Genomic DNA, 115,343 nt, shown 5'->3' with positions numbered 1-115,343 from the left:
CAGTTATGCTTGCGGCAAAAAAAGGGATTCATATTATGGTTGAAAAACCGTTTTCTACTAGTATTGAAGAAACAGAAGAGATGTACCAGGCTGTTAAAGATGCCGGTATTAAATGTCTAATTGCTTTTGAAAACCGTTGGAACTCTCCTTTTGTATCGGTTAAAGAAGCGATAAAAAATGGAGAAATCGGAAATATTGTAACGATGAATGCACGACTAAATGATACGATATTTGTACCCACTCAAATGTTAAAATGGTCTAAAAATTCCAGCCCAGGCTGGTTCCTATTTCCACATGCAACTGATATTGCCTGCTGGTTAAATGAAAAGAAACCAGTTCAGGTATTTGCTGTTGGAACGAAAAAGAAGCTGGTTTCGTTAGGAATCGATACCTATGACTCAATCCAAACCATCGTAACGTTTGAAGACCAGACGCATGCGACGTTTACAACGAGCTGGATTCTGCCGGACTCAATGCCATTAATTTACGACTTTAAGTATGAAATTATTGGGGAAGATGGAGCGCTTTATGTTGACTTATCCGACCAAATGGTGAGAAAAGCAGTAACAGACTATAAGCACGTGCATACTCTGGGAACACCAATTAATGGCTTATTAACATCTGCACCAAGCTATATGTTAAATTCATTTGTTGATAATATCCGTTTAGACACTACGCCAGTTGCAACCGAAGAAGACGGGCTTTTAAACACTCGACTTGTTCACGCCATCCATAAGTCAATTGAAACGGGTAGTGTTCAACCGGTATAAATTATAAATAGGATGTCCCTTGCGATAATCAGGGGACATTTTTCATATTGGAGGAGACAAAATATGAGCAGATATGTTGAGGAATACATTTTTCTTGGTCAGCAGGCAATTCGTGCAGGAAATGAATATTTAGAGATGGTTGTGATTCCTGGATTAGGGAGTAATGTCATTTCGTTAGTAGCGAAAGAATGTAATATTCAATTATTAAGAGTTCCTGATACGATTGAACAATTTAATGAATCCCCCATGCTTTACGGAACTCCTATTCTATTTCCACCTAATCGAATCGCTGACGGTAGATTTAGATTCGGAGGGATAACCTATCAATTTGATATAAATGATCCAAGTACTCATTCGTTTATTCATGGCTTTGTCCATTCGGAGATGTGGAAGGTAAAGAGATTTGAAGCAAATGAAAGTGGTGCTGTCATTGAGACCGAAATTGAATCAATAGACCATGAAACTATCCAAAGGCAGTTTCCACATCGTTTTAGGCTGAAGATGACTTTTACAATAGAAGGAAATACCTTTCGTAAACAAGCAACAGTAGAGAATCTTAGTCAAGAATCCTTTCCGTGGGGGCTGGGATATCATACTACCTTTGCCTTGCCATTTCATGATCAATGCTCCTTTTCACTTACTGTTGATAAAAGGTGGAAATTGGATGAACGATTTTTACCAACTGGTGAGTTAGAAGATCTTGAGAATCGATTGGTAGATATCCCGTTAAAAGGACAAATTTATGATGATGTATATTTATCTTCTGTTGTTCAAAACGGGAAAAATGAAGCCATTCTTAGAAATGACAGCACTGGGATCGAAATTGCTTACCAATGTGATGAGTATTTTAAACAGTGGGTAGTTCATAACAAAAACGGGAAACAAGGATTCTTCTGTGTAGAGCCGTATACATGGGTAACGAATACACCGAACTTAGATCTTCCAGATAAAATAACAGGCAATCAGGTGGTTGAACCTAAGGGAAAGAAAACGATTGAGAGTAAAATTACTGTTAAGAGCATGGGTTAGGGTGACCATGAGCATAGGGGACGGTTCTGCTGGCTTTTTAATGACAACTTTTGCACTTACTATTTAAGAAAACCCATGAAGTTATTGGATTTTCCTCAAACTAATTAAACGATTAGTTGGTAATCCAACTGATTAATATTTGCATAAAATTGTACTTTGCTAGTTTTTACTGTCAATTTTTAAAGATAATTCTTGAGAGTCAAAACCTTTATACGACAATTCTTTTCCTTGAAAACAGGTAAAAGTTCGTTTGATAAGAGGGCTTATGCACGATTTAATCAAACGTTTAATTAATGGATTCTATGTTAACCAATCGTTTGATTAAATTAGCTTTAAATGCTGTAAAACCTGAGTTTATCCCCCTTGGTGGTAAAGAGTTTTGTCGAGATGAGGACCATGTGAAAATGGCGGAGACTATATATGATCTCACAACTTGCGTTGAACACGCCTTTAAGATATCTTCCTTCTTTACTGGTAACCAAATTCAATATGTGTATTGAACTCCTTAAGACTAGTAAACTAACCAATTTGTGGACCAAAGAGAACCTTATTAAACTGAAAATAGTTTTACAATTTGGAATATTTAATATATAATTAAACCTATGAAAATACTATGAATTTGGGGTGCTAATATGTCTAAAGCTCAATTGTTAAAGGTAGAAACAAGTGGTAAGTGGGAAAGCGGCTTAAAAACTTCCATTTCAATTAGGGATTTCTCAACATTAATCGTTGATGAACCGAAAAGTCTAGGTGGAACAGACGAAGGGCCCAATCCTGTTGAGTATGTATTAGCTGCATTGACTAGCTGTACTTCCGTTATGATTGCTTTAATTTCTAAAGAAAAGAAGTTTTCTTTTCAAGGGGTAGATTTTAAAAATAATGGAACACTTGATTTACAGGGACTAATGGGAGTTGAAGGGGTTTCACCACATTTTCAAAGTGTGAGTTTTGACGTTATCCTTGAAACTCAAGAAAATGATTCTCGGGTTGAGGAATTAAAAGAAGAAGTAGAAAAAAGATGCCCAGTTTATAACTTATTAAAAGACGCGGGTGTTGAAATAGAATCCAATTGGTATAAAAAATAGTAAACTAGCTTTCCGTAATCTTATGGGTACCTTTAAAGTAAAGGTATCCTTTTTTGGTGTTTCGAGACCATTGGGACGGTTCTGATGGCTTTAGGAGATACCTAGAGACATAATAGTTGAACCATTAGAACCGTCCCCGTGGTTCGATGGTGGTAAGTTTTAAAGAGAGATTTCTAGTAAGTTAGAAACCTCCCTTTTTCAATGTAGGTTTATCTGTTAATTCATTGCATTATCCTAAATGCCGATTCAATAAAAGTGTAGCGATTGTATCCCAGTTGGGATAATGCTAGTTATGTATTTAGTAGTGTATTGGTAGAAAGAAATAGGAAAACGAAACGTATCTACATAGGTATAGACTTTTCTATATTGAGTTGGCGAGTAATGTCACTACTGTACTAAGAACGATTGTGCCAATCATAATTGCGACATACATTAGGTTCTTCTTAATTTTCTTCTTTCTCATTGCCTCTTCAGGTGTAGTCCAAATACTTTTTGACATCAAAAATTCCCCTTTTTCATTTGATGGTAGCTGGCTGGCTGGTCCCAAGACGGAAGCCCCTATAGCTTTGCGTCCTCACCTTTCAGTGAGTTTGCCCTTAAATATAAATACTTTATATTATAAACATAACAGTAGTGGGAAATCACTATATTTCGACAAAATTCGTGCTTTTGGTTCATACAGGTTTAGCTCATGCGGTATATTCGATGGATGAATTCTTAGATAAAGATGATTGTTTAGGACGAGAGTATCCTGGAGCTTCCGATGAGGCGGATCACCCAATCGTGCACCTTTAACAGAACCAAAAATTCCGTTTGTTGATGTGAACACATCAGAAGCAATTATTTCTTCCATCGCTGCCTTCGGATTTTCTACCGATATTAGGGCCAGCTTTTCCATTGCTTCACTACAGACACAGACACTTTCTCCTTTTCAACTAATTCCTTCTTCAATAATGATTAATAAATGTAGCCATGATCCATTTCGTTTCTTTTTCCGTTAATTTGTCACAACATGAAAAATTCCTCTTCTATTTTTGATGTTTAATAAGAGTGGGCTCCGAAATCAAACTGGTGGCAAAATTGAATCCAGGTATCACTCAAGGGCACAGTTCTGATTAAAAGAGAGATGGACACCTACTTAGTAAAGACACAATGTGTATAAATGAAATTAAAATACAAATATGTATGCTGTGAATTATTTTAAGATTTAGGAGATATCTTCCCATGTTTGAACCATAAGAACCGTCCCTATGGCTTCCCCAAGCTCCAATTGCTTGGCTACAATTTTTACACTTTCTCCGGCTTGAACTCTATTAATAGCATCTAGTTTTAGTTCGAAAGAATATGATTTGTTTTTTCTATTAGTAGACACGATAATCGCTCTTTTTTATGCCAATTATGGTCATAGATTTCCGGAATTATTCGTGTCTACTATCATGGGCGTAATCCACTAGTTACTTCCCGAATTTATAACACAAGCACCATTGGAGGAAACTAAATTGCAGATAGGAGAACCAAATTGTCAGATAGAAAAAATCGCGGTGAGGATTTTGGATGAAAAAGTTAGTTCCATAGCTTAAAAATGTATAATTTAAATAATATAATTAATTCAGAAAATTTTAAATAAACATATTGCTCAGCGAAAAACTCTATGATATATTTATGGTGCATTATAAAAAACTTGGTTCAACATATTGGACCGAATTTTTTTAACCACTATAAAAAACCCGGTTTACTAGAGTGAACCGATTATATTTTTACTTAATATACTAAACTTAGTTCACTATATTAAATCGAGGGGTTATGATGACATGGAAAAGAAGTACTGGGCTCCCGCAATTGAACGAGCTGACAAAATTATTGATATTATTGCTCATCATCCCGCGAAGTTTCGATTAATTGATCTTTCGCATGAATTAAGCATTAATAAAAGCTCCCTGTTTAATCTGCTGAATACGTTAGAGGTATTAAATTGGGTGAAGAAGGAGAAAGACGGCACTTATTCCCTCGGGATAAAATTAGGGACACTTACTCCCTATTACTTTAAGCAATTTGATATTATTAACACCTTTAACTTGGCAGCACTTTCCACTATTGAAAAGCTCAATGAAACGCTTCAACTATCCATCCTGGATGGTTCAGAAATTGTGTATTTAAGTAAAAAGGAAAGCACGTCACCAATAAGGGTAGCCACCGATCCAGGAATGAGGTTTCCAGCACATGCCACGGCAATGGGGAAGGTGCAGCTTTCGCAGTTTACTTACGATGAACTAACTGCTTTGTTTCCTAAGAATTCCTTGAAGCCAAAAACGAAATATACGGTTAGCGATATCGAAGAACTTTGGAAGCAGATTTTAAGCATTAAAGAAAATGGCTTTATAGCAGAGTACCAGGAAGCGGTAGAGGACTTTAACTGTATTGCAGCTCCGATTATCAATCATGAAAATATGATTATTGCCGCAGTCAGCGCCACGATTCTCACTTCAAAGTGGGAGGAAAAAAAGGACATGGCTCAGGCTGAAATCTTGGACTTGGCTAAAAGAATTTCCTCGATGGCTGGTTTTACAGCTCCAATAAATAGTTGAAAGAAGGGATCCAAATGAGACTAAAAAACAAGGTGGTTTTAATTACCGGTGCCGGCTCTGGAATTGGCAAATCAACCTCGCTGTTATTTGCTAGCGAGGGTGCCTATGTCATCGTTAATGATTTAAACTTTGAGGCTGGTAATCAGACCTTAAATGAGATTCTCGAAAAGGGAGGGGAAGGAACATTTATCCAGGCAGATGTCACGAATGCGCAAGAAGTAGAACAAATGATGAGCCAGGCAATAAAAGACAAAGGCAGGATTGATGTTCTCTTCAATAACGCAGGCATTTCCGGGGTTGGGTCTGTACACGAAACGAGTGAAGACTTGTGGGACAAGGTGGTAAACGTCAATATTAAAGGCGTCTTCTTGCCTTGTAAGTATGTACTTCCATACATGATGGCGCAAAAGGGAGGCAGCATTATTAATATGTCTTCCTGCATCGCAGAAATTGGTCTTGCTCGTCGCGCATCATACTCAGCAACAAAAGGAGCCATCCTTTCCTTAACAAAATCAATGCAAGTTGATTATGCCCCATACAACATCAGAGTTAACGCACTTTTACCGGGGACCATCCTCACTCCATTTGTAGATCAATACTTAAGAAACTCCTATGAAGATTATGAAGAAGGACTAAACAGCATTCGGAATCGACAGCTTAGTGGTGACCTAGGACGTCCTGAGGATGTGGCAAAAGCAGCTCTTTTCCTAGCCTCGGATGAATCCAATTTTATGATGGGTTCCCCGCTTTATATTGATGGCGGCGTGACATTTGGAAAAATGGCTTAAAAACGTAAAATGAAAGGGGCTTAAATGATGAAACTTGTAAACTTTAAAGGGAAGTCCGAGGACAAATTCAAATTTGGTGTAAAAACAGAGGCGGGAATCTTGGACATTGAAAGGGCAATAGAAGCAACGGATGAGCCTTCTACCTTGCCACTTTCATTCGAAGCGTGGCTCCAGGCAGACGAAGTCTCGAAGGAGTTTTTCGAATCTTTTGTAAATGGAATCCGAAACAACAGCAGCCTGCATATTCAAGAGAATGAAATTGAATATGGTCCATGTGTACCGAAAAGTGCAAAGATCATTTGTGTGGGCTTAAATTATCAAAAGCATGCGAAGGAATCCAATATGGAGGCGCCAAAAACACCAGTACTTTTTAATAAATATAGCAATTCTCTTGCAGCTCATAGGGAGGATGTGGAACTGCCAGCGGATTCCAAGCAAATCGATTTTGAAGCAGAGCTCGGGATTGTGATTGGGAAAGAGGCGAAAGCCATTTCAAAAGAAGAGGCCTTGGATTATGTAGCAGGATATTGCAATGTCAATGATTTATCTGCGAGGGACCTTCAATTCCGCACGAATCAATGGCTGCTAGGAAAAGCCCTTGATGGCTTTTGTCCAGTCGGACCCTATCTTGTGACGGCAGATGAAATAGGCAACCCGAACAATCTCAAGATTGAAACGATTGTAAACGGAAAAGTTAGACAGTCCTCCAATACTTCCGACATGATTTTTTCCTGCGATGAAATTATCAGCTATATCTCTCACTATATTACGTTGGAGCCGGGCGATCTGATTTTAACAGGAACACCTGAAGGAGTCATCTTTGGTCTACCAGAGAACGAGCAGGATTGGCTGACCGATGGGGACGAAGTAACGATTCAAATTGAAAAGCTTGGAGTCTTAACGAATCAGTTAACAGCTGCAAAAAACAGTAGAGCAAAAATTTCCGCAGTCAGTCAGAACACTTAATTTTTTTAAAGAAACTTATGAAAAGGGTTACAAAAATAATATATTGGGGGGAAAAACGTGAAAAACAAAGGGCCTGCACTATTTTTAGCATTATGTTTGTGTATTTCTATGATTCTAGTTGGATGTGGTAAATCGGAAGGTGCTTCAGGGAAGAAAGATGTTTACACCATTAAAATTGGTTATGAAAATCAGCCAGGTGAACCGGTAGATTTAGCGGTACAGGAGTGGAAAAAGCTAGCTGAAGAAAAAAGTAAAGGAAAAATTAAAATTGAGCTTTATCCAAGTTCACAGCTTGGTTCTAAGCAGGATGCCATTGAACAGATGAAAACAGGTGCCAATATTATTCATATTGCGGATGCCAGCTTTTTAATGGATTATGTTCCAGACATTGGAATCCTCTCTGCCCCCTATTTATCTGAGAACTATGAGGACTTGTTTAAAGTAACAGACAGCGACTGGTTTAAAGGGTTAGAAAAAGACTTGCAAAGTCAAGGTCTGCATATCGTTTCAACCAAGTGGATTTATGGCGACCGTCACTTAATTACGACAAAAGAAGTAAAGGAACCAAAGGATTTAAAAGGGCTTAAAGTTCGTGTCCCAAGTAACCCGTTATCAATAAAAATCATGGAGAAAATGGGAGCAACGGCTACACCGCTGCCGCTTGGTGAAGTATATCCATCGATTGCACAAGGTGTCATTGACGGGATGGAAAACCCGCTTCCTGTTATTCAAGGATCAAAGGTTTATGAGAAAGCTAAATTCTTATCTGTAACGGGTCACACCAATATGATTATTCAGTGGATTGCTGGTCAGTCTTATATGGAAAGCCTCCCGGAAGATATCGTGAAAGTGTTAAAGGAAACTGGTGATGAGGCCGGTGAGTTTATGGAAAAGAAAGTAAATGAGTCAGAAGAATCTGTACTGAAGGAATTAAAGAGTGCTGGGGTAACGGTAGTCGAACCTGACAAAAAAGCGTTTAAAGAAGCTACGAAGTCCGTTTATAAAGAAATGGACGATTGGAGCCCAGGCTTGTACGACAAGGTTCAAAAGATTTTGGAGCAGTAAGGATAGATTGGGGATGAGAAGGGGAGATTTCTCATCCCAACTAAAAAGGGGGGAATGATTCGATGTTAAAGCAGTTGGGACGCTTGATAGCCAATCTTGATAACATATTCGCTTCTATTTCGCTTGTATTAATCATTAGCGTATCGGTTATCGGGGTATTTATGAGATTCGTATTAGGAGAGCCTCTAACTTGGACAGAAGAAATGACCTTAGCGTTATTCGTATGGTTCACTTTTCTTGGAGCAAGCGTCGTTGAAAAGGAAAACGGACATGTTGGTATTGAATATTTTGTAGAAAAGCTAAATCCCTCTTTCAAAAAGTTTGCCTTATTAGGAAAAGAATTGATTGTTGGCTTTATCAATATTTTTGTTTTTGTTTATTTAGGAAGTCAATTAACCGCACAAGCGGCATCACGTCTGACACCGGTTCTAAGGGTTAGTTACATATATATTGATGTTGCAGTGGTCTTAAGCGGAATTTTTGCTGCCGCTCATATTATTTTACGAATCCGCAAAAGCCTGAAAAAAACGCAAGCTCTTAGTACAGTCCATAAAATAGAAGATTACCAAACTACAACACAGGAGGAGGCGAAAATATGACAGTAGCCGTTGCTTCGGTATCCTTAATAGTATTGTTTTTAATCGGTATTCCCGTAGCCTTTGCGATTATTGGAAGCAGCTTAATTTATTTCTTACTTTCCATGCAGGTAGAACCAATGCTGCTCGTGCAGCGAATGATTGCGGGTATTGAATCCGTTCCCCTGCTCGCAATCCCCTTTTTCGTGGTCGCTGGTGTGTTAATGAACTATACAGGGATTACCCGCAGAATTGCCGACTTCGCTGAAGCAATGACCGGACATCTGCCTGGTGGATTGGCTCAAGTAAGTATTGTCCTGAGTACCATCATGGGCGGTTTGTCAGGATCTGGTTTGGCAGATGCGGCGATGCAGGCAAAAATGATGCATCCGCAGATGGTGAAGAAGGGGTATGCCCCAGGTTTCTCGGCCTCTGTTATCGGAGCATCGTCTCTTATCACACCACTAATTCCGCCGGGTATCGGAATGATTTTATATGGGTATATCGGTAATGTTTCCATCGGGAAGCTTTTCATGGCGGGAGTTATACCAGGCTTGATGACATGCTTTTTAATGATGATTGCCGTTCATTTCGTAGCGAAAAAAAGAGGCTATCTTCCATCAAGAGAAAAAATGGCTCGTCCTAAAGAAGTGTTTACCGCATCAAAGAATGCCATTCTTGCCCTATTATTGCCGGTTATCATCATCGGGGGAATTCGAATCGGTGTTTTTACCCCTACTGAAGCGGGAGCCGTTGCGATTGTTTATGCCTTATTAATCGGATTTTTGTTCTATCGTGAAATGAAGCTGTCTCACTTAAAAGAGGCACTTAAAGAATCTGTTTCAACATCTGCATCCATCTTAGTCATCATCGCAGCTGGCTCGGCGTTCGGCTGGATCTTAACCTGGGAGCGAATCCCGCATGTAGCCACTCAATATGTAACTGACCTAGTAAGTACACCTATTGCTTTCCTATTAATCTTAAATCTTTTCTTATTAATTCTAGGAATGTTTATTGAAGGAAATGTGGCCATCGTCATTTTAACTCCTTTGCTTATCCCGATGGGTCAGGCCTACGGCATCGATCCCGTACACTTAGGAATGGTTTTCCTATTTAATATTGGAATCGGGACCATCACACCTCCATTAGGGACTGCTATTTTTACCGTTTGTTCTACAGCTAATGTGAAAATTGAGGAGTTTTTAAAAGAAGTTCTTCCGTTTTATGTTGTTCTAATAATTGCTTTATTGCTGATTACATTTATACCAGCTATTTCCTTATGGTTACCAGGTATGATGTTGTAGGAATTACCCCTCAGCAAAAATGAATAGAAAAGGAGAATCATGATGCGGGTTATTCGATATCAAGATGATAATGGTTCATCTGTTTTAGCTGCACTAACCGATCAATCAGAGGTATATAACCTCCTATATAAGGACTTTTTGGAATTAGTAGATTATGCTGAGAATACAAATCAAAGTCCTTCCTCGCTTATTAAAGAAGTGATTAAAAATCAGCTGCCCGAAAAGGTAAAGCTCGAGGAACTTTCCTTGCTTGCGCCAATTGAAGCACCCGAGGTATGGGCTGCTGGGGTAACGTATGAAAAGAGTAAAGAAGCACGAAATTATGAAGCAACCGGCGGAAAATTAGATGCCGCCACCTTCTATGACAAGGTGTACGATGCGGAGCGCCCAGAGCTTTTTCTAAAATCTACTGCTGCTAGATTAGTAGGTCCGAACTCGGATGTATTTATTCGAAGTGATTCGAATTGGCAGATTCCTGAACCGGAACTGGGACTTGTCATCAATCGTAAGGGAGAAATTTTGGCCTACACGATTGGAAATGATATGAGCTCTAGGGATATTGAGGGGGAGAATCCACTCTATCTTCCGCAGGCGAAGGTTTGGAAGAATTCCTGCTCGATCGGGCCGGCCATGCTTCTGACGGAAGCGGTTGAAAATCCTTATAATCTTGATATCATTTGTCGGATTTATCGGAATGGAGAACAGGTCGTAGAAGGGTTTGCCAACACGAAGCAATTAAAAAGGAAATACGAGGAATTAATTTCGTTCCTTTTAAGAGATAATGTTGTTTTTGATGGGACTGTCCTGTTAACGGGAACCTGTATTGTGCCACCGAATGAATTTACGCTCCTGGATGGCGATTTCATTGAAATTGAAATTCCGGAAATCGGTGTATTAAGCAATCCGGTGAAAGCATCGGTGAAAACTTTAGCGGAGGAGACTTTGCCAAATGGATCAACACTATAAAGCAGTCATGATTAATCCGAACGATAATGTCGCAACAGCCCTTGAATTTATTCCTGCGAATGCCGTTATCACGCTTGGGTCCCAGGATAAAAAAGTATCGGTCAAGCTGCTAAAGGATATCGAGTTTGGCCATAAATTTGCGTTAACTTTGATTACAAAGGAGACGTATATTTTAAAATACGGTGAAGTGATTGGAAGAGCTGTAAAGGATATTGAACCAGGAGAGCATGTTCATATTCATAATATCGAAGGTGTGAGAGGAAGAGGTGATCAGGTTGGAACTGAGCAGCAATCAATTTTGGGGATATAGAAGAGCGGATGGAAGAGTAGGCGTTCGTAATCATGTGTTAATTTTACCAACAATCACATGTGCGACCCAAGTAGCGAGACAAATTACGGAGTTGGTCCATGGAACGGTATCGTTTATTCATCAGCATGGATGTGCTCAAGTCGGAATTGACTATGAGCAAACCTTCCGTACCTATGTAGGAATGGGGGCCAATCCAAATGTATATGGAGTCGTGGTTTTAGGATTAGGCTGTGAAACCCACCAAGCCAGAAGTGTAGCGGGCGAACTGAAAAAATACAATAAACCGGTAGAAGTTGTATCGATTCAGGATGAGGGCGGCACCTTATCGGCGATTGCGGAAGGAGCAAGAATCGCTGCAAAAATGGTCCAAGAGGCCTCCGCTCAAACAAGAGAGATTTGTGACATAAGTGAATTAATTATTGGGACAGAATGCGGCGGCTCTGATGCCTGCTCAGGTTTATCTGCCAACCCTGCGGTCGGATATGTCAGTGATATGATTATTGATCGCGGCGGGACTGCTATTTTAGCAGAAACAACGGAGTTAATCGGCGCCGAGCACTTACTCGCTGAACGGGCTGTCGATGATAAGATTGCTGAAAAAGCTTATCAAATCATTAAGGCAATGGAAAACCGTTCACTAAAAATGGGCGTCGACATCCGTACCGGAAACCCTAGCCCAGGAAACAAAAAGGGCGGGCTCAGCACCCTTGAGGAAAAATCATTGGGGGCTGCCGCTAAAGCGGGAACGAGACCGCTGCAGGAGATTATTGATTATGCCGAGGAGCCGACGAAAAAAGGTCTTGTTTGGATGGATACACCTGGACATGACATTGAACAGTTAACGGGAATGGTCGCCGGCGGTGCGCAGGTTGTCCTATTCACGACTGGAAGGGGAACACCGACAGGATCGCCGATTGCCCCTGCCATTAAAATATCAACGAATAGCGGCATTTTTGAAAGAATGTCAGAAAATATTGATTTAAATGCCGGGACTATTATTGAAGGGAACGAATCGATTGATTCAGTAGGTCATCGAATTTTTGATGAAATCGTGAAGGTTTCTTCTGGAAAATTAACAAAGGCTGAAATATTAAAACAGCACGATTTTGGGATTTGGAGAATTGGTCCTACTTTTTAATAGGGAAGGAGATTGTTGGTCGTATGCAAACGATTCATAAGGAAAAAACTTATAAAAATTTCATTGATAACGAGTGGGTTGAATCTTCTGCGCAGGAAGTAATCGAGAGTATTAACCCGGCAAACAAAGAAGAGATTGTCGGATATGTGCAAAAGTCAACGTTGGAGGATTTGAACAAAGCCGTTGAAGCGGCTCATCGTGCGAAAAAGGCTTGGCACAAGCTTGGCCAGGCAGCAAGAGGACAGCTTCTGTTCAAGGCAGCCAATATCCTTGAAGAAAATCTCGATGATATTGCTGAAACCATGACAAGAGAAATGGGTAAAACCCTTCCGGAAGCGAAAGGTGAAACTGCCAGAGGGGTCGCGATTCTTCGCTATTATGCAGGAGAAGGCCTGCGTAAAGATGGGGATGTGATTCCGTCTACTGATAAGGATGCATTAATGTTTACTAAACGGGTCCCTCTAGGGGTTGTTGGAGTCATTACTCCGTGGAATTTCCCAGTCGCCATTCCCATTTGGAAAATTGCCCCTGCCCTTGTTTATGGAAACACTATAGTGCTGAAGCCAGCTACAGAAGCCGCAGTGACAGCAGCTAAGGTTGTCGATTGCTTTGTAAAGGCCGGCTTCCCTGAAGGTGTTTTGAATTTTATCACCGGATCAGGCTCTATCATCGGACAGGGATTAATTGATCATCCATTATTAAATGCTATTACCTTCACAGGCTCTGAAGGTGTTGGTAAAACTGTAGCACAATCAGCGGCAAACCGCGGCATCAAGTTCCAATTGGAAATGGGCGGCAAGAATCCTGTAATTGTTGCGGCGGATGCCAATCTTGACCAGGCCGTTGAAGCGGTTATCAGCGGGGCCTTCCGTTCCACAGGACAAAAATGTACAGCCTCAAGCCGGGTGATTGTAGAAGAAGCGGTCTATGAAGAATTTAAGGAGAAATTGGTCGCTCAAACGAAAAAAATCACCGTGGGCAATGGTATGGCGGATGGTGTCTGGATGGGCCCATGCGCTAGTGAAAGCCAGTTTCAGACAGTGATTGACTATATTGAAAAAGGAAAAGAGGAAGGAGCTTCCTTAGTCTTAGGCGGCGTTGTCTTGGATGAAGGGGAGTTGAAAAATGGGTTTTACATTACTCCGGCTATCTTTGAAAATGTGAATCCACAAATGGCGATCGCTCAAGAGGAAATTTTTGGTCCTGTTATTGCTTTAATTAAAGCGGGTTCAATAGAAGAAGCTATTGAGATTGCCAATGATACAAAATACGGATTAAGTGCTTCTATTTTCACAACCAACATTAATTCTTTATTAAGTTTTGTGGATGACATGGAAGCGGGTCTTGTAAGAATTAATGCAGAAAGTGCTGGCGTTGAGCTTCAGGCACCATTTGGCGGAATGAAAGCATCCAGCACAGGATCTAGGGAGCAGGGAGAAGCAGCGAAGGAGTTTTTTACGGCTATTAAGACGGTGTTTGTGAAGGGGAGTTTGGTATAGCGGTGCCTGGTAACTCCTCGAATATTGTCGAAAATTGATAGGTTGTTAGAAAACTAAAGAGTGATAGATAGAGTTGCAGCTGAATATTGTTGGGGTGGTGGTTCTCATAAATAAACTACTTTGACAACCATCACCCTGACGGTAAAGGCTGCAAGGAGAAGTGTTAGCGCACTTCTCCTTTTTATTATAAGTCTACTATTTAGTCTAGCATCAAGAATGGGTTTATTTCATAATAGACTACTGATTTTGATCATATACATTTACATATACATAGCTCTCCCGCTCATGGAGAGAGCTTATTTTTTAATTTATCATCTATCAACCAGAGTTAAAAAACAATCATGAAACCTGAAGAAGTATGAATCAAGTAAAAGATTATCGTTAAGGGAGCGAGAAAAATGAAAGTCACCCTTTTTGCTACTTGCTTAGTAGATATGTTTCAAGGTGATGTAGGCAAAGCAACAGTGGAAGTACTTGAAAGACTCGGATGTGAAATTGATTTTCCAGAATCACAAATTTGCTGCGGGCAGCCTTCCTATAACAGTGGGTACGTAAAAGAATCAAAGGAAGCAATGAAAAGTATGATTACTACCTTTGAATATGCGGAATATGTCGTTTCTCCAGCTGGCTCCTGTGCCTATATGTTTAAAGAATACCCGCACATCTTTAAGGGGGATCCTGTTTGGGAGCCAAAAGCGCAAGCCCTGGCGGATAAAACCTATGAATTTACGGAATTTATCGTCGATGTGTTAAAAGTACAAGATGTGGGTGCAAAATTAGAAGGTAAAGCAACCTTCCACACCTCATGTCATATGACAAGATTACTCGGAGTCAAACAAGCACCGATGCGCCTTTTAAGTCATGTAAAAGGGTTAAAATTCACCGAGCTACCAGGTAAAGAGAGATGCTGCGGATTCGGAGGCACCTTCTCCGTTAAAATGGGGAATATCTCAGAGCAAATGGTTGAAGAAAAGGTTTGTACAGTTGAAGAGACCGGGGCAGATATATTAATTGGGGCAGATGCTGGATGCTTAATGAATATAGGCGGCCGTATTGCCCGAAAAGGCATGCCAGTTAAAGTCATGCATATTGCAGAGGTCCTTAATAGCCGATAAATAGATTACACGATTAAAAGGGGGGATGACTAATGTCGATGAAAATAAGCGAAGACAAGTTTACTGACCGCGTTGATAAAGGACTGCACGATTCCTTCATGCGTGGAGCTGTTTCGAGTGCCCAAGGACGATTTCAATCACGTCGTTTGGGGGCTGCAGAAGAGTTAGGGAACTGGGAGGATTGGCGCTTGCACGGGGAAGAAATCCGCCAGCATGTACTAGAAAACCTAGACTATTATTTATATCAGCTAAGTGAGAATGTCTCCAAACGAGGAGGACATGTCTTCTTTGCGCAAACGGCTGAAGAGGCAACGGAGTATATTAAGAATGTCGCGGAACACAAAGGCGCTAAAAAGATCGTAAAGTCAAAGTCGATGGTGACGGAAGAGATCCATTTAAATGCAGGTCTTGAGCAATTAGGTTGTGAGGTGATTGAAACAGACCTAGGGGAATACATTTTGCAAGAGGATGACCATGAGCCTCCTTCTCACATTGTTGTTCCTGCGCTGCATAAAAATAAGGAGCAAATCCGTGATGTTTTTAAAGAGAAGCATGGATATCAACATTCAGAAAAACCAGAAGAGCTCGCTTTACATGCGCGTGAAAAATTGCGGCAAGAATATTTGACAGCAGATATCGGAATCACAGGATGTAACTTTGCCATTGCTGAAACCGGCTCAATTACCCTCGTGACAAATGAAGGAAATGCCGATTTAGTATGCGCTTTACCGAAAACACAAATAACAGTAATGGGAATGGAAAGACTTGTTCCAACCTTTGAGGAAATGGAAGTCCTTGTTAGTTTATTAACAAGAAGTGCCGTAGGGCAAAAACTGACAAGCTATATCACCACATTAACTGGTCCGAAAGAGGAAGGCGATATCGACGGTCCAGAAGAGTTTCATCTTGTTATTGTCGATAACGGCAGATCAGACATTCTTGGCGGAGAATTCCAATCCATTCTCCAATGTATCCGATGTGCAGCCTGTGTTAATGCTTGTCCTGTTTATCGGCATGTCGGTGGTCATTCATACGGCTCCATCTATTCTGGTCCTGTCGGTGCGGTGCTCTCACCATTACTAGGAGGATATGATGATTATAAAGAGTTACCATTTGCCTCCACTTTATGCGGGGCATGTACAGAGGCATGTCCGGTGAAGATTCCGCTGCATCAGCTTCTTCATAAGCATCGCCAAGTCATCGTGGAAAAAGAAGGACGAGCTCCGATATCTGAAAAGCTATTAATGAAAGCATTCGGTTTTGGTGCATCATCCCCTGCACTTTATAAAATCGGTTCAAAACTGGCAGCGCCGGTTATGTCACCATTAACAAAGGATGAAAAAATTACAAAAGGACCAGGACCTTTAAAGGCATGGACAGAATCTAGAGATTTCCCTGCACCAAATAAAGAAAGATTCCGTGATTGGTTTAAAAATCGTCCACAAGGAGGGAATCCATCATGACCGGTATTATACAGAATCGAAATGCCTTTCTGGGAAAAATATCCAGTCAGCTAGGCCGTGAACAAAAAACGAAAATAGAAAGACCGGTCTGGAAATTCCATCCCCAAGATGAAGTTCTAAAAGGCACCACACAAGATGAGCTTGTGGACGTATTACGGGAACAATGTAAAAATATTCATACAAATTTTGTCATGACCTCAACTGCGAAGCTATCTGACTCATTAAATGAAGTGGTAAACCACTATGGCGGAGGCCCAATTGTCACATGGAAAGATGAGCGCTTTTCTCAATTTGGCCTTGGAAAATTAATGAAGGAAGAATGGCCTCAAGAGGGGATTGATCTTCATATTTGGAATCATACAAAAGGCAAAGAAAATATCGTGAAGGCCGAGGCTGCAAATGTCGGAATTACGATCAGTGATGTAACACTGGCAGAATCAGGTACAGCGGTTCTCTTTAGCAGCAAGGATAAAGGGAGAACAGTCAGTTTTTTACCGGCAACTTCCATCATTATTATCCCAAAAAGCAGTATCGTTCCCCGCATGACACAAGCGGCCCGTATCATAAATGAAAAAGTAAAAAACGGCGAACAAATCGCCTCCTGCATTAACTTCATCACAGGACCAAGCAACTCAGCAGACATCGAAATGATCCTAGTCGTGGGCGTTCATGGACCCATTAAAACAACCTACATTGTAGTGGATGATATATAATATAATCCCTTAGCATTTCTTTAGGGAAATGAGGTTTAGTCATTTCTGTGACCAGGGGTGACCAGGGGGACGGTTCTGATGGTCTTTTAATGCATAAGGGAATGGTAATCTAGGGACCATGAGAACCGTCCCTGCGGCACAGAAATGGATGTTGTTGCTGAAGGTGCAGAAACAGTAGAACGACTAGAAATATTTTGATAAATTGTTTAAAGTCGTTTGGTTTGGAATTATTCTAATTTTGGTGTATTATATAAATATAGAAAATTCAGAAAACAGCAAAGGGAGTCATACAAAAGTGCGTAAAGAAATTAAATCCATGAAGAATCTTATTGAAGAAAATAAAAAGGAGCTTTTAAACGATAAAAAGGCTATGGAGAAGATAGAAAAACGGATAGAAGAGCGGCATGAAGTAAAAAGGCTGGCTTAACCTTAACGGGTTCCAATATGAAGTGAGGGTGAAATCACAATGATTTCACCCTCACTTTTATTCCGGGGGTCCGTGGGGAAGGTTCTGCGGATTTTTTATGATAATATAAGAAAATAGAGAAGAACATTTTCCTATTATAAACGAGGTTTGGGGAGACAAATTTCTTAGCCATGAGAACCGTCCCCGTGGCTCACCCGTGGCTCAAACCTCTTAGAAAGATAGCTATAAACGTTTTCGCTTCATCATTTGAAGGATCGTTGTCGCCAAATGAAAGCCAGTCATAAAGAGTACCGCGCATACATCTTGAAATGAAAAAACTGGTTTTACTAATATCTGTTGATTTTGGTAGTTCTCCATTTTTAATGGCTTCATGCACAAACCTATTTAAAATTTTATATAAGCTTCTCTCCGAGTTGGCGAAAAAGTTTGCTTCATTTCTGATTAAGCCGCTCGTATAAACACTCCTCATCAAATCTTCTCCCAGTTCATTTTTTAAGTAGGTCAATTGTGCGTCGAAAAGGGAAATCACTTTGTCTTCAAAATGCATATGACTTGGTAAGGAGTGAGCAAAATTTTCATAAAATGAATCTATTTCTCTAAACTTTTCTAAAAAAATATCGTATTTTGATGAGAAATGCCCATAGAATGCCCCTTTTGAGCTTTTGCTTTTTTGAACAATTTCATCTACGCTTACTTGATTAAACCCTTTTTTTTCAAAAAGTTTTAAAGCTGTCTGATAGATTCTCTGTCTTGTTTCTTCTGCTTGCTGCTCCCTCGTTTTCCTTTCCATGATCGAACACCTACTCGTCCTTTAATTGATTCCTATTTTAACATAATTACTGAAGTTATAATCTTATGATTTATAAAAATAATCAGAAAATTATATTGACAGTTAAAGTGTAAGTATATTATCTTATAGACTATAGTCTATGAAATGTAAACGCTAACAAAGGAGAGGTGTAAGTGGATATAATCGGAAAAAGAACATTACGTTCACTATTAGCGGATAAGGTCAAGCAGCATGAGGAGAAGGTATTTATTCATTTTGAAGATGCAAATGAACAACGTTATAAAAAAACGTATAAAGAATTCCAAGAAGAAGTGAACAAATTAAGTAATGCTTTCTTGAAGTTAGGTCTAAAAAAAGGGGATCATGTTGTTTTACATTTACCAAATAATATGGAATTTTTTACAACGTGGTTTGCACTGGCGAATATTGGAGCCATCATGGTCCCAACCAATATTTTATCAACAGCTGATGAGATGAAATACATTATTAATCATTCTGAGGCTATTGTATTGATGACTGAAGCTGAGTATTTAGATAAGTTTGATGGGATACGCAAGGAATTGCCAACGATTCAACATACCATCATTACTCGCTGTGACCAAGCGGTTGAAGGGGTTATTAACTTTAATGATTTAATAGAAAACTCATCTGATGGTACAGAAGCTTTCCCGGAGATACTTTCTGAGGATGTTGTAGCTATGCTTTATACATCAGGGACAACTTCCAAACCAAAAGGCGTACAGGTGACGAATGGAAATTATATTTATACCGGTGAATTAATGTCAAAATCGATCAATTTAACTGAGAACGATCGGCCGTTCATCGTTTTACCTTTATTTCATGGCAATGCACAGTATTACTCAACCATGTCTGCACTTGTAGTAGGGGCTAGTATTGCGTTAACAGAGAAATTTAGTGCATCGCGTTATTTTAAACAAGCAAAGGCCCTTGGTGGTACGATTGGTTCACTATTTGCAGCTCCGATTCGAATGATACTGGCAAAGGAATATGATGAGAATGACCGGGATAACCCGATCCGTTTAATCACTTTCGCACAGTCAGTAGCGGAACATCAATTAACTGAATTTGAAGGAAAATTCAATCTTAAACTGCTGCAAATGTATGGGATGACTGAGACCATTGGTGTTCCATTAATCAATCCAATCAATGACATTCGAAAAAATATGAGCATTGGAAAGCCAAGCATTGGCTGTGAAGTAAAATTACTTGATGAAAACGGATATGAAGTGGCTGATGGAGAAGTCGGCCAAATTGCTGTCAAAGGTGTTCGCGGCAGAACATTGATGAAGGGATATTTTAAAAATGACGAAGCAACAAGACAAACATTCAAAGGCGATTGGCTTTTAACAGGGGACAATGCTTATGTCGGAGAAGATGGCTATTTTTACTTTGTTGATCGGATGAAGGATATGATTAAGCGTTCAGGTGAAAATGTAGCGGCGAATGAAGTGGAAAGCGTGTTAGTCGAGCATGAAGCTGTCTACGAAGCTGCTGTTATTGGTATACCGGATGAGATGCGAGATGAGGCCATCAAAGCATATGTCATAGTAAATAAAGGTAGTGCAGTGTCTGAAGCAGAGCTCATTGAACATTGCCAACAAAGATTAGCAAAGTTTAAAGTTCCAGAGTTTATTGAATTTGTAGAAGATTTCCCTCGTACACCTGTTGGGAAAATCCAGAAACATATTCTGCGTAAATTACTGACCATATAAGAGGATAGAGAAAACCGAGAAGTTCGAGACGGTTTAGCTTTAAGAAATTCGATGTGTTAGTTTTACCATACTTTTTAAACATCTTCTATAAGAAGGAAGGCGAATCTATGAAAAATGTCAAAGTATTATTAGCTAGTTTAGCAGGATCCATCATTGAATGGTATGACTTCTATCTTTACGGAACAGCAACAGGAATTGTATTTGCTACTTTATTCTTCCCATCAGAAAATCCGACAATTTCTGTTTTGATTGCCTTTGCTACTTTTGGAGCAGGTTATGCTGCACGACCTCTTGGAAGTATCATTTTTGGGCATATGGGAGACCGCATTGGAAGGAAGGCATCCCTCATGCTGACACTGATCGGGATGGGGGGAAGTTCGTTTATGATTGGACTGCTTCCGACCTATGCGCAAGTTGGTTTAGTGGCGCCAATCGCGCTTGTCGTTTTACGTTTACTACAAGGAATTGCTCTTGGTGGTGAATGGGGTGGAGCTGTTTTACTTGCAACAGAATCTGCAACAAAAGGTGTGCGTGGTTTCTTTGGTTCGATTCCACAATTAGGCGTACCGATTGGATTAGTTCTCGGAACATTTAGTTTTACGTTAATCAGTTCATTAACGACAGAAGCACAATTTATGGCCTGGGGCTGGAGGATCCCATTCCTTTTTAGTGCAGTATTAGTACTTTTAGCGATTTGGATTCGCAGCAGTATTGAAGAGACTCCTGAATTTAAAAGGAAAAAGGAACAAGGAGAGATTGCAAAGGTACCGATTATTGATGCCTTTAAATACCACAAAAAGGATATTTTTCGCTTGATTGGTTTAAAACTGGGAGACGGTTTTTTCAATGTATTCCTTATGTCCTTTATCTTGTTTTATGCAACGACGTTTCTAGGTCATAGTCGTGATGTGGCATTATTGGCTTTAACACTAAGTTGTGCAACCATGATTATTACGATTCCATTGACTGGATATTTATCTGATTTTATCGGTCGTAAAACCATCTATATCGGCGGGGTCGTATCGTTGATCGTATTAGCCATTCCATATTTCACTATGATTGGTCAAAGCACAACCATGTTCTACATTATGCAAGTGTTATTATTAGGTGTAGTTTGGAGTGCCATTTTCGCTACACAAGGAACATTTTTCTCTGAATTGTTCCCGGCCAATGTGCGTTATACGGGGCTTGGTCTAGGTTATCAAGTCGCTGCTGCAATTGTAGGATTTGGGCCAATGCTTTGGACAGAAATGGGTGCGAAATTTGGTCCATCCCCCTATATATTCGGTGGATTTATGATTGTAGGACTAATCCTTTCACTTGTTTTGGCAATATTCTCACCAGACACCCGTAAAATTACACAATATGGCGATCAACATCATGATCAAACAGAGGAAAACGGTCAAAGAGACGCAAAAAAAGCTTAAATCTAAAATATTTGGAGTGTGTGAATTGTCAAAACAAACAGCGATTGTAACAGGGGCGGCAAGTGGGATTGGACAAGGTATCGCCTTATCTTTAAGTCAAAAAGATATTCAAGTCGTATTAGTGGATAAAAACTCTTGTGAAGAAACATTGAAGCAAATGCAAGGGGAGGGGCATGTTGAACAACGTGGTGATATTCTAGATGCCAATTTTATAAAACATGTTGTAAAAGAAACGGCCGATACATTTGGCACCATTGATATACTTGTCAATAATGCAGGAACCGCAAGCCGGTTAAATTTAGAAACGATGACGATTGAGGATTGGCAAAGGGATATCAATACAAACCTCCTTTCAACCTTCTTATTTACTCAAGCAGTTGTCTATCCATATATGAAGGAGCAAAAGGGCGGCAGAATTATCAATATTAGTTCTATTTCAGGCCTAAATGGCGGTGCGAAATCAGGTGATGATACTGTCGGCAGGTCTGGCCCGGCCTATGCAGCGTCTAAGGGCGGCATTATTGCGCTCACGAAATGGGTAGCTCGGGAAATAGGAGAATATAATATTACTTGTAATTCTGTCGCACCGGGGGCAACGGAAACAGCGATTACAAGAGGGATTCCTTACGATACTAGTCAGCAATCTATTAATCGTATGGGACAACCTGCTGAAATTGCTTCAGCTGTAAGTTATCTAGTTTCAAAGGATGCTAGTTTTATAACTGGTCAAGTGATTGTCGTTGATGGCGGCGCTTATATGTAATAAAGGAGAGGTTAGAGATGGATGTATTTGTAAGCGGTGTTGGCATTACACCATTCGGTAAACATATTGACTATTCATTAAAAGAGCTTTTACTTCAAGCTGCGAGGGATGCTTTAAAGGATGCAGGACATCCGAAAATTGATGCGGTATTTGTTGGAAACTTCATGGGCGGGGCAATTGCTAACCAGGAAATTCTAGGCGCCATGCTTGTCAATGATCTAGAGCTTGGCCATATTCCTTCATTGAAAGTAGAAGGTGCATGTGCCTCTGGAGGCATTGCCATTCGTCAAGCTGTGATTGGTATTTTAAGTGGTGCTTACGAAAACGTACTTGTTGTTGGCGGAGAAAAAATGAAACATGCTGCGACAGACGTTGTGACGCAGGCAATAAATGCAGCCATGGATAATGATTCAAGTGAAAAAAATGCTGGTTTAACATTCCCGGGTTTCTTTGGACTACTAGCGAATCGATATATGTATGAAAGTGGTGCAACAAAGGAACATCTGGCGAATGTTGTATTGCAGAATCGTTCATATGCAATTAACAATCCACTTGCACAATTCAGAAAGCCTACGACCATGGAAGAAGTTATACAAGCGAAACAGATAACGGATCCACTTGGCCTATTCGATTGTTCCCCGATAACAGATGGGGCAGCGAGTGTAGTTTTAAGTAGAAATCCAAGCGCAGTTAAAATCCGGGCATCTGTTCAAGTGTCTGGTCCGACAAATATCCAGGACTTGGATTCCATTCTACAAATTCCTGCCATTATCAATTCAGGGAAGCTCGCTTACGAACAAGCCGGAGTTGGCCCGTCTGATATTGACGTTGTAGAGGTTCACGATTGCTTCTCCATCACAGAACTTCTTGCTATAGAAGGGCTAGGCTTTTCCAATCGTCTGGAGGGTTGGAGATTCGTTGAGGAGGGTCAAGCTGGATTAAACGGTAAAACACCAATCAATACAAGTGGAGGTCTTTTATCAAGAGGCCACCCAATTGGGGCAACGGGTACAGCTCAGTTCGTTCAAATTGTCCTTCAATTAAGAGGAGAAGCTGTAAACCAAGTCAAAAATGCACGAATTGGAATGTCACAAAACTTAGGTGGCACTGGCGCATACTCTGTCGTACATGTATTGGAAAGGGTGTGAACACTATGATTATTTATGAGTATAAAAACAAGAGTTATCTGACAAAGCCATTTTCCTCCGATTTCGAAAATGAACCAATTAGTGAACGGAACATTTCTGGTGAAGGTACGGTTTATTCTGTAACAACCATTTACGTGCCACCAGCGGAATTTGTTCAAGAAAGTCCATATACCGTTGCCATCATTCAATTAAAGGCTGCCGCACTAAAAGTAACTGCCCGTATAGAGGAACCAGTACAAATAGGGGAAACGGTTTATTTTTCAAAATTTGAAAATGGGGGTTATCATTTTAAAAAGTTTGTGTGAGAGACCATGGAGACCATGGGGACGGTTCTGATGGCTTTTTAATTGGTGGTTTATGAAATAGAGATGGGCACCTATCTAGTAGGTGACACCGATATGTATAAATGAAACTTTGGGAGATACCTAACCATAATCGAACCACGAGAACCGTCCCCCGGCATTTTGAAGTCGTGTCAACTTCGGAAAAGGGAGGGCCAAAAAAGCAAGGACGTGTCCGAAGTTGTGTGAACTTCGGACAAGGAAGGGCCAAAAAAGCAAGGACGTGTCCGAAGTTGTGTGAACTTCGGACAAGGAAGGGTTAAAAAGGCAAGGTCGAGTCCGAAGTCGTTTCAACTTCGGACAAGGAAGGGCTAAAAAAGCCAGAGCATGTCCGAAGTCGAGACCATGGAGGACGGTTCTGCCAGCTTTTTTAAATTGGTGTTATTAGAAAATAGAGAGGGGCACTTACTTAGGAAGTGCCCCAATGTATAAATGAAACTAAATCACACTGTTAGTATATTGTAAATATTATTAAAATTTTAATTAAAAATAGATTAATAGATTTTATTCGGATTCATGTTAGTCAAATAGGTGGAATTACCCCAGCACGGAAAATAACAGCAGCATGTGAGATGTTTGGCATCCGTACAGCATGGCACGGACCGGCTGATGTTTCTCCTGTTGGTCATGCTGCTAATGTCCATCTTAATGTAAGTAGTCCAAACTTTGGAATTCAAGAATATTACGGGTTTAGTGAGCATATTAGAGAAGTTTTTCCTGGATGTCAGGAAATCAAAAAAGGGTTCGTGTACCCGAATCAACGACCAGGGCTTGGTATTGATATTGATGAAGAAGAAGCTAAAAAATACCCTTGTCACAATTAATTACCTCAATGGACTTTGACTAGGTGGCCAGATGGTACATCCGTAACCCCGTAAATCTTAACAGAAAAGCTTGCAGGCGAAACAGATGTCTGCAAGCTTTTCTATTGGGGGGGACCATTAGGCTATGGTGCCTGTCACCACCCGCTTTTTGTCGATTCCTTCGATATTATTCGGGGAGTGACAGGCACTGTTCTTATGCATTGGCAACAGATTATTATACTTCTAATTCTTTTACAGTCTCGCCTTCAACTAACACTGGTTGATAATATGTTTCATTCGGTAAGTTCTTTTTCCCTTGTAATTTCTTAATAATCCAATCAGCTGCATCACGTCCCATTTGTTCTTGTGGGTGTGTCAATGTCGTTAGGTTGATATTAGCATTTTTGGCAATGAAAGAATTGTCCTGGCCAATAATTGATAATTTTTCCGGAACAGAAATATCAAGTTGTCTGCATACATTTACCACTTCCAATCCTACCTGGTCGTTATAGCAAACAATTGCAGTCAACACGTCTCTATTTTCATTTAGGAACTTTTTCAAGTTAGTGTATAGGTCCAACTTCGTCTCAGTATTGAACGAAAGCACATGCTCTGGTTGAAATCGTAATTTGGCTTCTCCAAGCGCTTTTATATACCCCTTCATTCGATACTTTCCTTGTAAATCATCCGTTTTTGAAATGAGTCCAATTTTTGTGTGTCCTTTCGAAATCAATTCTTTTGTTGCGAGATAGCCAGACTGCACGTCATCGAGACAAAGGAAAGGAACATCTAATTCTTCATAATAAGCATTGATCATGATGAATGGAACATCCTGTTCCTTGAACGATAGGTAGTAAGCAATATTAGGATTGTATAGATTGCTTTTTGTAGGTTCAACAATCAAACCATCTACGCCAAATGACAACATCATTTCCAAAGCTTTTTTTTCTTGTTTGACATCATTATTTGTACTAGCTAATAGTAACGAATAATTATCCTCATTCAATCTCCCTTCGATTCCACGAATAATTGAGGGGAAAATATAATCAGATATGTAGGTCGTGATTACACCGATTGTTTTATTATTAGAATTCGCGAGAGACTTTGTTTGATATTGGTTACTAACATAAGTACCAGAGCCCTTTTCGCTTCTTAGGAATCCCTCATTTGATAGATCTAGTATGGCCTTTCGAACAGTGTGACGGCTAACTTCATACTGTTCTTGTAAGGCTGATTCAGTAGGAATTTGTTCTCCTTCGCGGTAATCTCCTGAGAGAATTTTACTTTTTATATCATCAATAATAACCTGATACTTTGGCTTCATTTCATTCACTTCTTTCATAGTTGTTCGCATCCTAATTCTTTATCCCGAAAATTTGTATGGACATATTTTATCATGATTTTGAATGAATTAAAACATTCTACTCTAATTCGCACGAACAATTGGAAAATTGTAAATATTAAAAAGGTAACTCACGAATACCTCCTATTACAAAAATTTTAAAAGGGAAAAGGAAAAACTATTCTAATATTTGTATGTACATATAATTTTGATGTTGACAAATGTACGGACAAAAAATATACTAAGCTTGTAAATGAAATTTAGTGAAAAGGAAAGCGCCACCTTTTCTTCATAAGATATTTTGAAATCGCTATCTGAGAGGGGGATTAACGTGAAAACGAATCGAGGAAATATTAAACAAGCGATTGCTAAGGGAGAAACTTCACTTGGAATCGAATTCGGATCAACTCGTATAAAAGCAGTGCTGATTGATAACAGTTTTGAAACTATTGCAGCTGGAAGTTATGAGTGGGAAAACCGTTTAGAAAACGGAATTTGGACGTACAACTTGGTGGATGTTATCACAGGTCTTCAAACAGCTTATAGTGAAATGAAGCAAGAAGTTGAGCAGAATTATGGAATCACAATTCGAACAATTGGTTCTATTGGATTTTCTGCAATGATGCACGGGTATATGGCTTTTGACAAAACTGGTGAGCTGCTTGTTCCGTTTCGGACTTGGCGTAATGCAACAACCAGTGTTGCAGCAAAGGAATTAACAGATAAATTCCAATTCAATATCCCTGAACGGTGGAGTATTGCTCATCTTTATCAAGCAATACTAAATGAAGAGAACCATTTACCTCGTATAGATTTTATTACTACATTGGCTGGATATATTCACTGGTTACTGACTGGGAGTAAAACAATTGGGATTGGGGATGCTTCGGGCATGTTTCCAATTGATGAAACGACACAAGATTACAATGAATCGATGATCCATCAGTTTGATGAACTGATTGCAGCCAATGGTTATCCTTGGGGGCTAAGGGATATTCTCCCTAAAGTCTATATTTCTGGCGATAAAGCAGGTGAATTAACCGAAATCGGAGCGAAAATTCTGGATAAATCACAAAATTTACAACCAGGCATTCCGCTTTGCCCGCCAGAAGGTGATGCTGGAACAGGGATGGTTGCTACGAATAGTGTGAGAAAACGTACTGGAAATGTCTCTGTAGGAACTTCAGTTTTTGCCATGATTGTACTAGAGAAGGAACTTTCAAAGGTGTATCCAGAAATTGACTTGGTCACTACACCGAACGGCAGTCCAGTTGCAATGGTTCATGCGAATAACTGCTCAAGTGATATCAATGCTTGGCTGGGATTGTTCCGTGAATTTCTTGAGGCAATGGGACAAAAGGTTGACATGAATAAATTGTTCGATGTGATGTTTAATAAAGCTTTGGAAGCAGACCCAGATGGTGGTGGTTTGCTAAGCTACGGTTATTATTCAGGTGAAAATATCACAGGATTCGAAAAAGGACGACCTTTATTTGTTCGCTCACCTGAGAGTAATTTCAATTTAGCAAACTTCATGCGGACTCATCTTTTTACTGCATTTGGTGCTTTGAAAATTGGAATGGATATTTTGACAAAGAAGGAAAATATCAAAATTGATAGCATATTAGCTCACGGTGGTTTATTTAAAACTCCTGTTGTTGGACAGAAAATTATTGCAGCAGCAATGAATGCTCCGGTTTCAGTTATGTCAACGGCTGGAGAAGGCGGTGCGTGGGGAATCGCTATTCTTGCTTCTTACATGATGAACAAAGATCAAAATGAAAGTTTAGAAGACTTTCTCGACATAAAGGTCTTTCAAGAGGTTGATGGACAAGAAATTTTTCCCGATGGATTTGACGTTGAAGGATTTGAAGAATTTATCGAACGATACAAAAAAGGTTTAGTCATTGAGAAGGCAGCTGTAGATCATTTGACTTTGAGTGGAAAGCTGGAGGGAATGACATGTTAGAACAACTGAAGGAAGAAGTATTTCAAGCAAATCTGGATTTACCAAAACATGGACTTGTGAAATACACATGGGGAAATGCAAGTGCCATTGATCGTGAAAGTGGATTATTCGTTATCAAACCGAGTGGTGTTGATTATGAAATAATGAAAGCTAGCGATATGGTAGTTGTTGATTTAGATGGCAATGTTGTTGAAGGAGAGTTAAACCCTTCATCAGATACACCGACTCACGCCGTACTTTATAAGCATTACCCAGAAATCGGCGGCATCGTGCACACGCATTCAACTTGGTCAACAATATGGGCGCAGGCAGGCCTCGATGTTCCGGCAATGGGGACTACTCATGCAGACACATTCTATGGTTCCGTTCCATGTGCCCGCTTCCTGACACAAGAGGAGATTGATCGTGGTTACGAAAAAGAAACGGGTAATGTGATCATCGAGACATTTGAAGAGCGTGGGTTAGATATTTTAGCGGTTCCTGGTGTCTTACTTCATGGTCATGCTCCATTTACTTGGGGCAAAGACGTAAAAGCAGCGGTAATGAATAGTGTAGTGTTGGAAGAAGTTTGCAAAATGAATTTATTTGCAAGGGAATTAAATCCAATTGCTGAAGAATTGCCACAAGGTATTTTAGATAAACATTATTTACGAAAACATGGGAAACATGCTTATTACGGTCAAAAGTAATATAAAATCTATCAATCTATCAAACCATTAAATTAAGAAAAGAGGATGATTATGTTAACAGCAGGAAAAAGAGAATTTTGGTTTGTTGTAGGCTCACAACATCTTTACGGGGAAGAAGCGCTAGCTGAAGTCAAAGCACACGCACAAACGATGACCGATGCCTTAAATGAAAGCGGTGTTTTACCTTATCCACTTGTATTGCAAGATTTAGCTGTTACTGCGGATAAAATCACAAGCATCATGAAAGAAGTCAATTATCGTGATGAAGTTGCTGGTGTTATCACGTGGATGCATACGTTCTCACCCGCAAAAATGTGGATTCGCGGAACAAAATTATTACAAAAACCATTGCTTCATTTAGCTACACAATTCAATGAAAGTATTCCATGGGACACAATTGATATGGACTTTATGAACCTAAACCAATCCGCTCACGGTGACCGTGAATATGGTTTTATCAATGCCCGTTTGAAGAAGCAAAATAAAGTTGTCGTAGGTTACTGGGAGCGTCCTGGAGTACAACAGCAAATTGCACAATGGATGGATGTAGCGGTTGCTTATAACGAAGGCTTCAATATAAAAGTCGCTCGCTTTGGGGACAATATGCGTAATGTTGGTGTGACCGAGGGGGATAAGGTTGAAGCGCAAATCCAATTTGGGTGGACAGTTGACTATTTTGGAATCGGAGACCTTGTTCAATATGTAAATGCGGTTACGGATGAAGAAATTGATGCTTTATTTGCAGAATATGAAGGACTTTATGAATTTGACTATGGCACCTATAGTAGAGAAGATTGGGAGAAAAGCGTAAAGGTGCAAGCAAGCTACGAAATCGCTATTAAACGATTCCTTGATGAGGGCGGATACAATGCCTTCACAACTAACTTTGAAGATTTACATGGTATGAAACAGCTACCTGGTCTAGCCGTCCAACGTTTGATGGCACATGGATATGGTTTTGCCGGTGAAGGGGATTGGAAGACGGCAGCACTCGACCGCTTACTGAAAGTGATGAGTCATAACCAATCAACTGGCTTTATGGAAGATTACACATATGAATTAGCTGCTGGCATGGAATCCATCCTTCAATCACATATGCTTGAAGTCGACCCATCATTAGCAAGTAACAAACCAAAGATTGTTTTATCTCCATTAGGCATTGGTGACCGTGAAGACCCAGCACGTTTAGTATTCGACGGTAAAGCAGGAGACGGTGTTGTTGTTTCTATGGCGGACTTTGGTACTCATTACAAACTATTAATTAATGAAGTTTCTGCATTTGAGCCAACTGTTCCAGCACCAAACCTTCCAGTCGCCCGCGTACTGTGGGAAGTCAAGCCTAACTTCCAAGATGGGGTGAAAGCTTGGATTGAGAATGGCGGAGGTCACCATACAGTTGTTTCATTGAATTTAACAACAGACCAAATTATCACCTATGCAAAACTTGTTGACTTGGATTACGTAGTGATTAAGTAATGACTATATCCTCCGAGGAAGTTCTACTTCCTTGGAGGGAAAAGATAGGTATTCCAGAAGTTGAAGAATGAAAATAGGAACCATTCGGATTCTCAAGCGTGATTGTAGCTTTTTGGAAAATATGAAAACGTTTAATCTACCGAAATAAAAAGATATAATTCTTATAACATCTAGGGGGGAACTTTAATGCTTAATGAAAAGAAAGTCTCAAGTAGCTTCATTTATTTTTTCGGGGCTTTTGGCGGAATTTTGTTTGGATATGATATTGGCGTGATGACGGGGGCTTTGCCTTTTCTGCAACAAGATTGGGGGCTTGAAAGCGCTGCAGCTATTGGCTGGATTACCTCTTCGATCATGTTTGGCGCAATTTTTGGAGGTGCCATGGCCGGACAACTATCAGACCGTCTAGGACGGCGCAAGATGATCTTAATCTCTGCTGTCATTTTTACGATTGGGTCCATTTTGTCAGGGGTAGCTCCTCATAATGGAAGTATCTTTTTGATTGTTGTTCGAGTTTTCTTAGGGATGGCCGTTGGTGCTGCTTCCGCGTTGGTCCCTGCCTATATGTCGGAAATGGCCCCTGCACGTTTGCGCGGACGGTTGTCAGGGATCAATCAAACTATGATTGTTTCCGGGATGTTACTTTCGTACATTGTTGATTTTTTATTGAGTGGTTTACCAGTAACAACGGCGTGGCGTTTAATGCTTACGATGGCGGCCGTACCTGCAATCATTTTATTTATTGGAGTGTTAAAGTTACCTGAATCACCACGTTTTTTAATTAAAAATAATAAACTTAATGAAGCACGAAAAGTGTTGAGCTACATTCGTCCTAAAGAAGAAATTGAGTCTGAAATTAAACAAATACAAGACACTGCTAAAGAGGAAAAACTGGCAAGTAAAAATGTTTCATGGGGTTCACTGCTTAGTGGTAAATACCGTTATTTAGTTATTGCCGGAGTGGGTGTTGCTGCTTTTCAACAATTCCAGGGTGCAAACGCAATCTTTTATTACATTCCTTTAATAGTTGAAAAAGCAACAGGAAATGAAGCGAGTTCAGCGTTGATGTGGCCAATTATTCAAGGTATTATTCTCGTTTTAGGTTCATTGCTATTCCTGCTGATTGCTGATAAATTTAATCGCCGGACTTTATTAACTCTAGGTGGAACGGTTATGGGGCTGTCCTTTATTTTGCCAGCCATTTTAAATCTAGTCATTCCAAATGCAAGTCCAATGATGATCGTTGTTTTTTTAAGTATCTATGTAGCCTTTTATTCATTCACATGGGCTCCTTTAACGTGGGTCATTGTCGGAGAAATATTCCCATTAATGATTCGTGGACGTGCGTCAGGATTGGCCTCATCCTTTAACTGGATTGGTTCTTTCTTAGTTGGATTAATGTTTCCAATTATGACTGCTTCAATGTCTCAGGAAGCTGTTTTTGCAATCTTCGGTGCTATTTGTTTACTAGGAGTTTTCTTTATCCGGACATTTGTTCCTGAAACCCGTGGATATACCCTGGAGGAAATTGAAAAAATCGGAGAAAATAGACAAGCGAACAAAAAAACAGCTTAAAGTGGAATTTCCTTCAGTGGGGGGTTCTCCATGCCCCACTGATGGTTAGTCTTCTAGCCCGATTAATTTTTCTAAGGGCTGATGCTCATGAAAGCATGTTGGTTTCTCTATGATTTCTTTCTTAAGGCCGAAGTTGCGACTTCGGCCATTTTTCAATTTATCATTTGTTTGCTGAACTTTAAAAAGCAAGGACGAGTCCGAAGTCGTTTCAACTTCGGACAAGGAAGGGCAAAAAAAAGCAAGTACCTGTCCGAAGCCGAGGGCGGCCATGGGGACGGTTCTGATGGCTTTTTTTGATTGTGAATGTGTAAATAGAGGTGTCACCTAACTAGTTAGTGACACCTCTATGTATAAATGGAACCATTAGAACCGTCCCTATGGCTCCTTAAAGGAGTCCTTAATATGAATTTTTAGGTTGTTGGCTGCCGGCAGTAAGATGGGCATCAAACATATCAATGATCTCAAGGAACCTATCAGCTTCCCGAAAAACATGGTCTGCTAATAGTGGATGAATGATACTCTTAATTTTACATTCCTCAATTAAATCACGTGCAGTCTTCTTAAAGTCTCGAAGGGATGAGACCGATACACGGTTTTGGTCCAAAAATTGATCCAAAAGAGGAATTGTTTGAGATTGTGGTCTCATCGAGTCCAAATCTCTGGCTTGGTACAATAATTGATCAAAATCATTACTAAAATTATGTGCCATATCAATTAATTTCCTTTCGGATGGATCCAGCAAATGACCAATAAATTTAGCATGATCAGCCATAATCCTTAAGAAGAAGACATTTTCTTTAATAATAGCGTCTGGAAGGGCATCCAATTTACCCTCATTTAATTGAATTAGTCGTTTTCTAAAGTAATTAGCTTCCCTGCTTGTATGATCAACTAGCAGTGGAAAATTATTGGCTCCCGGCAACTGACATGTAATAATTAAGCCTAATATTTTTCGTTTAAATACATATATATTCGTTGCAGCTTGTTGTACTTCTGAATTAAATCTTCTAATTTGTTCTGGATCCGTTTGATTAGTAAATGCATGTGCGGCTTGTTCGATACGTTCAAATGTACGGTAAAATTGATTGGCCTCTTGAATTAGTTGAGTATCCTCTGCTCTAAAACCCAATCGAAGAAATAAAGAATGTTCTTTCATGATCCTAGCCCAAAAACGTATTTCATTTAAAGAGCGCTCAACAAACAATACAGATGTAACACCAGTATCAGCATGTAACATGTGATCCTCACCGTTCATTCTTAAAACCCCCTCAATAAAATAATCCAATTGCTCTAAGCTTATTAACAAAGTTAATTAAATATACCTAGGATTGAATACGGGGCAAGTCGGGCAGGCCAGGGGGACGGTTCTCATGACTTTTTGTGATACTGACCCATAATCGAACCATGAGAACCGTCCCCCTGGCACCCCCCACCCCTGGCACCCCCCACCCCTGGCACCCCCCCAGATTCTGAAACAAAACTTTTTAAGTTAACTGGATATATATGTTAATATTTAGAGAGGGATGTAGCGTGTTCATTAAATTTTTTGGGTAGGGTAGTTTCAAATTTCTTGAATTGAGGTATGTATGGGGGTGTTTTAATGAAAATAGTAAACAAAGTGCCAAAGAGTAACCCGTATTTACATTTGGACCTAATTAAAAGTGGATGGATTCCTATGAAAGAACCTAAGAATGTAATGAGTGCTATTTTGTTATCAATTCCTTTCATGATTGTCGCTGCATTCATCTCTATTGGGATCATAAATATCTTTTCCTCTATTGCTTTAAGCGATATTGGATTTACATCGGATTCAATATCAATATCCATTAACTTAAGCATTATTTTTTTGCTTGTTCTACTGATCATCCTTCACGAATTACTTCATTTAATTTTCATTCCTCACTTTATTCAATCCCAAAAAACATATATAGGTCTTACTCTTTTCGGAGGTTTTGTCCTAACGGAGGAGGAGATTTCAAAATCAAGATATATCTTCATTACCATTGCTCCTTTCATGATTATTTCAATCATTATGCCATTACTATTAGGTGCATTTGGGCTATTAACACCGACACTAAAAATTTTGATCATTCTAAATGCCATGGCATCATCTGTTGATCTCCTTAATCTCCTTCTTATAGTTAAACAGGTTCCGCACCATGCAATTCTAAAAAATAATGGAACAAATACTTATTGGAAACAAAGAAGTAACGGTCAGGTTGCTGATGAAAATAATATCGTTATGAATAAAGAGGTCTGAAACAATGAATATATAAAAGGCATGCCCACAAGAATTGGATTGCACTTTCTATAATGAGTATCAGTGCTTGTGTTATTTCGTTATATTTCCAAATCGTATATGGCCATTATCTGGTAAAACGAGGATTGGTCTGCTCTTATGGACACAACGGGTGCAGTGGTATTTGTAAGAATGGTTCTACTAATCGTTACCATCTTATTAAATTCAATTACTCTCATTAAGAGAACCCGTTACACTGAGACTATTAATATTTTAATCTCATCCATAAGATTTTTCAGATATAGAACCAAAAAGGTGCCTGTCACCGATGTGTTGACGAAAGGACACATCCGGTGACAGGCACCTTTTTCTAAACCAGGAGAACCGTCCCCCTGGCATACCCCTGGCATAAGAGCACTTTACGGGAATATATATCAATTTGTGTGGATATTTTTTTCCTAGGAGGAACCAACATGAATGAAAGATTTGAAAGGAATGCAAGATTTGAACACCGATTTTGGCTGCAGATTTTAGGTGATCATTCTAGGTTTATTTATGAAGCTCTTGCTCCTGTTCAAAAAGCTGAGATTGAGCAGGCCGCTAATTTTATTCATACATTTGATACACTTTTAGATCAATCAAATTCCTCTGAATTGATGCAATTAACCGCTCAAGCAGAAGAAGAGGTACTAAAATTACGAGAATTTAAATTAGAATTACTAAGAAAGCACCTTGTCGGAAAAATTAAGATTCACCTTTCACCTACTTTTTTTAACCATATGGTAAATGAATTAGAGGAATATTTAAGAATTTTAAAACATTTAATGGCGGGGCAAGACCCTCCTGTTTACCATGAACTCCATCATCATCTTTTATGGTTATTGGATGCTGCGGGACATTCCGAAGCGATATCCTCCAATTTAGATGGTGTTGAAAAGAAATTAAGAGAGAAAAGTAACACATTTAAAAAGGACTTTGAAGGTTTTTACCTAAAAGCGGTAGAGCTAGCAGGATATTTAAGAACCAATTTGACTGCCTTTCCAGCTTTGAAAAAAATGACTAAGGACGCTGAGTTAGAAATTAAGCTATTTCAAAATTTCTTATCTGAACTGGAAGAACTAAAACTAAGTAAGCAAGCATTAGGAACTTTTGCGCCTTTAATGGCAGATCATATGTATCGAGAAGAATGTTATTATTTAATGAAATTAGCAGAAAGTGCAGATATTGAACCGCCAAACTGTAATCCTGCTAAACCTCGACTAATGGAATAACAGGACCATGGGGACGGTTCTAATGGCTTTTTAATTGGTGGTGTCAGCCCTCACACAATGTGTCGTTGTGATCGTTGAACGATTTTGAGATTTGTGAGATACCTAACCATAATCGAATTATGAGAACCGACCCCGGGTCATTCTTTTAACGACAGACTGTTTTCGTTAACTTTGTTGTTTTATATAAATTTAAATTAACGAGGAATTCGTGGAATAATATGGTAATATAAGTTGAAACATAGTTTTGGAGGATTAACATATGGAAATGATGGCTTTTTTAGGACTTATTCCTATCTTATTATATTTAGGAATTCTTGTGTTTGCTATTTATGTTGTAATTACTATCTTAAAGTTAATGAAACAAAGAAATGAATATCTAAAGGAAATACGCGACGAAATAAAAAAAAATAATAGTGTCGATTAGTTTAACAATAGCTCCACTAACAATTTTGAAATTAGAAAAGCTAATACCGCAATGGCGGTATTTTTTTCGTCTTGAGAAGGACCATGGGGACGGTTCTGTTGGCCTTTCAAGTAGGAAATGGTAACCCAAAATCTAACCATGAGAACCGTCCCTCCGGTTTTCCCTCCGGTTTTCTCAATGGTGAAATTATTCCCATAAATACGTTAAATTAGTTTAATGTAAGGTAAGAGGTAATAAAATAATTATTATGATGAGGTAATCATGAAAAAAGCCTGGCTTGCTTATCATTTAATCCTGCTGTTGTTTCTTAGTGTAATGATGGTCCTCCATTTTATGGTTAACGGAGGGCGGAGCGAACATGATATCAATATCTACTTTGTTGGGATCAGTATATGGGTCAGTGTGTTGAATATAGTCATCGCGTTTCCTATTTGGATTGCCGTTATTTTATTCAACAGACACCGCATGAATAAGAGGACATTTTTAATTGGCCTAAGTCTATTTTTGTTATTTTTCTTCCTTTCTATTTTGCCCTTTGCTGAAATGCTTGGGTATATGAGCTTGTGAGATGCCTGTCACTCCTCGGTTTTTCGAAATTTAGGCAGCTTCTTGGGCATGAATTCGGTATTGAACCGGACTCATGCCTTTTATTTTATGTTTGATGTTATAGATGATCTAGAGTGATGCATGAGGCCATGGGGACGGTTCTGGTGGCTTTTTATTGACAATTCTCGTACTTGTTATTTTAATAAAACCTTGAGGTTACTGGATTTATACTCAAACTAACCAATCGATTAGTTGGTGATCCATCGTGTTTATTATTGCAAAAATATGTATTTTGTTAGTTTCTATTGTCTGTTTTGAAGATAATTCCTAAAAGTCATAGCCATTATACGAAAATTAATTTTCATGAAAGCAGGCAAAAGTTTGATGATAAGAGGGCTTATGCACAATTTAATCAAACGTTTAATTAGTTGAATTCGTGTTAATCAATCGATTGATTAAAATAGCTTTACTTGCTGTTAAACCTGAGTTTTTCCACCTTGGGAGTAAAGGAATTTGTCGAAAAGAGAATCTAGTAAAAAGGGAAACCAAAAACTGTTTAAATAAAGGGTATTAGGAAAGCATCATTCCTACAATTAAGGTAAATAACATCTCTCGTCTCAAGTACTTAGTGGAAGGGCTTAGAGGAAATTTTCCTCTAAGCCCTTTTGATTGCAGTAAGGATCCGGCACTGTTTTAGAAAACGATAACAGTGCGAACCTTACTATTTAAGACCAAGGGGACGGTTCTGATGGCCTTTCAAGTAGGAAATGGTAACCCAAAATCTAACCATGAGAACCGTCCCTCCGGTTTTCTATTTAATTAATTTCTTCCTTAAAAACTTCTATCTGACTGTTATGTCTTTGCAATAACGGATGATTTTCCACTATCTATTCAGTTACTTGAAAGTTGATCGTGTAGGCTTGGTCCCAATCATCAAAGGGTAAAATGTTGAGTTCAGATATTCCTGGTTGAACACCAATAATGGTTGTTTGCTTAGCCGTGTTCCAATCGATTGGACCGGAGCTAATCATGAGTTCATCATAAAACTCATTTTCATCCAAAGAATCTGTTCGTTGGATGAGAATTTCTTCCCCTACCTTCAATGAAATCGTGGCTCCTTCCTTATAAGAGGCAGTGATGGTTCCATCTTCATGGAAGGCATATTCTAGCACAAGCGGGCCGGTTACCTCTTCATTTTCACTTGTTTCAGGCGTAGGTACCAAATCTGCTGGTATGTCGTAGATTACATTTCCGCTTGCAGCGGTAAGTCCATCTACGCCATCTGTAAATTCACCTTCTACTAAATAGACCTTTGTTTCGCTTATAATCTCATTCATGGATTGATCGTGACCGATTGTTGCGTTCAGGGTAATATCCCCTAGGTACGTTAAGCCATTCGCTTGAATCAATTTTTTGATTTCTTCCTCCGTAAAGTTAACAGCTTCTTCTGGAGCTGAGGTTAGGGTGACTTTATCAATTAACCATTGACCGTTCTCCTTAACAGCTGTGATATAAAAATTATCCGCAAATTCATTATAATCTGCGCCGTAGATGAACGGTTCCACGAGTGATTTAACACTTACTTTTGTTGGTGTGTTTTCCATTACCTCAAATCTTGTATCATAATTTGGATGTGGCATCCCTTCCCCACTTGTGGCGATAATGGTTTCGAGAAAATCCTTATGCTCGTTCATATAGTTTCTTGATACGAGAGTAGAAATTTTCTCCTCATATTCCCGGTTATATATATTGATAAGGGTTGCATCATATTGAAGTCGTTCTGATAGAAAGGTGTAGCTTGTTTCCACCCATTCAAAATATTGTTCCATTACAGAGCGGATTTCAGGATCAGTTAAGAGTGCCTCGGTTGAAGAAGGATCCCCTTGCTTGTCTTGGTTTTCTTCAGGAGTTTCTGTTATGGTTCCTTCTACTGTTTTGCTCGTGAAAAATTCATAAGCCCCGTATGTTGCACCACCCATGCAGGCCAATGCTAATAAGGGAAATAGCAGCTTTACGATTTTTTTCATCATTCCAATATCTCCTTAATTGGCTGGTGCCGAATTTTCTTCAAATTGTTGGAAATAGGCCTCGGATTCTTCGAGAAGAACTTTATCTTCTTTTATCAGTTCGGTCGTTCCTGCAGCGAGGTCAGTAATTTTATAGGTATACAGTTCATAATAGGTCTCGACTTCGGCATTATTGTACCAAGCGGTAAGAAATGTATCTTCGCTGAGTGGATATACACGGTCACCACTGTAAAAAAATCCGCTGCTGCGGCCAGCTGTGTCTTTTACTTCAACCATTTTTTCATCATGGATATAGAATAATTTACTATAGTTTGAATTCGAAGATTCTGTTTGTTGGACAACAATAATATTTGGTTTGGTTCCGATGATTCTTCCGCTATTTTGTTCCATGTTGAAAAGCCAATCGTCAATCTTTTCAGATTGCGTGATATCATCGACACGGAACTCATAGGACCCTTCACGAATTAAATCAAACTCATTCGCACCTGCCCAAGTCATGCCCGAAGGATAGCTTTTGTCTTCAATTGGAACGATGTCAACCCGGTGCTTCCCGCCAGCAGTGTCTACCACTTCTTCCCAATGGTAGACTGCCTCTTTCCCTGATGTATGATCACTATTAAACTCTTGAAGTCCTATTAGTTCGACAAGGGCATCTTTATTTTGATCCTCTATATAAATGAGTCCAACCTCTTTTGCAAAATAAGCAGTACGTCCATCGCTTGATTCAACCATGGCCACATCCGTAAATTTACCAGCCGAAGTAGTATAGTAATCTATTAAGGTTACAATCTCATAGCTAATACACTCATTCTCTTCATTGCATTGCTGCCACGTTTGACCGAGCTCAATTGGATACCGCAAGGCAGGAGATTTACTTTGTGCATCTCCTATCATCAAACCATCTTTTTCCTCCATCATAATGGTTTGTTTCGTTGATCCATCTCCCATGGACTGATTCCAAATTTGCTCATTCTCGTTGTCTCTTTCAATAGTTTCAACTATAAAAGTGTCATCACTAAATTCATATGTATAGATTTTTGTCGGGTCACGCAAAAAAGACGCATCCTTAAACTTACTTGCAGACTTCTTTTGAAGCTGTTTTTCTTCGGTTTGTTCCTTAATAATCACATCATTACTACCACAAGCGGACAGTAACAGGAGGAAAACGAATAAGATGAAGTTCATTCCTTTTCTCATTTTAGTTATACCCCTTTGTAAAAATATTCTAGAAAACATCTTAACAGGTATAGGTAAGAAAGACTAGATAAAAAGAGTGGTTGATGACTAAAAAAAGGAAGAGAATCATGATTCGAATCGTTTGAATTAGACAGTTCTCTTCAAGTTTCGTCACAATTTACCAAAATAATGTTATAATATGGTGCTTAAGGCGGAAATTCACTAGAATTTGTCGGAGGAAATGAGCGGATGAAATACAGAGCGATAACAATCAGTCTATTAGGCGTAATGATCTTCTTTCTAGCAATAAGTTCATATCTACTCGTACGTGCAACGAATATTGCTCCTACTGTCATCTATCTTCCCGCTTCAACCGAGCAATCTCCTAATCTTGAAGAATCAGCAAACCAAGGAACTTCCACCATGTCATGGGAAGGAGAATGGAGCCGGAATAGTCAATCCTCTCCGGGGACGTTAACGATAACAGACGAAACAGCCACAGACTTTTCTTTCAGTTTAACAAGCCTTAGCGGAGTTAATATTGGGGAATTGGCGGGAACGGCAACGATTTATGGTGAACGGGCTACTGGCATGCTTTCGGAAGATTACGGAACGGAGGAAGAAGAATGTACCGTTTGGTTTACGAACAAGCATAATGAGATTGAAATTGAAAAGGTGACTCAATCCTGTTATAACTGGGCAGGAATGGGTGTGGTTTTTACTGGTGAATATAAACAGGGCGAAACTAAACCTGTTCAAAAGTCTTTAGTAGGAAGTGTGTTTGCTTCAGCGGATGAAGATGCAAGATTTCGAGAGTTAGTAGGGGAAGATTATTCTCTCTTTACGGAAAACCTCATGTATATATACGACGAAAAAAATTTGGATCCTTTTGGTGCGACAGTGAAAACTGGTTCCATTCGCGGCTTAGCATCCATCAACTATGGAATTATTATGTACAATGATACCTATATGTGGGCAGCCGTATCCCATCTGCCAAATGAGAATGAAATCCACTTGAATTATTATAGCAGCCACCCGGATTATCGTGGTAAGCTGCCAGTGACGATTGAGAACTATGTCAAAGGTAAATATGATAAATTAATTTTAAAATCCAAATAAAGTGTTCATTTTTAGAAAGGATTTAGACTATGGAAAAGTTAAACATTCAGTTTGAGGAAATTGAGACTCATGATCATGAGCAAGAGGCTCAAACGAAGGTACTTAACGGGCAGGCAGAAAGTGAAGATGTACCACAACCCATTACCCTGCGTAGAACCGTTACGGTCGCTGCTTTCGCAGGAGTAGGGGCTTTTATTGTGATGGGGGCTCTTTCCTTCTTGTTAAAAAAGCCGCTATTACCTTTCATGCAAGCTTTATATAGCGAAATGCCTGCTGATGTCCTTCCAAACGATGGGAAGGAACTTCAGACGATGATTGAAGGACTTGACTGGAATCATATTTTCTTGGCTTTCTATCAGCAATTTGGTTCCATTATGCTGCAAAGTACTCCACAAGGAGAAATGTTTGAAAAGGGAAGCGAGATAAGCAACTTATTCATAAACTATCAATTAGGTGTTGGGTTCCTCCTTATTATTCCATTTGCTGTGCTTTATCTCACGTATCATCTTTGTAAAAAATGGCTGGATCAAGATAAAAAGACAAATCGGTTATTTATTTTTTTAACAAGTCTCGTCCATTCCCTTTTACTAGCAGGAATGGGACTGTTTAGCCGTCAAACAGCGCCATCCGCGTTTCAAGGGGCTGAATACCAATTTACCTATTCATTTGCTGCGATTGTTGCATTTTCATTTATTACGAGTGTACTGTTTTTATATCTTCCTATACTGAAACAGGAGCGAAAATGGAAAAAGGGAATCAGTTATGATGTAAATCCATTTTCCGAAGCCGTGAACGTAGCAGGCCAAATGGTGGTTTTGACGTATCTTGTTTTGTTTATGGGTGCACTAATTGGTGTAAATATGGATGAAATCGATGAAAGTTCGCTATACTTTGGATTATTATTTGCGCCTTTGTTCCTAGGAGTTCTTCTATTTAGCTCGTTGAATATCATTTCAGATGAGTCAGGGGTGCAGGAGTTCCTAACCTATTCTTTATCAAATGGTGTTTATTTAGAAAACGAGCGTACCTTTGATGGGATGGTTGAAATTTTTACATACGTTGACAATACGCTGTTCCTGAAATTAGTGTTTTACCTGCTGATACTCTATTTCTTTTCGATCTGTGTCCGCAAAGGATATTTGATTGCAAAATATACACACAGCAACCCGATGAATGAATTGATTGTTTTTGCAAGCAGCCTTGCTGCTCTGATCACAATGGTTATGTATTTATTTAATTATGATCTTTACGTTTCAAGCCAGGTCTTCACCTATGCACATGATTATATTGAAATGAAAATTAAGGTAGAGGAAATTCCTGTGCTTCTGCATACGTTTTTCATTGGCAGTTGTTGTTCCATTGTCGGGGGTGCTATTTATATGTGGAAAATCCGGCACAGACAGGAGGGATGATGATGTCGAGGTTAGCCATTGGTGTGCTAATGCTGCTAATGTTAACAGGCTGTTCAAGTTTTAGTGTCTATAAAAGTGATGAAAATACCTATGAACAAAATGATTTAATGAGGGCTGTCTATTATCAGGATCTGAATAAAGTGCAGGAACTCGCTCAAGATTCGTCATTGCTTCATGAAAGAGACGCGCGCGGAGCAAATATTCTCCATTATACAGCCAAGTACGGTACCGCTGAAATGGCTGAACTTTTACTGGAGCTTGATACGAAAAAGTTGTTAACGGAAAAGGGGGGAGCGAGGAATAAAACCCCTCTGCAGGAGGCGTTGTTTGAAGGAAATGATGGGGTAACGAAAGTATTCTATCAAGCCTCTCCTGACAGTAAAAATCAAGTTGATGATGAGGGGCGTACCTTGCTTCATTTAGCTTTTGTAGGAGAGCAGGGATGGCTGGTAACGGAATTGCTGCAACAAGGGATGGATCCGAACAGTCAAGATAATAACGGAAATACTCCGTTGCACTCATTGTTGTATTGTTTAGAGGACAATATCTGTGATTCTCATCATTCCAGTATTAAGACCCCTACCCTTGAAATGATTGAATTTGGTTTAGATCCGCATCTTGAAAATTACCAAGGGGAGTCTGTCATGTTCATCCTTGAGAAGTACCGTGGTGCCGACTTCCTATTTTCAAGTTCAAATAAGAAGAACAATAATTTAGCTCGCGCTGCTATATTTATCCAAGCACAGCTAAGGGAATTTAATTAAGAAGAGGTACAGAATATGGCATTCATGTTAACGATATCGGTTATCATTCTTTATCTAGTGTTTTTTTTCATCTGCCTTGTCTGCTTTGAACGCTATTTCTTTCGAAAAAATAAAGGCATTTTATCCTATTTTTACATCCTGGTTTATAGCATGTTTATTCCTTTGACCCATACGGTTTTTTTTGCAGGTGCGGCCATCGTCATGTTTAAAGCATTCTATGGATCAGTTCCATTTCCATGGTCACTTCCCGTGTTGTGTATGTTAGCTGCACTGATACTTGGGATTGTGCCAACAAGTCTTTCTGGTCAGACAAAAGGGCTTAATGTCTGCCTAGTCATTACACCAACTGTCCTACTCTTAGCTGGTGTTTTTGTTATGGTCCTTGATCCTTGGTGGAATCATCGGCTGTCAACGCATCTTCATCCTTCGTTCCCGCCGCTAGGATTATTACTGTTAATCAGTAATGGCTCCATGCTGTTGAGTCACCTCAGTTGGATCTTATTTGCCCAAAAATTAGGCTTTATGCGAGGAGGGGTAGGGTATGCCAAGGTCAAGTAAAATATTTCGCTTATTTGTCAGCTCTACTTTCACCGATTTAAAGCACGAGCGAACTGCATTGCAACGATATGTTTTTCCGCGCCTGAAGGAATTATGTGAACAGTATGGAACAAAGTTTCAGGCGATTGACCTGCGCTGGGGTGTTCCTACAGAGGCTCAGCTTGACCATCGCACAATGGATATTTGTATCAATGAGCTCCGCCGTTGTAAGGAGCTTTTTCCTAAGCCCAATTTTTTAATTCTCTTAGGTAACCGCTACGGCTGGCGGCCCATTCCCAATAAGATTGAGAAGCATGAGTTTGAAATGATTTTGGAGTGGCTGAAGAACCATGATGTGTCTGGTTATACCCTGTTACAAGAGTGGTATCAGGAGGATTGTAATCAATTGCCATCTGCTTACCGTTTGTTGCCTCGTACGGGGAAATTTGAAGAGGCGGAGGTTTGGGAGGAAATTGAGGGCAGGCTGCGGTCCATCTTTGATGAAACCGTTCAGCAGCTTCCGTTCTCAACGGAACAAAAAGATCACTATTTGTTGTCGGCAACTGAGCACGAGATTCGGGAAGGGGCCTTTAAGCAAGAAGATGCCGCCGACCACGTATTTGCGTTTTTTCGTGAATTTACCCATCCACCGCAAACCTCTCATGCACGGGATTTCATTGATTACACAGAAAAAGGCAGTGTTGATGAGGTGAACCAGGAGCGTCTGGCTAGGCTAAAGCAAGACATTGAAGGGTTCCTGCCAACAGAAAATATTCGTTCCCATCGTGTTAATTGGGCTGGTGATGATATAGATGTGAGTTACTTACCGGACTTTTATCAAGATGTGCTTGCCAAATTAGAAAGTGTCATTAGAAGAGAATGTCAAGAAATTTTGGAACTTCCCGTCGCGATGAAAGAGAAGGAAATTCATGAGCAGTTTTCGAAAACTCATTCCCAATTCTTTATAGGCAGGGAAGAACAGCTCATGCAGGTCGAACAAAAACTGGAGCAACCGTTGAATCCTGTAATCATTTCCGGAGAGTCTGGCGTTGGTAAGACTGCTTTTGCAGCCGCCCTTTCAAATCATTTAAAAGAGAACGGATCGATGGTACACCTTGTACAGCGTTATATTGGCGCATCCTCTTTTGGATTAAATTCCTTTGAATTGCTGCAATCCATCTTGGTTGAGCTGCAGCCAGAACGTGCAGTAGAAATTTTTGAAATGCGTACCATTGATGAGTTAGAAGATGAGCTGCTTTCCATATTCAAAAATGCTTCGTTTGAAGAGCCAATCGTGATTGTGATGGATGGGCTAGACCAATTACAGGACCGGCGAATTTTGTCCTCTTTGTTTGTAAAGGAGTTACCTAAGTACGTAACTATCATTGGAACCGTAGCAAAGGATAGCAGTTTCTATACCTCTATGACCAGAACCTTTTCGGACAACCATTTCATTGAGATTGTACCTATGAGCAGGCATGAAGGGAGGGAGCTGCTGGGTTATTGGCTAAATCAAGAGCAACGAACGTTACAGCCTGAACAGGAGGAACTTGTGCTGCAGTCGTTTGAAAAGAGCCCCTTGCCTCTATATTTAAAGCTTGCATTTGAAGAGGTGAAATTATGGACCTCCTTTCAAGAGACGCGACCTCTTCTCCCTAGCATTGATGGAATATTAGAGCAGTTTTTTGAGCGATTGTCCCATCCATCGAACCATGGATCTGTCTTAATCAACCATGTGTTCGGCCTTTTGGCAGCCTCAAGGAACGGCTTGGAAGAGGCTGAGTTACTTGCATTGTTATCGGAAAACAATGATGTAATGGAAGATTTTTATAGTAAGGCTAAGCATGAGTATCTCGGGAAAAACTTGCCCGTAGTCATTTGGGCGCGCTTGTTTAATGATCTTGAGCCCTATTTGATGGAGAGAAATGAGAATGGTTCCTATATCTATAGCTTTTACCACCGTCAAATTGGCCGGAAAATTAAAGAGACCTATTTAAAGCAAGATTTTCATAAAAAAATCGCCGACTATTTTCAGGATAAGCAGAATTTTTTGGATGGAGATGAAAGTCAGATTCCGAATCATCGCAAGGCATTCGAACTTCCACTCCAATTGTATCAGTCCGGATATGATCGACAGATGGAGAGCCTGTTAACAGATTTCAACTTCCTCCAGTCAAAGATACAAACAAAACTTTCTCATGATTTACTGCGAGACTATGAAAATCTGAAAGACTTGCAGGAAGGTTCCAGGCATTCCACACAGTATGCAGATGATTTTTCACGTTTTTGTCAAATTCGCCATAGTTTACTTTTGCAGTTCCCAGAGCAAATTTTACCATTTGCGATCAGAATGCCTGAAGGTTCAAAGGTATTTCGTGAGGCAAAACGCTGGTATGAAGAGAAAAGTATCCCATATCTTCTTTCCAATCAAGGTCAGGATCTTGATTTAGATTATTATCAACATACCTTTCAATTGCCAGATATTGATTTATCTTTTTGTAAATGGCATCCAAATGGCAGGCAATTATTAACCATTCATGACGACGTTATTAAAATTTGGGATATCTATACAGGCGAAGAAATCAATCAGCATTATCCGGGAATTGGTACGATTAAACACGTTGTTTTTTCGGAGGAGGAGGAACTCCTAACGCTTGCCAGTAACCATAAACTGAGTATCTTGGAATCATCTACTTTTACGTTTGTTTACGAGACACAGGTAGAAGAGACCATCTTAAATCTAGCTTGGAGGCCGAATGGTGAAGACCTAGCCGTTGGCACAGAGAGTGGGATAGTTGAAATCATCCATCTGCCATCCCAAGAGAAAGTTACTTGTAAGCCCATCGATCAGGCTGTTCTTCAATTGGCTTGGAGACGTAATGGAGAAGAACTCGCGATCTGGTATCAGGGAAAGTTTAGTTCAGATTATCGGAAAATTGTGATCTGGGATGTTCAAAACCAGGCCGAAAAGAAAGTGCTGCGCTCGAAATATCAACTCATGCCAGATACCTCTCTCTATCATTACATGTACTATGACGATGAGGGATTCTTATGGACAAGTGAAAGCACTGGAATCATGGTTTGGAATATTGAACGTGGCGTAAGGGAAGATAGTACCATTGGTTTGGAAATCGGCCGGCATTATTTTTATCAAACGAATATTCTATCAGTTTTAGATAAAGGCGAAATCTTTGTTTGGGAGGGAAAATCTGGACATGGCAGGCTGCGGCTTGCCTTGCCAGCTTCCGAAACCTTGCTGACAATCGATTTTAAGGACGGGCTCCTTGCTACGATTACCGTTGACGGAAAGGTAACGATATGGGATTTCCGCCAGCTGGATGCCAAAAGCAGCAATGGTGATCAGGTTGATTGGGCCTATACCCATCCATTATGGGTGTTTGCCCATTATGCAGACTGGCTGAACAGATTGGCTGGAGCCTTTGATGTACTCATACCACGGAGAAAAGCCCTATCCAAACAGGTAGAAGACATCTTTGCTGCCAAACAAGTGAATACCCAATTTATCGATTCGTTGATCATTTCTAGTTCGCTGTCTTCATCAAAATCTTATTTAGCGACAGGGCATCTAGGTCAATACATGCAGATTCATAATCTCAAAGAGGACTCTATCATTCAATATCAGCCGTTTAAATCAGGGAACATCCGGTTTTGTCACCTATCAGCGGATGAAAAATTGGCAGCGTTCGGGACAAATGATCAAGTGTGGATCATGAATATTCGGAGCGGTTATGTAAAAAAGACGTTTACATCAAGCAGTGAAATCATTACGGCACGGTGGTCAACGAACGGACAAGTGATTTGTATTGTACACGCCGACGGGCTGATAGATTTGATCGATCTGAATACAAATGATGGGAAGAGCTGGATGCTGGATGCAGGCCCTGAAAGTGAGGGGCAAATTCTTATGAAGTGGAGTCCGGATAGTCAATACTTGTCTATTTGCATTGGCAATCAATTTTTTGTTTATCAGATTGCGGGTACAAAAAAGGGAAAAATAAACGAAAAATTAATCGCCAAGGGAAGCTTAAACCAATTGGTGGAAAACCATGAATGGAGCCATGATAGCAAACAAATTGCTTTTTTAGGGATGCGGTTTGAATTCATTGTTGTTCAGGTCCAATCGAAGCAAGTTGTCCATCAGCTTGATTGCTTCCCAACAGGTGTATCACATGCGCTTGCTGACTATTTACATGATATTATGTTGTTGCCGCATGAGAAGATAGCTAGTTTAGAAGACATGGCCAAGCAAGAAGTTGAGCAAGCAAACCTACAAAGGATTCAGCGGTTTGGCCAAGTATTGGGTGCGAATTCCCTGCTAGCCTGGGATGAAACGGGGAACTATCTAGCTGTGGGGCTGGGCAACTGGTTAAAGGTTTTCATGCTTACAGAAGGAAAAGAAACAGCGCTTTTTTATACCAATGAACCGATGATTGGTTTGTACTGGAATGGGGAGAAATTACAGACAATTGAAGGAAATACGATGAAAAGGAAGGAATACCACTTTCCACAAAAAAAAGAAGGGGCCAGTTAAAAGCTCCCTTCTTCTCCTTTTGATAGGAATTCATTTTCATAGAATGGCCCAGATTCAGTTGGAACCTCAATGGTAACAATTCGTTTTGATTTTGGCAGCAGGTCAATGATAAGGGTATTGCCGACCTCGCCTCTTAATTTTTCAAGTGTAAAGGTATAGTCATCTAATGAATCAAAGTAGGCGGTTTGGTAGACCTGATGATTGGTATCAATGAGTTGAATCCCATATCGGTGCATGTTACCGCGTGCATTGTAAGGAATCTGACCAACTAAACTGTTGTCAATCGGTCCGAATAATTCCTCTTCGATGGGAATGACCTGTGCCAACGTACTTTTCGTTTGAACGGGAAGGTCATCTTGGAACGCTGTGAAATATTGCTTCATCATCATCAAGCCGAACAGACTTGAAAAAATAAGAAGCATGGTTAATAGACCAATCCAAAGAATATGTATGATGTTACTAGGTGCTTTTTCATGCCGTAAATTATTAAGAAGCCGGCTGATAAATAAGCAAATGATAAAAACCGTAAAGAAAGCCAGGAATTTTCCTTCAAAATATAACTGATATTCTGTCTGAGGCTCAAAAAATAGGAAGAGCGCAAACCCGAAAATGGGGAATGCTACAACAAAGGTTAACACCAGAATATTTATAAAACGGAAATAATAGTTGAAAAGGTACATAAGTCCACCCCAAAAATGATAATCTACCATTATCGTAAATCAAATGATGTAATAGGTAAAGAGAGTTAGGGGCGTTTAAACTTGAGATTTCTATCTTTATTGATTAATTCTATTTTTATCGTAATAGGAATGTTTTTTCTTGCCATGATATTTGGTGACTTCGGACTCCAGACCGTTCTTAATTTTCTCCTTGCCATGGCAATCTTATATGGCTTATTTCGTCTGAAGAATTTTTATTTAGGAAAAAAATTTGTACGAATGCAGTACATCAAACGAGCGAAAAAGAGTCAACAATCTCATTCCATATTGAAAGGTTTGAGTATTACAGGCTTCATTGCGGGAGCAGCGCTGTTTATTCTAGGTGGAACAAATTATGTAGTATCGGGAATTGGATTCTATCTATCGTTATTTTCCATAGTCTTAGGCATTTTTTTGGCTAAGCGGTGGAGATAAGAAACCAAGGGGAAACCAGGGGGAAACGGAAACCATGGGGACGGTTCTAGTGGTCCATAGAACCTTATTCGGAACCATCAGAACCGTCCCTTTGGCACAGAAAGGGTGGGGGTAATGACGTATAAACCAGAACCGATTGTGACTTCGGGAATTGGGTTACCGGTAGAAGTTCTGGAACTCAAGGAGGAATTAGCCAAAAATATTCATGAGGTCTGGGCATCACAAAGAATAGAACAAGGATGGACCTATGGACCAGAGCGGAGCGATCGCAAAAAGATGCATCCGAATCTCGTTCCATATGAAGAGTTAACGGAAGAAGACAAAGATTATGATCGTAACACAGCAATGGAAACGTTAAAAGTGATTTTATCATTAGGATTTAAAATTGAAAAAGACATTCGAAAGGAATAGGGAAAAGTGAAAAAAATCATTCATACGCATGCCTCTGTCCTTTTCTATAGCCTATTTACTCTAATAATTGTTGCTCTTTTATGGGGATTTCATCTGGAAACAAGGACGCCCAATCTCTTCTTAGCAACGATGGTTACGATAGTCCTATGCGGATATTGGTTTATTTTTTATTTCCAGATCCTTAAAAATAACCGCATACAGTTATTATTATTTATTGTTGCGGTCACTTCAGGAGTATACGGATTTAAATTTCACGCAATCGAAGATTATTCAATTACAAATGCATTGTATTCAACGTTTCGTCTGTTCCTGCTAGATGTAGACCCTGTTTTCTCAAAATCAGCCAGTAAATTCACAACCTACCCGCTTGCCATTGAGATTGCGCGCTGGACGGCTGCTGCCTACACAATTTCAACTTTATTTTCATTAATTTATTTGTTTTTCAATCAATCTTTCAAACTAGTTTTATATCGGATCTTTGGAAATCATATCGTTATTTCTGGTTATCATCATAAAAGCAAAGTGTTGATAGAGAACCTGCGCAAACAACAGAAAAAGGTTGTTTTGATCGTAGAAGAAATCTCTGAATCACAAATGACGTATTTACGTGAGTTAGGAGTTATTTTATTGATTGGAAAACAAGGAAGTACCTCTTTATATAAAAAATGCAAATTATCTAGTGCCGAGTATTTTATTATTTTTAATGAAGAAGATTCAAAGAATTTAAATGAAATACTCGCATTAAATGAATTTGTCAAGGAAACTGGTGTATCACTGAGTTTAAAGCAGGTGATCGTACATTTAGCTTATCACCAATCCTATGAGCTGTTTGAAGAAATCGAAACAGATCTCTCCCTAAAAACGAACCGGGCAGACTATCTTCCTGTTAAACCATTTAATTTACAAAAGGTAGTGGCAGAAAAACTCTTTAATGAATACCCGCTTCATGAGGGATATGAAGAACGACTTCGGAATCCAAACGGAGAAGCATTGCATTTATTATTTATTGGATTTGGCCAAACCGGTCAACATTTAGCACTTCAGGCAATAGAACGGGCACATTATATAAATTCTGCACAACTCAAAATAACTATTTTGGATAAGCATGCCGAGAAAGTAAAAAAAGAATGGTATGATAACTATCCAAAAAGTAAAAGGGTCGCAGACTTAACGTTTTATACGATTGATATTGATACCGATTCGATTGATGATTATGTCCATGCTGCAGAAGCAGCCTACACGCATATTTTTGTTTGTTTAAAAGATGATTTTGACGATCTTAAAGCAGGCATTCAGCTTGGCAAAACGATACCTCACCTCCCGATTTACTTAAAATTAAGTGAAAAAGCCCAAATCAGTCACTGGCTGCACACAAACACAGAGAAGTTTAACAAGCTTTATCTTTTTGGAAACTATGAGGAAATATTGACTTATGATTATGTTGTCAATGACCAATTGGAGGATCGCGCAAAAAATATTCATGAAGCTTATCGAAAGAGCAAGGAAGAGGGGGCGAAAAAGAAACAGGGAACGTGGGACCAACTTTCAACCTTCTTAAAAGAATCCAATCGGAATCAGCTCAATCATGCTGAAGTAAAGCTTATGCTTATGGGGTTAAAGGCAGTTCCTGCAGGTGAAATAGAGAAAAGCGGTCATAAAGCCTTAACACCAGAAGAGTACATCGCAGCAGCGCAGGAACACCTTACGTTACTAGGGGCCGCTGAACATCACCGTTGGAATGCTTTCCATTTTCTTAGAGGGTGGGACATTCTTGAAGAAATTGTTGATGGGAAAACGAAAGACCCTGACAAAAGGCTTCATGCTTGTTTAGTCTCCTATGATGACCTGAAGAAAATCGAAGAAATAACAGGCGAAGACTATCAAAAATATGACAGTGATGTCGTGTTGGAACTTTATCAAACCATGCAGATGGGTGGATATAGGATTGTAAAAAAACAGGGGAAAAACCAGGGGGACGGTTCTTGTGGTCCAAACTAACCTTATTAGGAACCATGAGAACCGTTCGAAGCCACTGAAAACATATCCTACCTTTAACTTCACATGCTTACCATATTATTGAAAAAACCAGCAGTTTTTTTAAAAAATTGGCTCAGCGGCTTCGAACTATCCCCTGGCTTCAGACTATTTGATTATATGATTGTATGTTTGGTAAGCTAAAAGCCACAAACCTTTTGTAGCAGGAGGTATTTTACTATGGATAATATGGATCCTCAATATTTTGTATCAAAGCTTGGGCTGGAACCACATCCAGAAGGTGGATATTATAAAAGTACATTTGCATCAGAGGAAAGGACCTCTGATCAAGAATTAACAGTGAATTTTGAAGGGAAGCGCAGGCTTTATACAAGTATTTACTTTCTCTTAACTTCAAATGACGTATCTCATTTTCATCGTTTGAAATCCGATGAGCTATGGTATTATCACGCAGGAAGTCCATTAACGGTTCATATTATTGATGAGAATGGGGAATATAAAGAGATTAAATTAGGATTAGACTTGGATCAAGGAGAAGTGCCACAAGCGTTAGTTCCGAAAAATTCTATCTTTGGATCGTCCGTTATGGGTGACGACACATTTTCTTTAGTAGGATGTATGGTTTCACCAGGCTTTGAGTTTCAGGACTTTGAATTGTTCACACAGGCTGATCTCTTGGCAAAATATCCCAAATACAAGGATGTTATTATTAAGCTTGCATATGAAGTAATTCCGGAATAGAGGTCCGTGGGGATGGTTCTAATGTTTTATTAATTAATGGTATCAGCCATCACACAATGTGGTCGGTGTTGATGGTTGAACCATTTTAAGGTTTGTGAAATCGGACCAATTGAATTCACACCGTGGCTGAGAGAAGCTCTTAGCCAAAGAGTTTTTTATTTTCACAGAAGAATTGAATGAAGTAATTTGTAAATTGGTGTATGATAAGTTTGATATAAATCGTTTCTTCCTTACTAATTCTACTAAAGATTACCACGCGTGTTTTTTAACCACGAATACATATTTTCTTTCCCATGTATAAGAGACCCGTCTGCTATTTTTTTGCCATCGACTGATTTTAGACCCGTCTTAGCCTTAGCGAGAGCATGTTCAATTTTACTCCCCCATCTAAATCATCTTTCGAACTATTACCACTTTACTCGATAGTAATATTCACAACCATCTACCTACAATTATTTTTTTTGAAAAATAGAAGATCGCTTGAAATACTAATTGGCGATTCTCTTTGAACTGGAAGACAGCAACAGTATGGCAATTAAGTAAGGTCTTAGTACCCATGTGCAAATAAAGATTATCCGTTTAGCTAGATTTAAATGAGGAAGGATCGATATCGGATGTGGCTCTTATAGAGACCGCACAAATTAAGGAAGATAGATAAGCATAAGCAACTTGCGACTCATCCAAATAAATGCAAGGGAGAAGCTTGAATGGAATTAATAGAAACAGTAAATAGGGAAATAGAGCAAAAGAGTAGAGCGATGTTTCCTTCAGGTGATTAAGATGCCTCGAAGAGCCAGAGTGAAATGCGGAAGCGGAATTTATCATATTATGCTAAGAGGTGCTAATAGACAGGAAATCTTCCACGATGATGAGGATTGTTCAAGATTTCTCGATTTATTGCATAAATATAAGTTGCAAACCAACGTGAAGATTTACGGCTGGTGTTTGATGAGTAATCATGTACACCTGTTGTTACGAGAAGGCAATGAAGAAATTTCGACCACAATGAAACGTATAGGTGTAAGTTTTGTCTTGTACTATAACGGGAAGTACGGAACGTCAGGGCATCTTTTTCAGGACAGGTTCAGGAGTGAGAATGTTGAAAATCTCCGGTATTTATTAACTGTAGTAAGATACATTCATCAAAATCCACTTAAAGCAGGTATCGTCAAAAGGGTGGATGAATGGAGGTGGAGCAGCTGCCGATATTATTACGGAATTTGTAATGAGGGAAAGGAACTCTTGGATTCTACATTCATTTTGGGAAAGTTTTCGGAGGAAAACATTGCAGCTAGGGAAAGATTCAAAGAATTTAATGAAAGCGTCAATCAGGATCAGTGTCTAGATGACCATATGGCTGAAAGAAAATTAACGGATATTGAAGCAAGGGAAAAGATTAAGAAACTGTTAGATGGAATTGAAATCGCCCAAGTTAAAAGTTTACCAAAACTCAAAAGAAATGAAATCCTTAAAAAGGCAAAACAAAACAAAGACATGTCACAACGCCAACTATCAAGGATCTTAGGCGTCTCACGAACACTTATCTCTAAGGCGTGAAGACCGTGGGGACGGTTCTGATGGCCTTTTATTATGGTATTAGGATATAATGATGTTCACCTTCAGTTAGTGACAGGAATGTGTATAAATGAAAACTAGGATATAGATGATACATGGTTATATATCAATGTGGGAAGCAATTTTGCTATACCTCTTCAAGGTTCTCGAAGAAAAGTTTTTTAACAATGTAGTAGCCATTAATGTTTTCAGTATTTATCATTGACAATTATTTTCCTTTAATCGAACCATGAGAACCGTCCCTGCGGCACCCCTGAAATATTGATGAAAAAATAATATAGGCTGAGGAGGTTTCAATTATGATAAGTGATTTAGATTTAAAGCACCTGCGACGATGTATTGAACTAGCAAAAACTGCGCTAGAGAAAGGTGATGAGCCATTTGGTTCAGTTCTTGTCTCTGCCAACGGAGACGTACTTGCAGAAGACCATAACCACGTTGCAGATGGTGACCATACCCAGCACCCAGAGTTTACTTTGGCGCGATGGGCAGCCGGGAACATGACAACTGAAGAAAGAGGAAAGGCGACAGTATATACCTCGGGCGAACATTGCCCTATGTGCGCTGCAGCCCACGGCTGGGCTGGTTTAGGTCGGATTGTATATGCAAGTTCGTCCGAACAGCTGGTACAATGGTTGAGTGAAATGGGGGTTGCTCCATCGCGCGTTCGAAATCTTCCCATTCAAGATGTTATTCGGGATACCACAATTGATGGCCCTGTTCCGGAACTAGCGGAGCAAGTTCGTCAACTCCATCAGCGGTTTTACGCAAGGAGACGTTGAAGATATCGCGCCCTGAAGTTAAAGCTGATATGCCATAGATGATAAAATATATCGGGGGACCTTGGGGACGGTTCTCCCGGCTTTTTTTACTAAACAATTCAGCAGGAAAAAAACCACCAGAACCGTCCCTTTGGTCTCCCTTTGGTCTCTAAAGGTTTGAAATCTGTGAGATGTTGCCATAATTGTTGATAGAATCATTATCCTTCGAAAGAGATCTTAGGTTGATGGTTGAATATTTACTTAGGGGTGATTTTATGGCGATGCAGCGCACATTCATTATGGTAAAGCCTGATGGAGTGAAACGACAGTTAATAGGAGAAATCATAAAGCGATTTGAACAAAAGGGATTTAGTCTATTAAACGCAGAGCTTATGACTGTGGACCGTACAAAAGCTGAATACCATTATATGGAACACCGAGACAAGCCGTTTTTTGGTGAGTTAGTGGACTTTATTACATCTGGACCTGTTTTTGCAATGGTTTGGGAAGGGGAAAATATAATTGAAGTTTCCCGGCTTATGATTGGAAAGACAAGTCCATTGGAAGCAGCGCCGGGTACGATCCGTGGGGATTTTGCGTTTACAAAAGAAGAAAATGTAATCCATGGATCAGATTCTCGCTTAAGTGCAGAACGGGAAATTGAAAATTTCTTTGGTATATTGAACAGATATACCTTAGAGGATGACTTTCCATTCGAAGACAGGCAATCTAGTTGATTCTTAAGTACCAGCCAATAGGCTGGTATTTTTAACGTTGCTCCCCACTCTATCCTTATGTTTAATCCAAAAAAGGCCTAATTTCCCTGTTTTAATACGGAGAAATTAGGCTTTTCCCTTTTATCCAAAATTTTGACCTGTCATAACGGTATATACAATGAGGAAAATATTCAATACAACGATTACACCGGTACATCCCCATGCCAAAATTTTCACAGGTAATTTGTTGGCGAATTCGCCCATTTTCTTTTTATCGCTTGTAAAGAGTACTAAAGGGATGACAGCAAATGGAAGTGCCAAACTTAGAATGACTTGACTCCATAACAGCAATTCACCCGTTCCTTTGGCGCCAGCCACCCAGGTCACGATAAACGCAGGAACGACGGCTAATAAACGTGTGATCAAGCGGCGAAGCCATGGTGTAATTCGCAGGTTAATAAATCCTTCCATCACAATTTGCCCGCTAATCGTTCCGGTAATGGTTGAGTTTTGACCGGATGCAAGTAAGGCCACTGCAAATAACGTACTTGCTATCCCTACTCCGAGCGTAGGACTAAGTAATTCATAGGCTGCTTCGATTTCGGATACATTTAAATTGGTACCATAAAAAGCGGCCGCTCCCAAAATCAAAATGGCGGAGTTAATCAGAAATGCAACGGTTAACGAAAAGGTGGAATCAATAAGAGAAAATTTTAAAGCTTCTCTTTTTCCCTCTGTTGTCCTTTTATATTGTCTGGTTTGCACGATGGAAGAATGCAAATATAAATTATGCGGCATCACCGTTGCACCTAAAATCCCTAATGAAATAAAGAGCATTTGTGGATTTGTGACAATTTCAGCTTTGGGAACAAACCCGCCGAATAAAGCTGCCATTTCCGGTTTTGAGAAAATGACCTCAAATGCAAAGACAACAAAGATGGTAACCATTAAAACGATGACAATGGATTCAATAATGCGAAAGCTTTTCTTTTGCAAATAGAGTAGAAGCAGTACATCGAATGTAGTGATGGCAATCCCCAGTAATAAAGGAATGCCGAATAATAAATTTAGGGCAATGGCTGAACCAATGACCTCTGCTAAGTCGGTTGCAATAATGGCTAATTCGGTTAATATCCAAAGGACAAAGGCTGTTTTCATTCCTGTTGCATCCCTCGTTGCCTGGGCAAGATCTCTTCCTGTAACAATCCCAAGTTTTGAAGATAATGCTTGCAAGAGCATGGCAATTAAATTTGAAAGTAAAATGACAATTAACAGCGTATAACCGAAACGTGCCCCGCCGGCGATGGAAGTTGCCCAGTTTCCCGGGTCTACATACCCTACGGCAACCAATGATCCCGGTCCAATAAATGCAAGAAGTTTCCGCCAAAATCCTCCTTTACTTGGAATACTCACGGTATTGTTTACCTCTTCTAAACTCACATTCGCGCTTTGTTTTAACCAGCCCTGAGAATCCATGTAATCACCCCTCCAAAAGATGTAGTAAGTAAAAAAAATTTCATTAGACCAACTTTTTCTTTATAAATAGCTACGAAATATTTTATGAGATGATTTTAACTCTGTTTCTTGTATTTGTAAATAATTTTTGCCCACGAGCAACTCTTTAGAGTAAGGTGAATATATATTACTATTTTCTGGATATAAGACGTGAGATAAATAATAATAATTATCATTATTAGTATAAGAGAATAATGAAAATTATTATTAATACTGAATTAATGATGAGTATTATTCTCAATTAGTAAATTATTTTCTCATTTGTGATTGACAACTTTTTAAAATTTGAATATAATCCTTATTAAAATAATTATTAAAAGAAAAATATTATTAATAAATAATTGAGGAAAATGGAGGTTGACACAAAATATGAGAACAGAAGCGCAAGTACAAGTACTGAACAGTAAAAAGCCACAGTTACAAGGAAAGCTCTGGGACAGAATAAAAGCGAATGGTGAATTAATTGCAGCCATTGTATGCGGAGTACTCATTTTTCTTGGATGGTTAGTTCAGCGGGAAGGGTTTGAAGTGCCGTCTGTTCTATTGTTTCTCCTTGCTTATGTCATTGGGGGCTATGCGAAAGCAAAAGAAGGTATTGAAGAAACGATTGCGAATAAAGAGCTTAATGTTGAGATGCTAATGGTTTTAGCAGCGATTGGATCGGCTATTATCGGATATTGGATTGAAGGGGCCATCCTCATTTTTATTTTTGCTTTAAGCGGAGCGCTAGAAACCTATACAATGAACAAAAGTCATAAAGAAATTTCGTCGTTAATGGAACTTCAGCCTGAAGAGGCGTTACGCGTCAGGGATGGAATGGAGGAACACGTTCATGTATCGGAACTAAAGATTGGTGATTTCATTCTGATCAAACCAGGGGAACGAGTGCCTTCCGATGGGAAAATTGTCAAAGGGATGACCACCGTGGATGAGGCGGCGATTACAGGGGAATCCATACCTGTTTCGAAAGGAAATCAAGATGAGGTGCTTGCTGGAACCGTGAATTTAAACGGTTCGATTACCGTTGAAATTATGAAACCTGCAAACGAAACCTTATTCCAAAAGATTATTGAGTTAGTTCAGTCTGCTCAGAGTGAAAAAGCGCCATCCCAGCTATTTATCGAAAAGTTTGAAGGGACTTACGTAAAAGTAGTGCTTGCTGTAGTAGCGGTGATGATGTTTCTTCCACATTATCTACTTGGTTGGAGCTGGGTAGAAACCTTTTACCGGGCGATGGTTTTACTGGTTGTGGCTTCGCCATGTGCCCTTGTCGCTTCCATCATGCCGGCAACCTTATCGGCGATTTCCAATGGTGCCAGGCACGGGATTCTTTTTAAAGGTGGAGTTCACTTAGAGAATTTAAGCCATTTGAAAGCTATTGCTTTTGATAAAACGGGTACGTTGACAAAGGGAAAGCCGGAGGTTACAGATTTTATCGTTCAAAATGAGCTTAATGATGAAGATATTTTACGGATTACGGCATCGATTGAAAGCCACTCCACCCATCCTCTTGCCAATGCGATTGTGAAATATGCAAAGGGAAAATTAGCGGATGACCTTCTTCACCCAGAAAGTATAGAGGATGCAGCTGGCTGGGGAGTGAAAGCGACCATTGATCAAGAAGAGTGGAAAATCGGCAAGGCAGGATTTGTTGGGGAAAATGCGGCTGAACGATTTGCTGAACAAGCTGCTAGCAGGCTGGCTGATGAGGGGAAAACGGTTGTCTTTGTACAAAAGGCTGGAAAAGTAGTGGCATGTATCGGCCTGATGGACCGGGTTCGAAAAGAAACGATACTTGCCATTGGTCAGTTAAAAGCCCAAGGCATTTATACAATCATGTTGACGGGGGATAACGCCAAAACAGCGAAAGTAATTTCCGGTGAAAGTCATGTGGATGAATACATTGCTGAATGCTTGCCGGAAAACAAGGTAGAACATTTGAAACAGCTAAAAGGGAGATTTGAGAACGTTGCGATGGTTGGCGACGGGATCAATGATGCTCCAGCACTTGCAACCGCTAATGTGGGAATTGCGATGGGGGGCGGAACGGACGTGGCTCTTGAGACAGCAGATATCATCCTGATGAAAAACGATTTACCGAAGATTTCCGAAGCGATTCACTTGTCTAAAAGGATGAATCGGATTGTCAAACAGAATGTCGTTTTCTCCATCAGTGTCATCGTCCTTCTGATCGCTTCAAACTTTTTACAAGCAGTGGATTTACCATTAGGTGTCATCGGGCATGAAGGAAGTACCATATTAGTTATTTTGAATAGTTTGAGGCTACTAAAATAGGAAAAAGCTGATGGAGGGGTAATTCCTTCATCAGTTTTTTCTAATATTTTTTAACCTTACACTGTTTATATAGTTGTGTATGGATTCCATCTTCTTTATTCCATACATGAAAATGATATTAATAATCTCGACCCTTTCCAGAATCAGTGAGATCGTTTAGCTGTTCAGGATAGGGTTGAAAAATGGTTTGATCCAACAAATAGCTGGAATTGAAACGTACAGCCCAGGAATTTAAAACCATTAAGGGATTGCTAAGAGGGATTTTTTTTTCACGATATTTTTCAATTAAGGTTAGTAGGAATGCCTTTTCTTCCGAAAGAAGCTGTTTAGAGAAATGGCCCAATATATGGTGCATGACATTTATGTTTGATTTAATCGAACGAGTGTGTTCTAAAAGTTCATGTAACTTTTGTTCGTATACATCAAAAATATTCTCTAGGCTTTGATTTTCGCCATTAGAAACGATTCGTCCCAGTTCTTTTTGTTTTTGTTGATGATAGGCCATAAATAAGTATTTATTTTCACTCTGAAACTGTACCAGAGCCTGAATGCTTTTTTGTTTTTTCCTTTCTCTAAACGAGGCAAGCAGGAAAAGTTTTGTAAGGAAATTTTCCCGGATGAGATAATTCTTTAGTCTTCCTTCATCAGAAATGGCCAAATGATTTTGGCTTTCCACTATCTTTTTTGCAAAAACCCCAGCCGTTTTTCCGTTAACCGTCCCTTTTTCAGAATAGACCTTACTATCTTTTATTCCACAGGTTGGCGAACGACTTTTTAATATATATCCATCAATTGGCTTGTGAATTTTTTCGATAAAGGTTTCCGCATAGTGCACCATAGAATCTGTTAAGTCTCTGCCAGTAACTGGCTGGATGAGGCGAAGACCTTGTTGTTTGGAATCAACCAGACGGACAGGATTTCTAGGTGTCCCTAAACCAATGTCTGCCTCAGGACAAACGGTTATCACTTCAACATACTCTCTTAGTTTAGTTAAGAAATGATCTTGAATGATATCTCCATTAAAGCGACAGGCGTCAAAGCCCAAACATCTGCTAACCACAACAACAGGTTTATTCATATATTCATCACCTTATCAATGGAATTGTGATTCATACAATGATTCCCAATTTGAATCCGTCAAATAAGAAACCGATGGTGTATCTGTTCGATGATTTCTTAGAACACCTTTACCACCGATGGCGAACTTCAGATTGGTATTCGTTTCTAAACAGGTTTGAATCCATTTTTCTACTCTCACTAAAGGAGCGGAATTGGTCATGGAAATGGCAATGATAGAAAGTTTCTGGGTTTCAATTAAATCCAATACACCATCGAAAGGGGTATTCGGTCCTAAATAAATCACTTCATTTCCTTTTTTTCGCAGGAATAGGCTAAACAGCTTCAGTCCAATATGATGGTCTTCGCCCTCAGGACAAAAGGCTAATATTTTGGGCAGCGACTTGTTTACAGGCAGGATTCTTAAAAACTGAGCAAACCGGTTAATGACGAATTGAGAGGCAAAGTGTTCGTGATCGACAGTAATCTTGCCATTCTCCCAGTCATCACCAATTTGATAAAGTATTTCTGCCAAAATGTGATGAAAGACATCTTCGTATTCGAATAAAGAAAAAGCTAATTCAATGATGTTGTTCGCTTCTTGAGTATTCATTTCAATGAGCGCCTGATACAATGTTGTTTTTATGTCCTCATAGGATCGGCTATTAGATGGGGATTCAATAGACTTGGATGTCGACTGATTTAAAAGTTGGACAGCCTCACTAATTTTCATATGATTCTCTGTTGTTTGCTTTTTTAACCATGTTAAAATTTCTATATCCTTTTCGCTGTATAAACGGTGTCCGCCTTCCGTTCGTATAGGATTGACTAAATGGTATCTATTTTGTTGGAAAACGGCTATTTTTCTCGACTTTTGTTGACACCTGCCTCGCGACTTGCCATTGTTTTGGGTCCAATTATTGCAGGGATGCTTCAACTTCTTGCTCAAACGATTCTCATATTGCTCATTGGATTTATCATGGGTCTAAAAGTGGTAACAGGCTTCGGAGGGGTTGTCGTTGTACTTCTTCTCGCAGTGGGATGGGGCCTTACGTTTGCGGGTTATTCTGTTGGATTTGCACTTCGAACGAAAAATGCTCAAGCTGCACAGGCAGGAACCTTTATTTTCTTTCCGCTATTATTCCTGAGCACGACCTTTGTCCCTTATGAGTTAATCGAGGCAAGCTGGCTAAAAACAGCCGCATTAATCAATCCGACGACCTATGTCTTTGAAGGCATGCGTGCCGTAATGATCAATGGCTGGGGTGGTAGTGATATTTGGAAGGCTTTTATTGTAATTATTTTATTCTGCACTGCTACCATCAGTTTTGCTGCTTTTAGTGCTCGGCAAGCTGTGAGCAGAGGGTAGGGTTTTATGAAACGAATTGGGATCACACCTGCAAGAATAGGACGAAGTTCAAAGGTTCAAGGAGAAAATATAAAAAAGCCAGCCTGATTCAGTTTGAATCAGGCTGGTTCTTCGAAGTTAGGGTGGATCCTAGTTGAAGTCAATAATCTTTGACAATGGGCTGATCGACAACGTCGGAGTCGAGGGTGGTGGTTGAACTTTGTCCACTGAAGGTGTTGTTTTGGATTCCTGTATTATCGGAACCGGAACCAACAAATGTTTTTGCTGAACTTTTTGGGGAGATGAATAACGTACCGCCAAAATTGATTATACCGCCACTGACGTTATCAATCTTTAAGCCCCCTGGAAGAGTGGTCATACAGAACATCCTTTACCGTTTAATAATTCAATGTATGTAACATTCCCACATATGGTGCTATGGAACCAGGGGGACGGTTCTCCTGGCTTTTTAATGCCAATTCTTGCAATTCCTTATTTAGGGGAAACCCTTAATGTTACTGGATTTTTACTCAAACTAATTAAACGATTAATTGGTAATTTTACTTATTTGTATTTGCGGAAAATTGTATTTTATTAGTTTTTATTGTCTATTTTGAAGATAATTTCTAAAAGTCACAGACATTATTTTACAATTATTTTTGATGAAAACAGGCAAAAGTTCAATGATAGGATGGGTTATCCATGATTTAGTCAAACATTTAATTAGTTAAATTCGTGTTAACCAATCGATTGATTAAAAAGGCTATAAATGCTGTTAAGCCTGAGTTTATCCCCCTGGTTGGTAAAGAAACTTGTCGTAAAGAGGATCTAGTAAAAAGTGAAAACTTTGTATGCAAAGGAGAGGCTTTTTTGCAACTTGTGTGCAAGATTCCCTTATCATTTAATAATAATTAATGAGTGAAAAGGGAAAAGTATTAGTTGGTGTTTATACACCACAAATTCGATGTGGAGGGATATTCATGGATATTCGCGAGGGCTTGATTCCAACGGTATTAGGTACGGCGGTAACAGCAACTGGATATGCCTTAAAACAAAAACGAGGTTCCAACAAAATGATAGCAAATACGATTTTCGGATTCGGTCTTGCTCACATTGTGTTAGGGGCCATCGATCTTGTGGAACATCGACGTTGAATAGTGGGGCAGAACTCGCTAAAGTAACGCTGTAAAGAAGGACAGTGTGCTAGGCGCACTGTCCTTCTTTCATTTCTTCTGGTTTCCATTAACAAAGTTTTGAATATACTCGAGTTGTTCTTCATTGGGGCTTTCCTTTCGCACCTCGGTAAATCTAGCGACAGCCTTATCAAAAGAGACTTCTTTGTCCACGATTTCCCCGATGTTCGTTAGATCATCAAAGAAACTCCACATTTCTTCGCGCGTTTTTGGATTTTGGTGCCCGGTTACATACATATCGACTTCGTATTTTTTTATTTTGTCTAAAAGAATCACCAGTTCCTCTAGGTCATAGCTCCATTCGCCGCTATAAAAGTCCTGATAAATACAATCTCCTAAAAACATAATTTTTTCATCTGGAATATAAATGATAGAGGAATCCTGCGCATGGACACCTCCAACATGCTCAACTACACAGGTCACGCCACCCAAATCAATTTCAATTTTATTTGTAAAGGTAAGATCTGGCACCTTCAACTTCAAATAATCCCGGTTAGGCATTTCCCGTTTTATCATGTCTCGACAAAACTCAATTTCTTCCCCTGTTTCCACTCTTGCATCTAATGAGGCATCATCCCATTGAAGTGTTTTTAAATACGCTAACTTATTCTTCGTCGCCTCATGGCTAATGGCTACGTATCCCATCGTGTCCATCCCAAAAATATGATCCCAATGCCAGTGGGTAAGGACCACAAACTTCACAGGCGGTGCATCCATTTTGTCTACTAACTCGAGAAAATCCCGTGCATGTGCTGGAGAATTCCCGGAGTCAACGATGACACTAAAATTATCCCCGCAAATTAACCCCAATGCAGGACGATCCGTTTCTGAATAATGCGGCATATAAAACACTTTATTTGTTAGTTGCTTTAACATTTTAATGCCTTCTCTCGTAATTTTTATAGAATGTCCCCATTATACCTATTGAAAATAGGAATATCAAAGTCGCCAGAGGGACGGTTCTCCCGGCTTTTCTTACTCAACAATTGAGCAGGAAAAAACCACCAGAACCGTCCCTTTGGTCTTTTTCCTGAAAGTGCTTGCGTGAAATAAAAAGGTGTGCTATTTTTAACTTGTATAAAAAATAGACATGTCTAAAAAACAATATCTTCTACTAAAGGAGCAAATGAAATGATGGTCAATACAAAAGAAACACCTCATATTAAACCAAACGGTGTAGAAATAGCTGAAACGGTACTGTTACCTGGGGATCCTTTACGCGCTAAGTTTATTGCGGAAACTTTCTTAGAAAATGTTGAGTGTTTTAACGAAGTACGAGGAATGTTAGGCTATACAGGCACTTACAAAGGGAAGAAAATCTCTGTAATGGGCACTGGAATGGGTGCACCAAGCATGGGGATCTATTCTTGGGAATTAATCAATGTTTTTGGCGTTAAAAACTTAATCAGAATTGGTACTTGTGGTGCCATGCAAGAAAACATTAATTTATATGATGTTATTTTAGGGATGGGATCCGCAACAGATTCCAATTTTGGCCAACAATTTAATTTACCTGGACAATTTCCATTAACTGCTTCTTTCGAACTTTTAGAAAAAGCGAAAAAAGCAGCGGATGAAAAAGGACAGAAAGTTCATATTGGAAACATCTTATCAAGCGATGTATTCTATAGTGCTGATCCAACTGCTATTAAGAAATGGCAAGATATGGGGATTTTAAGCGTTGAAATGGAATCCGTATCCCTATATTGGAATGCGATTAAAGCTGGTGTAAATGCATTATGTATTTTAACGGTGAGTGATCATTTGATTACAGGAGAACAGACTTCTACAGAAGAACGTCAAACTGCCTTTACGAAAATGATGGAAATCGCATTAGAATTAGCGTAAATTTTTGTTCCTTTTATGTAGAAAATAAACGTGGTAGACAAGCCTCCTTTGCTCCACTTGACGTGAAGGAAGCTTGATACTATCTATATATTGAAAACGCTGTTATTCAACATTGTTCAAAAGAACAATAGTTATTACTGGAGGTACATCATGAACAGTTCAATTGAAAATAAACCGGTGGTAAACTTAAGCAAAACCGTTCCGGTCGTATTACTTTTAATGATTTTTTCACTCGTTATCGATAACTCTTTTAAAATTATTTCTCCAGATTTAGTAAAATATTTTGGCGTTTCAGCAAGTACTGTCAGCTGGCAAGTTACGCTTGCAGGATTGGTCATTGGGATCGGTGCCGTTGTTTATTCTTCTTTATCTGATTCGATTAGTGTGCGGAATTTACTAGTAGTCGGTATTATATTAATTTGTGCGGGTTCTTTACTTGGTTATATTGTATCCGAAAATTACTGGTTACTCGTTTTTTCTAGAATCATCCAATCTGCTGGTTTAGGGGCAACGGAAACACTTTACTTAATTTTTGTCGCTAAATACGCAAGTGCGGCAGACCAAAAAAAATATTTAGGCTTCAGTACAAGTAGTTACCAACTTGCTACCGTTATTGGTATATTAACAGGCGGATTTGTTACTACTTATCTGCAATGGCAAAACTTGTTTTTAATTCCGTTATTAAGCTTACTATTATTGCCATTCATTCTGAAATTATTACCAAAAGAAGAAACAAAGAAAAATCATGTAGACTTTATCGGACTTATTTTAATCGCTGCAGTGTCTACTTCTATCATGTTGTATATGTCCTATTTCAATTGGGGACTTTTTATTCTCTTTGTTGCATCTGTTTGTGTGTTCTTATTCTATATTAGTAAAAAGAAAAATGCTTTTATCACCATTGAATTCTTTAAAAACAAACAATTTTTATCTGTATTATTGGTGGCATTCATCATTTATTCTACTTATGCTGCATATGCACTAAATACACTCTCATTCTTGTTAACGACTGTATATGATATCAAATTGGATTCTGTTTCGTTGATGTTCATCCCTGCATGTTTGTTAGCCGCAACAGTGGGGGCATTTTCAGGGAAAATAGGGAAATATTTAAGCAGTAAGCAATGTATTTATTTAGCCATGAGTTTAATCACGATTAGTATCTTAATGGGTGCCATCTTTGTAGATTCATCTATTACCGTTTTTGTTATATCTCTTATTTTATTTTCATGTAGCTTTGCCTTGTTATACGCGCCATTAATCGATACAAGTATTAAAAAAGTTCCAGTCGAAAAATCAGGTACAGCATTAGGATTCTATAATTTATGTATCAATATCGCGATGTCAGCTGGTTTCACCTATTCAGCCTTTTTAATTGATAAGAAAGACTTACAATTTAGCTTTTTAAGTTTTACGACAGATAATGCAACAGCATTGAATTATAGTTCGATTATCCTCATTATTGGAGCAATTGCTCTAGCATCTATCATCTTATTTTGGACTTTAGTTGGTCGTAAATCAGACAATAAAATTCTAGATCAAGGGAAGCGAGCAGCGTGAAGAAATTTAAACGAATACACTTGATTGTCATGGATTCAGTAGGTATTGGCGAAGGAAAAGATGCGGCTCAATTTAATGATGTCGGTTCACATACGCTCCTCCACATTGCAGAGCATATGAATGGGTTGAATGTACCCAACCTAGCAAAATTAGGACTCTCGAATATTGAAGAAATCTTGGGTGTGCCAAAAGCGGATAAACCGCTTGCTTATTATACAAAATTACAAGAAAAATCAGTAGGAAAAGATACGATGACAGGCCATTGGGAACTCATGGGTTTAAATATTGATAAGCCATTTAATGTGTACCCAAATGGATTCCCAGATGAATTAATTAAACAGATTGAAGAAATAACAGGCCGTAAAGTAGTAGCAAATAAACCTGCAAGCGGGACAGAGATTATTGATGAATATGGGGAGCATCAAATGAAAACGGGCGATTTAATCGTCTACACATCAGCTGACCCAGTTCTTCAAATTGCAGCTCATGAAGAGATTATACCATTAGAAGAATTATATGATATTTGTGAAAAGGTTCGAGAAATCACAAAAGACCCTGCTTATTTAATTGGCCGCATTATCGCAAGACCCTATGTGGGCGAACCTGGGAACTTTACTAGAACCTCTAATCGTCATGACTATGCATTAAAACCATTTGGAAAAACCGTTATGAATAGCCTGAAAGATGGCGGCTTAGACGTGATTGCCATTGGAAAAATTAATGATATTTTTGATGGCGAAGGGGTGACAGAATCCATTCGGACGAAAGACAATATGGATGGGATGGACAAATTGCTCGACGTCATCAAGAAAGATTTTACAGGGATGAGTTTCTTGAATTTAGTCGATTTTGATGCGCTATATGGCCATCGCCGTGATCCAGAGGGCTATGGAAAAGCATTAGAAGAATTTGACCAACGTTTAGATGAAGTATTGGATTCACTCCAAGAGGATGATTTATTAATCATAACGGCTGACCATGGCAATGATCCAACGTTTGCTGGTACAGACCATACGCGTGAATTTATTCCTGTCTTGGCCTATTCGAAACAATTAAAGGACTCTGGCAAATTACCTGAAAATGATACATTTGCTGATATTGGGGCAACAATCGCCGATAATTTCGATGTGAATATGCCGGAATATGGTGATTCATTCTTACCATTCCTAAAATAATATGTTACGATAAAAAGAACCCCAAAATATGTTTTTTGGGGTTCTTTGTTAAATTTTTCAGAAAAGGAAACGAAATGAATGAATACAACTAAACATGCTCAATTGAAAAGACCACTCTATATAAATGTATATGACGAGCTCCTTCTTCAAATTAAAAAAGGAGTATTCCCTGTCGACAGCCAGCTTCCATCAGAACCAGACTTAGCTGGCAGACTAGGGATTAGCCGGGCAACACTGCGACAAGCGCTGGCACTGTTGCAGGATGATGGAATCGTAAGAAATATACGAGGAAAAGGAAATTTTGTGGTCAGTTCATTCGTTAAACATGAGGATGTTCATTTAGAAAAATTAAGTAATCCTATGCATAAGTGTCATGTTAGCACCTTTGATCGAATCGATACACATTATCGAATCGATGAGGATACGGAATATACGAAACAAATTTTAAAGAGAGATTCGTCTAAAGTGGCTGCGTTTGAACGATTATATCGAAAAGACAATGAGGTGTTAGCATATGCGTTTACGTTTATGTCAATAGAAACAGTAGAAAGTTTATCCTTGGACTTAAATAATGAGGAGGAGCTGCTGAATTTTCTAGAGAATCAAGTGTATGCGAATGCTAACCATGGTGAAATGGAAATAAAATATACTCATACCGTTAATTTAGCCGATAAGAATGAAAAATTAATCGGCCAAAATGAGTGCTTTTTACTATTAGAAAGCCTTTATGATCATCAGGATTCTCCTATCATGCATAATAAATTTTATATCCCCCAACAGTTCTCGAATATAAAATTAAATATATACAAATAGGGGCCAGGGGAACCAGGGGGACGGTTCTCCCGGCTTTTTTAACTCAACAATTGAGCAGAAAAACGCCATCAGAGGACCATGGGAGGACCATGGGAGGACCATGGGGACGGTTCTGGTGGCTTTTTTGTTGGTGATACTAGAATAATTGAGGTAAACATGCCTAGTAAGTGTCATTAATGTGTGTGAATGAAACTAGAATATAGGAAGTATGGTTTCATAATAGTGAGTAGTACTTATACCTCTTCGGGTTTGCGAAAGATAAGATAATTAACCTAGAAGCAGCCAATTTAAAATGTGGACGGAGATATTTGGGTTATTTCTAACCATAAAATTGGGCCATGAGAACCGTCCCTTTGGCTGCCTACCTTTGGCTGCCTAACTTGGCTCATGAGCGGAGGGAGTTTAATGAAAATAGTAACCAAATTTCCAAAAGGCAACCCTGGTTTACATTCGGACCTAATTAAAAGTGGATGGGTTCCACTGAAAGAGCCCAAGAATTTAATAAGTGCAATTTTGTTATCGATTCCTTTAATGATTGTTGCAGCAATTATCTCAATTGGGATAATAAATATCTTTTCCTCGTTTTCTTTTGGCGAGTTTGGATTGACTTCAGATTCGATATCAATAAACATTAACTTTGGCATTATTTTTTGGCTGTTCTAACTATTAATCCTTCACGAATTACTCCATTTGATTTTCATTCCTAATTTTATTCAATCAGAAAAAACCTATACAGGTCTTACTTTTTTCGGGGGTTTTGTCCTAACAGAGGAGGAGATTTCAAAATCTAGATATCTCTTCATCACCATTGCTCCTTTCATGATTCTTTCAATTATAATGCCATTCCTATTAGGGGGATTAGGACTGTTAACACCGACATTAAAATTTTTGATCATTCTAAACTCAATGGCATCATCCGTTGATATCCTTAACCTCCTTCTTATCATTAAACAGGTACCGAAACATGCAATTCTAAAAAATAATGGAACAAATACTTATTGGAAACACAGATCAATGTAAGAAAACTATAGATTGATAGTTTCCTAATTTTTAGTGAGTTTTTCTACATACCTTTATAGAGTCTTTCCCCTCAATGGAGCAATTGCTGCTAAAGATTAAAAGCCTAATTTTTCGATAAATACTCGAAGAATTAGGTTTTTTTATTTCTTAATTTTCCAACAAATTCCTGGAAGTGTTGGGTATACAACATAACAGTATAATTATTGGTATTTTTAAATTTCAGTATGTTCTACTATTTATTTGTAAGGAGTTATGTAAGGTATACAAATTGGATTTTTAGGGAGGAATACAAATGGTTAAAATCGGTATTATTACAGGAAGCACTCGCGATTCCCGAGTAAATTTAAATGTAGCAGAATGGGTAAAATCCATTGCTGATCAACGCACTGATGCAGAATATGAGTTGGTAGATATTAAAGATTACAATCTTCCAAGATTCAATGAGTCTATTCCGCCGATTATGTCAGGCGGCAATTATCAAACACCCGAAGCAAAGCCTTGGTCAGAAAAAATTAACGAATTTGATGGCTTTGTATTTGTTTCACCAGAATATAACAAATCGGTTACATCTGGTTTAAAAGATGCCATTGATTATCTATATGTTGAATGGAACCATAAAGCTGCTGGGATTGTAAGTTATGGTTCTACCCTTGGTGTTACCGTAACAAATGAGTTGCGTTTAATTTTAAGCGTTCCAAAAGTGGCAGTAGTAGGGCCAAGCGTAAATATGAGTCTTTTTACAGATTTCCAAGATATGACGAAGTTCAATCCAGCACCTCACCATGAAGGAGCTTTAAACACAATGTTGGATGAAGTGGTTGCTTGGTCTAAGGCCCTGAAAACAGTTAGAGGTTAAAAGGCAGAATTTATTAAAATAACAAAAAGGAAAGAGTGGGCCATAGGGACGGTTCTCATGGTTTTTAATTGAGGTTATTTTGAGTTATGGTTAGAATCCTAAAAGTGTATAAATGAAACTCGAATCAGACAGGTTAATTCAATATTAGTGCTCGATTTTACTACACCTCTTAGAAGTTAGCCGAAAAGGTTTAGTAGCTATGGCGCAGTCAGGGGAGGCCAGGGGAACCGTACCCCTGGCTGTGGCTGGTATTTTTAGAAATAATAAATGTAAATGAAGTAATTTGTAAAATAGTGTATGATAGTGTTGATACAAATGTTTTTCCTTTTTCTTCGCTGAAGTTCCCCACGCGTGTTTATCCAACCATGAGAAGATTTCCTTGAACTTTTTTATTCCATTTTAGTCTTATTTATATAATCATGTATTTGTGCCTTATCTAGCTTCTTTATACTATTTGAACAAGCAATGGTAATTAGCGGTGGCACTAAAAGTAGGCTCTGGATGCGAATACTGGCCGATGTGTTTCAGGTAAGAATTATCACTCAATCCAATACGGGTGGGCCATCGCTGGGAGCAGCCATTTTAACGGCTGCTCCCAGCGATGAAGCTTACCCATCTTTACAGATAGCATGTGAGCAGTTGGACATTTCAAATCATATATATATGCCAATTGAACAACATGCCATCATTTACTAGAAGATGTTCCCTGTTTTTCAAAAAATATATTCTTCTTTAAGAGGTGTATTTGAAGATATTTATTTGGTTGAAGATAGCTTATTACGTTAGGAGCAGCTGTTTATGAACACTAACTTTGATGAGGTTGTTGACCGTCTGCATACGAATTCTGCTAAATGGGACGGGATACCGAACGAATATGGTAAAAATGTAATTGCTTTATCTGTTGCGGATATGGATTTACGCGCACCGCAGGTCCTCGTTGATAAAATGACCGAAGTTGCTCAGCATGGGATTTATGGCTATACGGAACTTTTTCCACCATATTATGCAGCAGTTCAAAGTTGGTTTCAGAGGATGTATGACTGGAAAATTGATCGAGAATGGATTGTCTTTTGTCCGAGGATTGTACAAGCGGTATCCCTTATCATACAGCATTTTATCGACGAAGGAGACAAGGTTCTCGTCCATACCCCGTCCTATATGCCGATTACAAATGCGATAAAGGTGAATAGACGGACATTGGTTGAAAGCCCGCTTTTATTAAAAAATGGCCGATATGAAATCGATTTCGAGGATACAGAAGCGAAGATGAGAGCGGGGGTGAAAATCCTCTTATTGTGCTCACCACACAATCCAACCGGCAGGGTTTGGACAAAGGAAGAACTATGGCGCATAGGAGAATTATGTTTAAAATATAATGTTCTTTTGATTTCCGATGATATCCATGCAGATTTTATCCATGGCAAGCATCGCCATACTTTTGTAGGGAGTCTCTCAGAACAGCTAGCACAGCAATCAATCATTTGTACTTCTCCGGGGAAAACCTTTAATCTAGCAAGCTTAGAAATTGCGAATATCATTATTCCTAATGAAAAATATCGTTCCAAATTTAAAGAATCTATGATTCAAGCAGGTATTCATAATCCAACCTTTTTTGCTGTACCTGCTTTAGAGACCGCTTATACATCCTGTGATGACTGGCTCATAGGTGTAAAGGACTATATTAGTGACAATGTATCTTTTACAAAGGAATTTTGCCGAGAACATTTACCGAAGATCAAATTAATCGACCCTGAAGGCACTTATTTAATATGGATGGACTGTAGAGACTGGAGTATGAATGAAGCTGATTTAAAGCGATGGGTTTTAGAGGAAGCGAAGGTAAATGTAAGCTTTGGCTCTTCGTTTGGCAAGAAATACGAAGGCTTTATCCGCCTGAATCTTGGAACACCACGAGCCCTCTTACATGAAGGATTAAGACGTATTACACAAGTTTATAGAAGTACAAAAACTATAAAAATATAATTTAGGGTGAACTTGATGATGGGAACACTATTAATCTGTTTCGCTGCAATTTCATTTGCTGGGACTTATACTGTTACCGAATCCCTTGAATAAATCATTAACAAAATGATGAGTTTTGTTAAAAAAATGGGGATGAATATAAAGCAAAAACATCCTATACTTTTAGCGTTCCTCTTCCAAAAGATGTACTAATTGAAATTGAATAATCGCTAGTATCGGATAGAATTCTGGAAATTCCAGTGCCAAAAATTTTATAAGATTTAAGATGAAGGCTCCCTATTTTGGATGTACAGCATGTTGTGAAAAGGTTCAGTCCCGCTGCTTTGCAGAGGGACTGAACTCTTTTACTATCATTTAATTATTACACCTTTCGGCAAATTTTTCATATAATGTTGAATTCTATCTGTATATTCAAAATAGTTATAATAATACCACGAATATTAAAATGTTACTATGCCAATTTGAACTAGCCTCCCTTAAAATAGAGAGTGTAATCGCTTACTATATACAAAAAGGGGGATAAGAAATGCTAAAACATGTTAAGCAAATGGGAGTATTAAGTCTAATTTTATTGTTAAGTTTTTCTTTATTAGCTTGTAGTAATGAAAGCAAAAAAGTATCGGGCACGGAAAAAGAGTTGCTCACTTCTGATAGTAATGAGCTGCCAGAGAAATTCGATCAAGAAGTTACCTTGACAACGGTAAGACATGTAGCAGGAGATGTAACCTTTAAGTCTGGTGAAAGTATTGAAGATAATGTAATGACGCGATGGGCTAAAGAGAAATTCAATATTAATATTAAATATAATTGGACAACAAGCGGTCCTCCAGATGCATTTACTACCAAAATAAGACTTGCATTATCAGCAAATGAGGAAATGCCAGACATTATTGCGTTGCGAGATGATGTCACACAAGATCTTATTGACTCAAAAAGATTTATGCCGGTAGGAGAGTTGTTTGAAAGTTACGCATCGGAAACGTGGAAAAACGCGATGGGAGAAGATCCATCGGTTTGGAACGCATTCATGCGTGATGGTGAAAAATATGCGATTCCAATTCTAGACTATTCTATGAATGGAGATCCTGTCTTATTTATCCGTGAAGATTGGATGCAAAAATTAAACCTAGAAGCTCCAAAAACAATAAAGGATCTTGAAAAAATCATGGATGCATTTGTGAATCAAGACCCAGATGGTAATGGAGTAAATGACACCTTTGGATTAGCTACTGGATTTAAAAACAATTTTAATACATGGATGAGTGATTCAGGTTGGGTATTTGGTGCTTACGGAACACTGCCAAACCAGTGGAACGAAACAAGTGATGGAAAGCTTGAATATGGATCTATCAATCCTGCCGTGAAAGACGGACTTGCCACAATGAATAAATGGATGGAAAAAGGATATATCCATAAGGAATCCGGCCTATGGGATGAAACGAAGGCGCAAGAATTATTTGTTTCAGGTCGTGCTGGAATCATCGCCGGTCCTCACTGGATGGCAAATTGGCCGTTAAGCGACATCAAAAAGAATATAGATGGCTCACAATATAAAGCATATCCGATTCCTTCAGGACCTGATGGAAAAGCAGGAAGGCATGGTACATTTAACTATAATGGAGCGGTTCTCATTAATAAAGAGGCTGACCCTGAAAGCATTAAGGCTTTTTTCCTTTATCAAAATTATCTATTTGATCACTATGCAAACCCTGAAGAAAGTAGTGAATTTGAATATGGGTTTGCAGAAGGCTATGATTACGTCTTAAAAGAAGGAGTACCTACAAAGGATGTACCAGGTGGAGCTCACCCAGTAGGTAAATATTCTTTGACTTTTGATGTGGCAAGAATTCCGTCAATACAGATGAATACCCTATATGACCTTGCAAATGGGGCTGAACCAAAAACACCATTTGAAAAGAAGGCAAAACACAATGCTGATGTTAATCCAGAAGTATATGAGGCTGCAAAAATTGTTGTGGAGCAAAAAGACATCACGATGCCAAGTATGTTCACAGGGGCACCAACTGAGACAATGAAATCACGAGGGCAAGCGCTCGATAAAATTCTTGATGAAGGCTTCAATAAAATTGTATATGGGGAACTTTCAGTAGATGAGTTTGATAAAATAGTAGAAAAGTGGAAAAAATCCGGCGGGGATGCAGTTACAGAAGAAGTGAATAAGTGGTATGAATCCGTCAAATAAATGAATGAATAATCCGGGTCACTGTTCCATATGACCCGGTTTTTCACTCATACATAACAATTCATTTCGATAAAAGAATGATGATATGAAAGGGCTCAACTATGAAATGGCGTAAAACTCTCTTTTTCAAAGTGGTTATGATTCTGTTATTGTTTGCAATTCCAATTACAACTTTTTACACATACTCGTATTATAAAGGTTTACATATTATGAAGAACGAGCTGAAAGAGCGAAATTTAAATCGCCTTTCTCTTGTCAGAAATCAAATTGACAGGAACTTTGATAATTTGTCAATCCTTTTATTATCTTTGAGTGGGCATTCAAGTGTTCAAGAACTCAGAAATATAGAGTTTTACAATAATTATCAGCAATTTAGGGTGAAATCCGAATTAAATGATCAGTTATCCTTGCTTAAGGGAATCAGTTCTTGGAAGGCAGATTTTGCGGTGTATGTTCCTAACAAGGGGATTACGTTAAAAACATATGGAGATGACAAAGTAGATGTAATGATTGCAAGTGAATGGGAGGTAAGAACAGATCCTACAACTGGCTCATCTTATTATATCAAACATATTGTACAGCCACTTAATAGCATCATTAACCACAAAACGCCAGATATTATTATTGAAGTAAAAACTCCCATAAAAAATATAGAGGACTATTTAGCGCAATTAAAACTAAATCAATATAATGATCCATTTATGTACAAAATTGAGAGTCAATCCATTTTGTCTTCTTCTAAAAACAAAGACAAAATGACAGAAATGATTAAGAGGATTCCTAGTAGTAACCATTTAAATAAGGGGAATGTGATCATTGATTATAACGATAAGCAATATTTAGTAAGTTATATGAAATTAGAAAATCTAGACTGGATGATTGTAGATTACATGCTCGTTCAAGATGTTTTTGCTTCTTTGACCAATACAAGAAATATGTTTTATACGTTTGTTGCGATTATGCTGCTATTATGCTTGCTAACCGCCTATTTATTATATCGGAATATTCAATTTCCAATTAAAAATTTAATCAAAGGGATTCAATATATTAAGAGTGGAAACTACTCGGTTAAAATTCAACCGAATAAAATACAGGAATTTCAGTTTGTGATTTCTAGTTTTAATGAAATGACTCATCAATTAAAAACGTTAATCGAGGAAGTCTACCAAGAAAAAATACGATATCAAGAAATTCATTTAAAGCAACTACAATTTCAAATTAACCCTCACTTTTTGCATAACTGTCTGTTTATTATTAAGAATATGGCAAAGTTGGAACAAACTGAAGCAATAGAAGCGATGTCTTTGCATCTAGGAAACTACTATAGGTATATGACAAATATAGATCATAAGGAAGTAACGATTGGCGAAGAACTAGAGTTTATTCGAAATTATTTAGATATACACAAAATTAGATCACAAAGATTTACTTATGAAATGAATGTTTCCGATGAGATTCTTAATCTTTTGATTCCTAGGCTTCTTATACAGCCTATAGTAGAAAATGCGTTAGAGCATGGTGTGAGAACAGGCAACGAGGGAATCATTCAAATTTCTGGAAGCAAGATTAATAGACAAAACATTCTGACCATTGAAGACAATGGCAAGGGATTAACGGAAAAAGAAATGATAGAGTTAGAACAACAAATACAATTACCGGTGAGTAGTGAGGATGGACATGGTGTTTGGAATGTCCAACAGCGTTTGGCATTTCACTTCGGAGAAGGGGCAAGACTTAATTTCAGCACATCTTCTTTGGGTGGACTAAAAGTAGAAATGCGTTGGAGGTGAGGTAATTCTATGTTTAATTTGTTAATTGTGGACGATGAACCATGGATTGTAGAAGGGTTGGCAAGTCTGGACTGGGGAAAATTAAATATACAAAACGTATATAAGGAAACTTCCGGTCAAAAGGCGCTACAAGTGATGAAGGAGAATCAGATTGATATTGTTATCACGGATATTCGAATGCCTGATATGACAGGTATTGAGTTGATTGCGTCTGCAAGCAAAGGAAGAGTGAGGAAATATATTATTCTTTCTGGTTATGCTGAATTTGAATATGCCAAGCAGGCTATACAGCTTTCTGTCTGTGATTACCTGCTTAAGCCTGTTCCTGATGAAGAAATTATGGAATCGGTATCTAAAGCTATCCAGTCAATTCAAAACGATCAGCGTTACTTTGAGGAATTGATGAAAAGCATGTCGCTTATCGAAGATGGTCCATTCTTATCGCCTTTAGACTTTTTATATGAAAAACCTCAGTTGATTGAGTTAATGGAGTACGGAAATTGGGGTGTTGCTGAAAAAAAGATAAGAGATATTTTTAAACAACTGGAAGAGAAGGTACATTATTCTCATGAATTCACCCTTCAAGTATATTTTATGATTTGTAATACATTTACGTACTTTACTCATAAACATGGATATTTACTAACAGACATTATCAGAAGAGAATTTCATTCAATGTATCAAAGGGGTTCCAAACATTCAATACAGGAATTACAAGAAATAACTTTAGCCACTTTTCTAAAAATAAAAACAAACATTAACAAAGAGAAAGATACCAACCACTTTACAGTAATTGAACAAGTCAATCATTATATTGACAGTCATCTACATAAAGATATTTTCTTGCAGGAAGTGGCCAATCATGTTTATTTACATCCTACCTATCTATCAAAACTATATAGGGAAAAAACCGGGAAAACATTTAGTGATTGTGTTTATTCGCGAAAAATGGAAAAAGCGGCAGCGAACCTTAAGGAGTCTAATGAAAAAATATATAAGATAGCCGAAGGGGTTGGCTACAAAGACTCTTCTTATTTTATAAGAAAATTCAAAGACTATCATGGGGTTACACCACAAGAGTATCGCTTCCATTCGCAACCGCAACATACGTTAGGCTGATAGAACAAATTTTATCTAGGGCGGGTGAAGAGATGTGAATGTACAGATTAATAAAAATGAAACGACTTCTATTCATGTGAAGAAAGTTTCAGTCAAAAAACAAAAATGGAACCTAAAACGAAATTGGCCTTTACATATGTTTATGCTACCTGCAGTATTATTGGCGCTTGTCTTTAATTATGCTCCTCTACCCGGGGTGGTAATGGCTTTTATGGATTTTAAACCATATCTAGGTTTTTCTGAATCGTCATGGGTTGGGTTGGAGCACTTCAGAAGAATGATACAATTTGATGATGTAAGACAAGTGATTTGGAATACGTTGATTATTTCCTTTTTAAAAATACTATTTAATCTGGTTATTCCCATTATATTTGCCGTTTTACTAAATGAAGCACGTCGATCATTATTTAAGAGGACCATTCAAACCCTCGTTTATTTGCCTAACTTTTTATCATGGGTTATTCTTGGTGGAATTTTACTAGATATGCTGTCTGTAGACGGTGGGATTGTAAATAAGTTCCTTGTTGCATTGTTTGGAATTGACCCTATCTTTTTCCTTGGTGATGGTGATTGGTTTAGATTCACTGCTGTTGTGACGGATGTTTGGAAAGAATTCGGATTTGGCGCCATTGTATTCTTGGCTGCGCTAGCTGGAATAAATCCAGATTTATATGAAGCTGCAACCATTGATGGGGCGAACCGCTTTCAACAAGTACTACACATTACATTACCTTCTTTGATTCCTATTACCGTGGTAGTGGCGACTCTTGCATTAGGTAGTGCATTGAACGCAGGCTTTGACCAAATCTTCAACTTATATAATCCACTGGTCTATGATAAAGGCGATATTATTGATACTTTTGTTTATCGCGAAGGCCTACTAGGGGGGCAATTCAGTTTTGCCACGGCAGTTGGATTATTTAAATCGGTGATTGGAATGATTTTAATTATCACAGGTTATAAACTTGCCCATAAGTATGCTGGATATCGAATTTTCTAAAGGAGCAAAAGGAGTGTGACCCATGAATTACAAAAGCGTACCCTATACGATTTTTACCATTTTTAATTATACCTTTCTAGCTTTATTAGGAATTATATGTGTGCTACCCCTTATTCATATATTGGCTGTATCATTTAGTGGATCGGCACCCGCCAATGCGAATTTAGTCACATTTTTTCCGATTGAATTTACTTTGGATGCATGGGAAAAAACCTTAGGTAATGAGCGGTTTCTTCGTTCATTATGGAACGGTATTTTTCGGACGGTGCTGGGAACAGCAATCAGTTTATTTTGTATAACACTCGCTGCTTATGCACTATCGAAAGAAGACCATGAATTCAAGGGTAGAAAGTTATATGTCTATTTTTTTATCTTTATTATGCTCTTTCATGGAGGTCTAATACCATCCTATATTTTGATCCAAAAGCTAGGATTAATTAATACGATCTGGGCATTGGTATTACCAACCGCGATTAATGTGTTTAATATGATTTTGTTAATGAACTTCTTTCGCACAGGGGTACCGAAAACATTAGAAGAAGCTGCGATCATTGATGGTGCCAGTCATTTTAAAATTCTCTTTCAGATCTATCTTCCAATTTCCATGCCTGCGATTGCGACTGTAGGATTATTCACAATGGTGAGTCAATGGAATTCATGGTTTGATGGATTAATCTACATGACAGATGCGATGAAATTTCCTTTATCTACCTTTTTACAAACAGTTATCGTACAACAAGATTTATCACAAATGAATGTAGATCCAGAGGAATTAAAAAATTTATCAGAAAGAACGTCTAAATCTGCACAAATCTTCATTGGTGCTTTACCAATTCTACTGGTATATCCATTCTTACAAAAATACTTTGTAAAAGGGATTGTATTGGGATCGGTTAAAGAATAGGTTAAACAAGGAGGAGTAGTTGTTGAGACAGTCGATTGATTTAGAGCAAACCCGTTTTGAGTTTCCACCAGAGGGTGGTGAAATAGTGGTAGCAGGTACGCAGGAACTAGATTGGAGTAAGGCCAATTATTTAATATGTAAAATTGAAACGAAAAATGAATGGTTGGTTCCGCTCATCTTCCGATTTTATAAAGAGCAAGATAAGTATTTACAAGTAACAATGGGAACCATTCCTCAAACAGAGGTGATCCTGTCGTTCCCTCTATCAGCCCTAGATCGGCAGAAGGTCTTTTTACCTCGTACACCAGGGAAACTGAAAACGCTTATATCAGGTACCGGATTGAGTAAGGAAGAAATCAGTAGAATCACGATAGGCACAAGTAAATCTTTTCAGTCCCAGTTATTCGAAATTAAAGATCTCTATCTTGATGTAGAAGAGCCAGAATATCTATTACCAGATAAAGTAATGGTGGATTCTTTCGGACAATCGAAATGGAAAGACTGGCCTGGTAAAACAAATAGTGAAAGCGAGCTTGTGACATATTTAAATCAACAGGTAGGTGTGGAAAAGAAGTTTCCGTCTGAATGGAGTGCTTATGGAGGCTGGAAAAAGAAGCAGTTTGACTCAACTGGCTTTTTCCGAACGGAACATGATGGAAGTCGTTGGTGGCTGATCGATCCTGAAGGATATGCTTTTTGGAGTGTTGGTCTAGATTGCGTTCGACCAGAAATTCAAGGATTGTTAGAAGGACTTGAAAAGCTGTATGAATGGCTTTCTGAAACAGATGAATACAAGGATATGTATTATCAAGAAAAGGATCTACAATTTGTGGACTATTCAATTGCCAATCTCATTCGGGCTTTTGGGAATTCTTATCGGGAAAAATGGAATGTTATGACGGAAAACCGATTGATAGAGTGGAGAATTAATACAGTTGGAAACTGGTCTTCCGGAGATTTTATTAAAAACACAAAGCTTCCTTATGTTTGGCCGTTGAAGGACTTTCCAGGAACGAAAAAAAAGATCTTTAGAGATTTCCCTGATGCGTTTAGTGAGGAATATGTGGCAGAGGCAAAAAAATATGCAAAGCAGCTTGAGGAATTTAAAGATGACCCATATATGATTGGCTACTTCTTAACAAATGAGCCTCTTTGGGCTTTTGCTGAAAATGTGAATCTAGCAGAAGAGTTACTAGAGAAAAATGAGATTCTTTCATCAAAATTTGTTTTCATTGATCGGATGAGAAAAAAATATAATGGAAATATCGAGCGATTTAACCAAGCTTGGAATGTGTCATTCAATGATTTTAAGGAGTTGCTAGCACCATTAAAAAAATCATCGACCCTATCACAGCAAGTAAAAGACGATTTAGAAGCATTCACTCGAGAATTAATATACAAATATACAGAAGTTGTCTGTCAAGCGGTTAAAGAAATAGATTGCTGTCATTTAAATTTAGGTATGAGGTATGCATGGATTTCTTCTGAATTCATCTTTGAAGGGAGTAGCTTGTTTGATGTTTTTACATTGAATAACTATTCAATGGTACCGAATAAAGAAGATATCATGGAAATTAGTGAGAAATCGGGATTACCCGTTTTAATTGGAGAATTCCATTTTGGATCCGTTGATGCAGGTCTTCCTGCTACAGGACTGAAGGGAGTGGCAAGCCAGGAGGACCGTGCAAAAGCCTATCGGTACTATATAGAAAATGCCGCTACTATACCCAGCTTAATCGGGGCTCACTATTTTACTTTGTATGACCAAAGTGTATTAGGAAGATTTGACGGTGAAAACTTCCAAATCGGTTTACTAGACGTGTGTCACAAACCTTATGAAAATTTTACTAACGGAATTACCAAATCCCACGAAAGAATCTATTCCGTCGCGGCAGGCACACAACAACCATACACACAAAATGCAAAAGAAATTCCCCGAATCGGCTTTTAGGGATACAGGGATAGGGACAGGGGATAGTCCCAAACCCCATCAGTTTGCTTGCAGATTACACCTTTGCTGGACTTAATTTCAAAGGAATGTACTTCATTTTCAAGCAATATTGCTGGGATTGATGGCACCACCTCAATCAATTATTATTCCTCAATTAAATATCACGGGAAGCATACCTTTGTTTGATGGCAATGATATCTTGGTAACAGAGGATCGGGGTGGTTAGATACTAATTTAGGATAGTAAAGGTGTGTTAAGGATGGTAGATAAAAGAAAATCTCAAAGGCCTAACGTTATTGTTATTATGAGCGATGATCATGGCCATTGGGCGCTAGGTTCGGCTGGAAACACTGAAATTCATACACCAAATCTTGATTCTTTATCCAAAGCAGGTATTCGTTTTGAAAATTTCTTCTGTGCTTCTCCTGTCTGTTCACCTGCAAGGGCTTCGTTTTTAACAGGACGAATTCCATCTCAACATGGTGTTCATGATTGGATTCTTTCTGGGAATGTGGCGAAGCATGAATTAAATCCTGAAATTAAGAATGAACCTATATTTGCAGACGAAAACGAACGAATCGAATATTTACATGGCATTCAGGCATATACGGACATTTTATCAAAGTCTGGATACCAGTGTGGACTTAGTGGGAAATGGCATTTGGGAGACAGCTTAAATCCTCAAAAGGGATTCTCTCATTGGTTTACTATTGCAAGGGGAGGCTGTAATTATTATGAATCTGATATTGTAATAGATGGTGATATTAAGATTGAAACAGAATATATAACGGATGTAATTACAAAAGATGCCCTTTCTTTTATTGATAAGCAGGCGAAAACTGAGGATCCATTTTATTTAAGCGTTCATTATACAGCTCCTCATTCTCCTTGGGAATATGGACAGCATCCAAAAGAAATGATTGATCTGTATAAGGATTGTCCGTTTGAGTCGGTGCCAGAAGAACCAAACCATCCCTGGCAAATTGACAGTGCACCACGTGGAGAAGGGGAGAAAAGAAAGGAACTTTTACAAGGTTATTATGCAGCCATTACTGCTATGGACAGAGGTATTGGAGAAATTTTAAATAAGTTAAAGGAGATAAATCTATTAGAAGATACACTCATTTTCTTTACGAGTGATAATGGAATGAATATGGGACATCATGGCATTTGGGGAAAAGGAAATGGTACTTTTCCACAAAATATGTTCGATACGTCAGTAAAAGTACCGACAATTGTTTCGAGACCAGGTCATATTCCAGCAGGAGTTGTAAATATGGATCTGTTAAGTCATTATGATTTCATGCCAACACTTCTAGATTATTTAGGATTGAAAGATGAGTATGCCGCGGAGCGTCCCGGTAAGAGTTTTGCGCCGCTTCTGCGCGGTGAATCACTTAACAATCCTGATGATGTGGTCATTTATGATGAATACGGGGCTGTTCGAATGATTCGTACACAGAAATGGAAATATATTCACCGTTATCCATATGGGCCTCATGAACTGTATCACTTAGTCGAAGATCCAGAAGAAAGACACAACCTTGTTAATATGGAAAGTACGTTAGTCATTCGTGAATCACTCAAAAGCAAGCTTGATGATTGGTTTGTCCTATATGCGAATCCCCATAAAGATGGCGTGAGAGAATGTGTCACTGGGTATGGTCAATTGGGGTTAGCGGGTACGTTTGCAAAGGGAAGGAATAATTATAAACAGAGAAGAAACAGGAATGATTATTGAAATAGGGAAATGGGTGAAAGCAACGGCATGCCTCCAAAATAAGGCATGGTAGGATGCAGAATTACCAGCGATACCCATCTCTATCAATCTCTCGGCGCATCGTTTCTTACAAAAAGACTTACTCTTAAATATAAGAGAGATATTAGAAAAAACGAAACTTGATCCAAAGTATCTTCAAGTAGAAATAGTGGAAACATCTCTTCTAGAAACCGAGAAAGTAGTTTTTTCAATTTTAGACGAATTAAGGGAGATAGGAATCAAAATTCTTATGGATGACTTTGGTACAGGTTATTCATCACTATCTTCCCTTAAACGATTTAAAAAGAGAATCGATACTTTAAAGATTGATCAGTCCTTTATTAACGCGTTGAGTCGAACAGACGCAGAGGGCTCTAATTTTATTACAAAGACCATTATCCAATTAGCACACCATCTAGAAATGTTAAAAGAGTATAATTGCAACAATATTCAAGGCTATTTATTTTCCAAGCCTCTCCCAGCTGATGGGTTTGCTGTAGTCTTAGAGTATGGGAAGATGGAACCTTCTAAGATCCTCAATCCTCTGGAGACGGTCTGAGGATGCTGAAAATATATCCCAAAATCGCCAAATGAAATATAAATATGCAGACTTAAGCCCATTCATTGTACGAGACTGAAAAAAGCAGCCTGAGGAACCATCATCAGGCTGCTTTTGCATTTTAACTGCTAGGTTCTGTTATTACTCGATTGTTATCTTTGAACAGTTTTTGCATAATGAATTTTAGCCTCGTCTTCGATTCACAACACCGTTAGGATTAAAAAAATATTAGCTTTCCATTGCCATCCTTTCTTTCAATTTTCTCTTTGCCCCTGATTTCCACTGTTTAACTGCAGATAGTGAGACCTTCTCCCTTTCCGCTATTTCCTTCGTCGATAGTTGGTCAATAGAGGTAGCAATGACCCACTTGGCTTCTTTCTCTGTAAGGCCTTCGCAATAGGTTTGAATGGTTTCTTTCTCAAGAGCCAGTGTTGAAGCCTGGTCCTCAATGGTTTCCCAGAAATCTTTCTCCGAGTGAATATACCGTTCGTTAAATTGGTTGTTCTTGGTCATTTGGGATAACATTTTTCCTTTCATATAGGTGTAAGCGTAATTGGAAAAGTTGCCTTTTCGTTCATCGAAAGACTGTGTCGCTTCCCAAAGCCCAATTAACCCCGTCTGATAGAATTCTTCTTGGTTTTTATAAATATGCAAGGAATTGATAATCTTATAAATCATCGGCTGATACTGTACAACAACTTCGTCAAAGCTCTCCACAGGTACGATCCTTCAGGCAGCGCGCTTCCGATTTATTCCTAGGTAGGTCTACCATAAATCATTCGCGGAAAACCTTCGAATCTAGGAAAATCGAATTTTACGCAAAAAAGTCGCTTAAACGTGGAAAATTTACTTCAAATTGGAACGAAGTGCTTCCTAGAGTGAATTGTTTTTTTAAAAGGATATGAGATAGCAGAAATTGAGGATTTTCTTCGACAAAAAATTTCCTGGAAAATGGGAAAAAACCCTTTTTTTAAAGGGTTACCAGCACTTTTAATCAAACGATTAGTTGGTATGTGGGCTTGTTTTTATTTGTAGGAATATGAATTTTAATTGTTTTTATTGTCAAATTTGAGGTTGATTTAAAACCATTACGCTTTTTTTACGACAATTAATATATAGGAAAACAGGTGAAATTCGTTAGTTAATAGGGCATAGGCAATATTTAATCAAATGATTGATTAGTTGAATGAGCACTAATCAATCATTTGATTAGAATTGCTTTACATGCTGTCACACCAATGTTTTATCTTCACTTGCGTTAAGGGTTTTGTCGAGAAGCTGATTTAGTAAAAAGTGCGGAAGGCTAAAAATGGAGGCAGAGAGGAATGTAGAAAGATAGGTTTTTGTACAGACGAGCAAACTTTTGAAATGTCTGAACTAAAATATCTTCTTTTTGGGAACCGTTAGGCCAAGGGTTGATTAAACCCTTGGCCTATTGATGAGCCTATGTATGAGAAACAATAAATTCTGCATTCGCTTCTAGTTCAAATTCTCCAAATCCAACTGGAAGAATGAAATGTGTCCCTTTCTTCAACGGGTAATGCTCTCCTCTATGAATAAGCGATCCTTCACCATTCACCACACTTACAAGCAAATAATGCTGATCTGCAGAGAATGTTGCTTTACCATGAATATCCCATTTGTAGACAGAGAAAAATTCAGATTCTAAAAACGTTGTCAAGGTAGCATTATCTTGTTTTTCCACCTTTGGGGTAACACCTGTTTCTTGGTGCGGAACCGTGGAAACATCAATGGCTTTTTCTAGGTGCAGCTCACGCAAATTCCCAGCAGCATCCCGGCGGTCATAGTCATACACCCGATAGGTCGTATCAGAGCTCTGCTGTGTTTCTAACACTAGGGTACCTTCACATAAAGCATGAATGGTTCCACTCGGGACATAAAAAAAGTCACCTGGCTTAATTTTCACCCGGCGCAGCAGCTCGTTCCACTTGCATTCTTTCATTTGTTGAATTAATTCCTCTTTTGTTGTTGCCGTATGGCCAAAAATCATGTCGGCTCCTTCTTTACAATCAAGGATGTACCAACATTCTGTTTTTCCTAATTCGCCATTTTCATGGATCTTCGCATACGCATCTTCAGGATGAACCTGAACAGATAAATCTGCGTTGGCATCGAGGATTTTGGTTAATAGCGGGAAAACTTCTTCTTTGGGATTGCCGAATAACTCGGGTTGCTTTTTCCATAGTTCATCTAAAGACATTCCGGCATATGGGCCATTTTCGATGATGGAAGGACCGTTGGGATGAGCTGAAATTGCCCAGCATTCGCCGGTTTCGTCTGATGGAATATCATAACCAAACTGAGTTGCTAGGGCTGTTCCGCCCCAAATTCGTTCTTGAAAAACAGGTTTTAAAAATATTGGCTGCAAAATGAAGACCTCCACTGAATTGGTTGTAATTTTGATGTGCTTGCTTGACGTTGCACCTGTAAAATTGGGATCAAACTTTTATTCCATGCTATCTACATCTGTTATCTTAATTGCTAAAAAAGTAGTACTTATTTAACTATGTACGTTGGTTTTTTTACATATAGTATGTAAGAATCCATCACTTTTGTCAGTTAATATCCAGTTTTAGCTATCACATATATCTGATTATCGAATTTACAATAGAGAATTGTAGTAGATTACTAGAATTTTTGTTATTCAGCAATAATGAATTGTACAAGATTCTCCTTCAAAAGGTTCTGGTATTCCTGACTTGGCATTTTATCTGTTATTAAGTAATGAATGTTGTTTAATTCACAATAGGTTGTTAAACCATATTGACCAAATTTAGTATGATCAACCAATAAGAAGATTGTTTTACTCCTCTTTACAATTTTCTTCTTTAATTCTGTTTCGAGAAGAGAAGCATTTGTAACACCGTTGGTAGGTGTCAGACCTGTTGAAGCCATAAATGCCTTGTTGATATTGTAGGTGTTTAACATTTCTAGATTATAGTTTATGCCAAACGATTTGGTTTTTCTTTCAAGGACACCACCAATCGTTATGATGGTTATATTTTCAAATGGAATGGAACCAACAATTATATCAATATTATTTGTTAGGATGGTGATCTTCTTTTCTTTTAGATGGTTAAGCATTTCTATTGTTGTTGTACCTGAATCAATAAAAATGATATCTCCATCCTCGACAAAATCGGCTGCAGCTCTGCCTAGGATTTTTTTTTCGTGATGATTCCGTATTTCTCGTTCATGAAAGTGTTCAAGTTTCTTTTGATTGACAGCAATCCCGCCATAGACTTTTTTAAAAGCTCCAGTATTTAGTAACTCCTGAAGATCCCGTCTTATCGTATTTTTTGATACGTTAAATTCTTTGACAAGTTCATCCAGGGAGGCAGATTGCTGTTTTACTACATATTCCTTTATTTGTATTAGCCTTTTTTCCTTTATCATATTATTCCCCTTAATCATAGAAACAGTCTATTTTTAATATTACCATAAGTTATCCAAAAGTTTACCATCATTTAATCAAATAATCTTGACCAATCAATTTTTGATCATTAGAATGTAATCATAAATTACCAAAAATTAACCAAAATACCTTATTAAGGTCAAGAAAGGTTAGATACCAATGGCTATAACCGTAAAGAATTTAGTACCAATGGGCGAAATGCTTTCAAGGGCAAAAGAAAGAAAATATGCTGTTGGTCATTTTAACGTAAATAGTTATCAGTGGGCTGAGGCGATTTTGGCAGCTGCGGAAGAAGAACAATCCCCCGTTATTGTTGCATCTTCAGATAGACTGATTGATTATTTAGGGGGCTTTAAGACAATTGCCACCATGATTACTAGAATAATAGAGCATAAGGGCATTACCGTACCCGTTGCACTTCATTTGGATCATGGTCAAAGTGTGGAGCGTTGCAAGGAAGCAATCGATGCAGGTTATACTTCTGTTATGTTTGATGGTTCCCATCTTCCTATTGATGAAAATATACGGTTGACGAAAGAAGTAAAAAATTATGCCCTTCGATATGGAGTTTCAGTAGAAGCGGAGATTGGAAGTGTTGGCGGGAATGAAGATGGCTTGATTGGCGGCATTATCTATGCTAATCCGGAGGAATGTCTACGAATCGTGAGGGAAGCAAATATTGATGCCCTTGCAGCTGCATTAGGATCTGTTCATGGCCCTTATCAAGGCGAGCCTAAACTTGGTTTTAAGGAAATGAAGCAAATCTCGGATTTAACAGATATTCCACTCGTTTTACATGGCGGTTCCGGGATTCCTAGCTATCAACTAAAAAAAGCCATCGAGCTTGGGCATGCTAAGATTAATGTGAATACGGAGTGTTTACAAGCTTGGACAAAAGCTGTTCGCCAAGTGCTGGAAAATGACCTACAGCTATACGATGCAAGGGCCATCCTGACTCCGGGAATGGAAGCGGTGAAAGAGACAGTAAAGGCTAAAATAAGAGAATTTGGCTCTAGTGGTAAGGCTTAGAAAATGGGGGGAGAGGTATGTTTTTAGCAGAAAGTAAATTTGCAGAGCGAATTGAAGAATTAGAAGGCTTCCGCTACCAAGATTGTACTGACATAGATTCATTCTATACATACGAAGATAGCGGGGAAATTGGTGCGTATCCGCCAGCTGAATATCCTGAGCAAAATGTTATGAGAATCGGCGATTATTGGAAGGGGCGTGACCGCTATCTATGGCTTCGTGCCAATGTTGTTTCCCACCTGGCTCACAGTGGACGCAAAGTGGTTGGACTGTTTTCGTTTGGTAAAACGGGCGGCGGTAATAATTCCGGATTTGAATCGCTGCTGTTTGTAAACGGCAAACCGTATCAGGGTGTCGACTCTAATCATGAAGAGGTTCTTTTTGACGAAGCGACTGGAAAAGGGCCGCTCCGCTTAGACTTTCGGCTTTGGTCCGGAATGAGCGGCGGTGGTGTTCCAGTCGAAAATGAATTCAAACTAAAAACGGCCCAAATCGGCTGGCTGGATACGCGTGTCGATAATCTATACTACACACTTTTGGCTGCCTACGAAGTGTTAAAGGAGACGTCAGAAGAGGATAGTGCCTACAGCTTGTTGAAAAAGATGACCAATGATGCGCTCATGCTTATTAACTGGACAGAGCCGGGAAGTGAAGAATTTTATCAATCCTGTTATGCTGCTGAGGAGAATCTGACTGCGGCGATTCATTCCTATGATCGTTCTTCCGATATTACTGTCCATACGGTCGGTCATACCCATATTGATGTTGCCTGGCTTTGGCGGTTGAAAAATACGAGAGAGAAATCGGCTCGTTCATTCTCGACTGTGCTGCATTTAATGAAGCAATTCCCTGAATACATGTTTCTGCAAACGCAGCCACAGCTCTATGATTATATCAAAACCGATTATCCAGAAATATACGAACAAATGAAGGAACGAATTGTCGAAGGAAAATGGGAAGCAGGCGGAGCGATGTGGCTCGAAGCAGACTGTAATATTCCAAGCGGTGAGTCGTTGGTGCGCCAGATCCTTCATGGAAAAGCCTTTTTCAAGGAAGAGTTTGGTGTTGATTGCCATTATCTGTGGCTTCCAGATGTGTTCGGTTACAGTTGGGCGCTGCCGCAGATTTTGAAAAAATCAGGAATCAAGACAATGATGACCACGAAAATCAGCTGGAATCAATATAACCGGATGCCGCATGACACCTTTTACTGGAAGGGCATTGATGGTTCAGAGATTTTAACACATTTCATTACCACCCCGGAACCATGGAATTCACCGGACTCTTGGTTTTATACATACAACGGCTATATAACCGCGAAAACGGTGAAAGGGATTTGGAAAAGCTACCGCGATAAAGAATTATCGAAAGATCTGCTGCTTTCCTATGGCTATGGTGACGGCGGAGGCGGTGTCAATCGCCACATGCTTGAAATGCGGCGCAGATTTGATACTCTGCCAGGGATGCCGAATGTTAAAACATCAACAGCCGGTGCGTTCTTTGACAAGCTGCATCAAAATGTTGCGGAATCAAACAGCTATATTCATAAATGGGATGGGGAACTGTATCTGGAATACCACCGCGGTACCTATACAAGTCAGGCATTTATGAAAAGGATGAACCGCAAATTAGAGCTATTGTATCGCAGAGCCGAATTCTTATCGTCCTGGTTGTCTGAAAATGGTGAATGGATGGGAAATGATGTGCTTAAGGATGGCTGGAAAATTATTTTGCGCAATCAATTCCATGATATTATTCCAGGTTCATCGATTCATGAAGTGTATGAGGACGCCCGCGAGGAGTACGGGGAAGCATTTGAGTTAGTTAACAAGCTGGAATCAAAGGTTATTCAGCGCGGTGTGGAACCGGAGGACCATTCTGTCGTACTGTTTAACGCGACACAGCTTACAGGTAAGAGAAATGTTGTAATTCCGCAATTTACTGAAATTTCCGTTGGCGTTTGGAAAAATAACAGCGGTCAAATATTGACCTCTCAAAAATGCGCGGACGGGTGGCTCGTCGAAGTGGATAGGCTGCCAGCATTCGGTGCAGCAACCGTAACGTTTGAGCCGGTGGAAGCGGTGAAAGGTGCTTCGAATTTTAGCTTTCATGAACGTAGATTGGAAACGCAATTCTACACGGTGGAGTGGAATGAGTATGGCCAAATCACGAAGCTTTATGATAAAGAAGCAGAGCGTGATGTACTGGCATCAGGTATGAAAGCAAATACCCTGCAAATTTTTGAGGACCGGCCGCTTGCTCATGATGCGTGGGATATTGATATTTTTTATCAGGAAAAAATGGAGGAAATTTGCGATTTGAACAGCTTTGAAGTGGTGGAAAACGGGGAGCTTGCGTTTGCAATTGAGGCGAAGTGGACCTATCACCATTCTGAAATTTCGCAGCTGATGGTATTTTATCACAATCACCGCAGGATTGATTTTAAGACAAATGTGGAGTGGCATGAAAAACGTAAATTATTGAAAGCTGCCTTCCCTGTCGATGTACGAACAACCGAGGCAACCTATGATATTCAATACGGAAACGTGAAACGGCCAACCCATTGGAATACGAGCTGGGATCTGGCAAAGTTTGAAAGTGTTGGCCACCAGTGGGCAGATATATCTGAACCGGACTATGGGGTAAGTCTGCTCAATGATTGCAAATATGGCTATGACATTAAGGAAAATACTATGCGCCTGACCCTGCTAAAAGCAGCCACACATCCGGATCCAGAAGCTGATCAAGGCACACATAGTTTTGTGTATTCGCTATACCCTCATATCGGGGATTGGCGAAAGGCCAAGACAGTTGAAGCTGCATGGGATTTAAATGACCCTGTCTTCACGGCCGCAGGAAAGTGGACGAAGGAGGCCTCCTTCATAGAGAGTGATTGTGACCATATTTGGATTGATGCGGTGAAACCTGCACATGACGGTAACGGTTTTATCATCCGTGTCCATGAGTATGAGGGGAGGAGAGGTAAGGCTGCACTGAAGGTTCATAAGGGCATTGGGTCATGGGTAGAAACAAATTTAATCGAAGAACCGATTTCCCAAGATTCCAGTGGACCGATTGTGTTTGATGTGAAACCATATGAAATTAGGACGTTTCGAATTTTATTGGAATAAAAAGACTGGCTGGGGTTGAACCTGGCCGGTTATGTTAGGTCAATTGTACTTTCTGTCATTGACAACTATTTTTGCTCGTTTATAATAATTTAATATATTCTGTCATTTGATAGGAAAAAGGGCTTTGAGCAAACATTATCCATCAAGGAGAACAATTATGAATTGGTTTTGGGAGCAATTTAATGAAAAAGGGACATGGTTATTTCGAATGATGTGGCTGCAGCTGCTCTGGATGGCCTTTACCTTACTAGGAGCCGTCTTATTTGGGTTCTTTCCTGCCACGATTTCGCTTTTTTCTATCATTCGAAAATGGATCAGGGGCGATACCGAGATTGATATCTTTCGAACCTTTGCCGCTGCCTTCAAGGAAAGCTTTGTCCGATCAAATCTAATTGGTCTTCTGTTCATGGCAATCGGGCTGTTTTTAGCGGTAGACCTATACATTTCTCAAACCTACTTGGGGAATGCGATTGTCCATATCGGTATTCTTATCTGCACACTGCTGTACACGTTGACGGTTCTTTTCTTCTTTCCTACGTATGTTCACTATGAATTGAAAACGTTTACCTATGTGAATCAAGCCTTTCTGATGATTTTGGTCAGGCCGTTACAAAGCTTACTGATTTTGTGCAGTGCTCTCATTATGTTGATGATCGTATACGTTGTACCATTTCTAGGCATTCTTTTTGCTGGGCCGATGCTAGCTTTTCCGATTATGTGGCTAGGGAATAGAGTGTTTCAAAACTTAGAGCGAACAGCAGTCATAGAGGGAATGAGAGCCAGAGAACTGCAAAAAGAAGAGCTGGCGGTCACTCATAAATAAACAATAGAAAATCAAAGGAGTGATAACCAAATGTTAGGTGCAATCGAAGCTGGCGGGACAAAGTTTGTTTGTGCTGTCGGCGATGAACAAGGAAATATCATCAATCGAATTCAGTTTCCCACGACTGTGCCGGAAGAAACAATCCCAAAGGTAATCAACTTTTTCAACCAGTATCACCTAAAGGCAATGGGAATTGGCTCATTTGGGCCAGTCAATGTAAACCGTGAAAGTCCGACTTACGGGAATATTACATCCACGCCAAAACCAGGGTGGAGAGATTTCAACTTCCTTGAAACCATGAAGGAAGCATTTCCGTTACCAATCGGTTTTAACACAGATGTGAATGCAGCTGCCCTGGGGGAAGCAACACTCGGTGCGGCAAAGGGATTGGACAGCTGTCTCTATATTACAGTTGGGACAGGCATTGGTGCAGGCGCCGTTGTACATGGCAAGCTGCTTCAAGGGCTTTCACATCCGGAAATGGGACATATATTTGTCAGACGTCATGAACACGATGCCTATGCAGGAAAGTGTCCTTACCATCATGATTGCTTAGAAGGTCTTGCGGCAGGCCCGGCTATTGAAGGGCGCTGGGGCGAAAAAGGCATCCAATTGGTAGATCGCCCGGAGGTTTGGGAGTTAGAAGGCTATTATCTAGCTCAAGCACTCTATCACTATATTTTAATTCTTTCACCGAAAAAAATTATTCTTGGCGGCGGAGTCATGCACCAACAGCAGGTATTCAACTCCATTTATAAGTATTTGCCAGAGTTTGTGAACGGATATGTTTCCTTACCGGAACTATCTGACTATATTGTGTGTCCTGGCCTTGGCGATCTTGCCGGAATTACTGGATCCCTTTTGCTAGGAAAGCAGGCACTAGAAAAGGTCAGTCACGAATAAAATGTCCTGAGATAAATTTCCTTTCTATTTTTAAAAATAAAGATGGTACTATTAAGCTACTAAAGATGTTTTTTGAAGGGGTATAAAGATGAAAAAAGGACATATAGAACTTATTAAAAAGATAAACCGTGATCTTGTTCTTGAAACGATTCGCAGTGAACAGCCCATCAGCAGGGCGAAAATATCACGGAATCTTGGAATCAGCCGTTCCACCGTTTCATCGATTGTGGATGAATTAATTGAGAAAAAGTTTGTCGTTGAATTAGGGTATGGTGAATCCACAAAAGAGGGAGGCAGACGGGCGATTGAGTTAGGATTTAATCCAAGTTCCAGCTTTGGTATTGGGGTGGAAATCTCGAGTACCAAGCTTTACATTTGTATCGCTGATTTGGATGGGAATGTGATTTATAAAACAACATTCTTACCGACCAATCAACTCCATGTCATTCGTGATTCGATTTCCAAATGTATCGATTTATCGCCGGTTTCAGTGGAGCAGATTATCTCCATCGGCTTTTGTATTCCCGGCACCACGGATAGTGAGCGCGGCATTGTTGATTCCCCGGAATTGCAGTGGGGTGCTGTCGAGTTTATTCCGTATATGAAAGAGTATTTCCCTATGCCAATGTTTATTAACAATAACGTGAACTGTATGGCGCTGGGTGAAAAGCTGCTTGGCAATGCTATAAATACCGATGATTTCGTCTATATCTTTATCGAAAAAGGGATTGGCAGTGCCATCATGGCCAATGGCGAACTCATTCAAGGGAAAAATTACATGGCTGGTGAAATAGGTTATTTTGCCTTCGAAACAGATACGGCTCATAAAGAGATTAATCGATTAGGTAATTTTGGCACCTTTGACAAAAGGGCTTCCTTGCTGGCGTTTGAACAGGATGCGGTGAACTTCTATGAACTGATTAAAAAATATCCTGAATTGGCAGCAGAAGAGCGCCAATTAGTAGACAATTTTGTCCGCACTTTTTCTCTGGGACTCGCGAATATGATTAGTTTGTTGAATCCGGAAAAAGTCATTATTGGCGGTAAAATGGGGGAAGAACTCTCTTCCATTCTACCAATCATTTCTGAACAGGTGGTAAAAATCACCCCACTTCCATGTGCAATTGAAATATCGACAGCAAGTGAGGATATTGGAACATTAGGGATTATCTTATATTCTTTTGATAAAGTAAGAGATTTGGTATAGGGCCGTTTTTTTATCCTATGTTAGTTTTGAGAGAAAACAAACTAACTGACTACAATAAAGATGGGGTGTAAAAATGGGAGTAAATCACGAGTTTCAGACAAGACTGCTAAGTTCATTAACGAAGGTTTTTCCTGATAGTGAGTTGACAGACCAACCAATCACAACCGGTACAGCGCTATGGAATGAGACTTTTTCCTTCCAGGTTGCCTATAAATCTACTTGGCATGTAAAACAGATAAAAGTAAAGGTCACTTCCGCTTTCAATGAGAGGATGACCGTTCGAAGTGTCGGGTTAGTGCCCTCGGAGCTGCCGTGTGTTGAGGATCAAGATGATATCGTACTTCGCAAAACGCCCGGACTTTACCCTGATCCGCTCAACCCGTTGGAGGATGCAGAAGGGGTGACCGCTTTTCCGGGACAATGGCGTTCCATTTGGATAAGCGTGGATCTACAGAATGCGAAGCTTTCAGGAAGTTACCCGATTGACATTAGCTTTGAAATGGAAACTGGCGAAATCCTTGGCCGGGAAGTATTTACGTTAAAAGTTATTCCGGTGGAGCTTCCGGAGCAAACAACCTATCATACGGAATGGTTTCATGCCGATTGCTTGGCAACACATTACAATGTTGAGGTTTTCAGCGAAGCGCATTGGAGATTAATTGAGCAGTTTGTACATACTGCTGCTACTCACGGTGTGAATATGATTCTTACTCCGCTTTTTACCCCGCCTTTGGATACAGAGGTAGGCGGTGAACGACCAACCGTACAACTTGTGGATGTCGAGGTGGCGGGAGATAGCTATCACTTCTCGTTTAAAAAGCTGGAAAGATGGATTTATCTTTGCCGGGAACAAGGTATCAAGTACTTTGAATTCTCGCACTTGTTTACCCAGTGGGGGGCAAAGCATGCTCCAAAAATCATGGTGAATGACCAAGGTGAACTGAAACGAAGGTTTGGCTGGGAGACAGATGCCGGTGGTGAGGACTATGGACAGTTCTTGCACCAATTTTTGCCTGCATTAGTTGCCTTTATTAAGGAGCAACAGCTGGAAAACCATAGTTTTTTTCATATCTCCGATGAGCCGAATGGAGAGGATTTGCCTTGTTATCAGCGAGCAAGTGAAATTATGTATCAACATTTGGCGGAATTCCCGATTATGGATGCTTTATCAGATTATCGGTTTTATGAGAAAGGTTTTGTGAAGAACCCAATCCCTGGGAATGATCAAATCGGTCTATTTTTAGAGAAGGGAGTAGAAAATCTCTGGACTTATTACTGCAATGGCCAAAAGAACAAGGTCTCTAATCGCTTTTTTGCGATGCCGTCCTTCCGTACACGAATTCTTGGGCTTCAGTTATACAAGTTTAACGTAATCGGATTTCTTCACTGGGGTTATAATTTCTGGTACTCACAGTATTCGAAAAAGTCGGTTGACCCGTTTAAAAATACAGATGCCAACTATTCCTTCCCTTCAGGCGATGCCTTTCTCGTCTATCCGGGTGAGCATGGACCAATTGAATCGATTCGACTAGAGGTGATGCAGGAGGCCTTTCAAGACATAAGGGCGCTGCAGCTCTTAGAAAGCTATATTGGCAGACAACGAGTGATGGAGATTTTGGAGGAAGGTTTGGAGCAAGAACTAACCTTTGCTGACTATCCTCTTGAACTAGACTGGCACTTGCATAAAAGAGAACAAATTAATCGGGAAATTGAGCGATTTCGACAAATGTAAAGGGATACATGACGAAAAAATGGCAATTTATCAAATTATTAGAAAAGTAGTTGACGGGTAGTTTGGTAGGAAGTATACTCTTGGTAAGGTCAGTTAGTTTTGCCTTAAAACAAACTAACCTTACCAAAGGAAAATGGGGAGATTTCTTATGATACCAAATACCAGGGCTACAAATCGCCAAGAGTGTGGGAAGAAATATGGTGTTGGCGTTGACATTGGCGGAACCAAAATTTTAATTTGTATTGCCGATACCCATGGAGAGATTGTGTATAGGCAAAAGGTAGAAACGACGAGCGATTATTACAAGATTTACGAGTACATATATCAATCAATAAAAACTGCTAATCTATCACTAGAACAAATCAAATCGATTGGATTTGGTGTGCCGGGCATCACGGATAGTGTCATAGGGACGGTCATTGATGCGCCAGCATTTAAATGGAAGAATGAACCGTTTAAAGAGAAGATGCAGCAATATTTCAATTGTCCTGTTTTTGTCAATAACGATGTGAATTGTGCAGCCCAAGGAGAACGGTGGCTGGGAAGTGCAAAACATATCGAGGACTTTGTATTTATTTCGATTGGCACAGGTGTTGGCAGTGCGATTTTTTCAAATGGCGCCATGGTCCAAGGTGATCAATTTATGGCCGGGGAGATTGGCTACTTACTAGGAGACAGCGACCTTCCTCAGATTGAAAACAATATGTTTGGGGAATTTGGTGTATTTGAAAAAAAGACATCAGGTACGGCTCTTGCCAGCCATGGTGTGGATCCAAAGGTGCTGTTTCACAATTTTTCTGCAGGTGAGGCGGAGGCAGTCAAAATCGTGAACCAATTTATTACGGACCTTTCCATTGCCATTGCCAATGTTGTCAGCCTGCTGAATCCGAGAAAGGTGATTATCGGCGGCGGAGTTTCCAGTTCGATGTTACCGGTACTCGGGTTGATTCAGGAGAAAGTTGCCCAGTTCACTCCGATTCCTGCAGCGATTGAATTATCCGCTATGCAGGAAGAATCCGGTGCACTCGGTGCTCTAGCTTACGCATTCGAACAGGTTAAAGGAAAAGCGAAAACTGAACCAAGAGATTTGGTACGTATGAAGCCATTAAAAAAGGTCTTTCCATCGTAAACTCGTAAGCGTTTACAGGTGTTCCTGACAAATATAGATAAGGAGGATTCTATATGGAACAGACATCATTGGAAAAAACAACTTTAGGTAACTACTGTTTAACCGTTACACCCGAAGCACATCAGTCCCACGTGATTTTCAGAGTGGAGGTTCCTGCATTAACCGATGAAATCTGGATTCATTATTCCTATTCACCGACGGAAGAAAGGGCCGAAGATAAGCTTGACTCATTGTTTTCCAGGTATCAGCAGGATAATCAAATGTCAGCTTCAGACCGGATGCATATTGACTCCATTCGAAATCTGATTACAATATCAGCCAGCTCGAGTCAAGGGTATGAAGGCAGCAGCCACCGCTTTGAATCAACGGGGACCATTACCATAAACGGGACAAAGTCAACCCCGGGTATGCAGACTAGGGAAATTGGGTCAGGTTTTTGGGATATATCGTTTAACTTCCATGCGCTGGTCACGGAAAAAACGGAAATAACCTGCACCATCGAGGCTGTACATAAAAACGAAAGAATCACTTCACAGCCAATTGAAATCGCCGACATCAAAAAAGAACGCCTAGAACGGGAGCGGAAACTAGCAGTACCTGCACGTTATCAAAAGGTAGAGCTCCATTCACACACACAGCATAGTGATGCACGGCATACAACAGAAGAGCTAATCACCGAAGCCATCAAGATGAATATCGATTGGCTGGCCATCACTGACCATAATACGCTGAGTGTGTTTGATGAAATAGCACCGGAAGCCTACCCGATTCAATTCATCAAAGGTCTAGAGATGACGACGTTGCATGGTCATTTCTTAACATTGGGCTATCAAAATACGAGACCTGTGGATTGGACCACGATTGACCGCAGTAATATTAATGAAAAGCTAAAAGAAATGAAAGCGCAAGGCTTGGTGGTTGGAATCGCTCATCCTTTCGATGTTGGAAGTCCTTATTGTACAGGCTGCAGATGGCAATATGCCTTACAATCGCTTGAATATATCGATTTTATCGAAGTCTGGAACTCTGAGGATCCACACTATTCGCTATCAAATGCGGACGCGGTTGCCAAATGGACCCAGCTGCTAAATAGCGGAATTGAAATCCCGGCAACATGCGGACGGGACTGGCACCATTCAAATACCACGAAAAAACCTGCACTGTTGTTTGTAGAAGCCGTGGAGGATGCAGGAGAACAGGATATTTTGGAAGCGGTTAAGCAAGGCAGAAGTTATTTGTCACTGGCACCAGAAATTGCTTGGACGATTAATGGGCAATGGACAATCGGTGACCGTATACGTTTAGCAGATGTTAATGAAATCGCTATTAGGATTGCTCTCGTAAATGGGACTAGCGCAGCTGTGGTGAGAATTGAATCCAATCTGGGAGATTTATATGAGAGTCACCAGGCAGAAATTGATTTTCAACTAGAAAAGGCTAGAGTAGAAGATTTGCTCTGGCTTAGAGTATCCGCTTTTGACAGCGATTTTAATCGAATTTTACTAACTAATCCCATTTATTTTGAACAAAACTGGTGATTAGAAAGGAGGGCGTACCAATGGAAATTGCAACAGAAAAAGACCTCGGGTCCGGGACTGAAATCAATAACGGCAAAAAGAAAAAAAGGAACAAGGTTAAGCCAATGGGGCTGACTTGGAAGAATATCAAGAAGCATCGGGCCCAATACTTCATGCTGTTACCTTGTATAATCTTTTTTATCATTTTTTCATATTTACCGATGGCCGGTTTGGTACTGGCATTTAAGGAATTTCGCTTTGATACAGGAATGTTTGGCGGTGCTTGGGTAGGGCTTCAATATTTTGAGCGATTTTTCCAAGACCCGCAAAGCTGGAACTTTGTAAAAAACACACTGATTATCAGCGGGATGAAGTTACTCTTGGCGATGCCGTTTCCCATCATTTTGGCGCTGTTATTTAATGAAATCAAAAGTAACAAAATTAGGGGATTCTTTCAAAGTATTTCCTACTTGCCGCATTTTTTATCATGGGTTGTCGTCGTAGGGATCATCCAAGCTATTTTAGCACCAAATACAGGGTTACTAAATGAATTAATTAAGACTATGGGAGGTGATGGAAGCACATTTTTCCTGATGGATGAAAAGTATTTTCACTCAATTATGTTTTGGAGTTATGTGTGGAAGGATATTGGCTGGAGTTCGATTATTTACTTTGCGGCTATTGCCGGGATTGATCCCGCCCTTTACGAGGCGGCATCAATTGATGGTGCAGGTAGATTGAGGAAAATCTGGCATATTACGTTGACGGGAATAAGACCAACTATTTTAATCTTATTTATTCTATCGTTAGGTAATATTCTTTCTGCAGGGTTCGATCAAATTTATCTATTGAAAACACCAGGAAATGCAGAGGTTGCTGAGATTATTGATACATACGTGATCCGGACTGGGCTTCAAAGCGGTCAATTTGGGTATGCAACTGCCGTTGGGATGATGCAGGGAGTAATAGGGTTAATTGTTGTACTTGTAGTAAATCGATTTGCCAACAAGAAATTTAATACATCATTATGGTAAACCAATTATAGGGGGAAATTTAGATGAAAAGAGTTTCATATAAATTTTTAACATTGTTATTGATCAGTATTATGTTGCTTGCTGCTTGTACAGAAAAAAAGAGTTCTACAGAGAGCCGTGAAAAGCCAGAGGGTGCACCAGATACTTGGATTGCAGACAGAACGATTAAAGGTTTAGTGTTTATGAGTGATGGCGACGTTTCAGCTGGAATGAACCCAGAAATTGCTGAAGAATTGAAGAAAAGAACAGGGATTACCTTAGAATTACAAGGAATTACAGTCGAAGACTCAACAGAAGCGTTAACATCTGGTCTAGCTGCCGGGGATTTACCGGACTTTATTGCGTACTACTTAGATCACAGCGGACGCCCTGAAATGCAGATTCTATTAAAAGGTGCACGTGAAGGCATGTTCCATGATTTAACACCAATGTTGAAAGAGACAAAGATTTACAGCAAGTATTTTGAAGAAGGTTACTTGCCGGCAGATACAAAGAATAACGTTATGTTCCGTGAAGAATTTAAAGGAAGCAGCTATTTCGTTCATATGGCGATTCAGCGTAACCCGGGGGATGTAACACGAAAATACGTTGGTGGTCCGTATATCTTAAAGGATATTGTTGACCAATTAGGCATTAATCCTGCAGAAATTGATACGCATGAAGAATTACGTGATTTAGCTGAGAAAATTAAAGCAGCAAACCTTAAAGATGTGAACGGCAAGCCGATTACACCAATTGGTCCTACAATATGGGGCGGCGCTGACCGTGATTTTATTTTCAATGACCTTGTATGGACTGGTTCTAAGGGCGAGAAATTCCTTAAGGACAAAGATGGAAAAATCAAACATGAAGCACAAACCGATTATGGGTTGGAACGTGTTAACTTTATTCGAGGATTATTAACAGACGGTCTCCTTCATCCTGAGTTCTTTACAATGCCGGAAAATAAAGCGAAGGAAGGCGTAGTCAATAAGTCATTTGGAATCGTTGCTGACATGCATAACTATCTTCCAGAAAACCTTGATATGAAATATATTCCGCTTGGACCAATCGATACGGCACAGGGCGATTACCAAATGGAATTACCCTACAAATCAGGTTATGCCGGCTGGTCCATCCCGAAAACAACTGAGCATCCTGAAGACATTGTCAAACTTGCTGACTACTTAGCAAGCCGCGAAGGTAAGTTATTAAGCCAATATGGTCTTGAAGGAAGAGACTATACATTAGATGAAAAAGGCAACCCAATTGTGAAGAAAGAAGTATTAGAGTTAAAAGAAAATGACCCAGAAGCTGCTGCGAAACTAGGTTTCAGAGGTGTTCGTTCATACTGGGCTGAGCATCTTGGCTACACTGATGTCGATCCTCTTGCAGACTTTGGCGAGGTCGAATACGGTGCAAACGTTGCTGGTGCAGATACATCATCTGCTGATAAAATCATCGAAATGTGGAACTATGATGAAAAGCTTAAGAACGCGAAAGTGATCGATGGATCCTCACCAAAGTCGTTCATTTTCGAGTATGAAAATGGTGACAACTTAAATATTGCCTTAGATACGTACAATGAAAACTTATTACGTGCTTACTATAGTAAGTCTGAAGATGAAGCGAAGAAGATTCTAGAAGATTCAAAGAAGTTGCTTGAAAAGTCTGGGTTGGAAGACTATATCAAATTGATTGAGAAGAAAGAAAAAGAAGGCACAACGATTCGATTCTAAAAGTAATTAGAGGAATGCTTCCTTTCTGTTCAAAAACAAGGATTAATTTTTAAATTTGAGAATTGTCCAGCTGCAGCGCCTAGGGGCTCGGGTCATAAGCCAATCCGTCAAGGAGGCTAAAGAACAGCCTTCTCGCCGGCTCGTCTTATGCCTGCCGCCCCTGATTAAGGCGCTTACGCTTTGAAGTTAGGAAGCTTCTATTTTAGGAGTGATATACATGTATCGCGAGCGCAAAAAATCATGGAGTTTCTTCCATGTATTAAATTATACCATCATCATATTACTTTGCTTATCTATTATTCTGCCATTTTTGAATATTCTTGCTCTATCCTTTAATGAGGGAACGGATGCACAGCGTGGCGGCATTTACTTTTTCCCAAGAGAATTTAGCATAGAGAATTATATAGAAGTTTTTAAGCAATCAACGGTCCTGAATGCTGCTGGAATTAGTATATTTCGGACGGTAGTCGGCACCGTGGCCAGTGTATTTTTAACGGCAATGGCTGCTTATGCCCTGAAAACAACGACGTTACCGGGACGAAGGGTTATTACTTTTTTTATCTTTTTTACGATGTTGTTCAGCGGCGGAATTGTTCCCTACTATTTAGTTTTAACAGACCTTAATTTAACGAATACCATTTGGGTTTACATTATCCCAAGTCTTTACAGTGTTTGGAATCTTTTAATTATGAGGACGTTCTTCCAGGGATTACCGGACAGTGTGATCGAGGCAGCAAGGATTGATGGTTGTGGTGAATTCCAAATCTTTTTGAGAATCATTCTTCCAATGAGTAAGCCAGTAATTGCAACCATTGCTCTATTTAATGCAGTTGCGCACTGGAATGACTGGTTTTCCGGTTCCTTCTACGTCAGAGACCCTGAATTAAAACCACTTGCCACGCTATTGCAAGAGATGTTGACAAGACAGCAAGCCTTAGCGGATGCCTTATTGAGAAACTCTGGGGCGTATGCAGCGTTAGAAAGAATTACTGTAACAGGTGACTCATTGAAAATGGCGACGATTATTATTGTGGTGGCGCCGATTATCTTGGTTTATCCATTTGTCCAAAAGCATTTTGCCAAGGGTGTTAATATTGGTTCGGTGAAGGAATAGGAGATGTATTTGATGAATAAACAACTACAATTCAGACAGGATGGCACCTTCAAAATTGTGCAATTCACGGATCTTCATTGGGAAAATGGTGATCAATTGGATGAAGATAGTAATCGTCTAATGGAACGAATTTTAATAGAAGAAAAGCCGGATTTGATCGTGTTTACCGGGGATGTTATTTACAGCCCGGCTAGTAAAAACCCAATCACCGCCTTTCGCGGGGCTCTTGAGCCGGTAGAAAAAATGAACATTCCTTGGGCAGCTGTGTTCGGGAATCATGATACAGAAGGGGATGTGTCGAAAGAGGAACTGCTAGCTGTTATGCAGGAGTATCCGAATAGTCTTACAGAAGCAGGAGTTGTCAGCGGGGCCGGCAATTATCTTGTACGCGTTTTGGACGCTTCAGGTGAGGCTGTCGAATGGGCCCTCTTCTTCCTAGATTCTGGGATGGATAACGCAAACAAACTGGTGGGTGGCTACGATTATATTAAACGGGACCAAATTGACTGGTACGTCAAAGAGTCAATGGCCTTAAAGGATAACGGCGGCCCTGCAGAGCTGTTATTTTTCCATATTCCACTTCCAGAATATAAGGAAGTATGGGAGAAAGGAAACTGCGTTGGTTCCATGAAGGAAGGGGAAATTTGCAGCCCTGTGGTAAATTCCGGACTCTTTTCAGCCATGGTGGAAATGGGGACGGCTAAGGGGACATTTGTCGGACATGACCACTTAAATGATTTTAGCGGTGAATTACATGGAATTCAATTATGTTATGGCCGGGCAACAGGTTATAACGGATATGGACAGGATGATTTCCAGCGCGGGGCACGTATCATCCAATTGCAGGAGGGGAACAGGAACTTTGAAACCTACCTTCGATTGGCGGACGGGTCCAAGGTTGTGCAGCAGAACACAGTGTCGAATGCGAATGTATAAAAAATACAGCTTAGGAGGTAGATAATGGTGTTTTGGACAGAGGAGAAAATTGCAAATCGAATAAAGGAATTAGATACATATCGCTATCGTGAGCGAACAACCATTTCGGAGTTTCGTTATCAATTGGATGGCACAGACGAAATTGTAGCGAGTCCTCCAGAAAATCATGAATGGTCCACCATCCGTCTGGGTGATCATTGGTCTGGGCGTGATTTATATGCCTGGCTGCAAACGGATATCGAAATCCCGGCAGCGTGGGAAGGGAAAGATGTTTTAGGAATCTTTGATTTTGGTAAAACAGGTGACGGGAATAATTCCGGCTTTGAATCAATGATCTATCTAAATGGGACACCATATCAAGGTGTTGACTCGAACCACCAAGAGGTGTTCATACCTGCTGCCTTAGCGGGGCAAAAGGTTGAATTGACGTTCCGCTTATGGTCCGGACTTGAGGGCGGCGGCGTACCGACACCTCAGGAACACAAACTGAAGCAATCGGAAATTGCCTGGCTGGATGAGGCTGCAGATGATCTTTACTATACCGCCATGGCCGTGTTAAGAACGGTTAAGGTTTTGAACGAGCACGCTCCGGAGCGTCTGCCGTTACTTACAGCACTTGATCGTGCCTTTTTACAGCTTGATTGGTCGAGACCAGGATCAGACGGTTTTTATCAATCCGTTGCCGAAGCACGTGATGTTTTGCAGCAGGAATTGAGCCAGCTAAAGAGCCATCACCCGGTGACGATTCAAGCGATTGGACATACACATATTGATGTTGCCTGGCTGTGGCGCCTAAGACACACCAGACAAAAGGCGACTCGATCTTTTTCAACGGTAATGCGTTTAATGGAAAGATTCCCGGAATACCTCTTTTTACAAACGCAGCCGCAATTATATGATTACATAAAAACAGATTTCCCTGAGCTTTACGAGCAAATTCAGGAACGTGTGAAGGAAGGGCGCTGGGAAGCGGGCGGCGGTATGTGGCTGGAAGCGGACTGTAATATTCCTTCAGGTGAGTCACTCGTCCGTCAGCTTTTAATGGGCACTCGCTTTTTCCGTGAAGAATTTGGGGCAGAATCCAGCTACTTATGGCTGCCGGATGTGTTTGGTTACAGCTGGGCCCTTCCGCAGATTTTGAAAAAGTCTGGCATTGATACGTTTATGACGACAAAGATCAGCTGGAACCAATACAATCGGATGCCGCATGATACGTTTAAATGGCGCGGGATTGACGGCACGGAGATCCTAACCCATTTTATTACTACAACGGATACAGATGATGATTGGAAGCATATTTACACCTATAACGGACAAATTCTTCCTGAGACCGTCTTGGGCACCTGGACGGAATACAAAGATAAACAGATTAATAAAGAATTACTGATTTCTTATGGCTATGGTGATGGCGGCGGCGGAGTAAACCGCGAAATGCTCGAGATGCGCCGTCGTTTAAATGATATGCCGGGATTGCCGCGTGTTGAACCAGGCAGAGCGGATGACTATTTCAAGCGACTGCAAAAAACGGTTGCGGAAACGGATCAATATGTTCATACATGGGATGGCGAACTTTATTTCGAATACCATCGAGGCACTTATACGAGCCAAGCGTATAACAAGAAAATGAATCGCAAGCTTGAACTGCTGTACCGGGAAGTTGAATGGCTGACGGTGCTGGACAGTCTTTTGGTTACAGACTTTGGAAAGTATCCGCAAGGGCAAATCAACGATGGATGGAAGATTATCCTGCGCAATCAATTCCATGATATTATTCCGGGCACATCGATTCGCGAAGTGTATGAAGATTGCCAGGTAGAGTATGAAGAGGCAGAACAGCTGGCAAGTTCTATCTACACTGATTCTATGAATTCTCTTGTACAGCCGGATCAAAACACTTACACCATCATGAATTCTTCTTCATGGGAGCGTTCAGGGCTGGTGGTGATTCCTAGTGAACAAGGTATGGAGCAAGGAGAATGGAAAACTGCGGGCGGCGAGAAATTAGCCTCCTGCCGTGAAGGAGATCAATGGCTTGTACAGGTTGATTCCGTGCCAGCAACAGGAATGAATTTGATTCATTTCGAAGGTGCAGCGAGGAAAGTGGATGAGCCTGTTCCGTTTGACGTTCAAGCTTCAGGAGTTAGAACTCCTTATTATGAAATCACCTGGAATGAACAGGGGCAGTTAACGAGGATATTTGACCGCCGCGTTAACAGGGAATGTTTAGCGAAAGGTGCAAGAGGGAATGTTCTTCAAGTGTTTGAAGACAAACCAATGAACTTTGACGCCTGGGATATCGACATTTACTACCAGGAAAAAATGCGGGAAATTACGCAGCTGCAATCCGTAAAGGTAACAGAGGTAAACAACCTGCGTTTGACTGTGGAGTTTGAATGGACCTATCTTGACTCAACAGTAAAACAACAAATGGTGCTCTATGCTTTAAACCCAAGGATTGATTTTGTGACCGATATTGATTGGCATGAGCAGAACCGCTTATTAAAAGCAGCGTTCCCTGTTGCTGTCCGGGCAACAGAGGCAACGTATGATATTCAATACGGCAATTTAAAACGCCCAACTCATTGGAATACAAGCTGGGATATGGCCCGCTTTGAGACCGTTGGACATCAATGGGCAGATTTATCTGAAAGAGGCTATGGGGTCAGTATCCTAAATGATTGTAAATACGGACACGACATTAAGGACAATGTCATTCGCTTATCATTATTACGTTCTTCAACAGACCCGGATTACTTACAGGATCAAGGGAAGCATGAATTTACCTATTCTCTTCTGCCGCATCAGGGAGATTGGGTCGAGGGGAATACCGTTCAAGCTGCGTGGGATTTAAATCAGCCGCTAAAGGCAGCAAAAGGTGCCGCGGTGAAATCAGCATTCTCATTATTCCGGATGTCAGCGGACAATATTATGATTGACGCCATTAAAAAGGCTGAAGACAGCGATCAGATTTTGGTGCGTGTCCATGAATATACCGGCAGCAGCAGCACTGTGGAAATGAGCAGTGACTTAAAGCTTACGTCTTGGCAGGAATGTGACTTAATGGAACGTCCAATCGGCGAAGCTGCTGGACAAGGAAGCATCCAATTTGAAATCGCTCCATATGAAATTAAGACGTTCCTAGTGGACATCGCGGGGCAATAAGGAGAGGGTACCATGCTAGAATCTAACCTGCTTCGCGTCATGACCTACAATATGCGGTATGCGGACGATACTCCACCTCATTCATGGAATGAGCGAAAAGAGTTAATCAAAGAAGTCATTCTGCGTGAAGCCCCGGATCTCATCGGAACACAAGAGTGCCTGTTCCGGCAAGTGAAGGATTTAACCTTGCTGCTCCCTGACCATGATTGGGTCGGTCTCGGCAGAGAAGGCGGAAGCCAAGGTGAATATATGGCGGTCTTTTTCAAAAAAGACCGCTTGGAAGTTTTAGAATACGGCCATTTCTGGCTATCAGATACACCAGCTGAAATTGGCTCCCGCACATGGGGAAATATTTGTCCGAGGATGGTGACGTGGATTCGGTTTCAGGACTTGAAATCGGAGACCACCTTCTACCATTTAAATACGCATTTGGACAATTACTCCTCTGAAGCGAGAATCAAGGGTGCGAAATTAATTGTTCAGCAGGCAAGAGAGTTATCCCCGGCAGAGCCTATCGTGTTAACAGGTGATTTTAATGAAGGAAATGGTTCGGAACCGTATCAACTGTTGACAGCAGAAGGAGCATTTACTGATACATGGTATGCTGCGACTGAGCGTGGTAACGAGGAGCTGGGAACATTTAATGATTTTACGGATAAAAACGGCGGAAATGACCGGATTGATTGGATTCTTGTTCATGGGGATATCACCGTCGAAGCAACGAAGATTATCGGTGATTGTCCGGAAGGAAGTTTTCCGAGCGATCATTTTCCGATTATTGCCGATTTAAAAATCTAAACAAACACAACGGGAATGGTTCTTGGAGGGATACAGATGAAATACTTAACGATTGATGGAATCGAAAATCAGCAGCCAGTCAAAATTGAAGTATCACCGCTTATTCTGGGCTCCGGCGATTTTTTTCAATTTGATCCAGAAAATGTTACAAAACTATTAGACACATTTTTGGAAATTGGTGGTAATACATTAGACACGGCCCATCAATACATCCGCGGCGAGGAAATTATCGGACAGTGGATGAAAGAGCGTGGAAACCGCGAAAGAATTACGATTTTATCAAAAGGTGCTCATAATGACGACGGCGAACTTGGCAAACGTGTCAATCCCCAGTCGATTACAAAGGATTTGTTTGAAAGCTTGGAGCGTTTACAAACAACGTATATTGATTTATATGCCCTTCATCGCGATGACGAAGAGGTTGAAGTGGGCCCAATCGTAGAGATTCTCAATGAACATATTAAAGCAGGACGAATCAAGGCGATTGGGGTTTCAAATTGGACTACCAAACGCTTGGCAGAGGCCAATGCCTATGCAAAAGAACACAATCTCATTCCATTTACCTTTAACAGCCCGAATTTAAGTCTTGCGAAGTGCCTTATCCCTCGCTGGCCAGGCTGTGTCTCTGCGGATGAAGAGATGGTTCATTATCATGAAAGTCTTCAATTGCCATTATTGGCATGGTCCTCTCAGGCGGGCGGTTTTTTCTCGGGTGCATTCACACCGGAAAACCGCGAGAATCAGGAAATGGTAGACGTTTATTATTCCGAAGAGAACTGGGAACGATTCGACCGGGCAAAGGAACTTGCCGCAAAGCTTGGCGTGACACCGATTCAAGTTGCCCTTGCCTATGTAATAAACCAGTCCTTCCCGACCGCTGCCATTATTGGACCTGAAAAGGTAACCGAGCTGATGTCCTCTTTCAAGGGCTCCCAGCTGGCACTAGATCATGATGTCGTCAAATGGCTTGATTTGCGATTAGCTGAAAAACCCGTTCTATTAAACTCTTAATTTTAAAATTAACAAAGGTTCCTTAGAAAGGTGATTGAACATGAAACATAAATTTGCTGCCCAGCTTTACACCTTACGTAATGAGCTTGAAAAGGATTTCCCCGGGGTATTACGAACGTTAAAAAACATGGGATGGGAAGCTGTCCAAATCGATGGTCTATTTGGATATCCAGCTGAAGAAATTGCTGCTGTGCTAAAAGAAACAGGCTTAAAGACAGCCGGCATTCATGTCAGTCTTGACCGACTGAACAATGAGCTGAAAACGGTATTAAGAGAAGCTGATCTTTTCGGAACAACGAATTTATACTGTCCTTATCTAGATGACAAATACCTAAATGTTGACGGCTATAGGCAGGTAAAACGGGAGCTCTTAGAAATCGCGAGAAAAGTTAATCCTTTAGGCTATCGTGTCGGCTACCATAACGAAGACTACGATTTTCAAACAGAAGTGGATGGGCAGTACGCTCTTACCTACATGTTAAAACCGGAAGGGAACCAATTTATCATTCCGGAGCTTGATACGTACTGGATTAAAAAGGCTGGAGAAGATCCGTTATCGTATATTCAGAAATTCCCAAACCGGATTCCGATTTTACACTTTAAAGATATGACAAATGATGAGCGACAAACCTTTGCCGAGGTAGGTACAGGAAGCATTGACTTTGAACCGATCCTCTTATGGGGCGAGGAAAATGGTGTGGAGAATTATTGTGTGGAACAGGATTATTGTCCAGGAAGTCCATTTGATAGTTTAGAAATCAGCTTAACGAATCTAGTAAAAATGTCAGAAAAACTGGGGCTATAATCAATCGTTAATAGTGTGACTATCAGTTCAAATGCCACAGTTCCGATACTGTGGTATTTTTGCAAAAAGGGCACGATCGTTAATTTATTTCAGTTTGAAATATCTATATGAATATAGAACGGAGGAGTTATTCATGAATCCCTTAACATTTGACCAATCCCGGCCGCTTGACCTGATTGCCATTGGCCGTCTTTGCATTGATTTAAATGCCAATGAGATCCATCGGCCAATGGAAGAAACAAGTACGTTTACAAAATATGTTGGCGGGTCCCCTGCGAATATTGCCATTGGATCGGCAAGGCTTGGGCAGAAAACAGGATTTATTGGCAAGGTGGCGGACGACCAGATGGGCCGGTTCATCACACATTACCTTGAAAAAAATGAGATTGATACCAGCAGTGTGACGATTGATCGGACAGGAGCCGTTACAGGTCTTGCTTTTACAGAGATTAAGAGTCCAAGTGAATGCAGCATCTTAATGTACCGCGACAATGTTGCAGATTTAATGCTGCATCCATCCGAAATCGATGAAAACTATATTAAACAAGCAAAAGCACTCATGGTTTCAGGAACCGCACTTGCAAAGAGTCCATCACGTGAAGCGGTTTTCCTTGCCCTTGAATATGCCGTGAAGCACCAAGTAACGGTATTTTTCGACCTTGATTATCGACCATATACGTGGACCGATGAAGCGGAAACCGCCATTTATTACAACTTGGCAGCTGAGAAATGTGATGTGATTATTGGAACACGCGAAGAGTTTAATATGATGGAAAGCTTGTTAAATCATACAGAGGCGGATGACAGTGTAACCGCAAACCGCTGGTTCTCCCGCCGTGCTGAGATTGTTGTCATCAAGCACGGGGGCGATGGTTCAATTGCTTACACAAAAGATGGGGAATCGCACCGAAGTGGAATTTTTAAAACGAATGTACTTAAAACCTTTGGTGCAGGGGATTCCTATGCCTCTGCCTTTATTTATGGATTGATGAAGGGCAAGGACGTCAGTGAGGCAATGAAAATGGGAAGCGCGTCCGCATCCCTTGTCATTTCCCGGCACAGCTGTTCTGACGCCATGCCGACAGCGAAGGAATTACTGCAGCAATTAAATACAGGTGTGTATGAACCAGTTTAATAGACGGGTCGTTTTCGTAAAAGAAAAGAGCCATTGAAATAAGGAGAGAGATCGTACATGACAAACACAACTACAGCACTATTGAAAAATTATATCGGGGGCGAGTGGGTTGCCTCCGCTTCAGATAAAACAGAAATCGTTGTAAACCCGGCTACAGGTAAGGCGCTGGCCGAAGTACCGTTATCAACGGAAGAAGATGTTGACCGTGCTGTTCAAGCTGCAAATGAAGCATTTAAAACATGGTCGCAGGTTGCCGTTCCGAAGCGGGCTCGTATTCTCTTTAAATATCAGCAGCTTCTGGTTGAACATTGGGATGAGCTTGCCAAACTTGTAACCATGGAGAACGGTAAAAGCTTTTCAGAGGCACAAGGGGAAGTACTAAGGGGAATTGAATGTGTTGAGTTTGCAGCAGGTGCACCGACATTAATGATGGGAAAGCAGCTTCCTGATATTGCTACAAACATCGAGTCCGGCATGTACCGGTACCCACTGGGTGTGGTTGGCGGAATTACTCCATTCAACTTTCCGATGATGGTTCCGTGCTGGATGTTCCCGCTTGCGATTGCTTGTGGAAATACTTTTGTCTTAAAACCATCTGAACGGACGCCAATGTTGGCTGCCCGCCTTGCGGAATTATTTGAAGAAGCAGGTCTGCCAAAGGGTGTATTGAATATTGTCAATGGCGCTCATGATGTCGTGAACGGTATTCTTGAGCATAAATTGGTGAAGGCCATTTCTTTTGTTGGTTCTCAGCCGGTTGCTGAGTATGTCTATAAAACGGGGACTGCTCATCTAAAGCGTGTTCAGGCGCTTGCCGGAGCCAAGAACCATTCGATTGTCTTAAAGGATGCAAATCTTGATGTGGCAGTGAAGGAAATTACGAGTGCTGCCTTTGGTTCTGCAGGGGAGCGCTGCATGGCAGCGGCAGTAGTAGCAGTTGAAGAGTCGGTCGCGGATGAACTTGTCATGAAGTTAAAACAGGCTGCCAATGAGATTGTAATCGGTGATGGTCTTGAGGAAGGGGTTTTCCTTGGACCGGTTATTCGTGAAGCCCATAAAGAGCGCACACTCGGATATATAGCATCGGGTGTTGAACAAGGAGCGACATTGGTCCGTGACGGCCGGGAAGATGAAGCGGTAAAAGGAGAAGGTTATTTTGTTGGGCCAACAATCTTCGATCATGTCACACAGGAAATGAAAATCTGGCAGGATGAAGTATTTGCACCGGTTCTTTCCATTGTACGTGTAAAAGATTTGGCTGAAGCTGTTGAAGTGGCTAATGCTTCCCCATTCGCAAATGGGGCCTGCCTCTATACAGATAGTGCAACGGCGATTCGTCAGTTCCGTGAAACCATCGATGCAGGTATGCTCGGAATCAACCTTGGCGTACCGGCACCCATGGCGTTCTTCCCATTCTCAGGATACAAAGATTCCTTCTACGGTGATCTGCATGCCAACGGCACAGACGGCGTGGAATTCTATACAAGAAAGAAAATGGTTACAGCGCGTTTCGTGAATTAGGAATTTTTTAAAGGGGAGGGGGAAGAAGGTTGGACGACGGCTGTCCGTCTGCTTCCCTTTCATTATTTCAAAGAATTTTCTTGTTGGCGGCTTTACATAAAGCCTTTGTTGATTGCAGATGTAGATTTTTCTTGCAGAGAATCGTTATGAAGGACAAAACTCGTTGGGAAGTCATCAGATTTGTCCTTCATTGACCTGACCTTTTATACCGCTCTATTAATAATCAACAATGATATTTAACTATAAAAAAAGCCTATTTTACTGTTTTGAGAGGAGAATGACCGGTGGGTACCATTCGTTTAACGACCGCACAGGCACTTGTGAAATTTTTAAATAACCAATATGTGGAGTTTGATGGCAGGAAAGAAAAATTTGTCAAAGGGATCTTTACGATTTTTGGTCATGGAAATGTGTTGGGATTAGGGCAGGCGCTGGAAGAGGATTCGGGCGAATTGAAAGTGTATCAAGGACGGAATGAGCAGGGGATGGCGAATGCAGCAATTGCATTTGCGAAGCAAAAACACAGGAAACAAATTATTGCCTGCACTTCTTCTGTTGGACCGGGTTCGGCCAACATGGTCACATCTGCTGCAGCGGCGACAGCCAATAATATTCCTCTGCTCCTCCTGCCCGGTGATGTCTTTGCCACACGTCAGCCGGATCCAGTATTGCAGCAAATCGAACAAACGCATGATTTATCCATCTCCACAAATGATGCATTTCGTGCAGTAAGTAAGTATTGGGACCGTGTCAGCCGTCCGGAGCAGCTTATGTCTGCAATGCTGAATGGTATGCGTGTCTTAACCAATCCGGCTGATACCGGGGCTGTTACCATTGCCCTTCCACAGGACGTTCAGGGGGAAGCGTGGGACTTTCCGTTACGTTTTTTTGAAAAGCGGGTGTACAGAATTGAGCGCCGCGAGCCTTCTATTGAAAGTGTCAATGATGCGGTGAAGCTGATTCAATCAAAGAAAAAGCCGTTGCTTATCCTTGGCGGCGGTGTCCGCTATTCTGAAGCTGCTGATGCGTTTTTACAGTTTGCGGAAGCTTTCCATATTCCGTTTGCGGAAACACAGGCGGGCAAAAGCGGAGTGGAAAGCGGTCATCGATTGAATCTGGGCGGGCTCGGTGTAACCGGCAACTTGGCAGCGAATACGATTGCGAAAGAAGCAGATTTAATTATTGGTGTCGGCACACGGTTTACTGACTTTACCACAGCATCGAAGCAGCTTTTTTCAAATTCAGATATTTTAACGATTAATATATCTGAATTTCACGCATCAAAGCTTGACGCGGTTAAAGTAGTGGCCGATGCCAAAGCTGGGCTTGACGCTATTTCCAGACAGCTGCAAGGCTATAAATCGAGCTATCAAAATGACATTAGCGAGGCAAAACAAAGCTGGCTGAATGAGCTGCATCGCATATCCAACATTTGTTACGGCGATAACTTTGTACCGGAAATCGCTGGGCATCTGGATGAAGAGTTGGCGGAATATAAAGAAGCGCTGGGCACAGAGCTTACGCAAACGAGTGTGATTGGAACATTAAACGATTGTCTTGATGATGAAGCGATTATCGTGGGGGCGGCAGGCAGTCTGCCTGGTGACTTACAGCGGATGTGGATGTCCAAATCCCGCAATACCTATCATATGGAGTATGGGTATTCCTTGATGGGCTACGAAATTGCCGGAGCACTTGGGGTTAAACTAGCCAATCCAAATCAAGAGGTCTATGCGATGACAGGTGATGGCAGCTATTTAATGCTTCATTCGGAACTGGTCACATCCCTTCAGGAAGGGAAAAAAATAAATGTCATTCTATTTGATAACTCTGGATTTGGCTGTATTAACAATCTTCAAATGGGCAATGGCATGGGCAGCTTTGGAACGGAATTCCGGAAACGAAATCATGAAACGGGTAACCTTGATGGTCCATTGATGACGATTGATTTTGCCAAGGTGGCTGAGGGTTATGGGGCAAAAACATACTCTGTCCGGACAATGGAAGAATTACAAGCAGCGATTGCCGACGCGAAACAGCAAAAGGTTAGTACACTGATTGACATCAAGGTGCTTCCAAAAACGATGACAAATGGTTATGACGCGTGGTGGCATGTTGGCTTAGCGGAGGTTTCGAAAAAAGAGACTATCCAGACTGCCTATACCGAAAAAGAGACTGCACTCGTAAAAGCACGTGCCTATTAATATAGTAGAAATAGCAGAACTGTAAAGAAGCTTCCGATTTCACTGCGGGTGAAAGGCGGAAGCTTTATAGGAGGAAAGAAGCATGTATGAAAAACTGGGTGAATTAACACAAGGATATACGGAAATCACGAGTATGGATGGTAAACATCCTGATATGCTGCAAGACATTGGAATTTATTCGCTCCAATCAGGAGAATCCGAAACGGTCAGCGAAGTAAGGAAAGAGAGTGCAATTCTCCTTTTAGAGGGGGAAGTCAGGCTTGAGTGGAACGGCACAATCCAAGATGTGAAGCGTGCTAATGTATTTGAAGAAGATCCATGGTGTCTTCACGTTCCAAAAGATGTCGAGGTGAAGATAACGGCACTTGCTGGCAGCGAGGTGCTCGTTCAGAAAACAGATAACGATAAGGAATTTAAACCGAAATTATATACACCGGAGGACTGCACCAGTACAGTAGCCGGCGAAGGAGTATGGGATGGAACGGCTGAACGTGTGATTCGAACCATCTTTGATTACAACAATGCTCCTTATTCCAATCTAGTAATTGGCGAAGTGATTTCTTACCCAGGGCGCTGGTCAAGCTACCCGCCGCACCACCATCAGCAGCCGGAGGTTTACTACTACCGATTTGATAAGCCTCAAGGCTTTGGCTGTGCCATGGTCGGAAGCGAGGCCTACCGTGTCGAGCATAATAGCTTTCTAACGATTCCGGGAAATCTCGATCATCCTCAGGCTACGGCACCAGGGTATGCGATGTATTTCTGCTGGATGATTCGCCACTTAGCCGATAATCCATGGACAGAGCGCATCATGGAGGAAGAGCATAAATGGCTTCTCGAACCTAATGCGAAAATCTGGCCTGAAAAATAAGGATATTCATCATAAGGAGGAACAGAAAAATGAAAGTCGATTACCATTTGCATCTTGAAGAAGGGCCATATTCATTACGCTGGCTTGATCGTACAAATATAGCCTTAGGCCATTTTTATCCGCAGCGTGAGGATTTACATACACTCGATTGGCTGAAGGAAAGTATGGAGCGGTTAAATGACCGTGTCCAAAAAGGTTCGTATGCACCAGAGTGGATTGATTTATATTTACAGGAAGCGAAGCGTAAGGGATTAAGTGAGGTAGGCATTGTTGACCACCTTTACCGATTTAAGGAAACAAGAGCTTATTTTGAAAAATATATGGATATCAGTGATACAGAGCTTGGAAATAAACAAAGGAACTGGCTGAACCAAGTCATGACGGAATCCATGGGCGATTTTGTTCAGGCGATTACTGCAGCGAAACCGCGCTGGGAAGCCGAGGGGATCACCTTAAGACTAGGCATTGAAGCAGATTATTTTCCGGGCGGCGAAGAGGAATTAGCGCAGCTGCTTGAAGCTTATGAGTGGGATTATGTGATTGGGTCAGTGCACTTTCTAAATGGCTGGGGCTTCGATAATCCGGATACCCAACAATTATTTACCACGTTCGATTTACACCATCTATACGAGGATTTCTTTGGTGTGGTGGAAAAAGCCATTCGCAGTAATTTGTTTAATTTTGTTGCTCATTTAGATAATCTCAAGGTATTTAATCATCGTCCAGACGAAAACGACCTTCTTCCACATTATGAAAGAATTGCGAAAGCATTAGTAGAAACGGATACAGCAACTGAGGTAAATGCGGGATTGTATTATCGCTATCCTGTCAAAGAAATGTGCCCGAGTCCGAAATTCCTAGACGTATTGCTTCAGAACGGTGTCGATTTCACAACGTCATCCGATTCCCACTTTCCTGATGATATCG

At 39.9% G+C, this 115,343-nt stretch carries 102 protein-coding genes and 1 riboswitch (2 of these 103 running past the window's edge); of the genes, 84 read left to right on the top strand and 18 right to left on the bottom strand.

The features are described 5' to 3' along the window. The 3 genes from AC2TFD_RS28570 to AC2TFD_RS28560 all read left to right on the top strand — a co-directional run. Positions 1-770 carry the 3' portion of a Gfo/Idh/MocA family protein gene (locus AC2TFD_RS28570; RefSeq protein WP_484674517.1) on the top strand. It extends 232 nt beyond the left edge of the window, so the window shows 770 of its 1,002 coding nt (coding positions 233-1,002); the start codon falls outside the window, past its left edge; the stop codon is at positions 768-770. A gap of 63 nt (positions 771-833) precedes the next feature. Then, positions 834-1,799, top strand: coding sequence for an aldose epimerase family protein (locus AC2TFD_RS28565; protein ID WP_484674516.1), 966 nt, complete (start codon positions 834-836; stop codon positions 1,797-1,799). A gap of 632 nt (positions 1,800-2,431) precedes the next feature. Continuing rightward, positions 2,432-2,884 (top strand): OsmC family protein, encoded by a 453-nt coding sequence (locus AC2TFD_RS28560; protein ID WP_484674515.1) that lies wholly within the window; start codon positions 2,432-2,434, stop codon positions 2,882-2,884. Between the two features lie 361 nt (positions 2,885-3,245). On the opposite strand, the gene AC2TFD_RS28555 is transcribed toward AC2TFD_RS28560, so the two are convergent. The 3 genes from AC2TFD_RS28555 to AC2TFD_RS28545 all read right to left on the bottom strand — a co-directional run bounded on the left by AC2TFD_RS28555 (position 3,246) and on the right by AC2TFD_RS28545 (position 4,256). Beyond that, a complete protein-coding gene (locus AC2TFD_RS28555; protein ID WP_484674514.1) occupies positions 3,246-3,383 on the bottom strand; it encodes a hypothetical protein in 138 nt (45 codons plus the stop codon). A 22-nt stretch (positions 3,384-3,405) separates the two neighbouring features. After that, positions 3,406-3,489: riboswitch (cyclic di-GMP riboswitch) on the bottom strand. Positions 3,490-3,500: 11 nt separating this feature from the next. Beyond that, on the bottom strand, positions 3,501-3,782 hold the full coding sequence (locus tag AC2TFD_RS28550; protein WP_484674513.1) for a DUF2922 domain-containing protein: 282 nt from the start codon (positions 3,780-3,782) through the stop codon (positions 3,501-3,503). 309 nt (positions 3,783-4,091) lie between these two features. Further along, entirely contained in the window at positions 4,092-4,256 is a 165-nt protein-coding gene (locus AC2TFD_RS28545; RefSeq protein ID WP_484674512.1) for a hypothetical protein, read from the bottom strand. A gap of 439 nt (positions 4,257-4,695) precedes the next feature. Between AC2TFD_RS28545 and AC2TFD_RS28540 the strand changes: the two genes are divergently transcribed. The 14 genes from AC2TFD_RS28540 to AC2TFD_RS28475 all read left to right on the top strand — a co-directional run bounded on the left by AC2TFD_RS28540 (position 4,696) and on the right by AC2TFD_RS28475 (position 17,798). Continuing rightward, positions 4,696-5,469, top strand: coding sequence for an IclR family transcriptional regulator (locus tag AC2TFD_RS28540; RefSeq protein ID WP_484674511.1), 774 nt, complete (start codon positions 4,696-4,698; stop codon positions 5,467-5,469). 14 nt (positions 5,470-5,483) lie between these two features. Beyond that, entirely contained in the window at positions 5,484-6,257 is a 774-nt protein-coding gene (locus AC2TFD_RS28535) for an SDR family NAD(P)-dependent oxidoreductase (RefSeq protein WP_484674510.1), read from the top strand. A 27-nt stretch (positions 6,258-6,284) separates the two neighbouring features. Next, complete coding sequence (locus AC2TFD_RS28530) at positions 6,285-7,223, top strand: fumarylacetoacetate hydrolase family protein (protein ID WP_484674509.1); 939 nt, start codon at positions 6,285-6,287, stop codon at positions 7,221-7,223. 57 nt (positions 7,224-7,280) lie between these two features. Further along, positions 7,281-8,288 carry a C4-dicarboxylate TRAP transporter substrate-binding protein gene (locus tag AC2TFD_RS28525; protein WP_484674508.1) on the top strand — a complete coding sequence of 336 codons (1,008 nt, stop codon included), beginning with the start codon at positions 7,281-7,283 and terminating at the stop codon, positions 8,286-8,288. A 62-nt stretch (positions 8,289-8,350) separates the two neighbouring features. After that, positions 8,351-8,887, top strand: coding sequence for a TRAP transporter small permease (locus AC2TFD_RS28520; RefSeq protein WP_484674507.1), 537 nt, complete (start codon positions 8,351-8,353; stop codon positions 8,885-8,887). Then, positions 8,884-10,167, top strand: a complete 1,284-nt coding sequence (locus AC2TFD_RS28515) for a TRAP transporter large permease (protein WP_484674506.1) — start codon at positions 8,884-8,886, stop codon at positions 10,165-10,167. Before AC2TFD_RS28520 ends, AC2TFD_RS28515 begins: the two co-directional genes overlap by 4 nt. A gap of 42 nt (positions 10,168-10,209) precedes the next feature. Beyond that, positions 10,210-11,133 carry a fumarylacetoacetate hydrolase family protein gene (locus tag AC2TFD_RS28510; protein ID WP_484674505.1) on the top strand — a complete coding sequence of 308 codons (924 nt, stop codon included), beginning with the start codon at positions 10,210-10,212 and terminating at the stop codon, positions 11,131-11,133. Then, positions 11,117-11,443: a UxaA family hydrolase gene (locus AC2TFD_RS28505; protein ID WP_484674504.1), complete on the top strand. Its 327-nt coding sequence runs from the start codon at positions 11,117-11,119 to the stop codon at positions 11,441-11,443. Before AC2TFD_RS28510 ends, AC2TFD_RS28505 begins: the two co-directional genes overlap by 17 nt. After that, positions 11,415-12,581 carry a UxaA family hydrolase gene (locus tag AC2TFD_RS28500; protein ID WP_484676383.1) on the top strand — a complete coding sequence of 389 codons (1,167 nt, stop codon included), beginning with the start codon at positions 11,415-11,417 and terminating at the stop codon, positions 12,579-12,581. Before AC2TFD_RS28505 ends, AC2TFD_RS28500 begins: the two co-directional genes overlap by 29 nt. Positions 12,582-12,604: 23 nt before the next feature. Beyond that, positions 12,605-14,080 carry an alpha-ketoglutaric semialdehyde dehydrogenase GucD gene (gucD, locus tag AC2TFD_RS28495; protein ID WP_484674503.1) on the top strand — a complete coding sequence of 492 codons (1,476 nt, stop codon included), beginning with the start codon at positions 12,605-12,607 and terminating at the stop codon, positions 14,078-14,080. A gap of 398 nt (positions 14,081-14,478) precedes the next feature. Further along, the gene (locus AC2TFD_RS28490; protein WP_484674502.1) at positions 14,479-15,195 is read left to right on the top strand and encodes a (Fe-S)-binding protein; all 717 of its coding nucleotides are present in this window, start codon (positions 14,479-14,481) and stop codon (positions 15,193-15,195) included. A gap of 32 nt (positions 15,196-15,227) precedes the next feature. Further along, positions 15,228-16,658 carry a LutB/LldF family L-lactate oxidation iron-sulfur protein gene (locus AC2TFD_RS28485; RefSeq protein WP_484674501.1) on the top strand — a complete coding sequence of 477 codons (1,431 nt, stop codon included), beginning with the start codon at positions 15,228-15,230 and terminating at the stop codon, positions 16,656-16,658. Further along, positions 16,655-17,371, top strand: coding sequence for a LutC/YkgG family protein (locus AC2TFD_RS28480; RefSeq protein WP_484674500.1), 717 nt, complete (start codon positions 16,655-16,657; stop codon positions 17,369-17,371). Before AC2TFD_RS28485 ends, AC2TFD_RS28480 begins: the two co-directional genes overlap by 4 nt. Positions 17,372-17,666: 295 nt before the next feature. After that, the gene (locus tag AC2TFD_RS28475; protein WP_335509977.1) at positions 17,667-17,798 is read left to right on the top strand and encodes an FbpB family small basic protein; all 132 of its coding nucleotides are present in this window, start codon (positions 17,667-17,669) and stop codon (positions 17,796-17,798) included. A gap of 190 nt (positions 17,799-17,988) precedes the next feature. Here AC2TFD_RS28475 and AC2TFD_RS28470 read toward each other — a convergent pair whose 3' ends face one another. Further along, the gene (locus AC2TFD_RS28470; protein ID WP_484674499.1) at positions 17,989-18,588 is read right to left on the bottom strand and encodes a TetR/AcrR family transcriptional regulator; all 600 of its coding nucleotides are present in this window, start codon (positions 18,586-18,588) and stop codon (positions 17,989-17,991) included. 173 nt (positions 18,589-18,761) lie between these two features. Between AC2TFD_RS28470 and AC2TFD_RS28465 the strand changes: the two genes are divergently transcribed. The 6 genes from AC2TFD_RS28465 to AC2TFD_RS28440 all read left to right on the top strand — a co-directional run bounded on the left by AC2TFD_RS28465 (position 18,762) and on the right by AC2TFD_RS28440 (position 24,824). After that, on the top strand, positions 18,762-20,321 hold the full coding sequence (locus AC2TFD_RS28465; protein WP_484674498.1) for an AMP-binding protein: 1,560 nt from the start codon (positions 18,762-18,764) through the stop codon (positions 20,319-20,321). Positions 20,322-20,428: 107 nt separating this feature from the next. Next, complete coding sequence (locus AC2TFD_RS28460) at positions 20,429-21,748, top strand: MFS transporter (protein WP_484674497.1); 1,320 nt, start codon at positions 20,429-20,431, stop codon at positions 21,746-21,748. Positions 21,749-21,764: 16 nt separating this feature from the next. Next, the gene (locus AC2TFD_RS28455) at positions 21,765-22,511 is read left to right on the top strand and encodes an SDR family NAD(P)-dependent oxidoreductase (RefSeq protein ID WP_484676382.1); all 747 of its coding nucleotides are present in this window, start codon (positions 21,765-21,767) and stop codon (positions 22,509-22,511) included. Positions 22,512-22,528: 17 nt separating this feature from the next. Further along, positions 22,529-23,659 carry a thiolase C-terminal domain-containing protein gene (locus tag AC2TFD_RS28450; RefSeq protein WP_484674496.1) on the top strand — a complete coding sequence of 377 codons (1,131 nt, stop codon included), beginning with the start codon at positions 22,529-22,531 and terminating at the stop codon, positions 23,657-23,659. Positions 23,660-23,664: 5 nt separating this feature from the next. Then, positions 23,665-23,964, top strand: a complete 300-nt coding sequence (locus tag AC2TFD_RS28445; protein ID WP_484674495.1) for a Zn-ribbon domain-containing OB-fold protein — start codon at positions 23,665-23,667, stop codon at positions 23,962-23,964. Positions 23,965-24,458: 494 nt separating this feature from the next. After that, positions 24,459-24,824 (top strand): enolase C-terminal domain-like protein, encoded by a 366-nt coding sequence (locus AC2TFD_RS28440; protein ID WP_484676381.1) that lies wholly within the window; start codon positions 24,459-24,461, stop codon positions 24,822-24,824. A 214-nt stretch (positions 24,825-25,038) separates the two neighbouring features. On the opposite strand, the gene AC2TFD_RS28435 is transcribed toward AC2TFD_RS28440, so the two are convergent. Further along, positions 25,039-26,127, bottom strand: a complete 1,089-nt coding sequence (locus AC2TFD_RS28435) for a substrate-binding domain-containing protein (RefSeq protein ID WP_484674494.1) — start codon at positions 26,125-26,127, stop codon at positions 25,039-25,041. A 349-nt stretch (positions 26,128-26,476) separates the two neighbouring features. Here AC2TFD_RS28435 and AC2TFD_RS28430 point away from each other — a divergent pair, with 349 nt between their 5' ends. From AC2TFD_RS28430 to AC2TFD_RS28415, 4 genes are all read left to right on the top strand, one after another. Further along, entirely contained in the window at positions 26,477-28,114 is a 1,638-nt protein-coding gene (locus AC2TFD_RS28430) for a xylulokinase (protein ID WP_335509990.1), read from the top strand. Then, the gene (locus tag AC2TFD_RS28425) at positions 28,108-28,803 is read left to right on the top strand and encodes an L-ribulose-5-phosphate 4-epimerase (RefSeq protein ID WP_335509992.1); all 696 of its coding nucleotides are present in this window, start codon (positions 28,108-28,110) and stop codon (positions 28,801-28,803) included. Before AC2TFD_RS28430 ends, AC2TFD_RS28425 begins: the two co-directional genes overlap by 7 nt. 51 nt (positions 28,804-28,854) lie before the next feature. Then, entirely contained in the window at positions 28,855-30,279 is a 1,425-nt protein-coding gene (gene araA, locus AC2TFD_RS28420) for an L-arabinose isomerase (protein ID WP_484674493.1), read from the top strand. 186 nt (positions 30,280-30,465) lie between these two features. After that, entirely contained in the window at positions 30,466-31,854 is a 1,389-nt protein-coding gene (locus AC2TFD_RS28415; protein ID WP_335509995.1) for a sugar porter family MFS transporter, read from the top strand. A gap of 397 nt (positions 31,855-32,251) precedes the next feature. On the opposite strand, the gene AC2TFD_RS28410 is transcribed toward AC2TFD_RS28415, so the two are convergent. Further along, entirely contained in the window at positions 32,252-33,109 is an 858-nt protein-coding gene (locus AC2TFD_RS28410) for a DUF2935 domain-containing protein (protein ID WP_484674492.1), read from the bottom strand. 345 nt (positions 33,110-33,454) lie between these two features. Between AC2TFD_RS28410 and AC2TFD_RS28405 the strand changes: the two genes are divergently transcribed. From AC2TFD_RS28405 to AC2TFD_RS28395, 3 genes are all read left to right on the top strand, one after another. Further along, positions 33,455-34,114, top strand: coding sequence for a DUF3267 domain-containing protein (locus tag AC2TFD_RS28405; protein WP_484674491.1), 660 nt, complete (start codon positions 33,455-33,457; stop codon positions 34,112-34,114). Between the two features lie 452 nt (positions 34,115-34,566). Then, positions 34,567-35,364, top strand: a complete 798-nt coding sequence (locus tag AC2TFD_RS28400; RefSeq protein WP_484674490.1) for a DUF2935 domain-containing protein — start codon at positions 34,567-34,569, stop codon at positions 35,362-35,364. A 259-nt stretch (positions 35,365-35,623) separates the two neighbouring features. Next, positions 35,624-35,788 carry a hypothetical protein gene (locus tag AC2TFD_RS28395; RefSeq protein WP_335512970.1) on the top strand — a complete coding sequence of 55 codons (165 nt, stop codon included), beginning with the start codon at positions 35,624-35,626 and terminating at the stop codon, positions 35,786-35,788. Here the strand turns inward: AC2TFD_RS28395 and AC2TFD_RS28390 are convergent. After that, complete coding sequence (locus tag AC2TFD_RS28390) at positions 35,785-35,928, bottom strand: hypothetical protein (RefSeq protein ID WP_335512972.1); 144 nt, start codon at positions 35,926-35,928, stop codon at positions 35,785-35,787. The two genes, AC2TFD_RS28395 and AC2TFD_RS28390, sit on opposite strands and share 4 nt — an antisense overlap. A gap of 121 nt (positions 35,929-36,049) precedes the next feature. Here AC2TFD_RS28390 and AC2TFD_RS28385 point away from each other — a divergent pair, with 121 nt between their 5' ends. Further along, a complete protein-coding gene (locus tag AC2TFD_RS28385) occupies positions 36,050-36,355 on the top strand; it encodes a hypothetical protein (protein ID WP_335512974.1) in 306 nt (101 codons plus the stop codon). Positions 36,356-37,221: 866 nt separating this feature from the next. On the opposite strand, the gene AC2TFD_RS28380 is transcribed toward AC2TFD_RS28385, so the two are convergent. Further along, on the bottom strand, positions 37,222-38,364 hold the full coding sequence (locus AC2TFD_RS28380) for a hypothetical protein (RefSeq protein WP_484674489.1): 1,143 nt from the start codon (positions 38,362-38,364) through the stop codon (positions 37,222-37,224). A 12-nt stretch (positions 38,365-38,376) separates the two neighbouring features. After that, the gene (locus AC2TFD_RS28375; RefSeq protein ID WP_484674488.1) at positions 38,377-39,558 is read right to left on the bottom strand and encodes a hypothetical protein; all 1,182 of its coding nucleotides are present in this window, start codon (positions 39,556-39,558) and stop codon (positions 38,377-38,379) included. Positions 39,559-39,786: 228 nt separating this feature from the next. Between AC2TFD_RS28375 and AC2TFD_RS28370 the strand changes: the two genes are divergently transcribed. Genes AC2TFD_RS28370 through AC2TFD_RS28350 form a run of 5 tightly spaced genes read left to right on the top strand, consistent with a single transcriptional unit; the run spans position 39,787 to position 47,921 of the window. Continuing rightward, on the top strand, positions 39,787-40,656 hold the full coding sequence (locus AC2TFD_RS28370) for a hypothetical protein (protein ID WP_484674487.1): 870 nt from the start codon (positions 39,787-39,789) through the stop codon (positions 40,654-40,656). A gap of 29 nt (positions 40,657-40,685) precedes the next feature. Further along, positions 40,686-42,068 carry a hypothetical protein gene (locus AC2TFD_RS28365; RefSeq protein ID WP_484674486.1) on the top strand — a complete coding sequence of 461 codons (1,383 nt, stop codon included), beginning with the start codon at positions 40,686-40,688 and terminating at the stop codon, positions 42,066-42,068. Between the two features lie 2 nt (positions 42,069-42,070). After that, positions 42,071-42,832, top strand: a complete 762-nt coding sequence (locus AC2TFD_RS28360) for an ankyrin repeat domain-containing protein (protein ID WP_484674485.1) — start codon at positions 42,071-42,073, stop codon at positions 42,830-42,832. A gap of 15 nt (positions 42,833-42,847) precedes the next feature. Beyond that, complete coding sequence (locus AC2TFD_RS28355; RefSeq protein ID WP_484674484.1) at positions 42,848-43,390, top strand: hypothetical protein; 543 nt, start codon at positions 42,848-42,850, stop codon at positions 43,388-43,390. After that, positions 43,374-47,921: a WD40 domain-containing protein gene (locus AC2TFD_RS28350; RefSeq protein WP_484674483.1), complete on the top strand. Its 4,548-nt coding sequence runs from the start codon at positions 43,374-43,376 to the stop codon at positions 47,919-47,921. The genes AC2TFD_RS28355 and AC2TFD_RS28350 overlap by 17 nt, the downstream gene beginning before the upstream one ends. Here AC2TFD_RS28350 and AC2TFD_RS28345 read toward each other — a convergent pair. Next, entirely contained in the window at positions 47,918-48,601 is a 684-nt protein-coding gene (locus AC2TFD_RS28345) for a hypothetical protein (RefSeq protein WP_484674482.1), read from the bottom strand. The genes AC2TFD_RS28350 and AC2TFD_RS28345 overlap by 4 nt on opposite strands. A gap of 81 nt (positions 48,602-48,682) precedes the next feature. Here AC2TFD_RS28345 and AC2TFD_RS28340 point away from each other — a divergent pair, with 81 nt between their 5' ends. The 7 genes from AC2TFD_RS28340 to ndk all read left to right on the top strand — a co-directional run bounded on the left by AC2TFD_RS28340 (position 48,683) and on the right by ndk (position 55,274). Then, positions 48,683-49,054 carry a hypothetical protein gene (locus tag AC2TFD_RS28340; protein WP_484674481.1) on the top strand — a complete coding sequence of 124 codons (372 nt, stop codon included), beginning with the start codon at positions 48,683-48,685 and terminating at the stop codon, positions 49,052-49,054. Between the two features lie 114 nt (positions 49,055-49,168). After that, positions 49,169-49,465 (top strand): RyR domain-containing protein, encoded by a 297-nt coding sequence (locus AC2TFD_RS28335; protein ID WP_484674480.1) that lies wholly within the window; start codon positions 49,169-49,171, stop codon positions 49,463-49,465. Between the two features lie 6 nt (positions 49,466-49,471). Further along, complete coding sequence (locus tag AC2TFD_RS28330; protein ID WP_484674479.1) at positions 49,472-51,463, top strand: NAD-binding protein; 1,992 nt, start codon at positions 49,472-49,474, stop codon at positions 51,461-51,463. A gap of 216 nt (positions 51,464-51,679) precedes the next feature. Further along, a complete protein-coding gene (locus AC2TFD_RS28325; protein WP_484674478.1) occupies positions 51,680-52,201 on the top strand; it encodes a cupin domain-containing protein in 522 nt (173 codons plus the stop codon). Between the two features lie 780 nt (positions 52,202-52,981). Continuing rightward, positions 52,982-53,758, top strand: a complete 777-nt coding sequence (locus AC2TFD_RS28320) for an REP-associated tyrosine transposase (RefSeq protein ID WP_484674477.1) — start codon at positions 52,982-52,984, stop codon at positions 53,756-53,758. A gap of 317 nt (positions 53,759-54,075) precedes the next feature. Further along, positions 54,076-54,558 (top strand): nucleoside deaminase, encoded by a 483-nt coding sequence (locus AC2TFD_RS28315; protein WP_484674476.1) that lies wholly within the window; start codon positions 54,076-54,078, stop codon positions 54,556-54,558. Positions 54,559-54,818: 260 nt separating this feature from the next. Beyond that, positions 54,819-55,274: a nucleoside-diphosphate kinase gene (gene ndk / locus AC2TFD_RS28310; RefSeq protein ID WP_484676380.1), complete on the top strand. Its 456-nt coding sequence runs from the start codon at positions 54,819-54,821 to the stop codon at positions 55,272-55,274. A gap of 120 nt (positions 55,275-55,394) precedes the next feature. On the opposite strand, the gene AC2TFD_RS28305 is transcribed toward ndk, so the two are convergent. Continuing rightward, positions 55,395-56,729: an Nramp family divalent metal transporter gene (locus AC2TFD_RS28305; RefSeq protein ID WP_484674475.1), complete on the bottom strand. Its 1,335-nt coding sequence runs from the start codon at positions 56,727-56,729 to the stop codon at positions 55,395-55,397. 408 nt (positions 56,730-57,137) lie between these two features. Here AC2TFD_RS28305 and AC2TFD_RS28300 point away from each other — a divergent pair, with 408 nt between their 5' ends. After that, positions 57,138-59,063, top strand: coding sequence for a heavy metal translocating P-type ATPase (locus AC2TFD_RS28300; protein WP_484674474.1), 1,926 nt, complete (start codon positions 57,138-57,140; stop codon positions 59,061-59,063). Positions 59,064-59,181: 118 nt separating this feature from the next. On the opposite strand, the gene AC2TFD_RS28295 is transcribed toward AC2TFD_RS28300, so the two are convergent. Continuing rightward, positions 59,182-60,141 (bottom strand): YbgA family protein, encoded by a 960-nt coding sequence (locus AC2TFD_RS28295; RefSeq protein ID WP_484674473.1) that lies wholly within the window; start codon positions 60,139-60,141, stop codon positions 59,182-59,184. A gap of 15 nt (positions 60,142-60,156) precedes the next feature. After that, positions 60,157-60,852, bottom strand: a complete 696-nt coding sequence (locus AC2TFD_RS28290) for a cobalamin B12-binding domain-containing protein (protein WP_484676379.1) — start codon at positions 60,850-60,852, stop codon at positions 60,157-60,159. Between the two features lie 99 nt (positions 60,853-60,951). Here AC2TFD_RS28290 and AC2TFD_RS28285 point away from each other — a divergent pair, with 99 nt between their 5' ends. Then, a complete protein-coding gene (locus AC2TFD_RS28285) occupies positions 60,952-61,488 on the top strand; it encodes an ABC transporter permease (RefSeq protein WP_484674472.1) in 537 nt (178 codons plus the stop codon). A gap of 139 nt (positions 61,489-61,627) precedes the next feature. Here AC2TFD_RS28285 and AC2TFD_RS28280 read toward each other — a convergent pair whose 3' ends face one another. Next, positions 61,628-61,846, bottom strand: a complete 219-nt coding sequence (locus AC2TFD_RS28280) for a spore germination protein (RefSeq protein ID WP_335513008.1) — start codon at positions 61,844-61,846, stop codon at positions 61,628-61,630. Between the two features lie 601 nt (positions 61,847-62,447). On the opposite strand from AC2TFD_RS28280, the gene AC2TFD_RS28275 reads away from it, so the two are divergent. After that, positions 62,448-62,621, top strand: a complete 174-nt coding sequence (locus tag AC2TFD_RS28275) for an asparagine synthase (RefSeq protein ID WP_335513009.1) — start codon at positions 62,448-62,450, stop codon at positions 62,619-62,621. 69 nt (positions 62,622-62,690) lie between these two features. Here AC2TFD_RS28275 and AC2TFD_RS28270 read toward each other — a convergent pair whose 3' ends face one another. After that, the gene (locus AC2TFD_RS28270; protein WP_484674471.1) at positions 62,691-63,536 is read right to left on the bottom strand and encodes an MBL fold metallo-hydrolase; all 846 of its coding nucleotides are present in this window, start codon (positions 63,534-63,536) and stop codon (positions 62,691-62,693) included. A gap of 255 nt (positions 63,537-63,791) precedes the next feature. Between AC2TFD_RS28270 and deoD the strand changes: the two genes are divergently transcribed. The 17 genes from deoD (at position 63,792) to AC2TFD_RS28185 (ending at position 83,200) form a co-directional block, all read left to right on the top strand. Next, positions 63,792-64,508 (top strand): purine-nucleoside phosphorylase, encoded by a 717-nt coding sequence (gene deoD / locus AC2TFD_RS28265; protein ID WP_335513013.1) that lies wholly within the window; start codon positions 63,792-63,794, stop codon positions 64,506-64,508. Between the two features lie 150 nt (positions 64,509-64,658). Continuing rightward, complete coding sequence (locus AC2TFD_RS28260) at positions 64,659-66,068, top strand: MFS transporter (protein ID WP_484674470.1); 1,410 nt, start codon at positions 64,659-64,661, stop codon at positions 66,066-66,068. After that, a complete protein-coding gene (deoB, locus tag AC2TFD_RS28255) occupies positions 66,065-67,243 on the top strand; it encodes a phosphopentomutase (protein WP_484674469.1) in 1,179 nt (392 codons plus the stop codon). The genes AC2TFD_RS28260 and deoB overlap by 4 nt, the downstream gene beginning before the upstream one ends. 78 nt (positions 67,244-67,321) lie before the next feature. Further along, complete coding sequence (locus tag AC2TFD_RS28250; RefSeq protein WP_484674468.1) at positions 67,322-68,056, top strand: GntR family transcriptional regulator; 735 nt, start codon at positions 67,322-67,324, stop codon at positions 68,054-68,056. Between the two features lie 405 nt (positions 68,057-68,461). Further along, complete coding sequence (locus AC2TFD_RS28245) at positions 68,462-68,719, top strand: hypothetical protein (protein ID WP_484674467.1); 258 nt, start codon at positions 68,462-68,464, stop codon at positions 68,717-68,719. Positions 68,720-68,725: 6 nt separating this feature from the next. Next, positions 68,726-69,076 (top strand): DUF3267 domain-containing protein, encoded by a 351-nt coding sequence (locus AC2TFD_RS28240; protein ID WP_484676378.1) that lies wholly within the window; start codon positions 68,726-68,728, stop codon positions 69,074-69,076. A 292-nt stretch (positions 69,077-69,368) separates the two neighbouring features. Continuing rightward, positions 69,369-69,932, top strand: a complete 564-nt coding sequence (locus AC2TFD_RS28235; protein WP_484674466.1) for an NADPH-dependent FMN reductase — start codon at positions 69,369-69,371, stop codon at positions 69,930-69,932. 501 nt (positions 69,933-70,433) lie between these two features. After that, positions 70,434-70,628, top strand: a complete 195-nt coding sequence (locus AC2TFD_RS28230; RefSeq protein WP_484674465.1) for a hypothetical protein — start codon at positions 70,434-70,436, stop codon at positions 70,626-70,628. A 102-nt stretch (positions 70,629-70,730) separates the two neighbouring features. After that, entirely contained in the window at positions 70,731-71,915 is a 1,185-nt protein-coding gene (locus AC2TFD_RS28225; RefSeq protein ID WP_484674464.1) for a MalY/PatB family protein, read from the top strand. A 526-nt stretch (positions 71,916-72,441) separates the two neighbouring features. Continuing rightward, positions 72,442-74,118: an extracellular solute-binding protein gene (locus AC2TFD_RS28220; protein ID WP_484674463.1), complete on the top strand. Its 1,677-nt coding sequence runs from the start codon at positions 72,442-72,444 to the stop codon at positions 74,116-74,118. A gap of 101 nt (positions 74,119-74,219) precedes the next feature. Beyond that, positions 74,220-75,908 (top strand): sensor histidine kinase, encoded by a 1,689-nt coding sequence (locus tag AC2TFD_RS28215; RefSeq protein ID WP_484674462.1) that lies wholly within the window; start codon positions 74,220-74,222, stop codon positions 75,906-75,908. 9 nt (positions 75,909-75,917) lie between these two features. Then, positions 75,918-77,027, top strand: a complete 1,110-nt coding sequence (locus AC2TFD_RS28210; RefSeq protein WP_484674461.1) for a response regulator — start codon at positions 75,918-75,920, stop codon at positions 77,025-77,027. A gap of 34 nt (positions 77,028-77,061) precedes the next feature. Further along, the gene (locus tag AC2TFD_RS28205) at positions 77,062-78,027 is read left to right on the top strand and encodes an ABC transporter permease (RefSeq protein ID WP_484674460.1); all 966 of its coding nucleotides are present in this window, start codon (positions 77,062-77,064) and stop codon (positions 78,025-78,027) included. A gap of 22 nt (positions 78,028-78,049) precedes the next feature. After that, the gene (locus AC2TFD_RS28200; RefSeq protein WP_484674459.1) at positions 78,050-78,931 is read left to right on the top strand and encodes a carbohydrate ABC transporter permease; all 882 of its coding nucleotides are present in this window, start codon (positions 78,050-78,052) and stop codon (positions 78,929-78,931) included. Between the two features lie 22 nt (positions 78,932-78,953). Further along, positions 78,954-80,882, top strand: a complete 1,929-nt coding sequence (locus AC2TFD_RS28195; RefSeq protein ID WP_484674458.1) for a beta-galactosidase — start codon at positions 78,954-78,956, stop codon at positions 80,880-80,882. Positions 80,883-81,141: 259 nt separating this feature from the next. Then, complete coding sequence (locus AC2TFD_RS28190; RefSeq protein ID WP_484674457.1) at positions 81,142-82,623, top strand: sulfatase family protein; 1,482 nt, start codon at positions 81,142-81,144, stop codon at positions 82,621-82,623. A 70-nt stretch (positions 82,624-82,693) separates the two neighbouring features. Beyond that, positions 82,694-83,200, top strand: coding sequence for an EAL domain-containing protein (locus tag AC2TFD_RS28185; protein ID WP_484676377.1), 507 nt, complete (start codon positions 82,694-82,696; stop codon positions 83,198-83,200). Between the two features lie 228 nt (positions 83,201-83,428). On the opposite strand, the gene AC2TFD_RS28180 is transcribed toward AC2TFD_RS28185, so the two are convergent. From AC2TFD_RS28180 to AC2TFD_RS28170, 3 genes are all read right to left on the bottom strand, one after another. Next, positions 83,429-83,917, bottom strand: coding sequence for a sigma-70 family RNA polymerase sigma factor (locus AC2TFD_RS28180; protein WP_484674456.1), 489 nt, complete (start codon positions 83,915-83,917; stop codon positions 83,429-83,431). A gap of 727 nt (positions 83,918-84,644) precedes the next feature. Continuing rightward, on the bottom strand, positions 84,645-85,592 hold the full coding sequence (manA, locus tag AC2TFD_RS28175) for a mannose-6-phosphate isomerase, class I (RefSeq protein ID WP_484676376.1): 948 nt from the start codon (positions 85,590-85,592) through the stop codon (positions 84,645-84,647). Between the two features lie 269 nt (positions 85,593-85,861). Then, on the bottom strand, positions 85,862-86,617 hold the full coding sequence (locus AC2TFD_RS28170; protein WP_335511938.1) for a DeoR/GlpR family DNA-binding transcription regulator: 756 nt from the start codon (positions 86,615-86,617) through the stop codon (positions 85,862-85,864). 178 nt (positions 86,618-86,795) lie between these two features. On the opposite strand from AC2TFD_RS28170, the gene fba reads away from it, so the two are divergent. The 21 genes from fba to AC2TFD_RS28065 all read left to right on the top strand — a co-directional run. Then, positions 86,796-87,665: a class II fructose-1,6-bisphosphate aldolase gene (fba, locus tag AC2TFD_RS28165; protein ID WP_484674455.1), complete on the top strand. Its 870-nt coding sequence runs from the start codon at positions 86,796-86,798 to the stop codon at positions 87,663-87,665. A 17-nt stretch (positions 87,666-87,682) separates the two neighbouring features. Beyond that, positions 87,683-90,796 carry an alpha-mannosidase gene (locus tag AC2TFD_RS28160; RefSeq protein ID WP_484674454.1) on the top strand — a complete coding sequence of 1,038 codons (3,114 nt, stop codon included), beginning with the start codon at positions 87,683-87,685 and terminating at the stop codon, positions 90,794-90,796. Between the two features lie 157 nt (positions 90,797-90,953). Continuing rightward, the gene (locus AC2TFD_RS28155) at positions 90,954-91,619 is read left to right on the top strand and encodes a YesL family protein (protein WP_484674453.1); all 666 of its coding nucleotides are present in this window, start codon (positions 90,954-90,956) and stop codon (positions 91,617-91,619) included. 30 nt (positions 91,620-91,649) lie between these two features. Then, positions 91,650-92,522: an ROK family protein gene (locus tag AC2TFD_RS28150; protein ID WP_484674452.1), complete on the top strand. Its 873-nt coding sequence runs from the start codon at positions 91,650-91,652 to the stop codon at positions 92,520-92,522. Between the two features lie 88 nt (positions 92,523-92,610). Continuing rightward, positions 92,611-93,729 (top strand): ROK family transcriptional regulator, encoded by a 1,119-nt coding sequence (locus AC2TFD_RS28145; RefSeq protein WP_484674451.1) that lies wholly within the window; start codon positions 92,611-92,613, stop codon positions 93,727-93,729. A 73-nt stretch (positions 93,730-93,802) separates the two neighbouring features. Further along, a complete protein-coding gene (locus AC2TFD_RS28140; RefSeq protein ID WP_484674450.1) occupies positions 93,803-95,461 on the top strand; it encodes a DUF4091 domain-containing protein in 1,659 nt (552 codons plus the stop codon). A gap of 148 nt (positions 95,462-95,609) precedes the next feature. Continuing rightward, positions 95,610-96,590, top strand: coding sequence for an ROK family protein (locus AC2TFD_RS28135; RefSeq protein ID WP_484674449.1), 981 nt, complete (start codon positions 95,610-95,612; stop codon positions 96,588-96,590). Positions 96,591-96,643: 53 nt separating this feature from the next. Then, positions 96,644-98,128: a CehA/McbA family metallohydrolase gene (locus tag AC2TFD_RS28130; protein WP_484674448.1), complete on the top strand. Its 1,485-nt coding sequence runs from the start codon at positions 96,644-96,646 to the stop codon at positions 98,126-98,128. Between the two features lie 62 nt (positions 98,129-98,190). After that, entirely contained in the window at positions 98,191-99,141 is a 951-nt protein-coding gene (locus tag AC2TFD_RS28125) for an ABC transporter permease (RefSeq protein ID WP_420489038.1), read from the top strand. Between the two features lie 23 nt (positions 99,142-99,164). After that, positions 99,165-100,859 carry an extracellular solute-binding protein gene (locus tag AC2TFD_RS28120; protein WP_484674447.1) on the top strand — a complete coding sequence of 565 codons (1,695 nt, stop codon included), beginning with the start codon at positions 99,165-99,167 and terminating at the stop codon, positions 100,857-100,859. Positions 100,860-101,076: 217 nt separating this feature from the next. Further along, positions 101,077-101,973 (top strand): carbohydrate ABC transporter permease, encoded by an 897-nt coding sequence (locus tag AC2TFD_RS28115; protein WP_484674446.1) that lies wholly within the window; start codon positions 101,077-101,079, stop codon positions 101,971-101,973. A 12-nt stretch (positions 101,974-101,985) separates the two neighbouring features. Further along, positions 101,986-102,909: a metallophosphoesterase family protein gene (locus AC2TFD_RS28110; RefSeq protein ID WP_484674445.1), complete on the top strand. Its 924-nt coding sequence runs from the start codon at positions 101,986-101,988 to the stop codon at positions 102,907-102,909. A gap of 27 nt (positions 102,910-102,936) precedes the next feature. Then, on the top strand, positions 102,937-106,071 hold the full coding sequence (locus tag AC2TFD_RS28105; protein ID WP_484676375.1) for an alpha-mannosidase: 3,135 nt from the start codon (positions 102,937-102,939) through the stop codon (positions 106,069-106,071). 12 nt (positions 106,072-106,083) lie between these two features. Then, positions 106,084-106,869, top strand: a complete 786-nt coding sequence (locus AC2TFD_RS28100; RefSeq protein WP_484674444.1) for an endonuclease/exonuclease/phosphatase family protein — start codon at positions 106,084-106,086, stop codon at positions 106,867-106,869. 36 nt (positions 106,870-106,905) lie between these two features. Continuing rightward, a complete protein-coding gene (locus AC2TFD_RS28095; protein ID WP_484674443.1) occupies positions 106,906-107,880 on the top strand; it encodes an aldo/keto reductase in 975 nt (324 codons plus the stop codon). Between the two features lie 40 nt (positions 107,881-107,920). After that, positions 107,921-108,685 (top strand): sugar phosphate isomerase/epimerase family protein, encoded by a 765-nt coding sequence (locus AC2TFD_RS28090; protein ID WP_484674442.1) that lies wholly within the window; start codon positions 107,921-107,923, stop codon positions 108,683-108,685. A 133-nt stretch (positions 108,686-108,818) separates the two neighbouring features. Further along, positions 108,819-109,820, top strand: coding sequence for a 5-dehydro-2-deoxygluconokinase (iolC, locus tag AC2TFD_RS28085; protein WP_484674441.1), 1,002 nt, complete (start codon positions 108,819-108,821; stop codon positions 109,818-109,820). A 57-nt stretch (positions 109,821-109,877) separates the two neighbouring features. Beyond that, on the top strand, positions 109,878-111,341 hold the full coding sequence (locus AC2TFD_RS28080; RefSeq protein WP_484674440.1) for a CoA-acylating methylmalonate-semialdehyde dehydrogenase: 1,464 nt from the start codon (positions 109,878-109,880) through the stop codon (positions 111,339-111,341). A gap of 284 nt (positions 111,342-111,625) precedes the next feature. Beyond that, complete coding sequence (gene iolD, locus AC2TFD_RS28075) at positions 111,626-113,545, top strand: 3D-(3,5/4)-trihydroxycyclohexane-1,2-dione acylhydrolase (decyclizing) (protein WP_484674439.1); 1,920 nt, start codon at positions 111,626-111,628, stop codon at positions 113,543-113,545. Between the two features lie 82 nt (positions 113,546-113,627). Beyond that, positions 113,628-114,416 carry a 5-deoxy-glucuronate isomerase gene (locus tag AC2TFD_RS28070; protein ID WP_484674438.1) on the top strand — a complete coding sequence of 263 codons (789 nt, stop codon included), beginning with the start codon at positions 113,628-113,630 and terminating at the stop codon, positions 114,414-114,416. Between the two features lie 29 nt (positions 114,417-114,445). Next, a protein-coding gene (locus AC2TFD_RS28065; protein ID WP_484674437.1) for a histidinol phosphate phosphatase domain-containing protein crosses the window boundary here: on the top strand, positions 114,446-115,343 show its 5' portion. The gene runs 101 nt beyond the window's last position; only the first 898 of its 999 coding nucleotides appear in the window; the start codon lies at positions 114,446-114,448; the stop codon falls past the right edge of the window.

Source organism: Neobacillus sp. plas4, from assembly GCF_057221695.1.
This window is presented reverse-complemented; position numbering and strand designations above follow the sequence as displayed.

Excerpts from the sequence above, each read along its gene's own strand:
- AC2TFD_RS28565 (WP_484674516.1), top strand. The coding sequence starts at position 834 with ATGAGCAGATATGTTGAGGAATACATTTTTCTTGGTCAGCAGGCAATT.
- AC2TFD_RS28560 (WP_484674515.1), top strand. The coding sequence starts at position 2,432 with ATGTCTAAAGCTCAATTGTTAAAGGTAGAAACAAGTGGTAAGTGGGAA.
- AC2TFD_RS28555 (WP_484674514.1), bottom strand. The coding sequence starts at position 3,383 with ATGTCAAAAAGTATTTGGACTACACCTGAAGAGGCAATGAGAAAGAAG.
- AC2TFD_RS28550 (WP_484674513.1), bottom strand. The coding sequence starts at position 3,782 with ATGGAAAAGCTGGCCCTAATATCGGTAGAAAATCCGAAGGCAGCGATG.
- AC2TFD_RS28540 (WP_484674511.1), top strand. The coding sequence starts at position 4,696 with ATGGAAAAGAAGTACTGGGCTCCCGCAATTGAACGAGCTGACAAAATT.
- AC2TFD_RS28535 (WP_484674510.1), top strand. The coding sequence starts at position 5,484 with ATGAGACTAAAAAACAAGGTGGTTTTAATTACCGGTGCCGGCTCTGGA.
- AC2TFD_RS28530 (WP_484674509.1), top strand. The coding sequence starts at position 6,285 with ATGAAACTTGTAAACTTTAAAGGGAAGTCCGAGGACAAATTCAAATTT.
- AC2TFD_RS28520 (WP_484674507.1), top strand. The coding sequence starts at position 8,351 with ATGTTAAAGCAGTTGGGACGCTTGATAGCCAATCTTGATAACATATTC.
- AC2TFD_RS28515 (WP_484674506.1), top strand. The coding sequence starts at position 8,884 with ATGACAGTAGCCGTTGCTTCGGTATCCTTAATAGTATTGTTTTTAATC.
- AC2TFD_RS28510 (WP_484674505.1), top strand. The coding sequence starts at position 10,210 with ATGCGGGTTATTCGATATCAAGATGATAATGGTTCATCTGTTTTAGCT.
- AC2TFD_RS28505 (WP_484674504.1), top strand. The coding sequence starts at position 11,117 with ATGGATCAACACTATAAAGCAGTCATGATTAATCCGAACGATAATGTC.
- gucD (WP_484674503.1), top strand. The coding sequence starts at position 12,605 with ATGCAAACGATTCATAAGGAAAAAACTTATAAAAATTTCATTGATAAC.
- AC2TFD_RS28490 (WP_484674502.1), top strand. The coding sequence starts at position 14,479 with ATGAAAGTCACCCTTTTTGCTACTTGCTTAGTAGATATGTTTCAAGGT.
- AC2TFD_RS28485 (WP_484674501.1), top strand. The coding sequence starts at position 15,228 with ATGTCGATGAAAATAAGCGAAGACAAGTTTACTGACCGCGTTGATAAA.
- AC2TFD_RS28480 (WP_484674500.1), top strand. The coding sequence starts at position 16,655 with ATGACCGGTATTATACAGAATCGAAATGCCTTTCTGGGAAAAATATCC.
- AC2TFD_RS28470 (WP_484674499.1), bottom strand. The coding sequence starts at position 18,588 with ATGGAAAGGAAAACGAGGGAGCAGCAAGCAGAAGAAACAAGACAGAGA.
- AC2TFD_RS28460 (WP_484674497.1), top strand. The coding sequence starts at position 20,429 with ATGAAAAATGTCAAAGTATTATTAGCTAGTTTAGCAGGATCCATCATT.
- AC2TFD_RS28450 (WP_484674496.1), top strand. The coding sequence starts at position 22,529 with ATGGATGTATTTGTAAGCGGTGTTGGCATTACACCATTCGGTAAACAT.
- AC2TFD_RS28445 (WP_484674495.1), top strand. The coding sequence starts at position 23,665 with ATGATTATTTATGAGTATAAAAACAAGAGTTATCTGACAAAGCCATTT.
- AC2TFD_RS28435 (WP_484674494.1), bottom strand. The coding sequence starts at position 26,127 with ATGAAGCCAAAGTATCAGGTTATTATTGATGATATAAAAAGTAAAATT.
- AC2TFD_RS28425 (WP_335509992.1), top strand. The coding sequence starts at position 28,108 with ATGTTAGAACAACTGAAGGAAGAAGTATTTCAAGCAAATCTGGATTTA.
- araA (WP_484674493.1), top strand. The coding sequence starts at position 28,855 with ATGTTAACAGCAGGAAAAAGAGAATTTTGGTTTGTTGTAGGCTCACAA.
- AC2TFD_RS28415 (WP_335509995.1), top strand. The coding sequence starts at position 30,466 with ATGCTTAATGAAAAGAAAGTCTCAAGTAGCTTCATTTATTTTTTCGGG.
- AC2TFD_RS28410 (WP_484674492.1), bottom strand. The coding sequence starts at position 33,109 with ATGAACGGTGAGGATCACATGTTACATGCTGATACTGGTGTTACATCT.
- AC2TFD_RS28405 (WP_484674491.1), top strand. The coding sequence starts at position 33,455 with ATGAAAATAGTAAACAAAGTGCCAAAGAGTAACCCGTATTTACATTTG.
- AC2TFD_RS28400 (WP_484674490.1), top strand. The coding sequence starts at position 34,567 with ATGAATGAAAGATTTGAAAGGAATGCAAGATTTGAACACCGATTTTGG.
- AC2TFD_RS28395 (WP_335512970.1), top strand. The coding sequence starts at position 35,624 with ATGGAAATGATGGCTTTTTTAGGACTTATTCCTATCTTATTATATTTA.
- AC2TFD_RS28390 (WP_335512972.1), bottom strand. The coding sequence starts at position 35,928 with ATGGTTAGATTTTGGGTTACCATTTCCTACTTGAAAGGCCAACAGAAC.
- AC2TFD_RS28385 (WP_335512974.1), top strand. The coding sequence starts at position 36,050 with ATGAAAAAAGCCTGGCTTGCTTATCATTTAATCCTGCTGTTGTTTCTT.
- AC2TFD_RS28380 (WP_484674489.1), bottom strand. The coding sequence starts at position 38,364 with ATGATGAAAAAAATCGTAAAGCTGCTATTTCCCTTATTAGCATTGGCC.
- AC2TFD_RS28375 (WP_484674488.1), bottom strand. The coding sequence starts at position 39,558 with ATGAGAAAAGGAATGAACTTCATCTTATTCGTTTTCCTCCTGTTACTG.
- AC2TFD_RS28370 (WP_484674487.1), top strand. The coding sequence starts at position 39,787 with ATGAAATACAGAGCGATAACAATCAGTCTATTAGGCGTAATGATCTTC.
- AC2TFD_RS28365 (WP_484674486.1), top strand. The coding sequence starts at position 40,686 with ATGGAAAAGTTAAACATTCAGTTTGAGGAAATTGAGACTCATGATCAT.
- AC2TFD_RS28360 (WP_484674485.1), top strand. The coding sequence starts at position 42,071 with ATGTCGAGGTTAGCCATTGGTGTGCTAATGCTGCTAATGTTAACAGGC.
- AC2TFD_RS28355 (WP_484674484.1), top strand. The coding sequence starts at position 42,848 with ATGGCATTCATGTTAACGATATCGGTTATCATTCTTTATCTAGTGTTT.
- AC2TFD_RS28350 (WP_484674483.1), top strand. The coding sequence starts at position 43,374 with ATGCCAAGGTCAAGTAAAATATTTCGCTTATTTGTCAGCTCTACTTTC.
- AC2TFD_RS28345 (WP_484674482.1), bottom strand. The coding sequence starts at position 48,601 with ATGTACCTTTTCAACTATTATTTCCGTTTTATAAATATTCTGGTGTTA.
- AC2TFD_RS28335 (WP_484674480.1), top strand. The coding sequence starts at position 49,169 with ATGACGTATAAACCAGAACCGATTGTGACTTCGGGAATTGGGTTACCG.
- AC2TFD_RS28325 (WP_484674478.1), top strand. The coding sequence starts at position 51,680 with ATGGATAATATGGATCCTCAATATTTTGTATCAAAGCTTGGGCTGGAA.
- AC2TFD_RS28320 (WP_484674477.1), top strand. The coding sequence starts at position 52,982 with ATGCCTCGAAGAGCCAGAGTGAAATGCGGAAGCGGAATTTATCATATT.
- AC2TFD_RS28315 (WP_484674476.1), top strand. The coding sequence starts at position 54,076 with ATGATAAGTGATTTAGATTTAAAGCACCTGCGACGATGTATTGAACTA.
- ndk (WP_484676380.1), top strand. The coding sequence starts at position 54,819 with ATGCAGCGCACATTCATTATGGTAAAGCCTGATGGAGTGAAACGACAG.
- AC2TFD_RS28305 (WP_484674475.1), bottom strand. The coding sequence starts at position 56,729 with ATGGATTCTCAGGGCTGGTTAAAACAAAGCGCGAATGTGAGTTTAGAA.
- AC2TFD_RS28300 (WP_484674474.1), top strand. The coding sequence starts at position 57,138 with ATGAGAACAGAAGCGCAAGTACAAGTACTGAACAGTAAAAAGCCACAG.
- AC2TFD_RS28295 (WP_484674473.1), bottom strand. The coding sequence starts at position 60,141 with ATGAATAAACCTGTTGTTGTGGTTAGCAGATGTTTGGGCTTTGACGCC.
- AC2TFD_RS28290 (WP_484676379.1), bottom strand. The coding sequence starts at position 60,852 with ATGAAAATTAGTGAGGCTGTCCAACTTTTAAATCAGTCGACATCCAAG.
- AC2TFD_RS28285 (WP_484674472.1), top strand. The coding sequence starts at position 60,952 with ATGGTATCTATTTTGTTGGAAAACGGCTATTTTTCTCGACTTTTGTTG.
- AC2TFD_RS28280 (WP_335513008.1), bottom strand. The coding sequence starts at position 61,846 with ATGACCACTCTTCCAGGGGGCTTAAAGATTGATAACGTCAGTGGCGGT.
- AC2TFD_RS28275 (WP_335513009.1), top strand. The coding sequence starts at position 62,448 with ATGGATATTCGCGAGGGCTTGATTCCAACGGTATTAGGTACGGCGGTA.
- AC2TFD_RS28270 (WP_484674471.1), bottom strand. The coding sequence starts at position 63,536 with ATGTTAAAGCAACTAACAAATAAAGTGTTTTATATGCCGCATTATTCA.
- deoD (WP_335513013.1), top strand. The coding sequence starts at position 63,792 with ATGATGGTCAATACAAAAGAAACACCTCATATTAAACCAAACGGTGTA.
- AC2TFD_RS28260 (WP_484674470.1), top strand. The coding sequence starts at position 64,659 with ATGAACAGTTCAATTGAAAATAAACCGGTGGTAAACTTAAGCAAAACC.
- AC2TFD_RS28250 (WP_484674468.1), top strand. The coding sequence starts at position 67,322 with ATGAATACAACTAAACATGCTCAATTGAAAAGACCACTCTATATAAAT.
- AC2TFD_RS28245 (WP_484674467.1), top strand. The coding sequence starts at position 68,462 with ATGAAAATAGTAACCAAATTTCCAAAAGGCAACCCTGGTTTACATTCG.
- AC2TFD_RS28235 (WP_484674466.1), top strand. The coding sequence starts at position 69,369 with ATGGTTAAAATCGGTATTATTACAGGAAGCACTCGCGATTCCCGAGTA.
- AC2TFD_RS28230 (WP_484674465.1), top strand. The coding sequence starts at position 70,434 with ATGCGAATACTGGCCGATGTGTTTCAGGTAAGAATTATCACTCAATCC.
- AC2TFD_RS28225 (WP_484674464.1), top strand. The coding sequence starts at position 70,731 with ATGAACACTAACTTTGATGAGGTTGTTGACCGTCTGCATACGAATTCT.
- AC2TFD_RS28220 (WP_484674463.1), top strand. The coding sequence starts at position 72,442 with ATGCTAAAACATGTTAAGCAAATGGGAGTATTAAGTCTAATTTTATTG.
- AC2TFD_RS28215 (WP_484674462.1), top strand. The coding sequence starts at position 74,220 with ATGAAATGGCGTAAAACTCTCTTTTTCAAAGTGGTTATGATTCTGTTA.
- AC2TFD_RS28210 (WP_484674461.1), top strand. The coding sequence starts at position 75,918 with ATGTTTAATTTGTTAATTGTGGACGATGAACCATGGATTGTAGAAGGG.
- AC2TFD_RS28200 (WP_484674459.1), top strand. The coding sequence starts at position 78,050 with ATGAATTACAAAAGCGTACCCTATACGATTTTTACCATTTTTAATTAT.
- AC2TFD_RS28190 (WP_484674457.1), top strand. The coding sequence starts at position 81,142 with ATGGTAGATAAAAGAAAATCTCAAAGGCCTAACGTTATTGTTATTATG.
- AC2TFD_RS28170 (WP_335511938.1), bottom strand. The coding sequence starts at position 86,617 with ATGATAAAGGAAAAAAGGCTAATACAAATAAAGGAATATGTAGTAAAA.
- fba (WP_484674455.1), top strand. The coding sequence starts at position 86,796 with ATGGCTATAACCGTAAAGAATTTAGTACCAATGGGCGAAATGCTTTCA.
- AC2TFD_RS28160 (WP_484674454.1), top strand. The coding sequence starts at position 87,683 with ATGTTTTTAGCAGAAAGTAAATTTGCAGAGCGAATTGAAGAATTAGAA.
- AC2TFD_RS28155 (WP_484674453.1), top strand. The coding sequence starts at position 90,954 with ATGAATTGGTTTTGGGAGCAATTTAATGAAAAAGGGACATGGTTATTT.
- AC2TFD_RS28150 (WP_484674452.1), top strand. The coding sequence starts at position 91,650 with ATGTTAGGTGCAATCGAAGCTGGCGGGACAAAGTTTGTTTGTGCTGTC.
- AC2TFD_RS28145 (WP_484674451.1), top strand. The coding sequence starts at position 92,611 with ATGAAAAAAGGACATATAGAACTTATTAAAAAGATAAACCGTGATCTT.
- AC2TFD_RS28140 (WP_484674450.1), top strand. The coding sequence starts at position 93,803 with ATGGGAGTAAATCACGAGTTTCAGACAAGACTGCTAAGTTCATTAACG.
- AC2TFD_RS28135 (WP_484674449.1), top strand. The coding sequence starts at position 95,610 with ATGATACCAAATACCAGGGCTACAAATCGCCAAGAGTGTGGGAAGAAA.
- AC2TFD_RS28130 (WP_484674448.1), top strand. The coding sequence starts at position 96,644 with ATGGAACAGACATCATTGGAAAAAACAACTTTAGGTAACTACTGTTTA.
- AC2TFD_RS28120 (WP_484674447.1), top strand. The coding sequence starts at position 99,165 with ATGAAAAGAGTTTCATATAAATTTTTAACATTGTTATTGATCAGTATT.
- AC2TFD_RS28115 (WP_484674446.1), top strand. The coding sequence starts at position 101,077 with ATGTATCGCGAGCGCAAAAAATCATGGAGTTTCTTCCATGTATTAAAT.
- AC2TFD_RS28110 (WP_484674445.1), top strand. The coding sequence starts at position 101,986 with ATGAATAAACAACTACAATTCAGACAGGATGGCACCTTCAAAATTGTG.
- AC2TFD_RS28100 (WP_484674444.1), top strand. The coding sequence starts at position 106,084 with ATGCTAGAATCTAACCTGCTTCGCGTCATGACCTACAATATGCGGTAT.
- AC2TFD_RS28095 (WP_484674443.1), top strand. The coding sequence starts at position 106,906 with ATGAAATACTTAACGATTGATGGAATCGAAAATCAGCAGCCAGTCAAA.
- AC2TFD_RS28090 (WP_484674442.1), top strand. The coding sequence starts at position 107,921 with ATGAAACATAAATTTGCTGCCCAGCTTTACACCTTACGTAATGAGCTT.
- iolC (WP_484674441.1), top strand. The coding sequence starts at position 108,819 with ATGAATCCCTTAACATTTGACCAATCCCGGCCGCTTGACCTGATTGCC.
- AC2TFD_RS28080 (WP_484674440.1), top strand. The coding sequence starts at position 109,878 with ATGACAAACACAACTACAGCACTATTGAAAAATTATATCGGGGGCGAG.
- AC2TFD_RS28070 (WP_484674438.1), top strand. The coding sequence starts at position 113,628 with ATGTATGAAAAACTGGGTGAATTAACACAAGGATATACGGAAATCACG.